Annotated in this window: 107 protein-coding genes, 3 pseudogenes and 2 riboswitches (2 of these 112 running past the window's edge); of the genes and pseudogenes, 64 read left to right on the top strand and 46 right to left on the bottom strand. The window is 62.4% G+C overall.

The features are described from left to right. A protein-coding gene (locus CAY82_RS11310; protein ID WP_087501269.1) for a response regulator crosses the window boundary here: on the bottom strand, positions 1–2,638 show its 5' portion. It extends 830 nt beyond the left edge of the window; 2,638 of the gene's 3,468 nt are visible here — the first part of the coding sequence; the start codon lies at positions 2,636–2,638; the stop codon falls past the left edge of the window. A gap of 245 nt (positions 2,639–2,883) precedes the next feature. On the opposite strand from CAY82_RS11310, the gene CAY82_RS11305 reads away from it, so the two are divergent. Next, positions 2,884–3,234 carry a response regulator gene (locus tag CAY82_RS11305; RefSeq protein ID WP_087501268.1) on the top strand — a complete coding sequence of 117 codons (351 nt, stop codon included), beginning with the start codon at positions 2,884–2,886 and terminating at the stop codon, positions 3,232–3,234. Positions 3,235–3,356: 122 nt separating this feature from the next. Here the strand turns inward: CAY82_RS11305 and cobF are convergent, their stop codons facing one another. Continuing rightward, positions 3,357–4,106 carry a precorrin-6A synthase (deacetylating) gene (cobF, locus tag CAY82_RS11300; RefSeq protein WP_087501267.1) on the bottom strand — a complete coding sequence of 250 codons (750 nt, stop codon included), beginning with the start codon at positions 4,104–4,106 and terminating at the stop codon, positions 3,357–3,359. A 67-nt stretch (positions 4,107–4,173) separates the two neighbouring features. Continuing rightward, on the bottom strand, positions 4,174–5,463 hold the full coding sequence (locus tag CAY82_RS11295) for an OprD family porin (RefSeq protein WP_087501266.1): 1,290 nt from the start codon (positions 5,461–5,463) through the stop codon (positions 4,174–4,176). Between the two features lie 361 nt (positions 5,464–5,824). Here CAY82_RS11295 and CAY82_RS11290 point away from each other — a divergent pair, with 361 nt between their 5' ends. The 3 genes from CAY82_RS11290 to CAY82_RS11280 all read left to right on the top strand — a co-directional run bounded on the left by CAY82_RS11290 (position 5,825) and on the right by CAY82_RS11280 (position 7,276). Further along, positions 5,825–6,184, top strand: a complete 360-nt coding sequence (locus CAY82_RS11290) for a histone-like nucleoid-structuring protein, MvaT/MvaU family (protein ID WP_087501265.1) — start codon at positions 5,825–5,827, stop codon at positions 6,182–6,184. A 225-nt stretch (positions 6,185–6,409) separates the two neighbouring features. Next, positions 6,410–6,937, top strand: coding sequence for a lactoylglutathione lyase (gene gloA, locus CAY82_RS11285; RefSeq protein WP_087501264.1), 528 nt, complete (start codon positions 6,410–6,412; stop codon positions 6,935–6,937). A 96-nt stretch (positions 6,938–7,033) separates the two neighbouring features. After that, positions 7,034–7,276, top strand: a complete 243-nt coding sequence (locus CAY82_RS11280; RefSeq protein WP_063914904.1) for a hypothetical protein — start codon at positions 7,034–7,036, stop codon at positions 7,274–7,276. Between the two features lie 128 nt (positions 7,277–7,404). On the opposite strand, the gene CAY82_RS11275 is transcribed toward CAY82_RS11280, so the two are convergent. Beyond that, entirely contained in the window at positions 7,405–8,226 is an 822-nt protein-coding gene (locus tag CAY82_RS11275; RefSeq protein WP_087501263.1) for a shikimate 5-dehydrogenase, read from the bottom strand. Positions 8,227–8,388: 162 nt separating this feature from the next. Here CAY82_RS11275 and CAY82_RS11270 point away from each other — a divergent pair, with 162 nt between their 5' ends. Together CAY82_RS11270 and CAY82_RS11265 are read left to right on the top strand one after the other, a co-directional pair. Continuing rightward, complete coding sequence (locus CAY82_RS11270) at positions 8,389–8,733, top strand: hypothetical protein (protein WP_087501262.1); 345 nt, start codon at positions 8,389–8,391, stop codon at positions 8,731–8,733. Between the two features lie 94 nt (positions 8,734–8,827). Beyond that, positions 8,828–9,010, top strand: a complete 183-nt coding sequence (locus CAY82_RS11265; RefSeq protein WP_087501261.1) for a hypothetical protein — start codon at positions 8,828–8,830, stop codon at positions 9,008–9,010. A 200-nt stretch (positions 9,011–9,210) separates the two neighbouring features. Here CAY82_RS11265 and CAY82_RS11260 read toward each other — a convergent pair whose 3' ends face one another. Beyond that, complete coding sequence (locus CAY82_RS11260; protein ID WP_087501260.1) at positions 9,211–9,576, bottom strand: chemotaxis protein; 366 nt, start codon at positions 9,574–9,576, stop codon at positions 9,211–9,213. Positions 9,577–9,739: 163 nt separating this feature from the next. Here CAY82_RS11260 and CAY82_RS11255 point away from each other — a divergent pair, with 163 nt between their 5' ends. After that, positions 9,740–10,564, top strand: coding sequence for a S24 family peptidase (locus CAY82_RS11255; protein WP_087501259.1), 825 nt, complete (start codon positions 9,740–9,742; stop codon positions 10,562–10,564). Positions 10,565–10,601: 37 nt separating this feature from the next. On the opposite strand, the gene CAY82_RS11250 is transcribed toward CAY82_RS11255, so the two are convergent. Beyond that, positions 10,602–10,925, bottom strand: a complete 324-nt coding sequence (locus CAY82_RS11250) for a DUF1654 domain-containing protein (RefSeq protein WP_087501258.1) — start codon at positions 10,923–10,925, stop codon at positions 10,602–10,604. 237 nt (positions 10,926–11,162) lie between these two features. Here CAY82_RS11250 and CAY82_RS11245 point away from each other — a divergent pair, with 237 nt between their 5' ends. The 5 genes and pseudogenes from CAY82_RS11245 to CAY82_RS11225 form a co-directional block, all read left to right on the top strand. Beyond that, positions 11,163–11,837, top strand: coding sequence for a polysaccharide lyase family 7 protein (locus CAY82_RS11245; protein WP_087501257.1), 675 nt, complete (start codon positions 11,163–11,165; stop codon positions 11,835–11,837). A gap of 776 nt (positions 11,838–12,613) precedes the next feature. After that, positions 12,614–13,075 carry an L-alanine exporter AlaE gene (alaE, locus tag CAY82_RS11240; RefSeq protein WP_087501256.1) on the top strand — a complete coding sequence of 154 codons (462 nt, stop codon included), beginning with the start codon at positions 12,614–12,616 and terminating at the stop codon, positions 13,073–13,075. Between the two features lie 9 nt (positions 13,076–13,084). Next, entirely contained in the window at positions 13,085–14,086 is a 1,002-nt protein-coding gene (locus tag CAY82_RS11235) for a hypothetical protein (protein ID WP_087501255.1), read from the top strand. An 8-nt stretch (positions 14,087–14,094) separates the two neighbouring features. Then, positions 14,095–15,240 carry a cysteine desulfurase family protein gene (locus CAY82_RS11230; RefSeq protein WP_087501254.1) on the top strand — a complete coding sequence of 382 codons (1,146 nt, stop codon included), beginning with the start codon at positions 14,095–14,097 and terminating at the stop codon, positions 15,238–15,240. Between the two features lie 521 nt (positions 15,241–15,761). Further along, positions 15,762–16,119, top strand: a pseudogene (locus CAY82_RS11225) (transposase); the annotation flags it as partial. A gap of 172 nt (positions 16,120–16,291) precedes the next feature. Here the strand turns inward: CAY82_RS11225 and CAY82_RS11220 are convergent. Beyond that, a complete protein-coding gene (locus CAY82_RS11220; RefSeq protein ID WP_087501253.1) occupies positions 16,292–16,903 on the bottom strand; it encodes a DUF2239 family protein in 612 nt (203 codons plus the stop codon). A gap of 647 nt (positions 16,904–17,550) precedes the next feature. Here CAY82_RS11220 and pbpG point away from each other — a divergent pair. Continuing rightward, complete coding sequence (pbpG, locus tag CAY82_RS11210; protein ID WP_087501252.1) at positions 17,551–18,477, top strand: D-alanyl-D-alanine endopeptidase; 927 nt, start codon at positions 17,551–17,553, stop codon at positions 18,475–18,477. A gap of 152 nt (positions 18,478–18,629) precedes the next feature. On the opposite strand, the gene CAY82_RS11205 is transcribed toward pbpG, so the two are convergent. Then, on the bottom strand, positions 18,630–19,064 hold the full coding sequence (locus CAY82_RS11205; RefSeq protein WP_087501251.1) for a hypothetical protein: 435 nt from the start codon (positions 19,062–19,064) through the stop codon (positions 18,630–18,632). Between the two features lie 274 nt (positions 19,065–19,338). Between CAY82_RS11205 and CAY82_RS11200 the strand changes: the two genes are divergently transcribed. Genes CAY82_RS11200 through CAY82_RS11165 form a run of 8 tightly spaced genes read left to right on the top strand, consistent with a single transcriptional unit; the run spans position 19,339 to position 25,371 of the window. Further along, a complete protein-coding gene (locus tag CAY82_RS11200) occupies positions 19,339–20,532 on the top strand; it encodes a PepSY domain-containing protein (RefSeq protein ID WP_087501250.1) in 1,194 nt (397 codons plus the stop codon). Continuing rightward, a complete protein-coding gene (locus CAY82_RS11195; protein WP_087501249.1) occupies positions 20,529–21,068 on the top strand; it encodes a thiamine pyrophosphate-binding protein in 540 nt (179 codons plus the stop codon). Before CAY82_RS11200 ends, CAY82_RS11195 begins: the two co-directional genes overlap by 4 nt. Beyond that, positions 21,065–21,385: a hypothetical protein gene (locus tag CAY82_RS11190; protein ID WP_087501248.1), complete on the top strand. Its 321-nt coding sequence runs from the start codon at positions 21,065–21,067 to the stop codon at positions 21,383–21,385. Before CAY82_RS11195 ends, CAY82_RS11190 begins: the two co-directional genes overlap by 4 nt. After that, positions 21,382–21,951, top strand: coding sequence for a DUF6162 family protein (locus CAY82_RS11185; RefSeq protein WP_087501247.1), 570 nt, complete (start codon positions 21,382–21,384; stop codon positions 21,949–21,951). The genes CAY82_RS11190 and CAY82_RS11185 overlap by 4 nt, the downstream gene beginning before the upstream one ends. Before the next feature lie 15 nt (positions 21,952–21,966). Beyond that, on the top strand, positions 21,967–22,869 hold the full coding sequence (locus tag CAY82_RS11180; RefSeq protein ID WP_087501246.1) for a metal ABC transporter substrate-binding protein: 903 nt from the start codon (positions 21,967–21,969) through the stop codon (positions 22,867–22,869). Continuing rightward, the gene (locus CAY82_RS11175; RefSeq protein WP_087501245.1) at positions 22,866–23,612 is read left to right on the top strand and encodes a metal ABC transporter ATP-binding protein; all 747 of its coding nucleotides are present in this window, start codon (positions 22,866–22,868) and stop codon (positions 23,610–23,612) included. The genes CAY82_RS11180 and CAY82_RS11175 overlap by 4 nt, the downstream gene beginning before the upstream one ends. Further along, the gene (locus CAY82_RS11170; RefSeq protein ID WP_087501244.1) at positions 23,612–24,511 is read left to right on the top strand and encodes a metal ABC transporter permease; all 900 of its coding nucleotides are present in this window, start codon (positions 23,612–23,614) and stop codon (positions 24,509–24,511) included. Before CAY82_RS11175 ends, CAY82_RS11170 begins: the two co-directional genes overlap by 1 nt. Next, complete coding sequence (locus tag CAY82_RS11165) at positions 24,508–25,371, top strand: metal ABC transporter solute-binding protein, Zn/Mn family (RefSeq protein WP_087501243.1); 864 nt, start codon at positions 24,508–24,510, stop codon at positions 25,369–25,371. Before CAY82_RS11170 ends, CAY82_RS11165 begins: the two co-directional genes overlap by 4 nt. Before the next feature lie 161 nt (positions 25,372–25,532). Here the strand turns inward: CAY82_RS11165 and CAY82_RS11160 are convergent, their stop codons facing one another. The 6 genes from CAY82_RS11160 to CAY82_RS11135 all read right to left on the bottom strand — a co-directional run bounded on the left by CAY82_RS11160 (position 25,533) and on the right by CAY82_RS11135 (position 29,017). Continuing rightward, positions 25,533–26,585, bottom strand: a complete 1,053-nt coding sequence (locus CAY82_RS11160) for a DUF1615 domain-containing protein (protein ID WP_087501242.1) — start codon at positions 26,583–26,585, stop codon at positions 25,533–25,535. A gap of 26 nt (positions 26,586–26,611) precedes the next feature. Then, the gene (locus CAY82_RS11155; protein WP_087501241.1) at positions 26,612–27,163 is read right to left on the bottom strand and encodes a hydrolase; all 552 of its coding nucleotides are present in this window, start codon (positions 27,161–27,163) and stop codon (positions 26,612–26,614) included. 57 nt (positions 27,164–27,220) lie between these two features. Next, on the bottom strand, positions 27,221–27,940 hold the full coding sequence (locus tag CAY82_RS11150) for a thioesterase II family protein (RefSeq protein ID WP_087501240.1): 720 nt from the start codon (positions 27,938–27,940) through the stop codon (positions 27,221–27,223). Next, the gene (locus CAY82_RS11145; protein WP_087501239.1) at positions 27,937–28,158 is read right to left on the bottom strand and encodes an MbtH family protein; all 222 of its coding nucleotides are present in this window, start codon (positions 28,156–28,158) and stop codon (positions 27,937–27,939) included. The genes CAY82_RS11150 and CAY82_RS11145 overlap by 4 nt, the downstream gene beginning before the upstream one ends. A 103-nt stretch (positions 28,159–28,261) precedes the next feature. Beyond that, entirely contained in the window at positions 28,262–28,663 is a 402-nt protein-coding gene (locus CAY82_RS11140) for a hypothetical protein (protein ID WP_087501238.1), read from the bottom strand. 60 nt (positions 28,664–28,723) lie between these two features. Continuing rightward, positions 28,724–29,017 carry a DUF1330 domain-containing protein gene (locus tag CAY82_RS11135; protein WP_087501237.1) on the bottom strand — a complete coding sequence of 98 codons (294 nt, stop codon included), beginning with the start codon at positions 29,015–29,017 and terminating at the stop codon, positions 28,724–28,726. Between the two features lie 78 nt (positions 29,018–29,095). Between CAY82_RS11135 and ribBA the strand changes: the two genes are divergently transcribed. The 7 genes from ribBA (at position 29,096) to CAY82_RS11100 (ending at position 37,196) form a co-directional block, all read left to right on the top strand. Continuing rightward, on the top strand, positions 29,096–30,217 hold the full coding sequence (ribBA, locus tag CAY82_RS11130) for a bifunctional 3,4-dihydroxy-2-butanone-4-phosphate synthase/GTP cyclohydrolase II (RefSeq protein ID WP_087501236.1): 1,122 nt from the start codon (positions 29,096–29,098) through the stop codon (positions 30,215–30,217). Between the two features lie 328 nt (positions 30,218–30,545). Continuing rightward, on the top strand, positions 30,546–31,571 hold the full coding sequence (locus tag CAY82_RS11125; protein ID WP_087501235.1) for an ABC transporter substrate-binding protein: 1,026 nt from the start codon (positions 30,546–30,548) through the stop codon (positions 31,569–31,571). Continuing rightward, the gene (locus CAY82_RS11120; RefSeq protein WP_087501234.1) at positions 31,568–32,485 is read left to right on the top strand and encodes an ABC transporter permease; all 918 of its coding nucleotides are present in this window, start codon (positions 31,568–31,570) and stop codon (positions 32,483–32,485) included. Before CAY82_RS11125 ends, CAY82_RS11120 begins: the two co-directional genes overlap by 4 nt. 6 nt (positions 32,486–32,491) lie before the next feature. Then, positions 32,492–33,301, top strand: coding sequence for an ABC transporter permease (locus CAY82_RS11115; RefSeq protein ID WP_087501233.1), 810 nt, complete (start codon positions 32,492–32,494; stop codon positions 33,299–33,301). Between the two features lie 19 nt (positions 33,302–33,320). Further along, entirely contained in the window at positions 33,321–34,469 is a 1,149-nt protein-coding gene (locus CAY82_RS11110; protein WP_087501232.1) for an ABC transporter ATP-binding protein, read from the top strand. A gap of 171 nt (positions 34,470–34,640) precedes the next feature. Then, on the top strand, positions 34,641–35,948 hold the full coding sequence (locus CAY82_RS11105) for a substrate-binding domain-containing protein (RefSeq protein ID WP_087501231.1): 1,308 nt from the start codon (positions 34,641–34,643) through the stop codon (positions 35,946–35,948). Between the two features lie 183 nt (positions 35,949–36,131). Further along, positions 36,132–37,196 (top strand): TerC family protein, encoded by a 1,065-nt coding sequence (locus CAY82_RS11100; protein WP_087501230.1) that lies wholly within the window; start codon positions 36,132–36,134, stop codon positions 37,194–37,196. 77 nt (positions 37,197–37,273) lie between these two features. On the opposite strand, the gene CAY82_RS11095 is transcribed toward CAY82_RS11100, so the two are convergent. After that, a complete protein-coding gene (locus tag CAY82_RS11095) occupies positions 37,274–38,503 on the bottom strand; it encodes an acyl-CoA dehydrogenase (protein WP_087501229.1) in 1,230 nt (409 codons plus the stop codon). A 141-nt stretch (positions 38,504–38,644) separates the two neighbouring features. Here CAY82_RS11095 and CAY82_RS11090 point away from each other — a divergent pair, with 141 nt between their 5' ends. Together CAY82_RS11090 and CAY82_RS11085 are read left to right on the top strand one after the other, a co-directional pair. After that, the gene (locus CAY82_RS11090) at positions 38,645–39,571 is read left to right on the top strand and encodes a LysR family transcriptional regulator (RefSeq protein ID WP_087501228.1); all 927 of its coding nucleotides are present in this window, start codon (positions 38,645–38,647) and stop codon (positions 39,569–39,571) included. Positions 39,572–39,764: 193 nt separating this feature from the next. After that, complete coding sequence (locus CAY82_RS11085; RefSeq protein ID WP_087501227.1) at positions 39,765–40,919, top strand: cysteine desulfurase family protein; 1,155 nt, start codon at positions 39,765–39,767, stop codon at positions 40,917–40,919. Positions 40,920–40,926: 7 nt separating this feature from the next. Here CAY82_RS11085 and CAY82_RS11080 read toward each other — a convergent pair whose 3' ends face one another. From CAY82_RS11080 to nfsB, 3 genes are all read right to left on the bottom strand, one after another. Continuing rightward, positions 40,927–41,364, bottom strand: coding sequence for an RES family NAD+ phosphorylase (locus tag CAY82_RS11080; protein WP_024087362.1), 438 nt, complete (start codon positions 41,362–41,364; stop codon positions 40,927–40,929). Next, positions 41,361–41,810, bottom strand: coding sequence for an antitoxin Xre/MbcA/ParS toxin-binding domain-containing protein (locus CAY82_RS11075; RefSeq protein WP_013973163.1), 450 nt, complete (start codon positions 41,808–41,810; stop codon positions 41,361–41,363). The genes CAY82_RS11080 and CAY82_RS11075 overlap by 4 nt, the downstream gene beginning before the upstream one ends. A gap of 97 nt (positions 41,811–41,907) precedes the next feature. Continuing rightward, positions 41,908–42,561 carry an oxygen-insensitive NAD(P)H nitroreductase gene (gene nfsB / locus CAY82_RS11070; RefSeq protein WP_087501226.1) on the bottom strand — a complete coding sequence of 218 codons (654 nt, stop codon included), beginning with the start codon at positions 42,559–42,561 and terminating at the stop codon, positions 41,908–41,910. A 103-nt stretch (positions 42,562–42,664) separates the two neighbouring features. Here nfsB and CAY82_RS11065 point away from each other — a divergent pair, with 103 nt between their 5' ends. Beyond that, positions 42,665–43,588, top strand: coding sequence for a LysR family transcriptional regulator (locus CAY82_RS11065; RefSeq protein ID WP_087501225.1), 924 nt, complete (start codon positions 42,665–42,667; stop codon positions 43,586–43,588). Positions 43,589–43,679: 91 nt separating this feature from the next. Here the strand turns inward: CAY82_RS11065 and CAY82_RS11060 are convergent, their stop codons facing one another. Continuing rightward, positions 43,680–44,894: a sugar transporter gene (locus CAY82_RS11060; protein WP_087501224.1), complete on the bottom strand. Its 1,215-nt coding sequence runs from the start codon at positions 44,892–44,894 to the stop codon at positions 43,680–43,682. Between the two features lie 210 nt (positions 44,895–45,104). Between CAY82_RS11060 and CAY82_RS11055 the strand changes: the two genes are divergently transcribed. Beyond that, positions 45,105–46,421 carry a hypothetical protein gene (locus CAY82_RS11055; protein WP_087501223.1) on the top strand — a complete coding sequence of 439 codons (1,317 nt, stop codon included), beginning with the start codon at positions 45,105–45,107 and terminating at the stop codon, positions 46,419–46,421. Positions 46,422–46,601: 180 nt separating this feature from the next. Here the strand turns inward: CAY82_RS11055 and calA are convergent, their stop codons facing one another. Continuing rightward, positions 46,602–47,654 carry a vanillin reductase gene (calA, locus tag CAY82_RS11050; RefSeq protein ID WP_087501222.1) on the bottom strand — a complete coding sequence of 351 codons (1,053 nt, stop codon included), beginning with the start codon at positions 47,652–47,654 and terminating at the stop codon, positions 46,602–46,604. 180 nt (positions 47,655–47,834) lie between these two features. On the opposite strand from calA, the gene CAY82_RS11045 reads away from it, so the two are divergent. Then, positions 47,835–48,740, top strand: a complete 906-nt coding sequence (locus tag CAY82_RS11045; RefSeq protein ID WP_087501221.1) for an AraC family transcriptional regulator — start codon at positions 47,835–47,837, stop codon at positions 48,738–48,740. Positions 48,741–48,788: 48 nt separating this feature from the next. Here CAY82_RS11045 and CAY82_RS11040 read toward each other — a convergent pair whose 3' ends face one another. Next, positions 48,789–49,385: a TetR/AcrR family transcriptional regulator gene (locus CAY82_RS11040; protein ID WP_087501220.1), complete on the bottom strand. Its 597-nt coding sequence runs from the start codon at positions 49,383–49,385 to the stop codon at positions 48,789–48,791. Positions 49,386–49,476: 91 nt separating this feature from the next. On the opposite strand from CAY82_RS11040, the gene CAY82_RS11035 reads away from it, so the two are divergent. Next, positions 49,477–50,073, top strand: a complete 597-nt coding sequence (locus CAY82_RS11035; RefSeq protein ID WP_087501219.1) for an NAD(P)H-dependent oxidoreductase — start codon at positions 49,477–49,479, stop codon at positions 50,071–50,073. Position 50,074: 1 nt separating this feature from the next. Here the strand turns inward: CAY82_RS11035 and thpR are convergent, their stop codons facing one another. Then, positions 50,075–50,620 (bottom strand): RNA 2',3'-cyclic phosphodiesterase, encoded by a 546-nt coding sequence (thpR, locus tag CAY82_RS11030; protein WP_087501218.1) that lies wholly within the window; start codon positions 50,618–50,620, stop codon positions 50,075–50,077. 159 nt (positions 50,621–50,779) lie between these two features. On the opposite strand from thpR, the gene lpxO reads away from it, so the two are divergent. From lpxO to CAY82_RS10985, 9 genes and pseudogenes are all read left to right on the top strand, one after another. Beyond that, complete coding sequence (gene lpxO / locus CAY82_RS11025) at positions 50,780–51,679, top strand: lipid A hydroxylase LpxO (protein ID WP_087501217.1); 900 nt, start codon at positions 50,780–50,782, stop codon at positions 51,677–51,679. A gap of 119 nt (positions 51,680–51,798) precedes the next feature. Continuing rightward, positions 51,799–52,143, top strand: a complete 345-nt coding sequence (locus CAY82_RS11020; protein WP_087501216.1) for a carboxymuconolactone decarboxylase family protein — start codon at positions 51,799–51,801, stop codon at positions 52,141–52,143. A 78-nt stretch (positions 52,144–52,221) separates the two neighbouring features. Then, positions 52,222–52,791, top strand: coding sequence for a GNAT family N-acetyltransferase (locus CAY82_RS11015; protein WP_087501215.1), 570 nt, complete (start codon positions 52,222–52,224; stop codon positions 52,789–52,791). 70 nt (positions 52,792–52,861) lie between these two features. Further along, positions 52,862–53,070: riboswitch (cobalamin riboswitch) on the top strand. A gap of 108 nt (positions 53,071–53,178) precedes the next feature. Then, complete coding sequence (locus CAY82_RS11010) at positions 53,179–55,305, top strand: TonB-dependent siderophore receptor (RefSeq protein ID WP_087501214.1); 2,127 nt, start codon at positions 53,179–53,181, stop codon at positions 55,303–55,305. Between the two features lie 203 nt (positions 55,306–55,508). Further along, positions 55,509–56,675, top strand: coding sequence for a DUF1624 domain-containing protein (locus CAY82_RS11005; protein ID WP_087501213.1), 1,167 nt, complete (start codon positions 55,509–55,511; stop codon positions 56,673–56,675). 28 nt (positions 56,676–56,703) lie between these two features. Further along, a riboswitch (cobalamin riboswitch) is annotated at positions 56,704–56,902 on the top strand. Positions 56,903–57,011: 109 nt separating this feature from the next. Continuing rightward, complete coding sequence (locus CAY82_RS11000; RefSeq protein WP_087501212.1) at positions 57,012–58,022, top strand: ABC transporter substrate-binding protein; 1,011 nt, start codon at positions 57,012–57,014, stop codon at positions 58,020–58,022. Beyond that, on the top strand, positions 58,022–59,026 hold the full coding sequence (locus tag CAY82_RS10995) for an iron ABC transporter permease (RefSeq protein ID WP_087501211.1): 1,005 nt from the start codon (positions 58,022–58,024) through the stop codon (positions 59,024–59,026). Before CAY82_RS11000 ends, CAY82_RS10995 begins: the two co-directional genes overlap by 1 nt. Continuing rightward, positions 59,023–59,811, top strand: coding sequence for an ABC transporter ATP-binding protein (locus tag CAY82_RS10990; RefSeq protein WP_087501210.1), 789 nt, complete (start codon positions 59,023–59,025; stop codon positions 59,809–59,811). Before CAY82_RS10995 ends, CAY82_RS10990 begins: the two co-directional genes overlap by 4 nt. 16 nt (positions 59,812–59,827) lie before the next feature. Next, positions 59,828–61,168: pseudogene (locus CAY82_RS10985) on the top strand (OprD family porin). 53 nt (positions 61,169–61,221) lie between these two features. Here CAY82_RS10985 and CAY82_RS10980 read toward each other — a convergent pair. Further along, complete coding sequence (locus CAY82_RS10980; protein WP_087501209.1) at positions 61,222–61,545, bottom strand: hypothetical protein; 324 nt, start codon at positions 61,543–61,545, stop codon at positions 61,222–61,224. 239 nt (positions 61,546–61,784) lie between these two features. Between CAY82_RS10980 and CAY82_RS10975 the strand changes: the two genes are divergently transcribed. The 4 genes and pseudogenes from CAY82_RS10975 to CAY82_RS10965 all read left to right on the top strand — a co-directional run bounded on the left by CAY82_RS10975 (position 61,785) and on the right by CAY82_RS10965 (position 65,613). Beyond that, a complete protein-coding gene (locus CAY82_RS10975) occupies positions 61,785–62,264 on the top strand; it encodes a hypothetical protein (RefSeq protein ID WP_087501208.1) in 480 nt (159 codons plus the stop codon). 78 nt (positions 62,265–62,342) lie between these two features. Continuing rightward, entirely contained in the window at positions 62,343–63,914 is a 1,572-nt protein-coding gene (locus tag CAY82_RS10970; protein WP_087501207.1) for a sensor domain-containing diguanylate cyclase, read from the top strand. A 60-nt stretch (positions 63,915–63,974) separates the two neighbouring features. Continuing rightward, positions 63,975–64,100, top strand: a pseudogene (locus tag CAY82_RS27050) (ParA family protein); the annotation flags it as partial. A gap of 175 nt (positions 64,101–64,275) precedes the next feature. Beyond that, positions 64,276–65,613, top strand: a complete 1,338-nt coding sequence (locus tag CAY82_RS10965) for an MFS transporter (protein ID WP_087501206.1) — start codon at positions 64,276–64,278, stop codon at positions 65,611–65,613. 114 nt (positions 65,614–65,727) lie between these two features. Here the strand turns inward: CAY82_RS10965 and CAY82_RS10960 are convergent, their stop codons facing one another. The 3 genes from CAY82_RS10960 to CAY82_RS10950 are packed head-to-tail and all read right to left on the bottom strand — an operon-like array spanning position 65,728 to position 71,336. Continuing rightward, positions 65,728–68,874, bottom strand: coding sequence for an efflux RND transporter permease subunit (locus CAY82_RS10960; RefSeq protein ID WP_087501205.1), 3,147 nt, complete (start codon positions 68,872–68,874; stop codon positions 65,728–65,730). A gap of 16 nt (positions 68,875–68,890) precedes the next feature. Then, a complete protein-coding gene (locus CAY82_RS10955) occupies positions 68,891–70,090 on the bottom strand; it encodes an efflux RND transporter periplasmic adaptor subunit (protein WP_087501204.1) in 1,200 nt (399 codons plus the stop codon). After that, a complete protein-coding gene (locus CAY82_RS10950; RefSeq protein ID WP_087501203.1) occupies positions 70,083–71,336 on the bottom strand; it encodes a TolC family protein in 1,254 nt (417 codons plus the stop codon). Before CAY82_RS10950 ends, CAY82_RS10955 begins: the two co-directional genes overlap by 8 nt. Positions 71,337–71,574: 238 nt before the next feature. On the opposite strand from CAY82_RS10950, the gene aroQ reads away from it, so the two are divergent. Further along, positions 71,575–72,024: a type II 3-dehydroquinate dehydratase gene (gene aroQ / locus CAY82_RS10945; protein WP_087501202.1), complete on the top strand. Its 450-nt coding sequence runs from the start codon at positions 71,575–71,577 to the stop codon at positions 72,022–72,024. Then, a complete protein-coding gene (locus CAY82_RS10940) occupies positions 72,021–72,869 on the top strand; it encodes a shikimate dehydrogenase (RefSeq protein ID WP_087501201.1) in 849 nt (282 codons plus the stop codon). Before aroQ ends, CAY82_RS10940 begins: the two co-directional genes overlap by 4 nt. Positions 72,870–73,000: 131 nt before the next feature. On the opposite strand, the gene CAY82_RS10935 is transcribed toward CAY82_RS10940, so the two are convergent. Both CAY82_RS10935 and CAY82_RS10930 read right to left on the bottom strand, forming a co-directional pair. After that, positions 73,001–73,537 carry a thioredoxin family protein gene (locus CAY82_RS10935; protein ID WP_256576256.1) on the bottom strand — a complete coding sequence of 179 codons (537 nt, stop codon included), beginning with the start codon at positions 73,535–73,537 and terminating at the stop codon, positions 73,001–73,003. After that, positions 73,527–73,802 carry a DUF2790 domain-containing protein gene (locus CAY82_RS10930; protein ID WP_087501200.1) on the bottom strand — a complete coding sequence of 92 codons (276 nt, stop codon included), beginning with the start codon at positions 73,800–73,802 and terminating at the stop codon, positions 73,527–73,529. Before CAY82_RS10930 ends, CAY82_RS10935 begins: the two co-directional genes overlap by 11 nt. A 220-nt stretch (positions 73,803–74,022) precedes the next feature. On the opposite strand from CAY82_RS10930, the gene CAY82_RS10925 reads away from it, so the two are divergent. From CAY82_RS10925 to CAY82_RS10910, 4 genes are all read left to right on the top strand, one after another. Beyond that, entirely contained in the window at positions 74,023–74,763 is a 741-nt protein-coding gene (locus CAY82_RS10925; protein WP_087501199.1) for a response regulator, read from the top strand. After that, entirely contained in the window at positions 74,760–76,046 is a 1,287-nt protein-coding gene (locus CAY82_RS10920) for a HAMP domain-containing sensor histidine kinase (RefSeq protein WP_087501198.1), read from the top strand. The genes CAY82_RS10925 and CAY82_RS10920 overlap by 4 nt, the downstream gene beginning before the upstream one ends. A 138-nt stretch (positions 76,047–76,184) precedes the next feature. Beyond that, entirely contained in the window at positions 76,185–76,802 is a 618-nt protein-coding gene (locus tag CAY82_RS10915; protein ID WP_087501197.1) for a ferric reductase-like transmembrane domain-containing protein, read from the top strand. A 15-nt stretch (positions 76,803–76,817) separates the two neighbouring features. Beyond that, positions 76,818–77,306 carry a DoxX family protein gene (locus CAY82_RS10910; RefSeq protein ID WP_087501196.1) on the top strand — a complete coding sequence of 163 codons (489 nt, stop codon included), beginning with the start codon at positions 76,818–76,820 and terminating at the stop codon, positions 77,304–77,306. Positions 77,307–77,427: 121 nt separating this feature from the next. Here the strand turns inward: CAY82_RS10910 and CAY82_RS10905 are convergent, their stop codons facing one another. The 7 genes from CAY82_RS10905 to CAY82_RS10875 all read right to left on the bottom strand — a co-directional run bounded on the left by CAY82_RS10905 (position 77,428) and on the right by CAY82_RS10875 (position 88,533). Continuing rightward, the gene (locus CAY82_RS10905) at positions 77,428–78,126 is read right to left on the bottom strand and encodes a DUF2063 domain-containing protein (protein WP_087501195.1); all 699 of its coding nucleotides are present in this window, start codon (positions 78,124–78,126) and stop codon (positions 77,428–77,430) included. Then, the gene (locus tag CAY82_RS10900; RefSeq protein ID WP_087501194.1) at positions 78,119–78,967 is read right to left on the bottom strand and encodes a DUF692 domain-containing protein; all 849 of its coding nucleotides are present in this window, start codon (positions 78,965–78,967) and stop codon (positions 78,119–78,121) included. The genes CAY82_RS10905 and CAY82_RS10900 overlap by 8 nt, the downstream gene beginning before the upstream one ends. A gap of 76 nt (positions 78,968–79,043) precedes the next feature. Then, entirely contained in the window at positions 79,044–79,535 is a 492-nt protein-coding gene (locus CAY82_RS10895) for a hypothetical protein (protein WP_087501193.1), read from the bottom strand. Positions 79,536–79,698: 163 nt separating this feature from the next. Next, positions 79,699–80,253, bottom strand: a complete 555-nt coding sequence (locus CAY82_RS10890) for a DUF4174 domain-containing protein (RefSeq protein WP_087501192.1) — start codon at positions 80,251–80,253, stop codon at positions 79,699–79,701. 196 nt (positions 80,254–80,449) lie between these two features. Beyond that, positions 80,450–84,877 carry an NEL-type E3 ubiquitin ligase domain-containing protein gene (locus CAY82_RS10885; RefSeq protein WP_256576255.1) on the bottom strand — a complete coding sequence of 1,476 codons (4,428 nt, stop codon included), beginning with the start codon at positions 84,875–84,877 and terminating at the stop codon, positions 80,450–80,452. 129 nt (positions 84,878–85,006) lie between these two features. Then, entirely contained in the window at positions 85,007–87,367 is a 2,361-nt protein-coding gene (locus CAY82_RS10880) for a DNA polymerase II (protein WP_087501191.1), read from the bottom strand. 245 nt (positions 87,368–87,612) lie between these two features. Further along, on the bottom strand, positions 87,613–88,533 hold the full coding sequence (locus CAY82_RS10875; protein ID WP_087501190.1) for a LysR substrate-binding domain-containing protein: 921 nt from the start codon (positions 88,531–88,533) through the stop codon (positions 87,613–87,615). A gap of 159 nt (positions 88,534–88,692) precedes the next feature. Between CAY82_RS10875 and CAY82_RS10870 the strand changes: the two genes are divergently transcribed. The 7 genes from CAY82_RS10870 (at position 88,693) to CAY82_RS10840 (ending at position 94,105) form a co-directional block, all read left to right on the top strand. Continuing rightward, positions 88,693–89,484 (top strand): YqcI/YcgG family protein, encoded by a 792-nt coding sequence (locus CAY82_RS10870; RefSeq protein ID WP_087501189.1) that lies wholly within the window; start codon positions 88,693–88,695, stop codon positions 89,482–89,484. Positions 89,485–89,486: 2 nt separating this feature from the next. Continuing rightward, on the top strand, positions 89,487–90,113 hold the full coding sequence (locus CAY82_RS10865) for a LysE family translocator (RefSeq protein WP_087501188.1): 627 nt from the start codon (positions 89,487–89,489) through the stop codon (positions 90,111–90,113). 39 nt (positions 90,114–90,152) lie between these two features. Beyond that, complete coding sequence (locus CAY82_RS10860) at positions 90,153–91,235, top strand: hypothetical protein (protein WP_087501187.1); 1,083 nt, start codon at positions 90,153–90,155, stop codon at positions 91,233–91,235. Positions 91,236–91,372: 137 nt separating this feature from the next. Further along, a complete protein-coding gene (locus CAY82_RS10855; RefSeq protein WP_087501186.1) occupies positions 91,373–92,068 on the top strand; it encodes a hypothetical protein in 696 nt (231 codons plus the stop codon). 134 nt (positions 92,069–92,202) lie between these two features. Beyond that, a complete protein-coding gene (locus tag CAY82_RS10850; protein WP_087501185.1) occupies positions 92,203–92,895 on the top strand; it encodes an AzlC family ABC transporter permease in 693 nt (230 codons plus the stop codon). After that, a complete protein-coding gene (locus tag CAY82_RS10845) occupies positions 92,892–93,206 on the top strand; it encodes an AzlD domain-containing protein (protein WP_087501184.1) in 315 nt (104 codons plus the stop codon). Before CAY82_RS10850 ends, CAY82_RS10845 begins: the two co-directional genes overlap by 4 nt. Beyond that, the gene (locus CAY82_RS10840) at positions 93,203–94,105 is read left to right on the top strand and encodes an AraC family transcriptional regulator (protein WP_087501183.1); all 903 of its coding nucleotides are present in this window, start codon (positions 93,203–93,205) and stop codon (positions 94,103–94,105) included. Before CAY82_RS10845 ends, CAY82_RS10840 begins: the two co-directional genes overlap by 4 nt. Here CAY82_RS10840 and dinB read toward each other — a convergent pair. From dinB to speD, 5 genes are read right to left on the bottom strand one after another with little or no spacing between them, the layout of a single operon-like run. Next, positions 94,053–95,162 carry a DNA polymerase IV gene (dinB, locus tag CAY82_RS10835; protein WP_256576254.1) on the bottom strand — a complete coding sequence of 370 codons (1,110 nt, stop codon included), beginning with the start codon at positions 95,160–95,162 and terminating at the stop codon, positions 94,053–94,055. The two genes, CAY82_RS10840 and dinB, sit on opposite strands and share 53 nt — an antisense overlap. Continuing rightward, positions 95,155–97,203, bottom strand: a complete 2,049-nt coding sequence (locus tag CAY82_RS27045; RefSeq protein ID WP_256576253.1) for an ornithine decarboxylase — start codon at positions 97,201–97,203, stop codon at positions 95,155–95,157. The genes dinB and CAY82_RS27045 overlap by 8 nt, the downstream gene beginning before the upstream one ends. Next, on the bottom strand, positions 97,181–98,398 hold the full coding sequence (locus CAY82_RS10825) for an MFS transporter (RefSeq protein WP_087501180.1): 1,218 nt from the start codon (positions 98,396–98,398) through the stop codon (positions 97,181–97,183). The genes CAY82_RS27045 and CAY82_RS10825 overlap by 23 nt, the downstream gene beginning before the upstream one ends. Before the next feature lie 14 nt (positions 98,399–98,412). Further along, positions 98,413–99,819: a coproporphyrinogen-III oxidase family protein gene (locus CAY82_RS10820; protein WP_087501179.1), complete on the bottom strand. Its 1,407-nt coding sequence runs from the start codon at positions 99,817–99,819 to the stop codon at positions 98,413–98,415. Continuing rightward, entirely contained in the window at positions 99,803–100,192 is a 390-nt protein-coding gene (gene speD / locus CAY82_RS10815; protein WP_087501178.1) for an adenosylmethionine decarboxylase, read from the bottom strand. The genes CAY82_RS10820 and speD overlap by 17 nt, the downstream gene beginning before the upstream one ends. Positions 100,193–100,727: 535 nt before the next feature. Between speD and CAY82_RS10810 the strand changes: the two genes are divergently transcribed. Beyond that, positions 100,728–100,955, top strand: coding sequence for a hypothetical protein (locus CAY82_RS10810; RefSeq protein WP_087501177.1), 228 nt, complete (start codon positions 100,728–100,730; stop codon positions 100,953–100,955). Between the two features lie 58 nt (positions 100,956–101,013). On the opposite strand, the gene CAY82_RS10805 is transcribed toward CAY82_RS10810, so the two are convergent. The 5 genes from CAY82_RS10805 to CAY82_RS10785 form a co-directional block, all read right to left on the bottom strand. Then, complete coding sequence (locus tag CAY82_RS10805; protein ID WP_087501176.1) at positions 101,014–101,496, bottom strand: copper chaperone PCu(A)C; 483 nt, start codon at positions 101,494–101,496, stop codon at positions 101,014–101,016. Further along, entirely contained in the window at positions 101,497–102,105 is a 609-nt protein-coding gene (locus tag CAY82_RS10800) for an SCO family protein (protein ID WP_087501175.1), read from the bottom strand. A 229-nt stretch (positions 102,106–102,334) separates the two neighbouring features. Continuing rightward, positions 102,335–102,919 carry a Fe-S biogenesis protein NfuA gene (nfuA, locus tag CAY82_RS10795; protein ID WP_087501174.1) on the bottom strand — a complete coding sequence of 195 codons (585 nt, stop codon included), beginning with the start codon at positions 102,917–102,919 and terminating at the stop codon, positions 102,335–102,337. Positions 102,920–102,977: 58 nt separating this feature from the next. Continuing rightward, positions 102,978–104,012, bottom strand: a complete 1,035-nt coding sequence (locus CAY82_RS10790; RefSeq protein WP_087501173.1) for an acyltransferase — start codon at positions 104,010–104,012, stop codon at positions 102,978–102,980. A gap of 233 nt (positions 104,013–104,245) precedes the next feature. Then, the gene (locus CAY82_RS10785; RefSeq protein ID WP_087501172.1) at positions 104,246–106,546 is read right to left on the bottom strand and encodes a fatty acid cis/trans isomerase; all 2,301 of its coding nucleotides are present in this window, start codon (positions 106,544–106,546) and stop codon (positions 104,246–104,248) included. Between the two features lie 182 nt (positions 106,547–106,728). On the opposite strand from CAY82_RS10785, the gene metH reads away from it, so the two are divergent. Together metH and CAY82_RS10775 are read left to right on the top strand one after the other, a co-directional pair. After that, on the top strand, positions 106,729–110,436 hold the full coding sequence (gene metH, locus CAY82_RS10780; RefSeq protein ID WP_087501171.1) for a methionine synthase: 3,708 nt from the start codon (positions 106,729–106,731) through the stop codon (positions 110,434–110,436). Positions 110,437–110,544: 108 nt separating this feature from the next. Then, entirely contained in the window at positions 110,545–110,760 is a 216-nt protein-coding gene (locus tag CAY82_RS10775) for a DUF2970 domain-containing protein (protein ID WP_003256398.1), read from the top strand. Between the two features lie 290 nt (positions 110,761–111,050). Here CAY82_RS10775 and CAY82_RS10770 read toward each other — a convergent pair whose 3' ends face one another. Further along, positions 111,051–112,127, bottom strand: coding sequence for an ABC transporter substrate-binding protein (locus CAY82_RS10770; protein WP_087501170.1), 1,077 nt, complete (start codon positions 112,125–112,127; stop codon positions 111,051–111,053). 214 nt (positions 112,128–112,341) lie between these two features. Here CAY82_RS10770 and CAY82_RS10765 point away from each other — a divergent pair, with 214 nt between their 5' ends. After that, on the top strand, positions 112,342–112,747 hold the beginning of the coding sequence (locus CAY82_RS10765; protein WP_087501169.1) for a nitrite/sulfite reductase. Its footprint extends 1,247 nt past the window's final position; 406 of the gene's 1,653 nt are visible here — the first part of the coding sequence; it begins with the start codon at positions 112,342–112,344; its stop codon lies beyond the right edge, outside the window.

Genomic DNA, 112,747 nt, shown 5'->3' with positions numbered 1-112,747 from the left:
GCTTGGCCTCCAGGCAGGCGAACACTTCCTTGAGTTGTTCGCGGCTGGTGGGCTTGACCGCGTAGCCGATGGCACCCATGTGCATGGCAGCTTCTACCCGGTCTTCCACGGAAATGATATGCACCGGTATGTGCCGGATGCTGGCCTGCTCCTTCAGACGTTGCAGCACGGTCAGCCCGGAATGGTCGGGCAGGCGCATGTCCAGCAGGATGGCATCGGGGATGTACTGGGTGGCCAGCTCGAAGCCCTCGTCGGCGCCCTGCGCCACCAGACAGCTGTAACCCAGCTCGTGGGCCAGGTCGAAGAGGATGCGGGCGAAGTTCGGTTCGTCCTCGATCACCAGAATGCAGCGGTTGCCGAACGGCGCGCGCTCACGGTCGTCGTCGAACGCCGGTGTCGGGCGTTTCGGTGCCGCCACCACCGGTGCCTGCGGCGCCGGAGGCAGGCTATCGACCGTCGGGCGCAGGCTGAGCGGCTCGATATCCTGCGCCACGCGCTCATACCGCTCCGGCAGTATCAGGCTGAACACACTGCCCTGGCCGGGGCTGCTGTCGACGCTGATCTGTCCGCCCAGGAGGTGCGCCAGGTCGCGGGAAATGGACAGGCCCAGGCCAGTGCCGCCAAAACGGCGGTTGCTGGTGCCATCGACCTGGTGGAAGGCGCCGAAGATCGCCTGCTGCTGGTCGGTGGCGATGCCGATGCCGGTATCGCGCACGGCAAAGACGATGCCGGTGCCAGGCTGGTAACCGATGTTCAGGCTGACCTGGCCGCGCTCGGTGAACTTGATGGCGTTGGACAGCAGGTTCTTGAGGATCTGCTCCAGGCGCTGGCGGTCGGTGAACAGAGTAGCCGGCACCTGCGCCTCGGCAGTCACCTCGAAGGACAGGCCCTTGTGCTCGGCCAATGGCTCGAACATGCCGCGCAGGCCTTCGACCAGGCGATCCACCTGAGTGTTTTCTGGGCGCACTTGGAGCTTGCCGGCTTCCACTTTGGCGATGTCGAGAATGTCATTGATCAGGTTGAGCAGGTCGTTGCCGGCCGAGTAGATGGATTCGGCGAACTTGACCTGTTCGTCGCTGAGATTGCCCTCGCCGTTCTCCGACAGTAGCTTGGCCAGGATCAGCGAGCTGTTAAGCGGCGTGCGCAGCTCGTGGGACATATTAGCGAGGAACTCGGACTTGTACTTGCTCGCACGCTGCAACTCCTCGGCACGCGCCTGCAATTCGTCCTGGGCATGGAGCAGTTCGTCGTTCTTGCGATCCAGCGCCTCGGTGCGCTCGGACAGCTGCTCGTTGGTCTGCTCCAGTTCCGCCTGCTGGGCCTCAAGGTGGGCCTGGGACTCCTTGAGCACGCGGGATTGCTCTTCCAGCTCTTCGTTGGCGGTTTTCAGTTCTTCCTGCTGCACCTGCAGCTCTTCGTTCAGTTGCTGGGTCTCGGCCAGCACTTCCTGCAGGCGCTGCCGGTAACGGGCGCTTTCGATGGAGATGCCGAGGTTGCCACCGACCCGCTGCAGCAGTTCCTCGTCACGCTCCTGCAACGGCCGCAAGAAGCCCAGCTCCAGCACGCCGTTGATCTGCCCGTTGTCGCTTGCCGGCATCAGCACGGCACTGCGCGGCAGGCCCCGGCCCAGGCCGGAACTGAGGTGGAAATAACCTTCGGGCAAGTCTTCCAGGCGCAGCAGCCGCGCTTCGCGCACGGCCTGGGCCAGCAGCCCCTCGTGATCGGCCAGCACCTGCTCACGGGCCTGTTCCTCGGCATCCAGGCCATAGCTGGCCACACGTACCAGACGGCCATGCTCGTCACGCAGGTACAACGCGCCCACCACGCTGCCCAGGTAACCGGCGAAGAAACGCAGAATGTTTTCACCGAGCATGGGCAGGGTCAGCTGGCCCAGCACCTGTTCGGCCAGTTGGGTCTGCCCGTTGCGCAGCCAGGCCTGGTGCTCCAGGCGCTCGGCCGCGCGCTGCTGGGCGTTGAAGTTTTCGTCATAGGTAGCCGACAGCGCCAGCAGGTCGCGGCGGCCGAGGTAGGCGAGCAAGGCACTGAGGCCTACGATGAACAGCACGAAGGACGATATGACCGTGACGGTGACATTGCTGACCTTCTCGTTGCGCGCCATGCGCAACTGTTGTTCGTTGCCGATCAAGGCGTCGAACTCCTTGCGGATCTCGTCCGTCAGGCGCTTGCCGCGGCCGTTGCCGATCAAGGCGCTGTAGTCACCCTGACTGCGGCGCAGGGCGATCATCTCGCTGCCAAAGGTGTTCCAGGCCTGCTGCAGGGCGATCAGCCGGTCGATGCGCTCGACCTGTTGCCGGTTATCCTCGACCATGGCACGCAGGTTCTGCAGGCTGCCGAGGATCCGCGGCTTGGCCACCTCGTAGGGGTCGAGGAAACGCTCGTCGCCGGTAATCAGGAAACCACGCATGCCGGTTTCCATGTCGATCGACAGCTTGACCGTTTCGTTGGCATTGCCGATTACCTGGTCGGTGTGCTCGACCCACTGCATGGCCGAAAGCAGGTAGTTGATCACCGCGACGAAGGCCACGGCCCCCAGCAGGCCCACCCCCAGGGGTAGGCCGACGTTGCGGCTCAACAGTTTGCGGAAGCTTCGCTGGTCCATCGAGGCTGCTTGAATCATATGAAAACGCCCGAGCTAGAAAAGTCCATTGAAAAGTGTGGCGGATCACTCGTTGTCGTTATCTGCCACTGCGTCCTGTTAAGCGAGTCTAACCAGCTTTGCCGAGTCTGGCAGGGCATTTAGCCAGTATTTGAAGGCAGCGCGCGCCAATCGTTCCATCTGATTGCTGGGGCCGGTATTCTCGGGAACTTCTGCTGCCGTCCGGTGCACAGATTAAAGACATTCATTTGCACAGGATCCGAACCATGCACCTTCTGGTAGTCGAAGACGACGACATCGTACGCATGCTGATGGTCGAAGTGCTCGACGAGCTGGGCTACACGGTCATCGAGGCGGAGCATGCCCGTGCGGCGCTGTGTATTCTCGAGGACCCGGGCCAGGAGCTGGCGCTGATGATGACCGATGTGGGGCTGCCGGACATGCGCGGCGAAGAATTGGCGGCCAAGGCACGCGAACTGCGGCCGCTGTTGCCGGTTCTGTTCGCCAGTGGTTATGCCGACAGTTTCGACGTGCCGCAGGGCATGCACCTGATCGGCAAGCCGTTCGGCATCGACCAGTTGCGGGAGAAGGTGGTGGGGATTCTGGGTAACCCTTGAGATCGGTGTCGCCCGCTTCGCGGGTAAACCCGCTCCCACAGGGTCCCCACAGCCTGCAGGGTTGGTGCAGCACCTGTGGGAGCGGGTTTAGCCGCGAAGAGGGCGGCACCGGCAACCCAACTTTACAGCTCCCTGCGCAACAGGTAGGTATCCATGATCCACCCTTTGCGCCCCCTCTCCCGCTCGCGCACTTGCAGGATCTGCGCCTTCACCGCCTGCAACGGCCCGGCAATCAGCACTTCATCCTCGGTCCCCAGGTACGCGCCCCAGTAGATCATCAGTGCCGGATCCTCGAGCCGGGCAAACGCGCACTGCCCGTCGAGCATCACCAGCACATTGTCGATCTGCCCCTGCCCGGCCAGGCGCCGCCCTGGCAACACGGTCAACGGCTCGCCGATACGGTTGAGCGGCACCTGATGACGCGCGGCCAGCGCTTGCACGCTGCTGATGCCCGGAATTACTCGTAACCGCAACGCCACACCACGCTCACGAACCAGGTCAAGAATACGCAGGGTGCTGTCGTACAGGGTCGGCTCACCCCACAGCAGAAAGGCACCGGTTTCCCCCTCGCCAATCTCCTGCTCGATCAGTTGGGCATACAGCGCCGCACGCTGCCGGTGCCAGTCCTGCACCGCGCCCAGGTAGTCATCCGCACGGTCATCGCGCGCAGGGTCGGCCACCTGCACCAGGCGGTAGCCGCCCTTGGGCCGGTAGCGTTGCAGGATGGCCTTGCGCAGGTGCACCAGCGCGTCCTTGTCACTACCTTTGTCGAGTACGAAGAACACGCTGGCTTGGCGCAGCGCATCGACCGCCTCGTAGGTGATCTGGCGCGGGTCACCCGGGCCAATGCCGATCAGCAACAGGTCTTTCATTACCCTACCCTTTGCGGGATCCAGCAGCCATTGTCAGGTGGCTGCCGGTATTTGGCAAAGCGACCCGTCAGAAGATGGAGAAGTTGTAGCTGACAATGACCCGCGTCTCGTCCATGTCCCGCGCCCACTTTTCATAGTTGCTGCGGTAAGTGGAATTGCGCAGGCGCACGCTGACATCCTTGAACGTGCCACTTTGCACCTGGTACTTGAACTCGGTGTCGCGTTCCCACTCCTTGCCTTCGACCATGCTGCCCGGCACCTTGATATTGTCACCGTTGATATAACGGGTGAAGAAGGTCAGGCCGGGCACACCCATGGCCTTGAAGTCGTAGTCATAACGCACCTGCCAGGAGCGTTCCCGGGCGGCGGCAAAGTCATTGACCTGGGCATAGTTGACCAGGTACGGGTTGGTGCCATCCAGGTATGGCATGGCACTGTCGCCATACATGCGCTGCCAGCCGGCACTGAGCTTGTGACCACCCAGGCTGTAGCCGAGCATGCCACTGAACGCGCGATGGTCGATTTCGCCAGCGCGGGCATTGCCGATCTCATCACTCTTGATCAAGCGCAGGTCGGCCGACAGGCTGCCCACCGCCAACGGCTGGCTGGCCACCAGGCCAAGGAAGTGCTGACGGTAGATGTTCTCCAGCTTGGCCACCTGGTACTGGGCGCTGAACCGCTCGTTGAAACGGTAATCGACGCCGGCCAGGTCAAAGTGGTCAGCCTCGATATCGCAGGCATAGCGCTTGTTCTTGCAATGCACGCGAATGTCCTGACGGTCGGTGGAGTCCCGTGCGGTGTACTTGTTCAGGCGGGCCAGGGTGAACTTCAGGTCGCGCACTTCTTCGGAGGTGAGCATGGCGCCATGGAACATGGTGGGCAGCAGGCGGCCATCGTTGTACTTGAGCAGCGGCATATCCGGCATCATCGAACCGTACTTGAGCACGGTATTGGAAACCTTGGCCTTGGCCGCCAGGCCCATCTTCGCGTACTGGTCCTCCGAGTGCCGCGGGTCGTGACCGGAAGACGGCAGCAGGCCGCTGTTACTGTCCGCCGGGCTGGAGTCAAGTTTGAAGCCGAACATGCCCAGCGCATCCACGCCAAAACCTACCGGCCCCTGGGTAAAACCCGACTGCACATTGAGGATGAAGCCTTGTGCCCATTCTTCGCGTTTGGACGCACCCTGGCTGGAACTGCTGTGGCCGTCACGAAAGTCCCGGTTGAAATAGACATTGCGTGCTTCGACCTTGGCACTGCTGTCTTCAAGAAAACCGGCGGCCTGGGCATTGACACCGGCGCACAACAGAAACAGGCCGGCAACACGACGCCCGGGGGCGAGAGGGAAAGGGGCAAACATGCGAGGAAACATCCAGAATCAAGGCGAGTAAACAACCTGTGGCACGTATTTGCCACGGTACTGCGAGGGGGCCGAACAATAGCCGGCCATGATCTGAAATTATCGCGCGAAGGCTCTGGCACAAGCCATTGGACCATGGTCTAAGCGCACCACGAGGCAACCGCGGAAAAACCGGGAAATACCGCACGCAAAACTAGGAAAGTTCCCGAATTACTTACAAAAAGTTTGCAGTTTACCCAGTACTCACGAATGACTACACTCCATATCAGCGAACAGCGAAAACCAACCGCGTGGCCGGCGTTTTTATTCTTCTTCAATGTTCGTTACGCCCTGCCACGACCGACGTACAGGAGTGATTACAGTGTCCAGACTTGCAGAGTTTCGTGCTGCCGAAAAAGCGCTCCAGGAACAGATGGCGCAACTGGAAGCGTTGAAAAAGGATGCCGGCCTCAAACGCGAAATCGAATTCGAGCAGAAACTAGTCGGCCTGATGAAAAGCTACGACAAGAGCCTGCGCGATATCATCGCCATCCTCGACCCGAAGGCCGTGGCCCGGGTTTCCAGTACAGCGCCCAAGCAACAGCGCCGCCCGCGCGTGGTAAAGGTTTACACCAACCCGCACACCGGCGAGCGGATCGAGACCAAAGGTGGCAACCACCGCGGGCTCAAAGCCTGGAAAGAACAGTATGGCGCCGCCACGGTAGAAAGCTGGGTACGCTGATGAAACGTCCACACGCACTTCACACATTTTTCACAAGGGCTGGCTCAGTATCGAGACAGCTAAAGGATTAGCGACCCCATCACGCGCCCGCACATGCGGGCCTCTAATTCCAGCGCCCTGCCTTGTGCAGGGCGCTTTCATTTGCGCAATCGGCGCACTGCCGTATCATGGCCAGCCTGTCTGTTTTGCCGGCGCCCTGCGCCCGGCCCCGTCTCAGGAGTTCCCATGAGCCTGCACGATCTGCAAACCCTGCCTGGCGTCACCGCACAGCCGGACACCGCCACCGCCCAGTTCGTCTTCAACCACACCATGCTGCGGGTCAAGGAAATCGAGAAGTCCCTGGACTTCTACACCCGCGTACTGGGCTTCCGCCTGGTGGACAAGCGCGACTTCCCCGAAGCTGCCTTCAGCCTGTACTTCCTGGCCCTGGTCGATCCGGCGCAGATCCCTGACGATGACAGCGAACGCCACCAGTGGATGAAATCGATCCCCGGTGTGCTGGAGCTGACCCACAACCACGGCACCGAAAACGATGCCGAGTTTGCCTACCATAATGGCAACACCGACCCGCGCGGCTTCGGCCACATCTGCATATCGGTACCGGACGTACGCGCCGCCTGCGCGCGCTTCGAGGCACTGGACGTGCCGTTCCAGAAACGCTTGCAGGATGGGCGCATGAACTATCTGGCCTTCATCAAGGACCCGGACGGTTACTGGATTGAAGTGATCCAGCCGACCGAACTCAAAGGCTAAGCGTTATAGCCGCTCGCTCGTCGGGCCGGGAACTTCCGGCCCCTTGCTGTGGTATACGAAGGTAACTGCTTCACATGCCACAGCGAGGTAAGGACGATGCAATCTCTTCACTGTGAATACCGCAAGCACACCATCACCGCCAGCGTGATGCCCCACCCCGACTCCCCTCTGCCCTATGCCGCCGGGTGCCTGATCACCGACCCCGACGGGCACACCAGCAAGCGCATGTCGATGCCTATGAAGTTCTTCTCCGACCTTGAGAACGCGCAGCATGTGTCGCTGGCCCATGGCCGGGCGCTGGTCGACCAGCAGCTGGATGAAGGGCACAAGGTGTTCTGATTCTTGTTGTTGCCTGTACCGGCCCTTTCGCGGGTAAACCCGCTCCCACAGGGATAGCGCCGGCATGTAGCAACGGCGCTATCCCTGTGGGAGCGGGTTTACCCGCAAAAGGGCCGGTACAGGAGTAGTCAGATATCCCGGGCGTACGCCACCGCCGCCTCCACCTGCGCCCGAGTCGGTCGCACTCCGGTGTACAGCACGAACTGCTCCAGCGCCTGCAGCGCAATCACCTCCAGCCCGGTGATCACCGGCTTGCCCAACGCCTGCGCACGCCGGATCAACGGTGTGCATTCCGGCATCGCCACCACATCGAACACCCGCTCCGCCGCAGCGATGGCGTTCTCGGAAAATGCCAACGCCTCGGCGTCCGGCCCGCCCGCCATGCCGATCGGCGTCACGTTCACCAGCATGGGTGGGCACAGGTCCCCCAGCTCCGATACCCAGCGATAACCACACACATCCGCCAGCTGCCGCCCGGCCTGCTCATTACGCGCAACGATGATGCCTTCAGCGAACCCGGCATCTCGCAAGGCGCTAGCCACAGCCTTGGCCATGCCACCACTGCCGCGCAAGGCAAACGCCGTTGTCGGGTCGACCTTGTGCTGTTCAAGTAACTGGCGTACGGCCAGGTAATCGGTGTTGTAGGCCTTGAGGTGACCATTGCTATTGACCAGGGTATTGACCGCCTCGATGGCCGCCGCCGACGGGTCTATCTCGTCAACCAGGGCCATGCAGGCTTCCTTGTACGGCATCGATACCCCGCAACCGCGGATACCCAAAGCGCGGATCCCTGCCACCGCCGCCGGCAGGTCGTCGGTGCGCATGGCCTTGTAGTAGAAGTCCAGGTCCAACTGCTGGTACAGGTGGTTGTGGAACCTTACACCAAAGGTGCCGGGGCGGCCGGCCAGGGAGATACACAGCACGGTGTCTCTGCTGGGAATTGTCGACATAACCTGCTCCTTTGTCATAACTGAAACGTTTGTTCAGCGTAACAGAGGTGACCGCTGGTCGTCCCTTACACAACCTTTACCGTTCCCCCGTGCTCAGCTGACGAAGAGTGGAGTCATATTAATAGGACCCCACACTTGGGGTGTCCTTGCGAGGGTTTCTTTATGAACCGTCACATTCCCGGAATCGCCCTGCTGGTCGGTGCTCTGGCCATCAGCGCGCCCGCTGTCGCCCACGGCGGCCATGGCCATGGCGGTTGGTATGGCCCGGGACCGCTGCTGGGTGCGGCCGTGGTTGGCGCCGTGGTCGGGGCGACGGTTTATGGCGGACGTGACCGTACGGTGTACGTCGAGCGCCAGCCGGTCTATTACGCGCCGCCACCGGTGTACGTGCAACCACCGCCACCGCCGGTGTACTACCAGCCGTACTACGCGCCAGCGCCACCGCCCCCCGGCTACCGCACCTACTACGGCCCGCCGCCGGTGTATTACGGCCCGCCGCGCTGGTAAATGTTGATAGAACCAATGACCACTATCGAGGAAGTTAATTTCAAACCGTCCCGGCTGCTGCGTAAGGTAGGGCCATGTTTTACAGGAGGTCCCCATGGCCACTATCCAGATCATGTCCGTTGTCGGCAGTGCCGTCCCCAACTCACTGCGTGAGCAGGGTCTGCTGGCGTGCTGGTACCTGGTACGCAACGGCGAAGCCGTAAGCGGCCCGATGCCGACCCTCGCCTCGGCCCAGGCACTGGTCGAACAGTTGCAACCAGGCACCCTGGTCGCCTGACCCGTATTTGTTGTGCGTTGCTCCCTACGCCCTTCTGGCCCGCCTACCTGGCGGGTCTTTTTTTTTGCTTGCCGAGAGTTGTGTGGCGCCTGTGAGATCGAGCGCCCCCGGCAGCGGCAGAATCTGATCAAGCCATGCTGTCTCCACACAGAAGCAGTCCATAGCATGGGCGTGAACAGAATCTGTCTTGCGGGCCGCCTTCACTCACCCTGCTTCCCGCGCAGGCGGGCGATCCCCTCGCCCTGGACGGTGACTTGCCGGGGGAGATGGCCGCGACGACTGGTCAGCGCTTCGATCTTGCCTTCCAGGCGCCCTACGGTTACCACCAGCTCATTGCGCTCCTTGGCAAACTGATCGGCCCTGGCCTGCGCTTCTCTTCGGGCGTCACGCTCGATATCGAGCAGCTCGTTCAGGCGCCGGACCACGCCAATATCAGCGGTGTCCATCGCACGGTCGGCCGCATCCCTGGACAGCCACTTGCGCAGCCAGAGGAATGCACCCAGCAACACGGTGCCCGTTCCGCCCAGCCAGGTGACGGTGCCCGGGCCGAGGTCCGTCGGATCCATGAAAACCTCATTACGGATAGTGATTTCGTAAGCCCTGGAGAACAGCTTCTCGGTGGCTTTCCTTGCTTGCATAGTAAATTTAGCCTACGGCTAATATTACAGCAAGATAAATTTAGCTTTGCGCACATTTAGCAGTTAGCTAAACACTGGCATGCTTCGCCTCATGGACATCTACGAAATTCGCAAGCACAACCTGGTCAAGCTGATCGGCAGCCAGAGAAAGGGATCCTGCGCGGAGCGCTGGGGGATGGCGCCTGCGCACCTGAGCCAGATTCTTTCGGACAAGACAGCGAAGAACCTGGGCGATGACGTGGCCCGCAGAATCGAGGGCATCGAAGGCTTGCCGCGGGGATGGTTCGACGCAATGGCAGCGGGCGACCAGGCGCAGGCGCCAACCGAGACTGGCGACAGCAAGCTTTCAGCGGCCGACCTGGTCAAGCAGATGCTTGCCAGAAGCGGCAGAGGCATCCCCGAAGAAACCCGGCAAAGGCTACTGGCCGCCGCCGAGGAGCCGGCAGACTCGACGCTGGTGAAGGCTGAACATGTTCGGCCAGGCCTGGTGGGTGACGAAGTATGGATCGCCCACTACGACGTTCGGGCGGCCATGGGCGGTGGTCAGATCCCCCACGACTACCCCGAGATGTTCAAGGATGTTCGCGTCAGCCCAAGCCACCTGCGCGAGCTGGGCGTGGAGTTCAGCGAGCACCACCACCTGAAGATGGTGACCGGCTGGGGCCAGTCGATGGAACCGACCATCAAGCACCGCGACCCTCTGATCGTGGATGTCAGCATCCGCGAGTTCGTCGGCGATGGAATCTACTTCTTCTCGTGGGGCGACCACATCTACATCAAGCGGCTACAAATCGCGGACGAGGACCATTTCGAGATGATTTCCGACAACTCACGACACAAAGATCGCATGATTCGCCGGGAAGAGACCTATATCCAGGCCAGGGTACTGCTGGTATGGAATGCGCACCTTGTATGAAGCGAAGCCCGCCACTCCGGCGGGCTTTTTCTGATGCTCAGAAAGGTGCCGCCTCCTCAACCTGCTGTTCGCTGTCCTGCTCGACGACAAAGTCGTCACGCTCCTCCACGCTGCTACGCTCCCAGCGCACCGTCACACTCTCGTCGTCGTTGAAGGTCAGCTCCAACTCGGGCGTCTCGGCCAACAGGCCCATCACCTCCTCCCATTCAGCATCACCGTCGGTATCCAGACGATGCACCGTCACCCAGCGCTGCGTCTGCGCGAGCGGGTGGTTGATCATCGCTGACACCCGCAAGCTAAGGCGCTCTATTCCGGTTATTTCCTGGCGCTGATGGGGCGTCGACTTCATGTGGTTAGACATATTCTTATCCTGATAGCTGTATATTCGTACAGTATTCAAGGAAAGCTTATCTCACCGCCAAATCCAGCGTAAAGCCCCCGCTGCAGAAAATTTTCGCCAACAGGTAATTTGTCGCCCGGCGAAATAATTTTAGCTCATAGCTATTGACCGATGATTAGCGTACGGCTAAATTTCATTCCGACAGCCGCCTCCGTGCTGCTGTAGCGCAAACCGTCATCTTTATCCAGGAGTTCCCCCATGAGCGTAGATATCAGCAACCTCACAATCGCTGTTCCGGTAGCCGTATCGTCGATCAACCCCGTAGCGACCGAACTCACCGGCACCGAAGCGCTTGCTCGATACCCGAGCTACGTGACAGCGCTCAGCGATGGTTCGATTCAGTTGTTTGCTCCCACCAAAGGCGCTTCGAGCAAGAGCACCCGCAGGACCCGCTGCGAATGGTCAGAACCGGAATACTGGCCCCTGGATCACGCCAAGGACCACTGGAACCGCCAGGAAATGACGCTGACCAAGGTCAACTGGGCGCAGAAGGTGGTCATCGCGCAGATGCATGTATACGGGGACGACAGCCCGCCCGTGAAGGTGTTCTGGAAGAAGGGCGACATCACCTTGGGATTTCGACGGACCTACAACCAGACTGACCCGGTGAACTCGACCGTGCTGAAGGGGGTGCCGCTGGGAGCGAAGTTCGAGGTGAGCATCCACGCCACCTCGGCAGGCGTGATCAACGTGACGGCCAAGTGCAACGGTGTGGCCGGTTCGTCCGGCGATCTACAGTTCGACAGCACCTGGGCTTCACGGCTATTCGAGTTCCACGGTGGGGTCTACAACCAGGTGGACTACACCGATACAACGCCCGCCGATGACGGCTCGATCTGCATCATCAGCGAACTCTCGCTGATCCATGCCTGACCCCAGGCAGCCGGCAAGACATCCCGATGCCCCGCATCCAGCGCAGGTTGCATCGGGATGGCCCTGGATTGCGTGGACCCACTCCTGTCCTACACAGAAACTGACTCCAAGCAGAACCCAGGGTGAAAAATTGCGAATCGCCAGTAACGAAAGGTAATTTGCGCAATAAAACAGAAGCCATACCGAGATTATTGGTGATCCTTACGAATTTAATTAAATATGAATATCTAAGGTATAAGAGATCAATCAAACGGCTCTGCTTCCGTGCACCACACAGCGCTAAGCACAGGGGTAGACGACGCTGTATTTCATGGATTAGAGTACTGCCACAGTAGAGCATCGCTGCCATGGAGGCATTTATGTTAATACATCCCAACCCTCAACATACTGCACTCTGCGAAAGTCATCCATTTAGCCACACAAATCATTAAATATGATTCACAGCTAAAACAATCTGGCGCGATCAACTGCCTAAATACTCGATCGTGGCCCATGGTGCTTTAAGCGTTACGACCAATGGACGGTCCATTCACATGCTTGCTATCACTCCAAAAGCCTATCTCTATCGCGTCTTTATCTTACCCACCATTGCAATCTCGACGAAAGTGCCCCGCCTCAAAAAGCCGACGGGACTACCACTTCTAGAGAACACTCCCTCCTCCGAATAAATCGCGAACCAACCACCCCATACGTATTGCGCCAAAAGTTGCGCAACACAGCAGCCACGGATCCCCTATTGACGGCCATACTCCATCAAGAAAAGTTTGAGGTCAACCATGCTATCTACAGACAACGAATTACCCATAGAAAAAAGTAGCCAGCCTTTAAAGAATTTCTGGGCAGACACCTTCGCACTGAATACATTTTGCTACTTTATTTCCTTGCCTATCGAACTTGGCTTTGCGCAGATGACACTCAGCACGCATCTAAGCGCCCGACTCGTAGGACTGTTCATCATCACCAGCACTGCCCGCCCCTTTGGCATATGGCGCGATTACATCTTTAAAAAATTCGGGATTTCCGACAGTGACAAAGGCCTGAAACCTTACCTCGTTGATACGCTGGCCTACCTCTCATTTGAACTGCCTCTCTACATGATCAACATGACCATAAGTGGCGCAACGTTAATGCAGGCCATCAAGGCCGCCCTGATATTCTGCATTATTGCGGGCTTTGTTGGCAGGCCCTATGGAATTTACCGGGCGTTCATCAGAAACAAGCTATTCAACCTGAACTGAGAAGACAACATGGACATTGATTCAATAGTTCACACCATTACATCGCAGAAAAACCTGAGAGAAAACATTGTAATCGACTGTGGCCATACCACCTTATTTTCATCTCACGACGGCTATTCTTTCGGTATAAAAGGAGAGCCCAGCCCGACAGAGACCCTGACATTCAAACTGGGCGTTAAATTATATGACGCCCTAAAGCATCACAACAAGAACGTATCGATAAACTTGTATCTTTCCGACCTTATAGGCATCAAGGGAGGAAACGATGAACGACGAAAAATCACCCAGGACATTCAACACAACAAGAAGATCGCTTACATCCCTGCCGCCTATAAAAACATACTCGCAGCGAGTGAAATACCTTTAGACAAGGTAGCCATTCATTTGCAATCCAAAGGCAATGATCTCTTCAGAAAAATCATGCGACGGACCCGCTCCGGGCTTGAGCTTCTCAAGTCAACTCATCCAAATTACATAGACGAGGTATTCAAAAAAACAAATTCACTGTTCCTCACCACCGAGGATCAGGGCATGTTCTCGTTGACCACTCCCTATCTGTTCGACACCCAAGATGAAGACGCCTACTTCGGAGGTTCTTGGTGGAAGAGCAATGAGAGCCAAATCAAGCAGAGCGACCTGGAAAACTGCCCCATGGCCCGCTTGAAAAAGAATCCTGTGATAAATCTCTACGAAACAGGCGGACGAGTTCTTTGCCCTGCGACCTACGGCGGCTTGCTTTGCCAATACGACAACTCCGTAGACCATATTGCGATTTATGCAAGAGCAGATGACGAGTTCGTCGGAGAGAAGGTCTATCGCGGCGTTATATCAGCCAGCCTGCTGATCGAGAATTTCTCCAGAAATTGCGCACAGATCATCATTAATAACGAAGAACTGGTCGAGCACAGCTTCTTTGAAAAAGATACGATTGCTCGCCCAGACACAGACAGCGCCAAGTTCACAAAACAGATACAAGACCTGCTAAACCGCAACAACATGGAATTGATATAAGGACATATATGATCTACCTAGACAGCGCGGCCTCTGCATTGCCTTTCGAAGATGCCGTAGTTTTCTCCCCAGCATCTGGAAACCCTTCAAGTAATCATCCTGTCGGCGAACGAGCCAACGCAGTGCTCGAAAAAACCAGGGCACAACTGAGCATGATGTTTGGCGGCCGCCCAAGTGAGTACCATTTTTGCTCAGGTGCCACTGAAGCTGCCAACCTGATCATTCAAGGAAGATGCAACTTCCTCAAAATGAACAATTCGACAAGAAACGAAATAATTGTCAGCGCCATCGAACACCCTGCCATATTCAACACTGTTGAACATATGCGGCGCTCCGGCTTTATTGTTCACGTTGCTCCCGTCGATCACCGTGGCATCATAGAAGCCTCCTTTATTTTTGACATGCTCAATGAGAATACGGCAATGGTATTGGTCATGGGCGTCAACAATGAAACGGGAGCGCGCCAACCCATCGACGACATCGCCAAAAACATAAAAAGCATAAACCCGGAAGTCTCTTTCATTTGTGACGGTGTACAAACACTGACAAAAGTCACCCCTCCTGATTTAACCTATATCGATGCCCTTATCGGTTCCGGCCACAAACTGGGAGCAGCAAAGGGGATCGGCTTTTTTTACCTGAATCGGCGCTTCAGACTATCCCCTTTGTTGTTCGGCGGCGAACAGGAGGCTGGCGTCAGGCCTGGCACAGAGAATCTCTACGGGGTAGAGTCTTTATATAGAGCTCTCGAACATCATCAGAACAACGCCGAGGGATACCATAAGCACGTTCGTGCCTTGAACCTGCTCCTTCAAAAGACCCTCGAACAATCAAATATCCCATTCTCGCTCAACACCCATGACGGTGAGACTTCGGGCTATATACTCTCCATCTGTTTTCACGGTATCGATGCCAGCAAAGCGATCAAGTTTCTCTCGCAAAGGGGTATTTGCGTCTCGAAAGGCTCAGCTTGTAGCAGTGTCTCTTCTACACCTTCTCGGGTTTTGAGCGCTATGAAGCTTAGCCCTTCTCAGATGAGTTCTACCTTGCGCATCTCTTTCAGCCCGCTAAACGTTGAGGACGACGTTCTCACCTTTTGTGCTGTCATGAAAGAACTGCATTCACATGACATCGAAACCTCGACGCTGGAATAACAAATCCACCGGTAAGCCACATCAGTGAACGAAGCAGTACGACGAATACGCGTTCGTCGTACTGCGAAGTCGCGTACTGCTGTGGGGTTGCTGCACCGGGACGGGATCGATTTCGAGAAGAAGACGGCTCACATCGGCCGGATCATGGTCGAACAGCAGACGGTCGAGGCGAAGGGCTTCAAACACCGCCCCAATACAACTGTCGGCATACTTATGCCATGAGGATTCCAGGTCGAGGACGACCTGGGAAATCCACTGCTCATCAGGGAGGGAATCAGCAAGGCAACCTACAGAGATCGGCAAGAGCTCGCGCTAGATATCGCACTTGCGCGGGAGAACCTGGCTCGACGCGGGCACTTTCTCGAAGAGTGGACTGCACAGGGATGATCACCTTTCAGTACTGCGTACTCAGCCAAGCGCTCCCTGGCTTCATCCATATCGAACGTCTCAGGATTGAACGGTCCGCCTAGCCACTCGACGAGTGCGTGTCGGCGGGCATTGCGGTGGCCAGCAAGTACCCTGCAAACGTGGCCGACGTAACGGAACTTCTCCATCCGCTGCATGGCGCAGAGATCGTCTGTGCGGATGCGGGCTATACCGGGACTTAGAAAAGACCGGAGCATGAAGGGTGGGCAGTGATCTGGCAGATCGCTGCGCGACGCAGTACTTACAAACACTTGGGCAAACGCAGCGCTCTACAAAGCCAAGCGCAATATCGCACAGGCCAAGGCGCAGGTACGTGCGGAAATGGAGCATCCGTTCCGGGTGATCAAACGCCAGTTCGGCTATGTAAAGACTCGCTTTCGCGGCTTGGTCAAGAACACGGCGCAACTGACCACGCTGTTTGCGCTGTCGAATCTATGGATGGTGCGCCGATAGTTATTGAACGTTGCAGGAGAGGTAGGCCGGTAGAGCGCAAGAACCAGGGTAAAGCCCTGGCTTTGAAGCGTATGAGGGCTTAGAAATCGGCATTGCGCCGTCGGGACATTGGTTATTCCGGGCTCAGGGAGACTCGTTCGGAGTTTCCCTGAGGGGTGGCCGGAAACGTAGCTTACGGACTATTGGGCACAGTTACGGCAGCGAGGGTTAGCACATGGTTCCGAACATCGCGAGGCCACTTTGAAACAAGCTGCTGCAGCCTGCCCAGATCGCCGGCGAATAACGCGCGCGTGGCTTCTTCAAAGCCAGGGCTGTCTCCCGCCATCACTTCCATGAAGCGGTATGCGGCTTCTTGGGCTTGGCGCAGTCGATCTGCCTCTTTGCTGGATCGTAAACCTTGTTCGACCAGTTTGCGTAGTGCTACGGAAGCGCCCCCTGGCTGAGTTGCAAGCCACTCCCAATGCCTCGGCAACAGCGTAACTTCACGCGCTATTACACCGAGCCTGGGGCGGCCAGCAGTTCGTCCCGACGATGTCGGTAAAGCGCTATCAGGCGCGGGCTCCTGCTGCTGTGCGGCGGGCAAGCGCCTAAGAACTGCGGATAGGGAACCGCGGAGATCGATTTCTATGCGCTGACTTGTCTTGGCGTCAAAAACCAGGACGTTATCGCTGGCCTGAGAATCGGCAATACGCTTAACGTCAGTTGCTACCTCTCGTGGCGCACCTGACGCGATGCATTTGCTTTTCGAGAAGGCGATCCATGACGTGTGCTCGGTTGCATTCATTTGCGTTACCTCGAAAATTGGGTAGCGCAATTTTATCCGGGTAAAAATTGCTTCGTCAATATTACCCGGATGAAATTATTACCGAGACTCTCCGGGGATCGCATCGTTTCGCGCCCTAACGTTTGGCTAATCGGGCCTGGGCGCGCTGGCCAGAGCCAAGGACATCGCGCATTACCGCTCAAAACAAAAGCGCCGGGTGTCGACCGAGTCGCCGTTCATCTTCCAGCCAGCAGGCTCGTCGCCACACATCACCGTACCGGAGACCGCCGTCAAACACTTCAACCAGGCGGTCAAAGCGAAGGGCTTCAAGCCCCGCCCCCAGTACAACTGCCGGCATGCTTATGCCACGATGTGCCTCATGTCAGGGATGAACCCCGCTTTCATTGCAGGGCAGCTTGGCACTCGGTTCAGGTGCTCCTTTCCACCTACGCGAAGTGGCTGAATTCGGCTAACGACTGGGCCGAATTGGCGACACTGGAAACGAACGTAATTGGTACAGAATTGGCAGAGGATTAAATTTCGTTCACGTTGTGCCCTTTAGTCATAAGGCATTCGACAGCAATTCAGCCATACTCCAAAATGCAGCGGTTTTTAGGGGGAAAACCCTTGCACAGCCAACGACATACCAACTTTTAGTGAGCCTCAACGTGAAAACATCCCTGTCCATCCTCAGCCTGCTGCTGTTGCTCACAGGTACTGCGACCCTTCCGTCGACCGCTGCTGCACAACCCCCGGCCCAGGTTCAACGTGACCCGTCCAAACTGCACCTTGCATCAGGCAGTGCCCTGCTGATCGACCTGAACACCAACCAGGAGCTGTATTCAAGCCACGCCGACCGCGTGGTGCCGATTGCCTCGGTAACCAAACTGATGACGGCGATGGTAGTGCTGGATGCCAAGCAGCCCATGAATGAGATGCTCACCATGACCATTGCCAACAACCCGGAAATGAAAGGTGTGTATTCGCGTGTGCGCCTGGGCAGCCAACTCGACCGCCGCGAAACCTTGCTGATTACCCTGATGTCATCGGAAAACCGTGCGGCCAATACCTTGGCCAACCATTACCCCGGCGGCTACCCGGCGTTCATCAAAGCGATGAATGCCAAAGCCCGCAGCCTCGGCATGGCGCACACCCGCTACGTCGAGCCAACCGGCCTGTCGACGCAAAACGTGTCCACGGCTCGTGACCTGGCCAAGCTGCTGATGGCCTCGCGCAAGTACCCGATGCTGAGCGAGCTGTCGACCACACGCGAGAAGACCGTGGCCTTCCGCAAGCCCAACTATACCCTGGGCTTCCGCAACACCGACCATCTGGTGAACAAGAGCAACTGGGACATCAAGCTGACCAAGACCGGCTTCACCAACGAAGCCGGGCACTGCCTGGTGCTGCTGACCCGCATGGACAACCGCCCGGTGGCCATGGTCATCCTCGATGCCTTTGGCAAGTACACCCACTTCGCCGATGCCAGCCGCATGCGCCAGTGGCTGGAAACCGGCGCTGCCAAGCCGGCGCCGGCGGTGGCCATGCAGTACAAGGCGGAGCGGCAGAACAAAGGGCGCCTGGCGGCCGATTAACCACCGCCTGGTGCTACCCGGTCCCTGAGCGGCCTTGTGTCGCGATGGGCTGCAACGCAGCCCCGACGATTTGGGCGGTAATGCCAAATCCCGGGGCCGCTTCGCGGCCCATCGCGACACAAGGCTGCTCCTACAGGGGACCGTATCCGCGGTCAGGCTGTGGTGCTGACCATCCCGCCCGCGCTACTGCCACCCGTCTTCTGTAGTGCTTCGAGCAACTGCGCGGTGGCCTGCAGGATTTCACCATTGATGGTCGCGATACTCGCCTGCCTGGCGGTCACGGCTGCGAGCTTGGTCGTTTCGTCCATCTTCTGCGCCATCAACTGGGCCAGTTGCTTCTGTTCTTCGGCCAACTGCTTCTGCAGCTTCTTGATCATCTCGCGCAATTGCTTGATGTGCGCAGGTTCCGAACTTTCACTGCTGCCCTGGGCCCCTTGGGCCTGGCCGCCACCGTTCACTTTCGACGTATCAGCCTGAGTGCTGGCCCCACTCTCTTCAGTCTTTTGCCCATCCTGGCTGTCGGCGACCTGGGATGTACTCACCGCCTGGGCCGTGGTGCTGATGCTGACTGCTGCAATACCTGTCATGTCTTTCTCCATGCGTTGCAAATGGGTCCTTGGGTTGTTCTGCCTATCGGCTGGCAGGCGCAGGTCTTTAGCCCCTGTTGCAAGCGGCCAGTCGCCTGCCAGCCCTTTCGCGACACAAGGCCGCTACAGGATCGCGCCAGCTTCAGGCTCCCTTGCGCCCTGAAACATTTGCTTGCATTTAAAACGGCAGGTTTTCGATTCTCATTCGTCCTTATCAGTACAGCCCCTCTTTGGCTGGGAACAGGCTCGACTCCCCCTTGCAGAAGACCGTCAGATGGCCAAATCACCGAAAAAATCCAAATCCAGGCTTTGGTTCCTGGTCCACAGCTGGCTCGCCTTGCCGATCTGGTTCTTTGTCCTGATCGTCTGCTTCACCGGCATGCTCGCCGTGGTCAGCCAGGAAATCGTCTGGCTGGCCGACCCGGCCGTGCGCGCCAACAAGCCCGACGCCGACGTCGAGCGCCTGAGCTTCCAGCAGGTGCTGGAGGCCCTGCACAAGGCCGAGCCAGGCATGGTGGTGGAGCGGCTCAGCCAGCCCGACGGTTCGCACTTCGCGGTCAAAGCCGATGTCACCCTGCCTGACGGCACCAGCCCGACGCTTTATGTAAACCCTTACACCGGGGCCATCCAGGGCAAGACCCCGGACTTCAACTTCGAAGCCTTCACCCGCGCTCTGCACGGCTGGTGGCTGGTGCCGTTCACCAATGGTTTCAGCTGGGGCTGGTACCTGGTGTCGCTGCTCGGCCTGCCTATGCTGGCTTCGCTGGTTACTGGCCTGGTGGTGTACAAGAAGTTCTGGAAGGGCTTCTTCAAGCCGGTGCGCACCGGCCATGGTTCGCGTATTTTCTGGGGCGACCTGCACCGTCTGGCCGGGGTCTGGTCAATCTGGTTCATTGCAGTCATCTCCATCACCGGCACCTGGTTCCTGATCCAGGCGATCCTGTCCGACAACCACGTCACCATTTCCAGCCGGCCCATCGTGCCGGTGATCGCTCGTGAGGATGTGCCGCAAACTCCGGATGGCAGCCCGGCAGCGCGTATCGACCTGGATGAAGCGGCGCGCATCGCGGGGCTGGCGATCCCGGGGTTAGAGATCAACTTCATCTCGCTGCCGGCCACCGCCTACAGTCACGTCACCCTGGCCGGGCCGGGCTGGTACCCGCTGATGTTCCAGAGCGCTTCGGTGAACCCGTACACGCGTAACGTAGACAGTCAGTTCCTGATTAGCGACCGCTCGGCCCTGGAGTTCATAACCGAGTCCATGCGCCCGCTGCACACCGGCGATTTCGGCGGCCTGCCGATCAAGCTGGTGTGGTTCTTCTTCGGCCTGGTCCTCACCCTGATGGTGTTCAGCGGCTTGCTGATCTGGACCAGGCGCACCGCCCAGGCTACCGCCGCAGCCCTCAAGCGCAGCGAGCGCGTGCCGCGCATGGCGCGCAATGAACCCTCCGTGGAGATCCGCCCATGAGCCAGGGCCAAACCGTACCCGCCAGCCCGCTGAAGCAGCTTTGGCTGAAGTGGCGTTTTCACCTGAACATCCTGCTGATCCTTATCCCGCTGGGCTTCATGCCCAAGTACTTCGCCGATGCCAGGCTGTTCCGCGGCGAGGCGGGGCTTGGCGCCAATGTGATCAGCGATATCCAGGTCGGCCCCTATACCCTGGACCTGGCCGAACTGCGTGACGAGCCCCCCCGCGCCGACGGCCCGGCCGGCTACTTCAAGGTCTTCAATGCGTCGCTGTGCAAGGCCTGCATCAACGACGTCAAGGCGGCCTACCTGCGTATCGGCAAACCGCGCAGCCTGCGCGCCGCCGGCACCATTTTCTTCGGTGCGCCTTACAACATGGGCACCTCGTTGCCGATACCGCCGCGCACCAAGCCCGACGCGCAGATCTGGATCACCCTGGAAGGCTGGGACGGCAGCATCCACCAGGCGTCGGTCCCCCTGACCCAGGCATCGCCAGCCACCGTGGCCTGGCTCGAGAAACAAGGAGGCAAGAAATGAAGCACCTGATGCGCACCCTCGCCCTGCCCTTGCTGGCGCTGGCCGCCGGCCCGGCCCTGGCGCACAACCCGATGTGCGAGTGCGAAGAACTGCCTGGCGGCCAGGTCAAGTGCACCGGCGGCTTCTCGGACGGCAGCGGTGCCCCCGGGGTAACCCTGGATGTGATCGGTTACGACGAACAGGTGCTGGTCGGCGGCAAGCTCGGTGATGACTCGACACTGACCTTCAAGCGCCCGGACGGTGAATTCTACGTGCTGTTCGATGCCGGCCCCGGGCACGTGGTGGAAGTCGACTACGCCGATATCGCCCAGCCATGAGCCGCGCCCAAGTGGTTCGCCCGGCCGGTTCCGGGCACGAAACCCTGTACGTGCTGCTGGTCAGCCTGCTGATCGTGGTACTCGCCGCCAGCGTAGTGCTGTTACGCGGTGAACGCGAAGGCGAACAGGCCATCGCCGGCCACCAGATCGACGCCCGTCGCGACCTCACCGCTGCCGAGCAAGGCCTGTACACCGACCTGCAGGTGGCCTTCGACGAGATCCAGCTGCTGCGTGAAGAAAACGCTGCGGCGCCCAGCGTACAGGCCCTGGCCGAGGAAGGCCTGCCGCCGTTCGTGGTCGATGCCGGCAGCCAGAGCCGCGGTAGCCACCAATGGTCGTGGCTGGAACCTGGGGCCTACCTGGGCCGCAGCCAGGCCCCGGAAGTGGCCGGCAGCCTGCTACTGATCCTGCCGGCCGACAGCACCGGCCAAGCCGATGTCTGGCTGCGCCGGGACAGCGCCGCCGTGCCCCCGGACGACCTCGGCCAGGGCGCCCTGATTACCGCCGGCTGGCAGCAGGTGGTCAGCCATTACGACGCCGGGGTCACCCGCGAACACCGTCACTGAACCAAGGACTCCCCCATGCTCCGCTCCGCCCTCGCCCTGCTTCTGGCCCTTGCCCTGCCGGCACTGGCCCTGGCCGATAACGGCAAGCCGCTACGCATCGGCATCACCCTGCACCCCTACTACAGCTACGTGAGCAACATCGTCGGTGACAAGGCCGAAGTGGTGCCGCTGATTCCGGCAGGGTTCAACCCCCATGCCTACGAGCCACGGGCCGAGGACATCAAACGCATCGGCACACTGGACGTGGTGGTACTCAACGGCATCGGCCATGACGATTTCGCCGACCGCATGATCGCCGCCAGCGAAAAGCCTGGCATCAAGACCATCGAGGCCAACCAGAACGTGCCGTTGCTGGCGGCCACCGGCATCGCCGCCCGCGGCGCCGGCAAGGTGGTCAACCCGCACACCTTCCTGTCGATCAGCACCACCATTGCCCAGGTCAACAACATCGCCCGGGAGCTGGGCAAGCTCGACCCGGATAACGCCAAGCTATACACGCAAAACGCCCGCGCCTACGCCAAGCGCCTGCGCACCCTGCGTGCCGACGCACTGGCCAAGGTCACCGAGGCCCCCAGCGCCACCTTCCGGGTCGTCACCATCCATGCCGCCTACGACTATCTGGTGCGCGACTTCGGCCTGGAGGTCACCGCGGTGGTCGAGCCAGCCCATGGCATCGAACCTAGCCCGGCCCAGCTGAAAAAGACCATCGACCAGCTCAAGGCGCTGGACGTGCGAGTGATCTTCTCGGAAATGGATTTTCCATCCGCCTATGTCGAAACCATCCAGCGTGAATCCGGCGTGCGCCTGTACCCGTTGACGCACATTTCCTACGGCGAATACACCAAGGACAAATACGAAGTGGAGATGAAGCGCAACCTCGACACCGTGGTCCGCGCCATCCAGGAGAACCGAGCATGACCGCCGCCGCCAACCTGATGACAGCCTGCGGGCCGCGCATCGAGTTCGCTGGCATCGACCTGACCCTGGGCCGCACCCGCATCCTCGAACAGGTCAGCCTCAACGTCGCCGCCGGCAGCGTACATGCCATTGTCGGCCCCAACGGCGGCGGCAAGAGCTCGCTGATCAAGACCCTGCTCGGGCAAATGCCGCATCAGGGCCAGCTGACCCTGCACTGGCCCGGCGACTGCGGAGTGATTGGCTATGTACCGCAGGCGCTGGAGTTCGACCGTGGCCTGCCAATGACCGTGGGCGACTTCATGGCTGCCATGTGCCAGCGCCGGCCCGCCTTCCTCGGCCTGTCGCGCCGTGTGCAGCCGGCCATCGACGCGGCCCTGGCCAGGGTCGGCATGCTCGACAAGCGCAAACGGCGCATGGGCGCGCTTTCCGGTGGCGAACGCCAACGCGTGCTGCTGGCCCAAGGCCTGATCCCCGAGCCGCACCTGCTGGTGCTGGACGAGCCAATGTCGGCCCTGGATGAAGCCGGCATCCAGGTGTTCGAGCAACTGCTGCAGGGCTGGCGCCAGGCCGGCACCACCGTGCTGTGGATCGAACACGACCTTGAGGCCGTGATGCGCCTGGCCGACCGGGTTACCGGCCTGAGCCGCCAGGTACTGTTCGACGCCCCACCCGCCCAGGCCCTGCCCCCGGAGCGCCTGCTCGGCCTGTTCTCCGTTCACCCGCGTAGCGAGAGCGCTGCCTGATGAGCTTTGAAATTTTTCGCCAAACGGTCCAGGACTGGGCCAATGCCGGTTACCTACCCGAGGCGCTGGCCTACGGCTTCGTGGTCAACGCTTTGCTGGCCGGCCTGATGATCGGCCCGGTGCTGGGCGGCCTGGGCACTTTGGTGGTGGTCAAGCGTTTTGCCTTCTTTTCCGAGGCGGTCGGCCATGCCGCGCTGACCGGCGTGGCCATCGGCATCCTGCTGGGCGAGCCCTACACCGGCCCTTACGGCAGCCTGTTCGGCTACTGCCTGCTGTTCGGCATCTTGCTCAACTTCCTGCGCAACCGCACCGGGCTGTCGCCGGACACGCTGATCGGGGTGTTTCTGTCGGTGTCGCTGGCGCTGGGCGCCAGCCTGCTGCTGATGCTGGCAGGCAAGATAAACGTGCACATCCTCGAGAACGTGCTGTTCGGCTCGGTACTGACCGTCAGCGGCCAGGACCTGGTGGTGCTGGGCATCGTCGCAGTGCTGGTGCTGGCGCTGACCCTGCCGCTGTACAACCGTATCATGCTGGCCAGTTTCAACCCGCAGCTGGCGGCCGTGCGCGGGGTGGCAGTGAAAACCCTGGACTACCTGTTCGTGGTACTGGTGACCCTGGTCACCGTGGCCTCGGTGAAGGTGATCGGGGCGATTCTGGTCGGGGCGCTGCTGGTGATTCCCGCTGCCGCCGCACGCCTGGTCAGCCAGTCGCTGAAGGGCTTTTTCTTCCTGTCGGTGCTGATCGCCACACTGAGCACGCTACTGGGTATCCTGCTGCCGATCGTTCTTGACCTGCCGGTGCCATCCGGCGCCGCGATCATTCTGGTCGCCGGCATCTGCTTCGCCCTGGCGGCGCTGGCCCGCGCCCTCGTCCCCCGCCTGCAAGGAAACCCGGCATGAACCTGAAACGCCTGACCCTGGCGCTGGCCCTGGCAGGCCTGCCGTCGCTGTCTTTCGCCACGCAAGTGCTGACCACCCTGCCCGTCACCCACAGCCTGGCCAGCGCCCTGCTCGACGGTACCGCGGTGCAGCTCACACGTACAGCGCCCGCCAACCTGCCTGCCAGCCGCCAGCCGTCCTATTTCAGCGGGCGCGGTGGCGCCAGCCTGCACAAGGCCGCACAGCAGGCCGACGCGGTGATCGGCGTGCGCTCGATCTGGCGTGACGACCCGCTGTACCCGATGGCCCGGCGCAGCAATATCCGGATCGTCGAGATCGACGCCGCACGGCCGGTGGATGGCGCGCTGCCGGGTATTGCGGTGAACGGTGACGAGGCGTATGGCGCCTACCCCTGGCTCAACCCGACCAACTTCGGGCGCATGGCCGACGTGGTAGCCAATGACCTGGAGCGGTTGGCACCGGACGACAAGGCGAAGATCCAGGGCAACCTGGCAGGGATCAAGCGCCAGTTGCTGGAGCTTTCGGCCAGCAGCCAGACGCGGTTGGCCAAAGTCGACAACCTGACGGTGGTGAGCCTGTCGGAGCGGCTGGGTTATCTGGCCAGCGGGTTGAACCTCGACGTGGTCGAGCAACCGTTGCCGCCCGAGTGGGATGCGGCTGCGCTGAAGGCATTGGGTGACAATCTGAAGGCTCAGGATGTGGCGCTAGTGCTGGACCACCGGCAGCCGGAGGCGGCTGTGGCCGAGGTGATCAAGGCGTCCGGGGCGAAGCTGGTGGTGGTGGAAAGTGACCCTGAGGATGCGCTTGCCGGGTTGAAGGCCAGTGTGGATCAGGTGGTTGGGGCATTGGCCGAAAGCTGATCAGACAGGCTGGCACGGTCAATGTGGGAGCGGCCTTGCGTCGCGAAAGGGCCGCATAGCGGCCCCAGGATTTCAGCACAGATGCACAAATTTCTGGGGTTGCTGCGCAGCCCTTTCGCGACGCAAGGCCGCTCCCACAGTTGATTGCGTTGGATGACAGGCTAACGCTTCATGCACCGCTGATAACGCTCATCCACCCGCCCGGCAAACCACGCCGTGGTCAGCTTGCGGGTGATCTTCGGGCTTTTCAGCTGTATCCCCGGCAGTACCGCCCGTGGTACTGGCTTGCCAGCGGCAGCATCGGCCATGGCGAACACCCCGCGGTACAGCTTGCTGTCCTCGAAGGACAAGCTATCGCCCTCCTCCAGCTGGCTGCGAATCTGCGGGTTGCGCAGCCCCAGCTTCCCTCCCAACTTGCGCGCCGCCTGTTCAGTGGTCCCGGGCATGATCGAGCCCGGCGCCACCAGGTCGCCGTCCAGCGCCAGCGTCACCCCCGTCGCCTTGCTCAGTGCCGCCTGAAATGCCGCATTGCGACTGGCGTACCAGCCCGCGTTGAAATCGGCAAAGCGGTACAGCTGGCAATCGTAGTTGGCCGAATAGCCTAGCAAGTGGGCTATACCGAAATACATGCCGCCGCGCCGGGTAAACACTTCCTGGCGAATACTGCCATTGTGGCTGTAGGGGTAATCCCGCGAATGCTTTTCGGCGAAGTCAATGCTGACCTGCATCGGCCCACCGGTATGCACCGGGTTCAGCCCGCCCAACAAGGTCTTGCCTAACGGCACGCGAGCGATGACTTCGTCGTACAGTTCGCTCAGCTGCTTCTCGCTGCGTACCGCCTGCAGGCGCTGCTGGTAGCTCTTGCCGTTGCCCGACGGCGTCTTCAATGCACCGTCGACCAGGAGCTTGGGGATATGCAGGCGCGCGGCGCGGCGGTCGATTTCTTCACGGGCGATACGCCCCAGGTTGGGCACCTGTGGGTCGGCGTTGAACGTCGACTCCTGCTCGGTCACCGCCAGCACCGCGCACAGGTTGCTCTTGCTGGGGGCAATGCGCTGGGCCTCGAACGCCACCTGGATGTCCCGGGCCCAGCCCTCACGGTCCTTGGCCTGGGCGGGCAACAGCCGCAGCAGTTGGGCGTGGACCTTGGCCGGGTCCGCCTCGGGCGCTTCCTCACGGCGCCCGGCGCAGCCTTGCAGCAGCGCCACGGCCATCAACCCGACAGCCAGTAACCGGCCGTTCAGGGCTGTTCACCGACCAGGTAGGTCTTGCTGATGTGGCGGAACAGCGGGTGACCTGCACTGCCCATGAGTTCGAACAATACCATTTCACGGGTCACCACCTGCGCCCCCGCGGCCCGCATGCGCGCCAGGCCTGCGGCCTTGCTCGACGGGGTACGGCTGTCACAGGCATCCTCGACCACGAACACCTGCTTGCCCAGTGCCAACAGGCCGAACACGGTCTGCAACACACAGACATGGGTTTCCATACCGCAGACAATCACTTGCTCGCGCGCCATCAGGCCCGCTGGCAGGCACTCGGCAGCCACGCAGGAAAAGTGGCTTTTTTCCACCACCTCAGCGGCAGGCGCTGCGGTCAGCAGTTCGACCAGGGTATGGCCCAGGCCCTTGGGGTACTGCTCCGAAATCACAGTCGGCAGACCCAGCTCAGCCGTCGCTGCCAGCAACCAGCGGGCACGCGCGCGGGTGCCTTCAGGGTCGCTCATGGCGCCGATGAGTTTTTCCTGGATGTCGACGACCAGCAGCGTGGCCTTGTGGGGATCGATCAGCATTGTCTGCCTCTTGCCTGGGAAAAGGCCTAGCCTCCCCCAGGCAAGCGGTGACGTCAATCAGGCGGACAGCCGAAGCGGTTGCAGCAACGCGGCCAGCGCTGCGAGCACCGGGCCCTCCTGCTCATGGATGAAGAAGTGGCCACCAGGGAACATCTGCAGCGAGAACGCCCCGTGGGTTTCCTTGCGCCAGGCCTGCAATTGCTCGTCGCTGGCGCGGTCCTGCAGGCCCCCCAAGACGTGCAGCGGGCACTGCAAGGCCGGCCGCTGGCGATAGACGTAGGTACCACAGAGCAGGAAGTCGGCGCGCAAGGTGGGCAAGGTCAGGCTCATCAGTTCGGCGTTGGCCAGCACTTCCTCGGGCGTGCCCTGAAGCTCGCGCAACTCGCTGATCAGCTCGGCATCGCTCTTGGGCTCACGCCAGTTCTTGCCGCCGTAGTCCTCACGACGAGTGGGCGCTGCGGTGCCGCACGCGAACAGCGCGAGCGGCGGCGGGCAGCCCAGCGCTTGCAGCTCATGGGCCAGCTCGAAGGCCAGCAATGCCCCCAGGCTATGACCGAGCAGCGCGTAGGGGGTGCTGGCCGCCAGGCGCTGCTCAGCGGCCAGTTGCCGAGCCAGGGCCTGCATGTCGGTATGCAGTGGCTCGGCCATGCGCGCGCCACGCCCGGGCAGCTCCACCGGGCGCACCTGCAGCCATGCCGGCAGCTTGCGCCGCCAGCGGCTGTAGACCATGGCGCTGGCCCCGGAATACGGCAGGCACAGCAGGTTCAAGGCAGTCACTGGACGGCGGCTTCGGCCATTTTCTGGCGCAGGCTCAGCGGGCGCATGTCGGTCCAGACCTCGTCGATGCAGGCCAGGCAGTCCTTCTTCAAGCCGCTCTTGCCTACGGCACACCAGCCGTTGGGGATGGCTTTGTAATCGGGCCAGATCGAATATTGCCCTTCGTGGTTGACCACTACCAGGAACTGGATATCGTCGCGGTCGAAAACGGAAGTCATAGCCTGTCTCCTTGAGTGATGGATGCCGTGGCGGACCTGGCGCTGGGGGCTTTCAAGTAGACGTAGCGTGTGGCGGAAAATTTAGTGGGCCTGACGCGGTTCCTCAGGTATCCCGCAGCAGGTCGTGGGTATCGAGCAACCGGAAGGCAACCTGCGGGTTGCGCTCCAGCCCACGGCGGATCGCCGCCGGGATCGACTGCCGGGTCTTGCGGCACAGTCCTGGCTGGTCGTCCAGTTCGATGACAATACCGCGCATGGTCCGCACTTCATTGAAGCCAGGGGCGATATGCACGCGGATGCCGAGGTTTTCATACATCCGTTGCTGCAGGCGCTGCAGGTCTTCCAGGTCCTTGAGGTTTTCCAGGCGTTCGAGCAGGCGTTTTTCTTCCTGGCGGGTCAGCAGGAGAATGCGCTGGACGGCCTGTGGTTGATCGGCCAGGTGTTCGCGGCCGCAAATGCAGGCACCAGGGGGGCACGGTTGGCGCAGAGGCGGGGAGCTGGTCATGGGGCAATCATAGCCAGTTTTGTACCGCCTGTGCCGGCGACAGGGCCATCAGCAACTACTTCAAGGCTCGAAACCTTCGACAATGATCACCTCGGCCTTCGCCACCGCCTGGCGGTGCCTGCAAGCCTCCTGATACAGCTCGGACCGGTAGCACGCCACCGCCTGCTCATACGAATCGAACTCGATCACCACGCTACGCTGAGGGGTAGGCCGCCCTTCCATCGCCTCGCTGCGCCCGCCACGAGCGAGGAAGCGGCCGCCGAACGCCTTGAAGGCAGCCGGGGCGCGTTGGGTGTACTGCTGGTATTGCTCGGGGTCGGTCACGTCTACATGGGCGATCCAGTAGGCTTTCATGCGTTGCTCTCCTGTCACGGGCAATATTTATGTATGATGGTATACCATAATAATCACCCCACCACAGTGAGCGTGCACATGGCTTTCAATACCATCGAAGAACTTCTCGATGACTACCGGCAAGGCAAGATGGTCCTGCTGGTGGATGACGAAGATCGGGAAAACGAAGGCGACCTGCTGATCGCTGCCGAGCGTTGCGACGCCCAGGCCATCAACTTCATGGCCCGTGAAGCGCGCGGGTTGATCTGCCTGACACTGACCGACGAACACTGCCAACGCCTGGGCCTGGAGCAGATGGTGCCTGCCAACGGCAGCGTGTTCAGCACCGCCTTCACCGTATCGATCGAGGCGGCCACCGGCGTCAGCACCGGTATTTCCGCTGCCGACCGGGCGCGTACCGTGGCGGCGGCCATGGCCCCCAACGCCCGCCCCGAAGACCTGGTGCACCCCGGCCATGTCTTCCCCCTGCGCGCCCGCGAAGGCGGCGTGCTGACCCGCGCCGGCCACACCGAAGCCGGCTGCGACCTCGCACGCCTGGCCGGGTTCACCCCGGCGTCGGTGATCGTCGAAGTGCTCAACGACGATGGCACCATGGCCCGCCGCCCGGACCTGGAGGTGTTCGCTGCCCGCCATGGCATCAGGATCGGCACCATTGCCGACCTCATCCACTACCGCCTGAGTACCGAGCAGACCATCAAGCGCATCGGCGAACGCGAACTGCCGACCGTGCATGGCACCTTCCGCCTGGTCACCTATGAAGACCGCATCGAAGGTGGTGTACACATGGCCATGGTCATGGGCGATATCCGCCGCGCGCAGCCGACCCTGGTGCGGGTGCACGTGATCGATCCGTTGCGCGATCTGGTTGGCGCCGAATACTCGGGCCCGGCCAACTGGACGCTATGGGCGGCGCTGCAGAAGGTGGCCGAGGAAGGCGCCGGCGTGGTGGTGATCCTCGCCAACCACGAGTCCTCGCAGGCACTGCTGGAGCGCGTGCCGCAGCTGACCCAGCCGGTGCGGCCTTATCAGCGCGGTCAGTCGAAAGTGTATTCGGAGGTGGGCACCGGGGCGCAGATTCTGCAGGACCTGGGCGTGGGCAAGCTGCGTCATCTGGGCCCGCCGCTGAAATATGCAGGCCTGGCGGGGTATGAGCTGGAGGTGGTGCAAAGCATACCGTTCGAGCCGGACATGCTCGGCTAGAACAGACAAGCAACTGACTTGGCAGGCCCTGTGGGAGCGGGTTCACCCGCGAATACGATGGTGAAGCCACCAACGCATTCGCGGGTGAACCCGCTCCCACAGGGCCTGCGCAGTTTCTGAAAGGACGGAGTGATGGCCGGTAGCCTCATGGCTCTTGCCAAAAGTTTGGAATACCATAATATGATATCCCGTAGACCTTAAACCTACAGGCCTGTACTCACAATCAAAAACGGCCACAAGACACTTTGTTTTAGCTGCTCCCCGAACACTGTTGGCGGGCGCACCACAAGCCCCGCCTCGAATAACAAAAAGCAACGAGGGCGTAACCATGCTGTTGAGCAAACGTGTAACCGCAGTGCTGTCCGCCAGCCTGCTGACCCTGGCATGTCAGGCCTCCCAGGCCGCCGACAGCCTGAACTTCGTCAGCTGGGGCGGCACCACCCAGGACGCCCAGAAAGAAGCGTGGGCCGCACCCTTCACCAAAGCCACCGACATCAAGGTCGTCCAGGACGGCCCCACCGACTACGGCAAGCTCAAGGCCATGGTCGAGAGCGGTAACGTGCAGTGGGACGTGGTCGACGTCGAAGCCGACTTCGCCCTGCGTGCCGCCAGCGAAGGCCTGCTCGAACCCTTGGATTTCAACCAGATCAAGCGCGACAAGATCGACCCGCGCTTCGTTTCCGACCATGGCGTCGGCTCGTTCTTCTTCTCCTTCGTGCTTGGCTACAACGAAGGCAAGCTCGGAACCAACAAGCCGGTGGACTGGAGCGCACTGTTCGATACCAAGGCCTACCCCGGCAAGCGTGCCCTGTACAAATGGCCCAGCCCCGGCGTACTGGAACTGGCCCTGCTGGCCGACGGCGTAGCCCCTGACAAGCTGTACCCGCTGGACCTGGATCGCGCCTTCAAGAAGCTCGACACCATCAAGAAAGACATCGTCTGGTGGGGCGGTGGTGCCCAGTCGCAGCAGCTGCTGGCCTCGGGTGAGGCCTCGCTCGGCCAGTTCTGGAACGGCCGCGTCTATGCCCTGCAGCAAGACGGCGCACCGGTGGGCGTGAGCTGGAAGCAGAACCTGGTCATGGCCGACTTCCTGGTCATCCCCAAAGGCGCCAGGAACAAGGATGCAGCCATGAAGTTCCTGGCCCACGCCAGCAGCGCCGAAGGCCAGGCCGAGTTCGCCAACAAGACCGCCTACGCGCCGGTGAACGTCGATAGCGTGGCCAAACTCGACAAAGACCTCGCGCAGAACCTGCCGACCGCCTATGCCCAGGACCAGGTCACTCTCGACTTCGCCTACTGGGCCAAGAACGGCCAGGCCATCGCAGCCCGCTGGAATGAGTGGCTGGTCAAATGAAAGTCGCCATCAACGCCCTGCACAATGCACAAGGTGCCCCCACGGGCACCGGCGCTCCGGAAGCAGCCCCCCGTCGCGTCAGCCTGGGCCAACGTTGGAAAGGCAGCCGCAACCTGCTGCCGGCCCTGCTGTTCCTCGGCCTGTTCTTCTTCGCCCCGCTGGCAGGCCTGTTGCTGCGTGGGGTGCTGGAGCCAACGCCGGGCCTGGGCAACTACGAGCAGCTGTTCGCCAACTCGGCTTATGCGCGAGTGCTGTTCAACACCTTCTCGGTGGCCGGCGTGGTCACCCTGATCAGCGTGCTGCTGGGCTTTCCGCTGGCCTGGGCAATAACCCTGGTGCCCAAGGGCTGGGGCCGCTGGTTGCTGAACATCGTGCTGCTGTCGATGTGGACCAGCCTGCTGGCGCGCACCTACTCGTGGCTAGTGCTGCTGCAGAGCTCCGGGGTGATCAACAAGGCGTTGATGGCCATGGGTATCATCGATGCCCCGCTGGAAATGGTGCACAACCTGACCGGTGTGGTGATCGGCATGAGCTACATCATGATCCCGTTCATCGTGCTGCCGTTGCAGGCGACCATGCACGCCATCGACCCGATGGTGCTGCAGGCCGGCTCGATTTGCGGTGCCAGCCCGTGGACCAATTTCTGGAAGGTGTTCCTGCCGCTGTGCCGCTCGGGGCTGTTCTCCGGAGCACTGATGGTGTTCGTGATGTCGCTCGGTTACTACGTCACCCCGGCCCTGCTGGGCGGTGCGCAAAACATGATGCTGCCCGAATTCATCATCCAGCAGGTGCAGTCGTTCCTCAACTGGGGCCTGGCCAGCGCCGCCGCCGCACTGCTGGTGGTGATCACCCTGGTGCTCTTCTACCTGTACCTGAAGCTGCAGCCGGAATCCCCGGTTGGCAACGCGAGGTAAACCGCCATGCTCCTGTCTCCCAATGCCATGGGCCGCCCGCTACGTACGGGCCTGTACCTGACCACCGGGGTCATCGCGGCCTTCCTGCTGCTGCCGGTAGTGTTCATCGTGTTGCTGTCGTTCGGCTCGTCGCAGTGGCTGGTGTTCCCGCCACCAGGCTGGACCTTCAAGTGGTACGGCCAGTTCTTCTCCAACCCGGAGTGGATGGACGCCGCGCTGGCCAGCCTGAAGGTGGCCGTGCTGACCACCATCGCTGCCGTGCTGCTCGGCCTGCCCACCGCGTTCGCCCTGGTGCGTGGCCGCTTCCCCGGCCGCGAGCTGCTGTACGGGCTGTTCACCATGCCGATGATCGTGCCACTGGTGATCATTGCCGTGGCGGTGTACGCGCTGTTCCTCAAGCTTGGCTACACCGGCACGCTGTTCGCCTTCGTGGTCAGCCACGTGATCGTCGCCCTGCCCTTCACCATCATTTCGATCATCAACTCGCTGAAGCTGTTCGACCAGTCGATCGAGGATGCCGCGGTGATCTGCGGCGCGTCGCGCCTGCAGGCGATCTTCAGGGTGACCTTCCCGGCGATTCGCCCGGGGATGATCGCCGGCGGCCTGTTCGCCTTCCTGGTGTCGTGGGATGAAGTGGTGCTGAGCGTGATGATGGCCAGCCCCGACCTGCAGACCCTGCCAGTGAAGATGTGGACCACCCTGCGCCAGGATCTCAGCCCGGTCATAGCCGTGGCCTCGACCCTGCTGATCGGCCTGTCGCTGCTTGTCATGTTCATTGCCGCCGCCTTGCGCCGGCGCACCGAAGCCAACGCCTGAGCGCACGGAGAAAACAACAATGAGTGCAGTGATCAAAGAAAACGCGCACGGCAAGACCCTGGTCAGCCTGCGCGGCCTGAACAAGCACTACGGCGACTTCACCGCCGTGGACAACCTCGACCTGGAAATCCAGGACGGCGAGTTCCTGACCTTCCTCGGCTCCAGCGGCTCGGGCAAGTCCACCACCCTGTCGATGCTCGCTGGCTTTGAAACGCCGAGTAGTGGCGAAATCCTGGTCGATGGCCAGTCACTGGTCAACGTGCCGCCACACAAGCGTGACATCGGCATGGTGTTCCAGCGCTATTCGCTGTTCCCGCACCTGAACGTGCGCGACAACATCGGCTTCCCGCTGGCCATCCGCAAGCTCGGCGCCAGCGAAACCGCCAAACGCGTCGATGCCATGCTCAAGCTGGTGCAGCTGGAGAAGTTCGCCCACCGCAAGCCGTCGCAGATGTCCGGTGGGCAGCAACAGCGCGTGGCGATTGCCCGGGCGCTGGTGTACGAGCCGCGCATCCTGCTGATGGACGAGCCGCTCGGCGCGCTGGACAAGAAGCTGCGCGAAGACCTGCAGGACGAACTGCGCCAGTTGCACCGGCGCCTGGGCATCACCATCGTCTACGTCACCCACGACCAGGAAGAAGCCATGCGCCTGTCCCAGCGCATCGCCATCTTCAGTCACGGCAAGATCGTCGGCCTGGGCACCGGTTACGACCTGTACCAGAACCCGCCGAATGCCTTCGTCGCCTCGTTCCTGGGCAACTCCAACTTCCTGCGGGTCAAGGCCAGCAGCAATGGCGCGGGCAGCTTCGAGGGCCAGCCGGTGGCCATTCGCCTGACCCCGGGCCTGGCCGCCTCGCAGGATGCACTGATCATGGTGCGCCCGGAAAAGGCCCTGGCCCTGACCACCGAACAGGCCAAGCGCGAGCCGCTGCCGGCGGGCTGGAACGAGGTCAGCGCCAAGGTTGGCGAAGTGCTGTTCCTGGGCGAGAGCCAGACCTGCCATGTGATGACCGCGGGCGGTACCGAGCTGACGGTGAAGGCGCTGTCGGCGGCGGGCATGCCGATGCAGCCGGGGGAGACCGTGAAGGTGCGCTGGGCGGTGGCGGATGCGTGCATTTATACCGAGTGGGCAGAAAGTGACCTGAGCAAGTCTGCCGGGGCGCATTGACGTCTTGAGTCGTGCGGCGGCTGGCAGATCGAGCGCCGCCCGCGCGGCGCTTCGCGGGCGGCGCTCGATCTACCAGGCGCTGCACGACTCAAGATGTGAGCAACACCGTCACATTAACATCACGCCACTGTCGTAATCTGCCGGCCAACCCTATGCCATAGGCCTTCCGGCATGCCCCGCCTGCTTGTCTTGCTGTTCACCCTGCTACCGCTGGCGACCCTGGCCGCGCCCGCGCACCTGCGCGTGCAAGGCTCCAACACCATTGGCGCGGCCTTGCTGCCGGCGCTGGTGCAGGGGCAATTGCGCGCACAGCAAGCTACCGCCATTGAGCAACACCCGGGCAAGCTGGCCAACGAGACGGTCATAACCGCTCGCGATGCACACGGCCAACCTTTGCGCATCGACATCGCAGCCCACGGTTCCAGCACCGGCTTCGTTGCCCTGGGCCATGGCGAGGCCGACCTGGCCGCCGCTTCGCGGCCAATCAACGACAGCGAAGTACGCCAACTGCAGGCTTTGGGCGACCTGCGTGCCGCTGCCACCGAACAAGTCATCGGCCTGGATGGCGTCGCAGTCATCGTTCATCCCGACAACCCGCTACCGCAGCTCACCACCCGGCAACTGGCGCAGGTTTTCTCGGGGCAGATCCAGCGCTGGGAACAACTGGGCGTCAGTGGTGGGGCCATCCACCTGTACGCCCGTGACGACCGCTCCGGCACCTTTGAGACCTTCAAGGCGCTGGTGCTGGAGCCTCAGCACGGCGAGCTTTCTGCCAATGCTGAGCGTTTCGAGTCCAGCGACGAGCTGGCCGTGCGAGTGGGTGCCGATCGCCAAGCCATCGGCTTCACCAGCCTGGCGGCGGTGCACGGGACCAAGGTGCTGGCGGTGGCCGAGGGGGATGCGCCGGCCATGCTGCCGGCGCGTGCACTGGTAGCCAGCGAGGACTACCCGCTATCGCGGCGCCTGTATTTCTACCTGCCGGCCAACCCCAAGCCCCAGGCCAGGGCCTTGGCCGATTTCGCCCAGAGCCCGGCGGGTCAGGCGATCGTCGCCCAGCAGGGTTTCGTTTCGCAGCAGATCAAGGCCCAACCTGTAGCCCCCCAGGCCGACATGCCGCCGCGTTACCGCACCCTGGCCCAGCAGGCGCAGCGCTTGAGCGTGAACTTCCGCTTCCAGGAAGGCAGCGCCAGCCTCGACAACAAAGCCCTACGCGATGTGCAGCGGGTGGCCGACTACCTCCGCCAGGCTGGCAAGCTGCAGCGCAGGGCGGTGCTGGTGGGCTTTGGCGACCCCAAGGAGACACCCGGTCGAGCCGCCCTGCTCTCCCGCCTGCGGGCCCAGGCGGTGCGCCGTGAACTGGCGCGCGATGGCGTGGAGGTGCTGGAGGTGACGGGGATGGGGGATGAACTGCCAGTGGCAGGGAACGAGCTGGAGCAAGGGCGGTTGCGTAATCGTCGGGTGGAAGTGTGGGTGTATTGATCCGAAAGCGGCCCAAATCCCTGTACGCCTTGCCTGGCAAAGAAATGTAACAGCTCCCCATTCGGCATCACCGGCAAACGGGTCTAGGCTCAAGCCCATGTGATACCGGGCCCCTCTGACGGCTGCCAGGCCGCCATGTCGGATCACTGTTGCCATGCAACGTCGACATTCAAGGAGGGGCTCATGACAGCTCTACAAGCATTCCTCACCACCTCGTTCCTCGGTACCAGCACCTGGTTGTGGCTGGTATTCATGGCCATCGTCATCGGATTGCTGGTACTCGACCTGGGCGTGCTGCACCGCCACGACCGGGAAATCGAAATGCGCGAAAGCCTGCTGCTGTATTCGGGCTATTTCAGCGTCGGCGTGCTATTCGGTGCCGGAGTCTGGTACCAGTTGGGCGCGCAATCGGCGCTGGAGTTCTACACCGGGTTCCTGGTCGAGCAGTCGCTGTCGATGGACAACGTGTTCGTCATGGCGATGATCTTCGGCTATTTCGCTATCCCCCGCCGCTACCAGCACCGCGTGCTGTTCTGGGGCATCCTCGGGGTAGTGTTCCTGCGGGCGATAATGATCGGCGTGGGCGCGGCGCTGGTGCAGAACTTCGCCTGGGTGCTGTACATCTTTGGAGCCTTCCTGCTGTTTACCGGGGTGAAGATGGCGCTGTCGAAGGAAGACAGCCGTCCCGACCTGGCCAACAACCCGATCCTGAAGTTCGTGCGCCGGCACATGCGGGTCACCGAGCAGATCCACGGCTCGCACTTCTTCGTGCACCAGACCCCGCCCGGGCAGCACAAGGCACTACGCTACGCCACCCCGCTGTTCATGGCGCTGGTGTTGATCGAACTGGCCGACCTGGTGTTCGCCGTCGACAGCGTGCCGGCAATCTTCGCCATCACCCAGGACCCGTTCATCGTCTACACCTCGAACATATTTGCCATCCTTGGCTTGCGCTCGCTGTACTTCGCGCTGGCCGCGCTGATGCACCGGTTCGTGTACCTCAAGTATGCGCTGGCGCTGGTGTTGATCTTCATTGGCTGCAAAATCTTCTACCACGGCATGGTGGGTAAGGTGCCGGCGTTGCTGTCGTTGGGGGTGACGTTCGGGTTGTTGCTGGGTGGGGTGGTGGTTTCGTTGCTCAAGACGCGGGGGGAGAAGCCGGAAAGCAAGGAGGCTCAATCCAGGCAGCCTTCAAATGCCGATCGCACAGTCAGCGAGAAGGAGGAAGACCCGCAGATGCGGGTCTGACCATCCAGAGGAACCAGTGAGCCTTCAAGGGCCTCTTCGCGGGCAAGCCCGCGAAGAGGCCGGAACAAGCCGGTAAATCATCGTCCGCTACGCATCATCTCCGCCGGCACGTACTTGCCGATCTCATACTTGCCGATCGCCGCCCGGTGCACTTCATCTGGCCCGTCGGCCAGGCGCAAGGCGCGTTGCATGGCGTACATGTAAGCCAGCGGGAAATCGCCACTCACCCCTGCCCCACCATGAATCTGGATCGCCCGGTCGATCACCTTCAGTGCCACGTTCGGCGCCACTACCTTGATCTGCGCAATCTCGCTGCGGGCCACCTTGTTGCCGACCCTGTCCATCATGTAGGCCGCCTTCAGCGTCAGCAGCCGGGCCATGTCGATCTCCATGCGCGAGTCGGCGATCTTGTCGATGTTGCCACCCAGGCGCGCCAGTGGCCTGCCGAAGGCAGTACGCTCCACCGAACGCTTGCACATAAGCTCCAGCGCCCGCTCTGCCATGCCGATCGAGCGCATGCAGTGGTGGATACGGCCAGGGCCCAGGCGCCCCTGGGCAATCTCGAAGCCACGGCCCTCACCCAGGATCACGTTCTCATATGGCACCCGCACGTTCTCGAAAAGCACCTCGGCGTGGCCATGGGGAGCATCGTCATAGCCGAACACCGGCAGCGGGCGGACGATCTTCACCCCGGGCGCATTGGTGGGCACCAGCACCATCGAGTGCTGCTGGTGGCGTGGCCCTTCAGGGTTGGACAGGCCCATGAAGATCATCACCTTGCAGCGTGGGTCGCAAGCGCCGGAGGTCCACCATTTGCGGCCGTTGATTACCCATTGGTCACCGTCACGCACGGCGGTGGCGGCCATGTTGGTGGCATCCGAGGAGGCCACGTCCGGTTCGGTCATGGCGAATGCCGACCGGATCTCGCCATGTAGCAGCGGCTCCAGCCACTGGCGCTTCTGCGCTGTGCTGCCATAACGCACCAGCACTTCCATGTTGCCGGTGTCCGGTGCCGAGCAGTTGAACGGTTCCGGGCCGAGCAAAGAGCGCCCCATGATTTCCGCCAGCGGGGCGTATTCCATGTTGCTCAGGCCGGCGCCGTATTCCGATTCTGGCAGGAACAGGTTCCACAACCCTTCGGCGCGGGCCTTGGCCTTGAGCTCTTCCATGATTGCGGTGGGCTGCCAGCGGTCGCCCTCGGCGACCTGGCGCTCGAACACCGCCTCGGCTGGATAGACATAGGCGTCCATGAACGCGCTGACGCGCTCACGCAGTGCCTGGACCTTGGGCGAATAGGCGAAATCCATCGGGGGCTACCTTCACGGTTCGGAATACATGGGCCAGAGCCTAGAGCAGCTTGGGCCCATCCACCTAGTCTATTTTCCGCGTGTATAAACATTCATAACCGATATATGATCGCCCCATAATTCCAACAAAGAGCGGCGTCCATGAACCTCAGCAAGGTCGACCTCAACCTGTTCATCGTGTTCGATGCGATCTATACCGAAGCCAACCTGACCCGCGCCGGGCAGATTGTCGGCATCACCCAGCCGGCAGTATCCAACGCCCTTTCGCGGCTGCGTGAAACCTTCAACGACCCGCTGTTCGTGCGCACCGCCCAAGGCATGGTGCCCACGCCCATGGCGCAGAACATCATCGGCCCGGTGCGCAATGCCCTGGCCCTGCTGCGAACATCGGTGCAGGAAAGCCGTATCTTCAACCCGCAGCAGGCCAACAAGACCTTCCGCATCAGCATGACCGACCTGACCGAAGCGGTGATCCTGCCGCCGCTGTTCCAGCGCCTGCGCCGCCTGGCACCTGCGGTACTGATCGAAAGCTTCCTGTGCAAGCGCCGCGAGACCACCAAGGAACTGGCCGCCGGCCGCCTGGACTTCGCCATCGACGCACCATTGAACACCGACCCGCAGGTACGCCACGTCAAGCTGATGCAAGACCGCTATGTCTGCGCCCTGCGCCAGGGCCACCCGCTGGCCGACAGCAAGCTGACCCTCGACAGCTACCTGGGCATGACCCACATCCATATCTCCAGCCGGCGCAACGGCCTGGGCTATGTCGACCTGGCCCTGGGCAAGATGGGCGTGCAACGCAAGGTTGCCTTGCGCTCGCAGCATTACCTGATGGCCTCGCAGGTGTTGCAGCAGACCGACATGGCGATGACCGTCCCCGAGCGCTTCGCCCGCCGCCATCAGTTGCGTTACCAGCCATTACCGGTGGAGGTGCCAGCGCTGGAAACGCACCTGTACTGGCATGAAAGCACCGATCAGGATCCGGCCAACCGCTGGATGCGCGAGCAGATCACCGAGTTGTGCGAACGTGTGGTGGCCGAGGAAGAAAAAGCCTCGGCACCGGCCTGAAGACGTTACCCAGGGTCTCTAGTGAATATTTCGTCACCAGGAGAAAAATATTCCATATGCAATTAATTATGTAGAAAGAACTACTACATGACGTGAAAATAGAGCTACAGGAAGCGAAAAATATCTCTAAGGCAGCGGGTACGCTTACTCCAACGATCGCCGATTTCACTGCGACAGACACGGACCCGCCCCAATGCCCAGCGCCCCGCTCTACTTCGATTACGCCGCCACCACTCCGGTCGACGACCGGGTCATCGAAACCATGCTCGCCTGCCTTGGCAGCCAGGCCAACTTCGGCAACCCGGCGTCCAGTGGCCATGCCTTCGGCCAGGCCGCCCGCCACGCAGTGGAGCAGGCCCGCCAGCAAGTGGCCGAACGCGTCGGCGCACAGGCCGATGCACTGGTCTGGACCTCGGGTGCGACCGAGTCCAACAACCTGGCGCTCAAGGGCATTGCCCAGGGCCTTGGCCAGCCCGGGCACCTGATCACCAGCCAGCTGGAACACAAGGCCGTGCTCGACACGGTGGCCGAACTGGAGCGCCAGGGCTGGGCGGTTACCCGCCTGACACCGGATGCTGCCGGCCTTGTTCAACCTGCAGCAGTGCAGGCAGCGTTACGCGCCGACACCCGTCTGGTGTCGCTGATGGCGGTCAACAATGAACTGGGTACGATCACCGACTTTGCCGCAATTGGCGAACAGGTGCGTGCCCACGGTGCCCTGCTGCACGTGGATGCGGCGCAGGCGGTGGGCAAACTGGCCATTGATCTGAGCGCGATGGCCGTGGACCTGATGTCGTTCTCGGCGCACAAGGTGTATGGACCCAAGGGCATCGGTGCGCTCTACGTGGGGCCGCGCGCCCGCACACTGATGCGTGCGCAGATGCACGGCGGCGGCCATGAGCAGGGCCTGCGTTCCGGAACCCTCGCGACCCACCAGATTGCCGGCATGGGCAGCGCCTTTGCCCTGGCCGGCCAGCCCGGCGACAGCGAACACCTGCGCCTTGAGCAACTGGCCAGACGCCTGCGCGAGGGCCTGCTGGCCCTGCCCGGCGTTACCCTCAACGGCTGCGCCAACCAGCGCATTCCCCATACGCTGAACCTGTGTATCGACAGCAAGGGCTTCAACAGTGCGGCGCTGGCCAGCGAGCTGGCGTTGTCGACCACCTCGGCCTGTAACTCGGCGAACAATTCAGCCTCGCATGTGCTGCTGGCGCTGGGGCTGGATGAACGCCAGGCACGCAACAGCGTGCGCCTTAGCATCGGGCGTTTCAGCAACGAGGCTGAAGTGGACAAGGCGCTTGAAGTGTTTGCCCGGGTGCTGGCAGCGGCATCAGCTGCACTGTGGTAACGCTGCCCTAGAACAGCCGGCTGTCCGGCGTGAAGTCCTCGACCTCGAGCCTGGCGCTGTTTGCCTGCGGGTGGCGCGGGTTGAACAGGTAATTAGTGGTGCTGGGCATGATCGCGCTCGGCACCGGCAGCAGCAATGCCGAACACTCATCCAGAAAGCGGTTGCCCAGGCCCCGGGTCAGTTCGGTCTGGTTCGACCAGCCAGGCTGCAAAGCAGGCAACTGCGCTTGCGAAACGGTGTCGGGCAACTCGATGCGGAGCAGGCGCATGGTGGTGGGAAAATCCTCAGGGTCGATCTCCAGGTGCACCAGCACCTCAAGCATCGCCCCGGCCGGACTGGTGGCGGCATACACCACTGGCCGGCCCGCCTGGTGCCAGCGACCGCTGACACGCAAGCCGCCCGTTCCGCTCAAATCTGCATAGGCGCTGATACGCCACAGAATCACAGACCAAAGCCCTCTGCGATCTGCAGCAGCATCTCTTCGACCTGGGTGGTGCCTTGCTGGGTGGTGAGCATCTGCATCGGCGTCAGCCCCGAGAAGCGCTCCTTGGGTTTGGACAACCAGCGCTTGGCCTTGCCCGCTTCGCCGAACACGGCTTCTGCCATGGCGGTGATATGGGCAGAGCGAAATAGCCGGTCGCTTTCCTCCACGGTCAGTGGCTGGTCACGTTCGATGCGGGTTTTCAGGGTGCGCAGCGGAATGATCTGGTCACGCTCCACGGGGGTGAACACGCCGAGCTCGGTCAATTTCACCAGCCAGGTGGCGGCAAAGCCGTGGGTGATACGGGTATGGATTTCGAAGTCACTGGCGAGTTCGGGGATTTCCAGCAGCGCATGCAGGCGCGCCCGGTACTCGTGGTAACCGTTGTCGCGAAGCACTTCGGCAAGCATGGCTCTCTCCTTTCCGGCGTTTGCCGACAAGTATGCGGCATATGCCGGATTTTGCAAGCCGGGCGCGAAGATGGGGCCGCAAAGCGGCCCCGCAATCTCACAGGAAGGTGAACACCTGCGAAGCCGGCAACCGCGACTTGTTCAGCCCGGCGTTGAAGTCCGTCTCGCTGCGATAGCCCAGGCTGAGCATGACCACACTGGTGAAGCCACGCTCGCGCAGGCCAAGTTCGCCATCGAGAATCTTGCTATCGAAGCCCTCGATTGGTGTCGCGTCCAACCCATGTGCCGCCGCCCCCAGCAAGGCAGTACCCAACGCCAGGTAGGTCTGCTTTTCCATCCAGTGCTGCACGTCTTTCTGGTCAAAGCGGTGCAGGTCGACGTAATGCCGGCGGCCCTGGTTCTGCCCGGCACGCGCCTGCTCATCACGGAAGCGGCCATCGGCAGTTTCCTGATCGAGCACGGCATTCAGGTGTGCTTCGGTCATCTCGGTACGGGTGCAGAACACGATCACATGCGAGGCATCGAGGATCTTCGGCGAATTGTAGGCATAGCGCTCTGCGGTGCTCTTGGCCAGGCGGGCCTTGCCTTCGGCACTGTCGGCGACGATGAAATGCCACGGCTGCGAGTTGACCGAGGACGGGCTGTGGCGCAGTTGCTCGAGCAGGGCATCGACAGTGGCCTGAGGAATACGGCGCGAGGCATCGTAGGCTTTGGTGGTGTAGCGGCGCTTGGCCAGCGAGACGGTATCCATGCAACAACTCCGGGAATGAATGGGGATTTGCCGTGCATCTTATCTTTCCTGTAGAAAAGAAAAACCGGCACAATGCAGCAACACTTTCATCCCTGGAGTGAAAATGCTGCGCATCGCCGACCTCGAACTGTTCGTCCGCAGCAGCGTGCTGGGCAGCTTCACCGCCGCCGCCCACGAGGCCGAGCTGCTGCCAGGCCAGGTGGCCGCCGCGATCAAGCGCCTGGAACGCGACCTCGACGTGCGCCTGTTCGCCCGCACTACCCGCAGCCTGCGCCTGACCGCCGAAGGCGAGTTATACCTGCCGACCGCCCTGAATGTACTGGAGAGCCTGCGTCAGGGCCGTGAAGATCTACATGGCAACCCCAACACTCTGCGCGGTACGCTGCAGGTGTCGGCACCTTCCGACCTGGGCCGCAACATGCTGCTGCCGTGGCTGAGCGCCTTCCGCCGCGAACACCCGGCCCTGCACCTGCGCTACTTGCTGTCCGACCAGATCGCCGACCTCAACCGCGACCCGGTGGATGTGGCGATCCGCTATGGCCTTAACCAGGACGCCAACTACATTGCCCTGCCGCTGGCCGACTGGAACCGCCGGGTACTGGTGGCCGCGCCCGACTACCTGGCCCGCCACGGCCGCCCGCTCACACCCGAAGCCCTGCAGCAACACACCTGCCTGCTGTACATGCAGCACAACCGGGTCTATGACAAGTGGCGGGTCGGCAACCGTACCGTGCAGGTGCGCGGGCCGCTGGTCAGCGACGATGCCGACGTGATCCGCCGCCTGGCCTTGCAAGGCGAAGGCATCGTCTACAAGTCGTGGCTGGACGTAACCGCCAACGTCGTGGCCGGAGAACTGGAAATCGTCCTGCCCGAATACCTCGGTGAGCCCGCCCCGGTTACCCTGGTGTGCCCCCACCGCAAGCAACTCACGCCCGCGGTGGCGCAACTGCACCTGTGGCTGCGCGAACGCTTCGAGGCCCTGCGCAACCGGGCGCTGACCAATGGCTGCACAATCGTTCCACACTGAGCGGTGGCCATGGGCTGCCGTGCTGACTTGAGCCCTCTATCGCCAGTACCTGTGGGAGCGGGCGTGCCCGCGAAGAAACCAGCACGGGTACTCAGGAATGCCCAGGCATCCCGCTCAGCGCCTCACGGAACCGCCGGGTGCTGGCAACGGCCAGCAGCAAACCGAGCACCGCGACGCTCCCCCCCACCAGGCCGATATCCGCCACATCCAACCGGCTGCTGACGATACTGCCCAGCAACGCGCCACCGCCAATACCAATGTTGTAGATCCCCGAAAACAGCGCCATGGCCACATCGGTGGCTTCGGATGCCAGCTTCAAGGTCTTGGACTGCAGCGACAAGCTGAAGCTGAGGATCGCCACACCCCAGAACATGCTCAACGCGGCGAACACATAGAAGTTGCCCGACAGCGGCAACAGCAGCAACAGGCACGCCGCCAGCAGGCCGATCGAGCCCACCAGGAAGCCATGCTGGAAGCGGTCGCTGTAACGGCTGAACAGCAACGAGCCGAATACCCCGGCCCCCCCGAACAGCAGCAGTAACAGCGTGGTGCGTTCACCGCCGATCTGCGCCACGTGCAGGGCGAACGGCTCAATGTAGCTATAGGCGGTGAACTGCGCGGTAATCACCAGCGTCACCAACACATAGGTGATCACCAGCGCCGGGCGCCTGAACAGGATCGGCAGGCTGCGCAGCGAGCCCGAGTTCTGGCTTGGCAGCAGCGGCAGCGACTTCATCAGGCACAGCATGGTCGCCAGCGCCACCCCGGCAATGCTCAGGAAGGTGATGCGCCAGCCCAGCGCTTCGCCCACCACACGGCCCAGCGGGATACCCAGGACCATGGCCAGGGTGGTGCCGGTGGCTAGCAGCCCCAGTGCCTTGGCCTGCTGGCCGGGCGGCGCCACGCGTACCGCCAGGGAGGCAGTGATGGCCCAGAACACCGCATGCGCCAGGGCAATACCGATACGGCTGACCAGCAACATGGCAAAGCTCTGTGACAACCACGACAGCAAGTGGCTGACGATGAACACCAGGAATACGAACAGCAACAGGCGCCGCCGCTCGATGTTGCGGGTCAGCAGCATCATCGGTAGCGAGGCCAGCGCCACCACCCAGGCGTAGATGGTCAGCATCAGGCCGACCTGGGCGGTGCTCATGTCAAAGCTGCGGCCAATGTCGCTGAGCAGCGCCACCGGGACGAACTCGGTAGTGTTGAAGATGAAGGCCGCCAGGGCCAGGGCAATGACGCTCAGCCAGCTGCCGCCACCCGCCGTGGGTGGCCTGTTGGTGGGTGTGGGTCCGTTCATGGGTGAGAAACCGGTTCTCCGCAGACAAGGCAACAGGGCGCACGCCCCCCACCCGCTTGCATAGGTGTAGGCGCACGCTTTGTTATTTGGAAGGAATGCCCGGCATGGTACGCGTCAAACCGGGGCCTCACAACCGCGAGGCGGGCAGACGGAGTACCATGCGCGCTTTGCATGAAACGCGTATGCAGCAACAAGGAGCCCGATCCGCTCATGGACCAGCAGCCCCCCCAGCAACAGTGGCAGCAGGCAGTCACCGCCTATGCACAGGCCGTCAACGATTATGTCGCGCAGGGCCGTACGCAAGGCTGGGATCACCTCGAAGCACCGCAGGCGCCGGCCACCGAACATCTCCTCGAGGCCTGGCTGGCAGCCCTGCAGGAGGCCAACCGCCCCGGTGTCGACGAGCAGCAGCGCCAGGCCTTCCGCGAAGCTTGGCCACCTGCCCACCAGCCCCTTGTGCCGTTGCTTGACGAGCACGGCCAAGGAATCAGCAACGTCCTGCTGCTGGAGGACGGCAGCCTGCTGGCACGCATCGGCATGCCGCATGAAAAGGGTCAAGTGGTGCGCATCGACTGCCACGGGGTGACCCCGGTGATCGGCATCGATCACTTCGGCCGCTGCCCGGCCCGCCGCTACTTCGCCCTGGCCAATGCCGAGGGCGTGCGCGTGACCGATGGCTGGGGCGGCCCGCAAGTGCTGCGCCTGGCCTGGCCCACGGGGCTGGAGGGGTTGCCGGCGGGTTACCCGTTCGAGCCGTTCGACCTGCCACCCACGCCGAGCGCGCTGATCCCGTTTCCGGATGGCCAGCGGGTACTGCTGGTGAGTGCCGAGGGCATCTTCCTGCTGGCCTGCCACGGCGCGACCCGCCTGCTACCACACCAGGCACGGGTGCTCGACGAGCTGGACGAAGGCACCGACCCTGACGACATCAGCCTGGGGCTGAGCATGGAGCACGGTGCGGTGTCGGTAGATGGCCGGTTGATCGTGATCGGCGAGCAAGGCAGCCGCCATCTGGTACTGGACGACCAGCTCAGGCCCATGGCGGCAATCGGCCCGGCCAGCGAATATCCGCACTTTGCGCTGTTCAACCGCACGGGTGACCAGTTGATACTCAATGCCTGCCATTTCTACAGCGGTGCCACGCTGGCCGTCAGGGTGGCCGACTTGCCTGGGCTGGATACCGATTACTACAGCCAGGACCCACGTACCCTGCTGGTGCAGGATGGCGCACGGGTGTATGCCGGCGTGGCGCGCGACGGCGAGTACATCGTGGGGGATGCCTATGGTTACCTGCGGGCGTTTGGCGAAGATGGCCTGGAGCATTGGCAACATTACCTGGGGTCGACCATCAGTGCGCTGGATATCAGTACCGACGGGCGTACGCTGGTGGCGGCAAGCCATGCCGGGTTTGTTTCGGTGATTGCCCTGGATAGCGGGCGGCCGGCCTGGCAGATCGGTACCGGGGCGCATGGCGAGGTGCGGCGGTGGTTGTTCTGGAAAGGCTGGGACAGGGCATTGGCCTGGTAACAGATCCAGCACCTTTATGGCCTGTACCGGCCTTTTCGCGGGTAAACCCGCTCCCACAGGGACATCACAGGCGCCAAGGTCTGTGCAGTCTCTGTGAGAAGCTTCAACACAGAACCTGAAGCCTGCGTGCCTGTGGGAGCGGGTTCACCCGCGAAGAGGCCAGCACAGGCAACCCATCAGTCAGCCCTGCAAAGTGGCCATATCGATCACGAACCGGTACTTCACATCCCCGGCAATCATCCGCTCATACGCCTGGTTGATGTTGCGAATATCCAGCAGCTCGATATCACAACGAATGGCGTGCTCGGCACAGAAGTCCAGCACTTCCTGTGTCTGGGCAATACCACCGATCAACGACCCCGCCAGCACCCGACGCTTCATCACCAGATTGGCCGCATGCACCGCCGGGTCGATCGGCTCGATCAGGCCGACCAGGATGTGCACGCCATCGAACTTGAGGGTTTCCAGGTACGGGTTGAGGTCGTGCTGCACCGGGATGGTGTCGAGCAGGAAGTCGAAGCGACCCGCCGCAGCGCGCATCTGCTCGGTATCGGTAGACACGATCACATGGTCGGCACCCTGGCGGCGGGCTTCCTCGGCTTTGGCCTGGGAGCGGGTGAACAGGGTCACTTCGGCGCCCAGGGCCTTGGCCAGCTTGATACCCATGTGGCCCAGGCCGCCCATGCCAAGGATGCCGATCTTGTGACCGGGGCCGACACCGTGGTGCTTGAGCGGCGAATAGGTGGTGATGCCGGCGCAGAGGATCGGCGCGGCGCTGGGCAGGTCCATGCCGGCCGGAATGCGCACCACGAAGTGCTCGCTGACCACGATGCTGCTGGAGTAACCGCCCATGGTGTTGCTGCCGTCGACCCGGTCCGGGGTGGCATAGGTCATGGTCGGCCCTTCCAGGCAGTATTGCTCCAGGTCCTTGGCACAGGCTTCGCAGTGGCGGCACGAATCGACCATGCAGCCAACGCCGACCAGGTCGCCGACTTTGTGCGCGGTCACTTTGTCGCCCACTGCGGTGACCCGGCCGATGATCTCGTGGCCAGGCATCAGGGGGTACACGGCAATGCCCCATTCGTTGCGCGCCTGGTGGATGTCGGAGTGGCACACACCGCAGTACAGGATCTCGATGGCGACGTCGTCCGGGCGCGGGCTGCGGCGCTCGAAGGTCATGGGGGTCAAGGGGCTGGTAGGGGTCTGGGCGGCGTAACCGATGGCGGTGTACATGCAGGGCCTCGCTAAGAAGTGAAACGATTCAGGCGGCGCATTCTGCGCGCCATGCGCCGCCTCGCCCACAGCTGATTCTCCGGCATCCATGCCTGATTCTCCGAAGATGCCATGCAGTGCCTGGCGCCGGGCCGTCATTCTGCGATGATTAGACTGTCCGATTCTCTGCCCAGGTCCATCATGCAACTGACCCGCCATGTCGACGCCAATGCGCCGCTTTGCGCACTGATCCGCAGCCTCGCCACGCGCCCGGGCTTCGTGCCCACGCACCTGCCCCAGGTGCAGGTGCTGAGCTGGGAGCACTATGTGGCCAGCAGCCCGCAGATCTACGAACCCAGCCTGATGATCCTGGCCCAGGGCAGCAAGCTGGCGCGCCTGGGGCCGCGTACCCTGGAGTACGGTGCCGGGCATTACCTGGTGCAGGCATTGTCGGTGCCGTTCATGTGCGAAACCTTCGCCACCCCCGAAGCGCCGCTGCTGGGCGTGGCGGTGGACATCGACCGCGGCGTGCTGGGTGAACTGGTGCAAAACATGGCCTTGGCGCCGGATGCCGCGGTGCAGGCGCAAACTCCGCAGTCGATGACCTCGGCGGCACTCGATGCTCCGATGCGCGAATGCGTGGAACGGCTGCTGCGCTGCCTGCAGGACCCAATGGACGCCAAGGTGCTGGGCCCGGCGCGGGTACGCGAAGTGCTGTACACCGCCCTGCGCGGCCCACAGGCCGGCGTGTTGCGGGCATTGGTGGAGCAACAGGGGCACTTCGCCCGCATCGGCGCCGCCCTTGCCCACCTGCGCGAGCACTACACCGAGCCGCTGAGCGTGGAAGCGCTGGCCGCGCGCGCCAACATGAGCGTTTCGACCTTCCACGAGCACTTCAAGCGCTGCACCGACATGGCACCGATGCAGTACCTCAAGCGCCTGCGGCTGCTGAAAGCCCAGCAAATGCTGATCGGCGAAGGCCTGGGGGTGGCGCAGGTCGCGCACCGGGTCGGGTACCAGAGCACCTCGCAGTTCAGCCGCGAGTACAAGCGTCAGTTCGCCCGCAGCCCGGGGGATGAGTTGCCGCATCAGAGCCTGCCGGTGTGATCGCCTGCCGGCGATGGGCTGCAGAGCAGCCCGGGTACTCTCAAGGCTTCATTGCCGCTCGACCATCGCCACTATTGCTGCCTGCAATTCGGCCTTGGCCTGCCCGGCGTCCAGCTCCCCCGCCGCAGCTGCCTGCGACAAGGCATCCGCCGCCCCCACCATCAGGCGCATGCCCGCCAGCCCAATGTTGCCACTGGGCGAAAACCCGACCAACGCCTCGCGGCACTTGTCCAGAAACGGCTGCTCATACGCCCGCTTGAGCGCTTCCATTTCCGGCGAGCCGGCCAATGCCGCCGACACTCCCGGTATCTCACGCCCCTGACTCATCACACAGTCCACGTAGGCCTCGGAAATTACCCCGGCGCGGCTGGCCAGGCTGGCATCACAGCGCACCAGCGCCTGCTCCAGCATTCGCGTCTGGCGTGCGTCGTATTGCTGATACAGCACCACCAGCAGGCCGGTGCGGGTCTCGAAGTGGTCGTACACCACCGGCTTCGTCACCCCCGCCTGCTCGGCCAAACGGCCGAGGCTCAGGGCATCGGTGCCCTCCTCCCGCACCAACTGCCAGGCCACATCGAGCAACTGCCGACGGCGCTCGTCGCGGCTCAGGCGCTTGCGCGAGCGGGTTTGATCATCGCTTGACATTATTACCTACCAAAAGTAACTTACCGAACGTAACTTACCTAGAGTATATAACGCTCTGGGTAACTCTGCATCCCGTCCTGGAGAGACAACCATGCACGCCCTGATCGTCGTCGGTCATCACGACCCGCAATCCCTTACCCATGCGCTGGCCCGCCAGATCGCCGTCGGCCTGGCCAATGCCGGCCACGGCAGCGAAATCGCCGACCTGGCCAGTGAAGGTTTCGACCCACGCTTCGGCCTTGCCGACCATGCAGTGCACCGTCGGCTGGCGGCCCCGCCAGCGGATGTACTCAAGGAGCAGGCGCGCATCGAACGCGCCGATGCACTGGTGCTGGTCTACCCCATCTATTGGTGGTCGCTGCCGGCCTTGCTCAAAGGCTGGGTCGAGCGGGTGTTCAGCAACGGCTGGGCGTTCGACTATGAAGGAGGCATCACCGTCAAGAAGCTGCGCGGCATGAAGGTGCACCTGGTCGGTGTCGCCGGTGCCGATCGCGGCACCTTCGAACGGCATGGCTATGGCGAGGCGATGCGCGTGCAGATCGAGCACGGTATTTTCGATTACTGCGGCGCCGAGGTACTCAGCTCCACCCTGCTGGACGATAGCGAAGGCGCAGACCCGGCACCGCACCTGCACACGGCACACAGGCTGGGTGAGCGGATGTTCGCAGACTGCGAGGTCACGGCCTGAATCAACTCGACAGCGGCCACTGCGCCAATGGCCAGTAAGCGCCCTTGCGCGACTCGTACAGTGTGAAATGGCGGGCAGCGAGATAGAAATCCGGCGCGCTACTGGCCTCTGGCGGCTGGCCGCGGTACTCCCTGGCCAGCGTCAGGTGCGGGCGATACTCACGGTCGGCCGCTTCCACCCCCAACGGCAGCAGCGCCTGCTGCAAGCTGTAAACCAGTTGCAACAGGGCCGGTGGTGCCTGCTGCGCTTCCAGCACCAGGGCGCTGGCCCGCTGCCACACCTGCAAGCGGTCCAGTAACAGCCGTGGTGCCGCGGCCGGAAGCGCCAGCTGGTCGACCGCCGCGCAAATTGCAGGCACATGGGCGGTATCCACATCACCGAGGAACAGCAGTGTTACATGGAAGTTGGCGGCCGGCACCGGCTTGCCGCTGCGCAGGTTCAAGCCGCGTCGCCACTGGGCCAGGGTGCGGCGCTGGGCATCGCTGACCGGCAAAGCGAAGAATAGCCGCTTGAAGGGGGTACCACTGGGGCGTACGTCCTGAATCATACGAACTCCTGAGCCATGAAACGTTTATGCAAGGCTGCAGGGCATTAAACCTAAGTCGCCCCTGCGCGTCGTAACAATAAGTACAAACTACCCCCATGATTGTTTATGCTGGCGGGCTTATGCCATGGCGCATGGCCATTTTTCGACAAGTAAACGTCCATGAAAATTGCACTCGTACTCATCTTCGCCTTCTCGATCGCCTATGTTCACCTGCGCGGTCGGGTTCGCCACAAGCTGACCCGTCAGCTGGGCGACCACTCCAGCTTCCTGGCACCGGTCAACAGCTTCCTGTACCTGTTTTCCAGGCATCCGGCCAAGCCTTACCTGCCGGTAGAGGCCTTCCCCGAGCTGCAGACGCTGCAGGACCACTGGCAGGAGATCCGCGAGGAGGCCCGCCAGCTGCTGCATGTGGGCGAAATCAAGAAATCCGACAATTACGATGATGTCGGTTTCAACTCATTCTTCAAGACCGGCTGGAAGCGCTTCTACCTGAAGTGGTACGGCGAAAGCCACCCGTCGGCAATGACCCTGTGCCCACGCACCACCGAGTTGCTCAAAGGCATCAGCACGGTCAAGGCCGCCATGTTCGCCACCCTGCCGCCGGGCGCCAAGCTGGTGCGCCACCGTGACCCGTATGCCGGCTCGTACCGCTACCACCTGGGCCTGGACACGCCGAACGACGACGGTTGCTACATCGACGTGGACGGTGAGAAGTATTCATGGCGCGATGGCGAGGGCGTGGTCTTCGACGAGACCTACATCCACTACGCGGCCAACACCACCGAGCACAACCGCATCATCCTGTTCTGCGACGTGGAACGCCCGCTCAAGTACCGCTGGGCAACCGCGTTCAACCGCTGGTTCAGCCGCAAGGTCATGGCCGCTGCCGCCGCCCCCAACGACGCCGGCGACAAGACCGGTGGCATCAACCGGCTGTTCACCCGCATCTACAAGATCCGCGAACGTGGCAAGGCGTTGAAGAAGCGCAACCGCACGCGCTACTACCTGGAGAAGTGGGCATTCGTCGCGGCGTTGGTGCTGGTGTTCATCTACATCTGATCGGTGTGGGAGCGCGCAGCCAAAGGGCCTGCGCGCAACCAACCAAAGTACAAGTCTCACGTTTCCCGCTCTTCGACTAGCCTGAAAGCTCCACTCGCAACCTCCCCAAGGTGAAGACGATGAGCATGATGGACTGGGACGCCTACCGTAAGCAGTTGATGGCCGGCATCGGCGATCTCAAGCAGCTTTCCCCTGATACCGTGGCCGGCTACATGACTGCCAGCGGCGCTGGGGCCAGGACCAACCACCTCGATGCCAAGACCCGCGAGCTGATCTCCCTCGCCGTGGCCGTGACCACCCGCTGCGACGGCTGTATCGCCGTGCACTCGCAGCAAGCCGTCAAGCACGGTGCCAGCCGCGAGGAAATCGCCGAGGCTCTCGGCGTGGCCGTGGCAATGAACGCCGGAGCCGCGCTGGTCTACTCGGCACGGGTCATGGATGCGGTGGGCAAGGCCAACGACTGAGCGCAATTGGCGTCGTCGCCCTTGCGCGACGGCGCCGCGCCACCCAGACTGGGCAGCCCAGCCCTTGCAGGAATCCGCATGATCCACATCCGCCCCATGATGCCGGAAGACTTCGAACGTTTCTGGCCCACCTTCCAGGCCGTTGTCCAGGCCCGTGAAACCTACGCATTCGACCCGGCCCTGAGCTTCGATCAGGCCCGCCAACTGTGGCTGGAGCTGCCCATGCGCACGATGGTTGCCGAGGCAGACGGCGAGCTGCTGGGTTCGTACTACCTCAAGGCCAATGCCGCCGGGCCGGGCGGGCACGTTGGCAATTGTGGCTACATGGTCTGTGAGGCTGCACGCGGCCGGGGCGTGGCGCGGTTGATGTGCGAGCACTCGCAGAAACTGGCGCGCCAGGAGGGCTTTCTGGCCCTGCAGTTCAACTCGGTGGTGGCCACCAACGAGGTGGCGGTGGCGCTCTGGCACAAGCTGGGCTTCGAAACCGTTGGCCGCTTGCCCAAGGCCTATCGCCATGCCCGCCTGGGGCTGGTGGACTGCCTGGTGATGTACAAGTGGCTGGCGGATGAGCCGGTGGTGGAGAAGCCGCAGCTGCTGATCGGGCGCAAGAATATCGAGGCGCGGGTGTCGCGTCGGCGCGGGCGCTGATTTCTACAGGCAGGTCTGGCGATCAACCCAACCTTCCCGACATATTTGACGCCCCCGCGTTTCAATGGTCAGATGCCCGCCAGTTTCAGGTGCCCTGCGCCGCCGCGCGCAGGGTGAAACGGGAAGCCGGTGCGTCGTGTTGAACACGACAAGTCCGGCGCTGCCCCCGCAACGGTAAGCGAGCGAACCCTTCGAGATACCACTGTGCACGTGCATGGGAAGGTGAAGGTTTCACGCCCCTCGCAAGCCCGGAGACCGGCCTGAAGCTTCACTTGGCAACCCGCGGTGGGCGGGCGCAGGCCGGTATCCGTGCGTACGCTTGCGGGCACGGTGCGCCTTTGCGTGTTTTCCACCGGGATCCATTCATTCCTGCAGTAGTGGAACGACATGTCCCGTATGTTAAAGCTTCACCCCCTGGCGGCCTGCCTGGCCGTTTCCTTGCCGGCCCTGGCCGATGACCTCGGCAGACAGCCCCTGGCCCTGCCCACCACGGCCATCACCGACACCCTCGACAGCCAAGCCGTAGACCTGGCCACCCCGACCCAGGCGGGCTCACGCCTGGGGCTCAGCGCCCTGGAAACACCGGCCAGCACCAGCAGCATCAGCGCCGAGCAGATCCAGCAGCGCAACAACCTCACCGTGCAGGACGCGGTGACCCGCTCACCTGGCATCAGCTACGTCGGCTCCCCTGGCGACGGCGGCACAGGCCTTTCTGCCCGAGGTTTTACCGGGCACAGCTCGGTGATGACCCTGTTCGACAGCGCACGTCTGTACACCGGTGCCGGCACCCAGACGTTCCCGGTGGACCCATGGATGGTCGAGCGCATCGATGTGATTCGCGGCCCGGCCTCGGTGCTGTACGGCGAGGGTGCTACCGGTGCGGTGGTCAACGTGATCCCGAAAAAGCCGTTTGCCGGCGAGGTACGCAACCACCTGCGCCTGGGGTACGGTTCGTGGGACCGCCAGCAGCTCGGCCTGGACAGCGGCGGCAGCCTCGGCGAGCGCCTGAGCTACCGCCTGGCCCTGAACCAGCAAGCCGGTAACGGTTGGGTCGACCGCACCACTTCGCGCAGCCTGGCCCTGAGCGCCGCGCTGCGCTTCGATGCCAGCGACGACCTCAGTTTCACCCTCGCCCACGACCGCGGCGATGCGGAGCCTGCCAACTACTACGGCACCCCGCTGATCGGCGGCCACTACCGCAGCAGCCTGCGCAACAAGAACTACAACGTGCAGAACGACGTGCAGCACTACGTCGATGAATGGACCCGCCTGAACACTGACTGGACGTTGAACGACCACCTCAGTGCCAGCAACCAGCTGTACTACATCAAAAGCCGCCGTCACTGGCGCAACGCCGAGGACTACAGCTGGGACGCCGAGCGCCAGCAGCTGCTGCGCGGCAGCTACCTGGAGATCAAGCACAACCAGGAACAGTTCGGCGACCGCCAGACATTCACCCTCGACCACACGCTGTTCGGCCTGGCCAGCAAGACCGTGGCAGGTGCCGAGTACAACAAGGTCCGCTTCAACGTCGACAGCAACGCGCCCTACAACGATGTGGGCGGGGACTACGTCGACCCGTGGCAGCCACTACCAGGCTGGTTCCACAGCGCCTCGCCGTTGCGCCCGCAAACCTTGTCCAGCACCCACACCTTTGCCCTGTTCGCCGAAAACCACCTGCAGCTGAGCGATCGCCTGTCGCTGGTCACCGGCGTGCGCCGCGACCAGAACCACATCGCTCAGGAGAAACTGACCACCGACAGCCACAGCGACCGCAGCCTGCAAGGTGGCAACTGGCGTGCCGGGCTGGTGTTTGCGGTCAGCGACGACCTGTCGCTGTATGGCCAGTACTCCACCAGCGAGGACGGGGTCAACAACCTCATCAGCCTCAGCGCCAACCAGATGCACTACGACCTGACCGAAGCCAGGCAGACCGAACTGGGCCTCAAGCAGCGCTTCTGGGAGGGGCGTGGCGAATGGACATTGGCGGCCTACCACATCGTCAAGAAGAAGCTGCTGGTGGATGATCCGGTCACCCATGAGAAGCAGCAAGCTGGCCAGCAGACATCCGACGGCCTGGAGGCGACCCTGGAACTGGCGCTGGCACACCAGTGGCAGGTGTCGGCCAACGCGTCGGTGGTGCGTGCCAGGTATGACGACTTCGACGAAATGGTCGGCGGCGTGGCTCAGGACCGCGCGGGCAATCGCCCGGCCAATGTCCCGCGGCGAACCGCCAACCTGTGGCTGAGCAAAGGCTTCGGCCAGCAGGTGGAGGCCGGCCTTGGCGCACGCTATGTGGATGAGCGCTACGCCAACACCGCCAACACCCAGAGCGCCCCCGGCTACACCGTGGTCGATGCCAACATCAGCTGGCAGGTATCGCCGGATGTGCGGCTGGGGTTGCAGTTGAACAACCTGTTCGACCGTGAGTATGTGCAGTCGGCGTTCAGTGGCCAGCAGTGGTTGATGGGGATGCCACGGTCGTACTTTGCGACGGTGGATTACAGTTTCTGATCTGAACTGCCTGCACCGGCCTCTTCGCGGGTAAACCCGCTCCCACAGGGATATCACAGAATTCGAATACGGTGAGGTACCTGTAGGAGCGGGTTTACCCGCGAAGAGGCCGGCACAGGTAGCACAAAAACACCTACCGCCCCGTCACATTTTAGTTATAAGATAACGTTTCAGTTGACATCCATTCCTATCAGCGACCTCCCATGACAAGCGCCAGTGCCACCCCCACCCTGCTCACCCAGCGCCTGCAGAGCATCGACGCCCTGCGCGGTCTGGTGATCCTGTTCATGCTCCTGGACCACGTCCGCGAAACCTTCTTCCTGCACCGCCAGGTCAGCGACCCGATGGCCATCGATGCCACCGAGCCGTCGCTGTTTCTCAGCCGCACCCTGGCCCACCTGTGCGCGCCGGTGTTCGTCATGCTGACCGGCCTTTCGGCCTGGCTGTACGGCGAGAAACACCAGGGCCGCGGCGACGTCTCGGCGTTCCTGTTCAAGCGCGGGCTGTTCCTGGTGATGCTGGAGTTCACCCTGGTCAACTTCGCCTGGACCTTCCAGCTGCCGCCCAGTGTCATCTACCTGCAGGTAATCTGGGCCATCGGCGTAAGCATGATCGCCCTGTCGCTGCTGGTCTGGTTGCCACGCGCACCCCTGGTCGCCTTGGGCGCAATCATCATCGCTGGCCACAACCTGCTCGACGGCTTGCACTTCGGCACCGAATCCGCCCTGCACGTGCCATGGGCGATCCTGCATGACCGGGGCTGGCTGGAGTACTCCGAAAGCCTGCGCCTGCGCACCTCCTACCCGGTGCTGCCGTGGATCGGTGTCATCGCCCTGGGCTACGGCCTTGGCCCGTGGTTCGCCCGTGGCAGCGAGGCCGGCCAGCGCCAGCATCGCTTGCTGCTGGCCGGACTGATCGCGCTGTCGGTCTTTGTCGTGCTGCGCCTGTTCAACGGTTACGGCGAGGCGCCGTGGAGCGCTTACCCAACCCTCACACAAACCCTGATGAGTTTCTTCAACATCACCAAGTACCCGCCATCGCTGCTGTTCCTGGCACTGACCCTGGGCTGTGGCCTGTTGTTGCTGCGCGCCTTCGAACGCACCGGCCAGGCCCGCTGGATCAGTGCCCTGGCGGTATTCGGCGCGGCACCGATGTTCTTCTACCTGCTGCACCTGTATGTGCTGAAGCTGCTGTACCTGGCCAGCGTGGCGCTGTTCGGCCGCAACCATGGCGACTACTTCGGCTTCGACGACATCACCGCGGTGTGGCTGGGGGCGGTGCTGCTGGCGGTTTCGCTGTACCTGCCGGTACGCTGGTTCGCCCGCCTGAAGGCCCGGCGGCGCGACATCACCTGGTTGAAGTACTTCTGAAAAGCGTTTTCACCCGGCGGCGCGATGGTCTACCATGCCGGCCGCCGGTTTCCATCACGGAATCAATAGGGAATCCCAGGCCCGCCCATTCGGGCCAAACGGAACTGCCCCCGCAACTGTAGGTGCCGAGCCTGCTCCATCGATGCCACTGGGCCACGAACCCGGGAAGGCCGGAGCCAGGCCATGACGCACCAGTCAGGAGACCTGCCGGCCTACATTCACCAACCGGCGGGGTGTCCGGGATTGGCCATCAGTGTTGCCCCTGCCACCAGCGGGGCTTGGCGATGCCTGTCCGTGCGTTCCTCACCCGAACTGTCCGATAGGAGATCGTCCAGCATGCTGCCCCGTTTTACCATCCTCCTTGCCGGCCTCGGCCTCAGCAGCCTGGCCCAGGCTGCTGCCACCCACTACCCGCTGATGATCGACAACTGCGGCAAGCCGCAAACCTTCGCGCAGGCGCCGGAGCGCACGGTCACCATTGGCCAGGCCGGTACCGAGTTGCTCTACGCGCTGGGGCTGGGCGACAAACTGGCGGCCACCTCGCTGTGGTTCAACAACGTGCTGCCCGAGTACCAGGTGCAGAACGCCAAGGTGCCGCGCCTGGCCGACAACGAGCCCAGCTTCGAGGCGGTAGTGGGCAAGCGCCCGCAACTGGTTACAGTGCAGTTCGAATGGATGGTCGGCGCTCAGGGGGCGGTCGGCACCCGCGAGCAGTTCGATGAACTGAGCATTCCCACCTACCTGCTGCCGTCGGACTGCGAAGGCAAGGACAACCTGGTGGGCGCCGACGGTACTCGCCTGCAGGCGTTCCAGGTCGAGAGCATCTACAAGAACGTCAGCCAGCTGGCGGAAATCTTCGACGTACAGGACCGTGGTACGGCTCTGAATGCCGAACTCAAAGGCCGCCTGGACAGTGCCAAGGCGCAACTGGCCGGCAAGGATCTGTCCGCCACCTCGGCGCTGTTCTGGTTCTCCAGCGCCGACCTGCACATCGACCCCTATGTGGCAGGCCGTCAGGGGGTCGCCGATTTCATGCTGCGCACCCTCGGCGTGCGCAACGTGGTCGAGTCCAGCGAAGAGTGGCCGACCGTAGGCTGGGAAACCCTGGCCAAGGCCAACCCCACCTGGCTGATCATCGCCCGCATGGACCGCCGCCGCTACCCCGCCGACGACTACCGGAAGAAGCTGGCATTCCTGCGCAGCGACCCGGTAACGCGCAACATGGACGCGGTGAAGCACGACCGCATCATCATCCTCGACGCCGACGCCATGCAAGCCGGCATTCGCTTGTTCAGCGGCCTGCAGACGCTGTCCGCCGCCTTTGCCAGCGGCAAAGCAGCCCAGTGATGATGCGCCTGTTACCCTACATCGCTGTTGCCCTGGCGGCCCTGCTGGCCGGCACCGCCATCGGTGAAGCCAACCTGTCGCCCGGCATGGTCGGCCAGGTACTGGCCAACCACCTGTGGCAGGCCGGCTACCCGGTCGACCCGATCGACGCCGGCATCATCTGGAACTACCGCCTGACCCGCACCCTGGTCGCCGCGGCTTGCGGCGCTGGCCTGGCCACCTGCGGCGTGATCCTCCAGGCACTGTTGCGCAACCCGTTGGCCGAGCCTTACCTGCTGGGGCTGTCTGCCGGTGCCTCGACCGGTGCGGTGCTGGTCGGTTTGCTGGGCCTCGGCAACCTGGCGCTGAGCATGTCCGGTGGTGCCTTCATCGGCGCCCTGGCAGCATTCGTCCTGGTGCTGGTGCTGGCCCGCGCAGCGGGCCCAGGCAGCAACAACGCCCAGGTGATCCTCGCCGGGATCGCCGGCTCGCAACTGTTCAACGCCCTCACCGCCTTCCTCATCACCAAGTCGGCCACCGCCGAGCAGGCGCGAGGCATCCTGTTCTGGCTGCTGGGCAACCTCAGTGGCGTGCGTTGGCCTTCGGTATGGCTGGCCGTGCCAGTGGCGCTGTTCGGACTGGTCGTGTGCCTGTGGCATCGCCGTGCACTGGATGCCTTCACCTTCGGTGCCGACTCGGCGGCGTCGCTGGGCATCCCGGTGCGGCGTACCCAGTTGCTGCTGATCAGCTGTGCGGCACTGGTGACCGCCGTGATGGTGTCCATCGTCGGTGCCATCGGCTTTGTCGGGCTGGTGATCCCCCATGCCCTGCGACTGCTGCTCGGCCCCGGGCACAGCCGCCTGCTGCCCGCCAGTGCGCTGGGCGGGGCGCTGTTCCTGATTGCCGCCGACATTCTGTCGCGCACCTTGATCCCTGGCCAGGTGATCCCCGTTGGCGTGGTCACCGCGCTGCTCGGAGCACCGGTCTTCGCGCTGATTCTGGTCAGCCGCCGGGGGCGCCCATGACGGTCATGACGGCTGTACAGATGGCCCCCTTGAGTTGCCAGAGCCTCGGGCTGCAACTGGCCGGCAATACCGTGCTCAGCGATATCGAACTAAGCGTTGTCGCCGGGGAAACCTTGGGCATCGTCGGCCCCAACGGCTCCGGCAAATCCTCGCTGCTGAAGGTGCTTGCCGGGCTGCGCAAGCCAGGCAACGGTAGCGTGCAACTGCTGGGCGAGCCGCTGGCACAGTTGCCCCGCCGCCGTGTCGCCCAAACCTTGGCGCTGGTCGAACAGCAGGCCGAAACCCTCGATGCGATCAGCGTGTTCGATGCCGTTGCCCTGGGCCGTACCCCCTGGCTGTCGGCGCTGGCGCCGTTCTCCCGGGAAGACCGCGCGATCGTCGAGCAGGCCCTGGCCGACCTCGACGCCCTGCACCTGCGCACACGCCTGTGGGGGTCGCTGTCCGGTGGCGAGCGCCAGCGCGTGCATATCGCCCGTGCCCTGGCACAGCGGCCGCAGGTACTGCTGCTGGACGAGCCGACCAACCACCTGGATATCCAGCACCAGCTGAGCCTGTTGCAACAGGTGCAGGCCCTGCCGGTAACCACCCTGGTGGCCCTGCACGACCTCAACCAGGCGCTCACCTGCGATCGCGTCGCGGTGCTCGACCAGGGCCGCATGGTCGCCCTCGGCAAACCGCTCGAGGTGCTCACCCCCGAGCGCCTGCTGAATACCTTCGGCGTGCACGCCCATTACCTCATCGACCCTTTCGACGGCGCGCGCATCCTGCGTTTTCGCGCCCCTTGAACAGGAAGTTCTGCCCATGTCGCGCCCTGTCGTCCTGCTGCTCGCCAGTGCCCTGCTCGCGCCCTCTGCGCTGGCCGACTCCACCCAGTCGCAAAGCAACGGCCTGGTCGAAGATGGCCGCTGGAGCGTGCTCAACCGCAGCGTATTCGACCAGCGCGACTACCAGCATGGTGGGCGCAACAGTGCAGCGCGCAACGCCTACAAGCCGCGCAATGAACGTAGCGGCAAGGCCGAGGAATGGGCCTACGGCCTGATGGGCACCTTCCAGTCCGGCTTTACCCAAGGGCTGATCGGTGTCGGGGTCGATGCCCACGCCTACCTGGGCGTGCAACTCGACAGCGGCGGCGGGCGCGTGGGCAAGGCACGCCTGCTCGCGGTGGATAACGAGGGGCACCCGAAAAACGAATACAGCCGTGCCGGCGCGGCACTGAAACTGCGCATGTCCAATACCGTACTGTCCTACGGTGAGCAGCGGATCAAAACACCAGTGTTCAGCTCCTCCGACAGCCGCCTGCTACCCGAGACCGCTACCGGTTTCTTCCTTGCCAGCAACGAATTCGAGAATCTCAAGCTGGTGGCCGGACACTTCAACGAGAGCGCCGACCGCAATGCATCCAGCCACGACCAAGGCTTCGTGGTGAACTATTCCAACGGACGCCAGGGCAACAGCTTCGACCTGGCCGGCTTGGTGTGGAACCCCGGCGCCGCCTTCAGCGGCAGCCTGTACACCTCTCGCTACCAGGACAGCTGGAGCCAGCATTACCTGGGCAGTACCCTCAGCCACGCCCTGGACGAGCGCCGCAACCTCAGCCTCGACCTCAACCTGTACCGCACCACAGACACCGGCAAGGGGCTATCCGGGCGCATCGACAACACTACCTGGAGCCTGGTCTCGCGTTACAACCACGGGCCGCACGGTTTCAGCCTGGGCTGGCAGCAGGTGGACGGCAACACGCCATTCGACTACGTGACACGCGGGGCGATCTTCATTGCCAACGCGGTGCAGATGTCGGATTTCAACGCGCCGAACGAGCAGTCATGACAGGCGCGCTATGACCTGAACATGGGCGCCTACGGTGTGCCGGGGTTGAACCTGACAGCATTATACGTGCGCGGGTTCGGTATCGACGGCACCCATGTCGACCCTGCGGGCGGCTATGCGTACCTGGGGTATGGCAAGGGGGGCAAGCATTGGGAGCGCGACCTCGAGGCACGGTACGTGGTGCAGAGTGGCAAAGCCAAGGGCACCGCCTTTTCGCTGCGGCATAACGTGCATCGGGGTAACAAGGCGCAGGCAGAACTGGACGGGGACCAGATACGGTTGGCGGTGGAATGGCCATTGTCGGGTGGGCTCTGATGTATCGCATGGACTGATAGATCCCGGGGCCGCACAGCGGCCCCGAAAACCCATCAGGCAACCGTACTGCCAACAGGCTGCAATCCCCACTCTGCCCGCTCCTGCGCACTCAGCGCCACCACTACCTCGGCAAAGGTCTGCTCCAGTTCCGAGCTGACATTGCCAAACACCTTGTAATTGGTCAGCAGGTAACGTTTCACGGTCCTGGGCCAGCGCCTTTCCTTGTGCGCCGCATTGATGATGCCTTTGGCGTCGTGCCGCGTCGCCCCGCGCCACAAGTCCATCAACCTGTTCTCGAAATCACCGAAGGTCCACACGTCTCTGCGGTCTTCGAACTCGTCCAGCAGTTTGAGTTTGTACTGGGCTATGTGCGCCATCGTGAATCTCCCTTGGGTACATTGAAAAACCCGTGCAACCGGAAAGGTAAGTAAGCCGGGCAGGTTTTGAAATGAACGCGTCGATTACGTGCACAGCACCTTGTAGGCACTTTCTGATCTGTCAGCGCAGCAACAGCTGCATGTGCGTGGTCTGCCCGACCGGGCAAATCACAGGGGTCGTCGTGGCCAGGCTGACATCGGTATAATCGGCAGCACTCAATGCCCGACCAGGCCACACCATGCCTTGCTTCCAGAAGTTGCTGTTGCCCCTGCTGCTGACTGCCGCCCTCACCGCCTGCGACCAGAAGCCCTCCCGTGAAGAACAGATCCTGGCCCAGCTGCCGCTGCAGGATGCCTATACGCACAACATCGAGCGCATGGCTGCGCTGCTCGGCCGCACACACCCGCAGCTGTCGCAGGCGACCATCCAGGGCGTGCTGCGCAAGCACCTGACCGTCGAGGACCAACGCCAGGACCTGTTCCGGCTGTACAGCGAAAAGAACTTCAGCGATGCCGAGTTCGCCACAATCGTCGAGGCCACCCAGGACCCGGCCAAGGCTCGCGCCCTGGAAGATACCGATGCCGGCAAGCGCCTGAGCGAAAAGGTCACCCACCTGATGCGCGAAACTGCCCGCGATGTGAAGGTGCAGGCCCTGGTCGAACAGCGCATGCAACAGGTGGAAGACGAACTGGACGCACTGGAAAAGGCAGGCTCCTGAACACGTTTCCTCACTGCAGCCATGACGCGTAAGGTTGCTCCCATTTCGTAGCTGTTTTTCGATCACCCGAGGTCAGGATTGACACACGCCAAGCACGGATTGCGCCTGGATCTACGCACACTCATTCTTGTGCTGTGCGCCCTTACCGCCGTGGTCATGCTGTGCGCCAGCTATTTCGCCAGCTACCGGGTGCAGCGCCAACTGCTGATCGACCACGCCCTGGAAGCCAACCGGGTGTATGCGATGAAGCTGGCTACCATCACCGAGACCTTTATCGACAACGCTTTGCAGCAGCTGTCGTTCAGCGCTGACGTGCAAGGCCGACAGCTGGGTGACGCCGTCGCCCTGCAGGCGGAGAGCGACCGTGTCCTGAACCAGAGCATGGCCTTCAACTCCACGTTCGTGATCGATGCCAACGGGGTACTGCTGGCGGTTTCCCCCGCTCCGCTGCGGCACCTGGTCGGCAGACACATGCAGTCGCCCGGTGTTCAAGAGGCACTGCGCGCGCGCCACCCACTGGTGTCGACGCCTTACGTGACGGCGGCCAACAACCTGGTGGTGGCGCTGTCGCAACCCATTTTCGACAGCAATGGCCGCTACCTGGGATATGTCAGCGGCAGCCTGTACTTGCGTGAACGCAATATCCTCAACAGCCTGCTGGGCGAGCATTTCTACAAGGACGGTTCTTACCTGTACGTGGTCGACCGCAACCGTCGTCTGCTGTACCACCCCGACAGACAGCGCGTGGGCACGGTGGTTGAAGGCAACGCATTGATCGACCAGCTGGCGACCCTGGGCAGTGGTACCCGGCAAGTTACCAACAGCCTTGGCGTGGAAATGCTCGCCGGGTTCGCCACCGTACCCAGCGCCGGTTGGGGCGTGGTGGCACAGCAGCCGCTGACTCAGACGGTGGCGCCACTGAGCCACCTGATCCTCAACGTGGTTGGCACCTCCGCGCCGTTGGCGCTGGTGGGCAGCTTGCTGCTGTGGTGGCTGGCCATGACCATCGCCCGGCCCTTGTGGCAGCTGGCCGCCGGCGCCCGCTCGATGGACCGTGCCGGCACCGCCGAACGCCTGCGTCGGGTCCCGGCCTGGTATTTCGAGGCGGCCGAGCTCAAGCGCGCGCTGTTGTTCGGGCTCAACCTGCTGCATGAACGCATCGGCCGGCTCAACCGCGACGCCCAGACCGACCCGCTGACCGGCCTGGGCAACCGCCGCAATCTGGAGTTCAGCCTGTCGTTGCTGGAAGCCGAGGGCCGGGCATTTGCGGTCATCGTGCTGGATATCGACCATTTCAAGCGGATAAATGACAGCCACGGGCATGAAATGGGTGACCAGGTGCTGCGCCGGCTGGCGGAGCTGATGAGCCGTTGCTGTCGCGAGGGTGACCTGCTGTGCCGCACCGGCGGCGAGGAGTTCCTGATGCTGCTGCCGGAAGCCAGCCTGGAGGTTGCGGCGGTGATAGCCGAGCGGCTGAGGGTGACGGTGCAGGATACGCCGGTGGAGCCGGTGGGAGCGGTGACGGTATCGCTGGGGGTGGCGCGTTGGGATGGCGAGGCCGATAGCGAACCGGGGGACGCGTTGAGCGAGGCTGACCGGGCGCTTTACCGGGCCAAGCAGGAGGGGCGTAATCGGGTAGTTGTTGCCTGAGCGCCTTGTTTCGCCTGTGCTGGCCCTTTCGCGGGCACGCCTGCTCCTACAGGTACCCCCAAGCTGTTGGTGGAACTGGGCGAGGACTACGAGCGGATCTACCTCGACACCCCGCCGGCATTCAACTGCCATACCTTCAGCGCGCTGGTGATGGCCGAGCAGCTGTTGATACCGTTCGACTGCAACCGTTGCCGCGATCTCCTGCAGGAGATCGCGGCAACGGTTGAATCAGATATCCCGAGGTCGCCCTCGACAAAGCGCCCTGCAGCACCCGGCGATCTACTGGCAAGCACAACAATGATGGCGCGGCCCGACCGCGCCACTTTCATCATGCCTGCCAATGGAACCGGAGAGCACTCGCATGCCCGCACCTCACGAGGTATCCCCCGCCACCCTGCGCCGGGTGATAGCCGCCTCGGCCATCGGCAATTTCGTCGAATGGTTCGACTTCGCCGTCTACGGCTTTCTCGCTACCCTGATCGCCAGCCAGTTCTTCGCCAGCGAAAATGCCAGCGTGGCCTTGCTCAAGACCTTTGCGGTTTTCGCCGTGGCCTTCGCCCTGCGCCCCCTGGGCGGCATCGTGTTCGGCGCGCTGGGTGACCGCCTGGGGCGCAAGCGTATCCTGTCGCTGACCATCCTGCTGATGGCCGGCTCCACGACCCTCATCGGCCTGCTGCCAACCTACGCCAGCATCGGCCTGGCAGCCCCCGCGCTGCTGACCCTGGCGCGCTGCCTGCAGGGCTTTTCCGCCGGTGGCGAGTATGCCGGGGCCTGCGCCTACCTGATGGAGCACGCCCCCAACGACAAGCGCGCCTTCTATGGCAGCTTCGTGCCGGTGTCGACCTTTTCCGCCTTTGCCTGCGCGGCAGTGATCGCCTATGGCCTGGAAGCCAGCCTGTCGGCCGAAGCAATGAATGCCTGGGGCTGGCGCATCCCGTTCCTGATTGCCGCACCGCTGGGGCTGGTGGGCCTGTACCTGCGCTGGCGCATGGAAGAAACCCCGGCGTTCCGTGAAGCCATCGCCCAGGGCAAGGAGCATGAACATTCGCCGCTCAAGGAAACCCTGCGCAACCATGGCCGGGCGATCCGCAACCTGGGGGCCTTCATCTCGCTGACCGCACTGTCGTTCTATATGTTCACCACCTACTTCGCCACCTACCTGCAACTGGTTGGCCACCTGACCCGCGCGCAAGCGCTGCTGGTGACCACTGTGGCCCTGTTGTTCGCTGCGGTCGGCTGCCCGCTGGCCGGGGCGTTCTCGGACCGCGTAGGGCGGCGCAAGACCATCGGCTTTACCTGCCTGTGGGTGATGCTGTGCGTGTTCCCGGCGTACTGGCTGGCCAGCTCCGGCTCGATGTCCGGCGCGTTGCTGGGGGTGATCCTGCTGGCAGTGGGGGCGTTGTGTAGTGGTGTGGTCACGGCAGCATTGCTGTCGGAAAGCTTCCCTACCCGCACCCGCTATACCGCTTCGGCGATTACCTACAACGTGGCCTATACCCTGTTTGGCGGCACCGCGCCGTTGGTGGCGACCTGGCTGATCGGGCAGACCGGCAGCAGCCTGGCACCGGCGTTCTACCTGGTGGTGATTGCACTGGTGGCCTTGGTGGGTGGGTTGGCGTTGCCGGAGACTTCGCGGATTTCGTTGCATGATGAGGCTGGGGGCAACGATGCGAGGGCTGGGGCTCGTCGTACTGTTTGATATTTTGGGGCTGCTTTGCAGCCCATCGCGACACAAGGCCGCTCCTACAGAGGAACGCGTAAACCTGTAGGAGCGGCCTTGTGTCGCGATGGGCCGCAAAGCGGCCCCGGGGTCTCAACCCTCCTGCACCTCTTCGCGCCGATATGCCCATTGATACAACGCTGGCAACACCAGCAAGGTCAGCGCGGTAGACGACAGAATTCCGCCAATCACCACCGTCGCCAGCGGTCTCTGCACCTCGGCCCCGGTCCCGGTAGCCAAAGCCATGGGGATGAACCCCAGCGATGCCACCAGTGCCGTCATCAGCACCGGTCGCAAGCGCGTCAGTGCACCCTCCTCGACCGCCGCCCGCAACGTGCGCCCCTCTTCCCGCAGGCTACGGATGAAGGCAATCATCACTAACCCGTTGAGCACCGCCACCCCCGACAAGGCAATGAAACCCACCCCAGCGGAAATGGACAACGGAATATCCCGCAACCACAGCGCCAGCACCCCGCCAGTGAGGGCGAACGGTATGCCTGTGAATACCAGCAGGCCATCCCTGAGGTTGTTGAACATCATCAGCAACAGCGCCATGACGAGAAGCAAGGCCACCGGCACCACCACCTGCAGGCGCTCGGCCGCCGACTGCAGCTGCTCGAACTGGCCACCCCAGCGGGTCCAGTAACCCGGCGGTATCTGCACCTGCTCGATCAGCGTCTGCTCGGCCTCCTCGACGAACGAGCCCAGGTCGCGCCCACGCACGTTGGCACTGACCACCACCACCCGCTTGCCATCTTCGCGGCTGACCTGGTTCGGCCCCAGCTGCAGGTTCAGCGTGGCTACCTGCGACAGCGGGATGAAGCCGATTTGCCCGGCACCCGCAGCAGCGCTTGCCGGCACCGGAATCAGCAGGCTGGCCAGCCCGTCGACATCGGTGCGCAGGGTTTCCGACAGGCGCACCACCATGTCGAAACGGCGGTCGCCTTCGTACAGCGTGCCGGCCGTGCGGCCACCCACAGCAATGGCAATGGCGTCCTGCACATCGCCCACGTTCAGGCCATGTCGGGCCGCCTTGTCGCGGTCGATATCAATGGTCAGCACCGGCAGGCCAGTGGTCTGCTCGACCTTTACCTCGGACGCGCCCGGCACGCTTTGCAGGCTGCTGGCGATTTGCGCGGCAGTGCGGTTGAGCACGTCCATGTCATCACCGAACAGCTTCACCGCCACATCGCTGCGCACCCCGGATATCAGCTCGTTGAAGCGCAGCTGGATCGGCTGCGACAGTTCGTAGTTGCTGCCTGGCACGCTGGCGGCGGCACGTTGTACCTCGGCGATCAGCTCATCACGCGGCTTGCCCGGGTCGTCCCATTGCTCACGCGGGCGCAGCATCACATAGGCGTCGGAAATGTTCGGCGGCATCGGGTCGGAGGCGATTTCGGCGGTGCCGGTACGGGCGAACACCCGCTCCACTTCCGGCACCTGGGCGATGATCGCCTGTTCCAGGCGCTGCTGCATGTCGACCGACTGCGACAGGCTGGTACCTGGCACGCGCAGGGCCTGCAGGGCGAAGTCGCCTTCGCTGAGGCTGGGGATGAACTCGCTGCCCATGCGGCTGGCCATTACCCCGGACAACAACACCAGGCTGGCGGCGGCGGTGAACGCCAGCTTGCGCCGGCCCAGCACCCAGGCCAGCACCGGGGCATAGCGCTGACGCGCCGTACGCATTACCAGGCCTTCCTCTTCCTTGACCTTGCCGGTGACGAACAGGGCAATGGCCGCCGGCACGAAGGTAACCGAGAGCATCATGGCACCGAGCAGTGCGATGACCACGGTAAAGGCCATAGGATGGAACATCTTGCCCTCCACCCCAGTCAGGGCAAAGATCGGCAGGTACACCACCATGATGATCAGTTGGCCATAGATCAGCGGCCGACGCGCCTCACGGGCGGCAGCGAACACTTCATGGAAGCGCTCGACGCGGGTCAGCATGCGGCCATGGCGTTGCTGGGCGTGGGCCAGGCGGCGGATGGCGTTCTCCACGATCACCACCGCACCGTCGACGATGATGCCGAAGTCCAATGCCCCCAGGCTCATCAGGTTGGCGCTGACCTTGTTGCTGAACATGCCGGTGAAGGTGAACAGCATCGACAACGGAATGACCATGGCGGTGATCAGCGCAGCGCGGATGTTGCCCAGGAACAGGAACAACACGGCAATGACCAGGATAGCGCCTTCGACCAGGTTCTTCTTCACCGTGGCAATGGCCTTTTCCACCAGGTTGGTGCGGTCGTACACCGTCACCGCGACCACGCCCTTGGGCAAGTTGCGGTTGATTTCGACCAGCTTGGCGGCGACCGCCTGGGAGACCGTGCGGCTGTTCTCGCCAATCAGCATGAACACCGTGCCCAACACCACCTCCCGGCCGTTTTCGGTGGCCGCGCCCGAGCGCAGCTCTTCGCCCAGGCCGACCTGGGCAACATGGCTGACGCGAATCGGCGTGCCATCGGCGCTGGAAATGACGATATTGGCAATGTCCTCGGCCGATGCCACCTGGCCTGGCGCGCGGATCAGCAACTGCTCGCCATTGCGCTCTATGTAGCCGGCGCCAACGTTGGCGTTGTTGCGTTCCAACGCCGCGATCAGGTCGTTGAGGGTGAGCTTGTAGGCCGCCAGTCGCTTGGGCTCCGGCGCTATCAGGTACTGCTTGGCATGGCCGCCGATGCTGTTGACCTCGGCCACCCCGGGCACATTGCGCAGCTGCGGCTTGATGATCCAGTCCTGAATCACCCGCAAGTCGGTCGGGGTGTAGGGCGTGCCGTCCTCCTTCAGCGCGCCCTGCTCGGCTTCCACCGTCCACAGGAAGATTTCACCCAACCCGGTGGAAATCGGCCCCATGCCCGCTTCGATGCCGTCGGGCAACTGCTCACGCGCCACTTGCAGGCGCTCGTTGACCAACTGACGGGCGAAGAACAGATCGGTGCCATCGTCGAAAATGACCGTGACCTGCGACAGGCCCGAGCGCGACAGCGAGCGGGTCTGCTTGAGCCCGGGCAGGCCGGCCATGGCAGTCTCGATGGCGAAGGTGATGCGCTGTTCGGTCTCCAGCGGTGAATAGCCAGGCGCGGCGGTATTGATCTGCACCTGGACGTTGGTGATGTCCGGTACAGCGTCGATCGGCAGTTTCTGGTAGCTGTGGATACCCACCGCGGCCATCAGGACCACGGCCAGCATCACCACCAGGCGCTGCTCGATGGCGAATTGGATCAGGCGTTCGAACATGCAGGCGTCCCCGTGATCAATGGCTGTGCTCGGCCGAGCCCTTGCCCAGCTCGGACTTGAGGACAAAGCTGCCGGCAGCGGCCACCTGGGTTCCGGCGTCAAGGCCGGTGGTGATTTCCACCTGGCCGGCGTCGCGGCGACCGGTTTTCACCGGGCGGGCCTCGAAGCCTTCCTCGGTGCGGGCAAACACCACGATCTGCTCCTCCCAGGTTTGCAGGGCGCTTTCCGGCACCACCACGGCGGCATTGAAGCGCTCGACACTGACCGCGACATTGACGAACAGCCCGGGGCGCCAGGCGCCGTTGGGGTTGGCCAGCGTGGCGCGAGCGGTGGCGGCGCGGTTCTGCTCGCCGAGCAGGCTGCCGACGTAGTTGACCTTGCCCTCGACCTGGGCGCCCAGGTCCGGCGCGCTGACTGTGACATTGCGGCCGGTGACCACCTTGTCCAGGTCGCGCGGGGCGACGGCGAAGGTGGCCCAGACCCGGCTCAGGTCAGACAGGGTGAAGGCGTTGCTGGTCTCATCGACCACCTCGCCCACAGTCAGGTGCTTTTCCACCACCACTGCATCGAACGGCGCGCGCAGTTCATAACGGTTGCCAGTGCCGGCCGGGCCCACGGCGGCGACCTTCTGCCGTGCGTTGGCCAAGGCAATCTCGGCCTCCTGCAATGCCTGGCGGGCCTGCAGGTAATCCTGCTCGGCGCTGATGCGCTCCTGCCACAGCTGCTGTTCGCGCCGGAAGGTCAGGCGCGCCAGTTCCAGGCGGCGCTGGGCAGCCTGTTGTTCGCTGCGCAAATCGGAAATCTGCTGACTGGCGATCACCGCCAGCACCTGGCCACGCCTGACCGTCTGGCCCAGCTCGGCTTGTACCGCCTCGACCACGCCAGGCACGCGTGGCACAACGTGAGCGGTGCGGTCCTCGTCGAAGCGGATTTCACCCGGGAAACTGATGGCAGTGCCCAGTTCACGAGGGCCGGCGTTGGCCAGTTGCACACCGGCGGCCTCGATCTGGGCCGTGGACAAGTGCAGCTTGCCCTCTTCTTCATCGTGGCCTTCTCCGGCCTGTTCCTCGCCATGGCCGTGGCTCTCTTCACCGTGGTCGTCGTGCCGGGCTTCAGTGCCCGGCACCTTGCCGAGGTTGTCGGTCCAGGCCAGGCCACCCAGGCCAAGCGCGGCAATAGCGGCAGCCAGAAGGGCTATCTTGCGTGGATTAGTCATCGTTGCTCCTGCTGTTCAATCTGTTGCTCAGGCCATCGAGGTCGCCATAGATCCGTTCGACCTGCGCCCGCGCGTCGGTCGCCGAGGCCAGTGCCTCGAGGTACAGCCCGCGTGCCTCGATCAGCGTGCGCTGGGCATCAAGTACATCGAGGAAGGCGAACTTGCCCATTTCGAAACCGCGGGTGGCGGTGTCCACGGCCTGCTGTGCAAAGGGCAGGATGGTGCGGTCATAGGCCTGTACCTCCTGCATGGCCGTGGCCCACTGGCTGACAGCGCTCCGGGTTTCACTGCGCAAGCGCAGCTCTACTGCGTTGCGCAGGTCACGCGCCTGGTCGGCCCGGCGGGCTGCGGCCAGCACGTTGCCCTGGTTGCGGTCGAACAGCGGCAAGGGCATCGACAGGCCCACCACATTGACCCGCTCGCGGTCTTCGCGGCTGTACTGGCTGCCAAGGCTGACGGTGAGGTTGGGAATGCGCAGGGCTTTTTCCGACCCGAGGGACGCTTCGCCGCGCTCGACCTGGGCGGCGGCCAGGCGCCATTCAGCCGTCTGCTCGACCTGGTCGAGCAGGGCGTCGGCGCTGGGCGCGTCACCAGGGGACAGGTTGGCTGCCTGCAACTGGTCGAAGCTTGCCAGCGGGCTGCCGGTCAACCGTGCCAGGGCCTGGTATGCCACGCTGCGCTGGGTTTGCGCGCGGCGCACTTCGGCCTGGGCCTGGGCCAGTTGCACCTGTGCCCGGGTGGCCTCCACGGGCGATGACTGGCCGGCGGTCACCCGCCCCTGCACCACCCGCAGCCCACGCTCGGTCAACGCCTGCGATTGCTGCGCCAGCTCCAGCGCGGTCTGCGCGCGCAAGGCCGCATGGAAAGCCTGCACCACATCGGCGCGCAGTCCGTTGCGCTGGCGCTCCAGGTCCAGCTGGGCGATGGCCTGGCCGGCACCGGCCACGGCGATGCGTGCGCCGCGTTTGCCGCCCAGCTCCAGCGGCTGGCTGAGGGTGACAGTGGTGGTGCTGGTGTCGCGGCGGGTGTCCTCGACCTCCCAGGACAACTCCGGGTTGGGGATTAGCCCGGCCTGGCGTCGCTCGCCGTCGGCAATGCCGATTTCCCGGCCGGCCGCGGCCAACTCCGGGTTCCGGGCAAAAGCAGCATCAAGCGCCTGGGGCAGGCTCAGGCTCTGGCTGGCCTGGGCGCTGGCGGCGCCGGCCAGCAACAGGCAGAGCAAGGCGGTCTTGCGGGGGATAGGCACGAAACAGGTCCTCGTCGGCGAGCTTTGGCGAGGGACTGTAGAAAGCCGTGCTTATCGGGGGGGTGGCGGGAAAATTACAATTTTGTAATCCAGCCTGCGTTTCTCTCCTACAGGGGATGTGTACATGCAGGGTTCGATAATCGCCCACTTTCCTGGTACAGCGGTTTAGTCCAATTGACTAAACTAACCAGGCGGTACAAAACTAGGTGAATCCAACAACAACAAAGCGATGCCCGTAATGAAGCCCATTATTCTCGTGCTCAACGGCCCCAACCTGAACATGCTGGGCACCCGCGAGCCTGCCCAGTACGGCTACGAAACCCTCGCCGACCTGGCCCGGGGTTGCGCCGATACTGCCCATGCCCATGGCCTGGAAATTGAATTCCGCCAAACCAACCACGAAGGCGAACTGATCGACTGGATCCATGCCGCCCGTGGTCGCTGCGCCGGCATCGTGATCAACCCCGGTGCCTGGACCCATACCTCAGTAGCCATCCGCGATGCCCTGGTGGCCAGCGAAGTGCCGGTTATCGAAGTGCACCTGTCCAACGTGCACAAGCGCGAACCGTTCCGTCACCTGTCGTTCATATCGTCCATCGCCGTCGGGGTCATCTGCGGCCTGGGCAGCCATGGCTACCGCATGGCCATCAGCCACTTCGCCGAAATGGTTCAGGAGCATAGCGCATGAGCCAGCAAGCCATCCTCGCCGGCCTGATCGGCCGCGGCATCCAGCTGTCGCGCACCCCTGCCCTGCACGAACACGAAGGTGACGCCCAGGCGCTGCGCTACCTGTACCGGCTGATCGATGCCGACCAGCTGCAACTGGACGACAGCGCCCTGCCCGGCTTGCTCGACGCCGCCCAACACACCGGCTTTACCGGGCTCAACATCACCTACCCGTTCAAGCAGGCGATCCTGCCGTTGCTCGACGAACTGTCGGACGAAGCCCGCGGCATCGGTGCGGTGAATACCGTTGTGCTCAAGGACGGCAAGCGGGTCGGCCACAATACCGACTGCCTGGGCTTTGCCGAAGGTTTGCGCCGTGGCTTGCCCGACGTGGCACGACGCCAGGTGGTGCAGATGGGGGCCGGTGGTGCAGGTTCAGCCGTAGCCCATGCCCTGCTGGGTGAGGGGGTCGAGCGGCTGGTGCTGTTCGAAGTGGATGCGGCCCGCGCACAGGCCCTGGTGGACAACCTGAATGCCCACTTCGGTGCCGGGCGCGCCGTGGTCGGCACCGACCTGGCCACGTCCCTGGCCGAGGCGGACGGACTGGTCAACACCACGCCGGTGGGCATGGCCAAGCTGCCGGGTACGCCGCTGCCGGTGGAGCTGCTGCATGCGCGGCTGTGGGTGGCGGAGATCATCTACTTCCCACTGGAGACCGAACTGCTGCGCGCCGCCCGGGCACTGGGCTGCCGCACCCTGGATGGCAGCAACATGGCCGTGTTCCAGGCGGTGAAGGCGTTCGAGCTGTTCAGCGGGCGCCAGGCGGATGCGGCGCGGATGCAGGCGCATTTTGCCAGTTTCACCTGACAGATCGTTGTTGGCTTCTTCGCGGGTGAACCCGCTCCCACAGGGATCGCACAGTCTGCAAGCGGTGCAGTATCTGTGGGAGCGGGTTCATCGAGTCGTCGAACCACCGCGAAGAGGCCGGCGCAGGCCAATTACCTTTTCTCATCCAGCAACGCCTGTATCACCTGCTCCTGCCCACCATAATCCCCCTCGCCAAAGTGCACATGGCGTACCTGCCCCTGGCGGTCGACAAAGTAGTGTGCCGGCCAGAACTGGTTGCCCCAGGCATTCCACACCTTGTAGTCGTTATCCACCGCTACCGGGTAACCGATCCCCAGCCTGGCCACCTTGTCACGCAAGGTGCCAACGTCATGCTCGTAGTCGTACTCCGGTGTATGCACGCCGACCACCACCAGCCCCTGGTCGGCATAGCGCCGCGCCCATTCGTTCACATGCGGCAGGCTGCGCCGGCAATTGATGCAGTCCCAGGTCCAGAAGTCCACCAGCACCACCTTGCCCTTGAGCCCAGGGCCATCCAGCGGCGCCGAGTTCAGCCACTGGCTGGCGCCGGACAGCGACGGCATGGCACCGTAGCTGTCGCGGGCCATCAGGTGCCCGGCCAGGCCCAGGCCGACCAGCGCCAGGGCAATGCCGCCAACCTTCAACAACAAACGGCGATCAATTCTCATGGCAACCGCCGGTGGCGTAGGTGCGGTACTGCACGCTCTGTTGCTGGCCCTTGGAGTCGAGGTAATCCATGCGGGTGTTCACCAGGCCGCAGGCGTTGCTCTGGTCATCCTGTATCGACAGCACTTTCTTCACATCAAGGTGGTCACCGTAGCGGTACTGCATGACCCCGGTATCGTCCATCGGCATCGTGGAGGCCTGGGCGGCAATGGCGCCGAAGCTGAGCACGGCGAACAAAGTGGCACGGGCGAAAATATTGAAGTTCATGGCATCTCTCCTGTGTATCGCTTGAGGGTGGGGAGTTGTGCTCCCCGGTCGAGAGCCATTTCACGCCGGCCAGGTATCCCGTATGTGTCGCCCGAAGCTGTGATGTGCTTCCTCCTGTGTCTGAACACATGCCAGATACACTGCAATACAAAACCCCGCAGGCAAACGCGAAGGCGCTCGGTACACTGGGCCCATCCCCTCTTGCACAGGAACGCAGCGCATGGAACACGTCGATCACATCCTGATCGTCGACGACGACCGCGAAATCCGCGAACTGGTCGGCAACTACCTGAAGAAGAACGGCCTGCGCACCAGCATCGTCGCCGACGGCCGGCAGATGCGCGCCTTTCTCGAAGCCAACAGCGTCGACCTGATCGTTCTCGACATCATGATGCCCGGCGACGACGGCCTGTTGCTGTGCCGCGAGCTGCGCGCCGGCAAGCACCGCAACACCCCAGTGTTGATGCTGACCGCGCGCAACGACGAAACCGACCGCATCGTCGGCCTGGAAATGGGTGCCGACGATTACCTGACCAAGCCGTTCTCGGCCCGCGAACTGCTGGCGCGTATCAACGCCGTGCTGCGCCGCACGCGCATGCTGCCGCCTAACCTGACCATCAGCGAAAGCAGCCGCCTGCTGGGCTTCGGCCAGTGGCGGCTGGACACCACCGCGCGCCACCTGCTCGACAACGAAGGCACCCTGGTGGCCCTCAGCGGCGCCGAATACCGCCTGCTGCGGGTGTTCCTCGACCACCCGCAGCGGGTGCTCAGCCGTGAACAGTTGCTCAACCTGACCCAGGGCCGCGAAGCCGACATCTTCGACCGTTCCATCGACCTGCTGGTCAGCCGCCTGCGCCAGCGCCTGGGTGACGACGCCCGCGAACCCAGCTGCATCAAGACCGTGCGCAGCGAGGGCTACGTGTTCTCACTGCCGGTGCAACTGCTCGAGTCGCCATCATGAAGTGGCCACGTACCCTGGCCTCGCGCCTGGCGCTGATCTTCTTCACCGGCCTGGTGCTGGCCTACGGCCTGTCGTTCGGCCTGCAGGCCTACGAGCGCTACATCAGCAGCCGCTCGATGATGCTCAGCACCCTGGAGCAGGACGTGGCCACCTCAGTGGCCATCCTCGACCGCCTGCCCGCGGCCGAGCGCGCCGCCTGGTTGCCGCGCCTGGAGCGGCGTACCTACCGCTACCGGCTGGACCATGGCCTGGCGGGCGAAGCCATGCCCAGCAGCGACCCTCCCATGGCCGCCGACTCGATCGTCAAGGCCATTGGCGCCGACTATCGCCTGACCTTCCAGGAAATCCCCGGCCCGAATGCGCACTTCCAGGCACACCTGAGCCTGGCCGATGGCGCACCGCTGACCATCGACGTAACCCCATCGCCGGTCCCGGTAGCCCGCTGGCTACCCGTGGTGCTGCTGATCCAGTTGGCCGTGCTGCTGCTGTGCACCTGGCTGGCGGTGCGCCTGGCGATCGGCCCGCTCACCCGCCTGGCCCGCGCGGTGGACAACCTGGACCCGGACAAGCCTGGCGTGCAACTGGATGAAAGCGGCCCGCGCGAGGTGCGCTACGCCGCCGCGGCCTTCAACGCCCTGCAGGCACGCATCGCTGCCTATCTAAAGGAACGCATGCAGTTGCTGGCAGCCATTTCCCACGACCTGCAAACACCGATCACACGCATGAAGCTGCGTGTCGAAGTGATGGACGACGGGGTGGAAAAGGACAAACTGTGGAGCGACCTGGGTGAAATGGAACACTTGGTGCGCGAAGGCGTGGCCTATGCCCGCAGCATGGACACCAGCACCGAGGCCCCGTGCCGGGTCAACCTTGATGCCTTCCTCGACAGCCTGGTGTTCGACTACCAGGACAGTGGCGCCCAAGTCGAGCGCCATGGCAGCAGCGGCAGCCTTCTGGAAACCCGCCCGCATGCCTTGCGCCGGGTGCTGGTGAACCTGGTGGACAATGCCCTCAAGTTTGCCGGTGCTGCCGAACTGGAGGTGAGCCGCGAAGGTGGCACAACCGTGATCCGCGTGCTCGACAACGGGCCAGGCATACCCGGTGACGAACTGGATGAAGTGCTCAAGCCGTTCTATCGCGTGGAAGGCTCACGCAACCGCAGCACCGGCGGCACCGGGCTGGGGTTGGCGATTGCCCACCAGCTGATCCAGGCGATGGGTGGCCGACTGACCCTGAGCAACCGAGCAAGCGGCGGGCTGTGCGCGCAGATCGAACTGAAGTGATGGGCACAAGATTCTCAGGGAATGCGAGGCTTGAGCGAGTTCTACAATCCGATACACAACCCCACCACCGCCGACACACTGCAGATACCCCACCCCGACACACTCCCGGTCACACAACCACAACCGGGAGCCTCCCTGATGAAACCGCTCACCCTTCCCTCCGGCTGGAAGCTGTTCGCCACGCTCGCCGGCCTGACCCTGGCGATGACCGCCGTGGTCCTGGCCAGCCAACCTGATCCGGACGGCCTGCGCAGCGCGATCCGTGCCACTGCGCGCAGTTCCTTCGCGCTATTCCTGCTGGCCTTCCTGGCCTCGTCGCTGGTGACCTTGCTGCCTGGCACAAACAGCCGCCGCCTCCTCCAGGAACGGCGCTACCTGGGGCTGGCATTCGCCTTTTCCCACACCGTGCATGGCGTACTGATCTACCGCTACGCCCAGCAATTCCCCGAGTTGTTCTGGGCCGGCCGCACGCTCACCTCTAGCCTGCCCGGTACCCTCGGTTACCTGTTCCTGCTGCTGCTCACCATCACCTCGTTCAAGGCCCCGATGCGCCTGCTGGGTGGCCGTGCCTGGCAGGCCCTGCACAGTACAGGCATGTGGGTACTGGCCGCGGTGTTCTGCCTGTCGTTCTACAAGCGCATCCCCATGGGTGGCTGGTACCCGCTGGCGTTCGCCCTGATGTTCAGCGCCATCGCCGTCAAGCTCACCGCCAAGCTGGCCCGCCAGCAACGCCGTACCGCCCGCGCCCTTTCCTGAAGAGAGAAAACCAGCATGACCACCTTGACCCGCACACTGACTACCTTCGACCGTTTCGGTACCTGGAGTGCAGACCTGCCGCTGCGGCTGTTCCTGGCCTGGGAATTTTTCGAATCCGGCTGGGAGAAATTCAATGGCAGCAACTGGTTCGCCGACCTGCAAGCGAACTTTCCGTTCCCCTTCAACCTGCTGCCTGTAGAGCTGAACTGGCAGCTGTCGATGTGGGCAGAGCTGATCCTGCCGTTACTGCTGTTACTGGGGCTCGGTACCCGGCTGGCCTCGTTGGGGCTGATGGTGCTGACCGTGGTGGCGATTGCCGCAGTGCACTGGCCGGCGCACTGGTCGAGCCTGGCCGAGCTGGCCCAAGGGTATGCGATTACCGACCAGGGCTTTGGGAACTTCAAGTTGCCGCTGATCTACCTGGTGGCGTTGCTGCCACTGCTGCTGAAAGGGGCTGGGCGGTTGAGCCTGGATCATTGGCTCAGAGGGCGGTTCTGCAGGTGATTTCGCCGGGGCTGCGTTGTAGCCCATCGCGACACAAGGCCGCTCCTACAGGAGATCGCGTACCTCTGTAGGAGCGGCCTTGTGTCGCGATAGGGGCGCAAGGCGCCCCCCGTACCCGCACTCAACATGTACCGATGATAACCCCCTGCCCGCGCAGCCCCTCCAGCAACGCCGACCCCTCCTCCACACCACCGCCCAGCGCTTCCAACCGCGCCCGCCCACTGCCCTGTTCCAGTGCCAGCAACCGGTACGCCAGCGGCGCCAGGCGCGCGAAGCGCACCTTCAACTCCGCATCGCGATAAACAAGCAACAAGGTCGGCGCCTCTGGCGCGACCGCTGGCTGGTAATCCGCCCCAATCCGTTCCACCGGCCAGCGATAGGCCAACACCCGCGCCACACACGACAACAGCGGCTCCCCTTCCAGCAGGTCGCCTGCCGGGTCATGGGCCGGGTCCTCGGCATCGCTCAGATACAACTGAGCCTCGACCCACTCATAGTGCGCCAGCTCCAGCTGCCAGGGCGCATCCAGCTCGATGCCTTGCAGATAATCGACGAAGGCTTCGGCAATCTCGGTGAACAACGGTGTCTGGCTGCGATAGTTGGCATAGAAATCTCGCACTCGCGCATGCCAGCGCTGTTCGCCCAACGCCTGGCGCATCACCGGAAAACTGCCGGCCAGCAAACCTTCGATAGCACCATAGAACAGCTCGCGGTAAATCTTCAGCCGCCGGGCCTCTATGCCAGGCGGCGGCGCATGGCGCTGCGGGTCACGCAGGTACCGGGCCAAGGTGTACTGCTGCTCACGCAAGGTCTCATTCATTTGCAAGCCCTCCCGCAGCACGCTGCACAGTGCGGATGCGCGCCGCTTCGGCGAGCAGTTCGGCCAGCGGCGGGTAGTTGAAATCACGCTCGAGTACGGTCGGTTGCACACCGAAACGCGCACAGGCGACCGCGTACAGCGCCCACACATCTTCCTTCACCGCAGCCCCGTGGGTGTCTACCTTGAGGTCCGGCGCTTCATCGTAATGGCCAGCCACGTGCATGCCGGTCACTCGCGCCTGGGGCAAGCCCGCAAGGAATTCGCGGGCGTCGTAACCGTGGTTGCAGGCATTGACGAACACATTGTTGACGTCCAGCAGCAAGTCGCAGTCGGCCTCATCAAGTACCGCACGGATGAAATCGAGTTCGCTCATCGCCTGGTACGGCGCGGCGTAGTAGCTTATGTTTTCCACGGCAATGCGCCGTTCCAGGTATTCCTGGGCCTGGCGAATCCGCGCGGCCACATGGCGCACAGCTTCGTCGGTGAACGGAATGGGCATCAGGTCGTACAGGTGCCCGTCATCGCTGCAGTAGCTCAGGTGCTCGCTGTACAGACGCACCTGGTGGCGATCGAGGAACTGACGAGTCTGGCCAAGGAAATGGCAATCCAGCGGCTCGCTGCCACCCAGCGACAACGACAGCCCGTGACAGGTAATGGCAAACCGTTCGGCCAACTGCGCCAGGCCCTTGCCGTAGGCACCGCCCACTGCAATCCAGTTTTCCGGTGCGCATTCCAGAAAGTCCACCGCGCCAGCCTCCATGACCAGCAGTTCCGGCAACAGCCCGCGGCGCAGGCCGAGCCCGGCCCGCAAAGGCTGAGGGGACAAAGATGTGGGGTGCATGAACAGGTCTCCGCAACAGGCACAACGCCCCGCCTGACCAGCAGGAGGGGCGTTGCGCGGTTCATGGGGTAGAAGATCAGGGCTTGCCGGTCAGGTGGCTGAACAAGCCCTCGGGCATGGTCTTGCCATTAGCCTGGTAGATCGCCTTGAGGTGATCTGCGGCCTCCTGTTCAGAGATGAAGCCATCATGGTTGCGGTCGATCTTGTCGAAGTCGCCGGCACGGTCCTTGGCCACCACCAGGAACTCGTCGCGCGAGACCTTGCCGTCGTGATTGCTGTCGGTCTTGGCGAACGAGGCATCACCACACTTGCCCTCGCCGCACTTGCCTTCGGTACCGGCCTTGGCGCTGGCGCCGCACTTGCCCTCACCGCATTTGCCTTCGCCCTGGGTGGCCTTGGCGCTGCCACCACATTTGCCTTCACCACATTTGCCCTCGCCGGCCACCTTGGCCGAAGCCAGCTGGTAACCCTGAGTCAACGGTTCGACGGCAAAGGCGCTGCTGCTCAATGCCATGCTGCCGATCAGGGCAGCGCCGAGCAGGCCGAGGGTGTTTCGTACTTGAGTCATGGTGTCGCTCCACTGTGGTTGGAATGTGGAGCCATTAGGCCGTTGCGGTATGTCGTGGATGTATCGCGCGGGGTGCGGTTTTGTATGGGAATGGGTCAGCGGCGTAGGCAGATACAGTGGGATACACAAGGGCCCCAAGGTGCCTCGGGGCCGTCGTGCAGGGTCAGTCTTCCAGCGGCTTGGGGGGGGCGGCCGGCTTGGCCGGCTTGGCAGGCTTGCTGTCCTTGGCCTTGGGTTCCGGTGCCGCCGCTGCCACAGGCTCCGGCGCCGTCACGGCTTTTTCGCTGGCGGGCAGATCATCGACCGCCTTGAGGATCACCTGCGGGTCGATGGCCTCGCCCTTCTCGTCGTCCTTGAGCATGTGCCGCTCACCGTCCTTGCCCACCAGGATCACCTTGGTGCCTTTGCTGGCACCCAGCTTCAACTCACGGATCAAGGCCATGGTGGTTTGCTGCTCGAGGTTCTTGTCCTCACGCTTGCCCATCATGTTGGCAACGCTGTACAGCACCAGGTTGCGCTCTTTGAAGGCGGCCTGGGTGGCCGGGTCCTTCAGGGCCTCGTTCAAGCCACGCAACGTCGGGTCGGCGCTGCTGGGTGCAATGACGACCAAGGGCCTGGCCTTGCCCAGTTCCTTGGCCAGCGGCGCGTCACTGTCGGCGGCGAACACGGGGCCGACGAACGCGAGCAAGGTGGCGAGGGTCAATGACCGGACGAGCATGCGTATCTCCTTATTCTCTCGATAAACCAAAAGACTACAGATCAGGGAGAAAGATCCGACGAGCGAGCGTAAACCAGCAAAAGGCCTCCATGTTTGAATGAACAGTAACCGGCGGTTACCAAATGCGATCACTCCCATCCCGAGCCCCAAAAAACATCTGTCGCTTGTGACTTGAGCATAGTCCAATGCGCCCTCGTCATGCCCATCGTTGCAAAGCTTCGATGGTCAGTTGAAGCTCGGCCTGCTCGGTCCACTGCCTGGCTTCCGCCATCACTCTGGCGGCGTTCCCAGCACCATCTTCCGCCAATTGGTCCTGGAGACGCTGCGGTATTTCCAGCTCGCGTACGTAACGCTTCTCGAGATACTTTCTCCAGAATGGTTGCTGGAGCATCCACGCTGCTATCGATTCGACTGTCTCATTACGCCTTACCTGATCACCCGCACGTGCCACCGAAGCGACGTCCAGGTCCGGGATCCCGGCGTGGAGCATGCTCCGTGCATTGCCCGGCAGGTCCAGCTCCTCGCGCAAGCGGATCGAGTAGGCCAGCGCCCATTCGATCGACTCGTTGCCCGCACCTGCAGCCTCAGCCTCGCGCAATGCGATGAATTCGACCTCCCGTTGCCTCCACAGCCGCCGCGCCAGTGTCACCAGAACTCGCTCCTGGCTGCCAGAGGGGGCAGCCTGCTCTGCTTCCCACACAAGGCATCGGATTTCAAGCTGCTGGAAGACCACCGTAGCGTTGTCGGCGCAGTTTTCGACCAATGCATTGGCGAAAACCTCATCGGCCAGGTCTGGCGAATTCTGGACCTTTTCCATCATGGCCAGAACGCGTGAAGCCAGCAGTTCCCCATTGAGAGGATGGGTGAAGTCTCTCGAGCGCGTGAGTTGTGCCAGCAGAAGCATGAAGTTTGCCACCCCATCCATTTGCTCGACATGAACCCACAGGCTACTCAGGTCCTCACGTTGTTCACCGTCCAGGCGGTCCGCCCAGCGCAGCTTATGAGGGATTGAACTCGTCTCCGGAATGTTCCAGGCCTCCTGCACCTCTTCAGCCTGATGCACCAACACGGGGTTGCCTGACAGCGCCACGTAGCCGTTCTGCCATAACCGAGACTCGGTGAAGTCAGGGGGCAACGAAGCGATGAGGTTGTTGGAAGCGTCTAGCATGTACAACGTCTCACACTCCATGATGCCCTCGGGCAGCGATAACATCCCGGTATTGCGCAAACGCAGCTCGGCCAACTGGTCCATCTGGGCCACCGAAAAGGCCGTGCTCAAGGGGTTGCCCGAAAGGTTCAGGTAACGTAAACCTCTGCACAGCTCCAGCACTTGAGCTTGTGGCAATTCCAGCGAGATGCGGTTGTCAGACAAGTCGAGAATGCTCAATTCATTGAGCAACGGCAGGCTGCCTGGCAGACGTTCCAACCGGTTATAGCTCAGTTCCAGAGACCTCAGATTGGGGAATGAAAGCAGGAATCGCTCCGGCACCTCCTCCAGCAGTAGGCTGCGCAGGGAAAGTTCGGTAACATGCGGGAAGGTGAACAGTGGTCCCAATTCCGGCAACGAGCGCAGGTCATGCCCGCTGTACTGCCAAGTCACGGACAAGCGTTGGCCCTCAGGGGTAACCTGATCAGGTATCCGTTCCCGCCAGCATTGCATGACGGCTTTGCGAAACCGCTTGCGCTCGGTTCGCTCACGGGCCAGCAATCCTTGCCGTTCCCAGCTTTTCAGTTTGTCGCTCAACCGGCGCGCCTGCTCTTCGAGCACGCGAAGCGTAGTATCGGTATCACGCCCCGAAGCATGCAGCGCACTTAACCAAGCATCGACCTCGCCATCGCTGTATGCTGGGTAAAGGTCGCGCAGGCGCGCCTCGAATGCCCTGGGTCGTGGGGCAGGCCGAGCAAGGCGTCCCAGGCCGCCACCCAGCGGGTAGCCGACCCTGCCATCCTCCAAGCGCAGCGGCGTCAACATCCATGGCAATTCAGGGTTTCTGCCCAATGCCTGGGCGAGTTCCCTACTGTGACCGGCCACTTGCCTGGCCAGGACTGCTCTCAGGCCTGGGGCGTAGGGTTCATTGATACCGATTGCCTCATGGTCGCCAGGGGAGAACGCATCCACCAGGGTCTCGAACAGTTCACCGGGGCCGCGCATTTCAACGCCCAGCGCGTCCTCAAGTGAGAACCGCCCGTTTTCATATACAAGTCTGAAGTTCTGCCCGCGGCCAGTGGTAGCCATTACCGGCTGTGGACTGTCGCCGTCGTACAGCCGCCAACGCGGTCTACCACTGCTTGTATCCAGAGTGTCAAGCAAAGTCAGCGCGACCTTGGCCTGGTCCAGAGTCTGAGGCGTATCGATGAACAGCGCCTCACAGGCACGCGCAATACGAATGCGTAGTACGCTCAGCCTGGCCTTGTCGACCAGCCGGAACGGCACCGTACCGCTGACCAGGGCCTGAAACTCCGCACCTTCTGCCGATAACCCACCCACAAGCTCGCGCGCAGCACGGCCATGCAGGCTCGGGAATGCCCTGCGCAACGTTGCCACCGCTGCATCATCTGGCTCCTGTTGCCCGTCATAAACCTGTTGAAACAGTTGGCGCCGTCTCGCCGAAACCTGTGCCGCCAATGCGGGCCCTTCGTGTTCCGTGACGCCTGGCAATGCACGAGCCTTCAACAGCAACGGCGCGTCCTCCGGCACCCGCCCAAGCTTCAAACTGTCCAACAAGGCTTGTAGCCGACGGTCGATCAGCAGGCGCTCGACGGTATCGACCAGCTCAGCTTCCGGCGGTCGACCGTATACATGCAGCGCCCGAAGGTGGTCTGCATCCAGGGCATGGATAGCCATGGCCTGGTCAATTTGCTCATCATCCAGGCGAGCGAAACGCCCACCAAGGCGGCGGAACATCCTGTGCGTGTCTGCCCAGTTGGCAGGTTGCTCGGCCCATAGCCGCCAAGCCCCGGCGTCATTGTGACGCAACAAAGGCCCATGGCCATCTCGTGGCGCCAGTTGCCACTCTTCGTCTGCACGCTGGACGACCTCGTAGTAATGGCCGTCCATGGCTATCCAGCTTCTGTTCTGGGCGCGGTAGATGCCCATTTCATCGGCCACTTCCCTGGCAGCAGGGGCCTCGCTGCGAAATGGCACCAAGTCCCCATTCCAAAGTTTTTCGGTCCCATCCTCCAGCCGCGCTGGCACCCACTGGTCCACTGCGGCCCAAGCCCGGCTCGCTTCACGCCATACCACAGCGGTAACACCGACCACAGCCAGGTCTTTGCTCACGCTGAGCACATGCTCGATAGCTGCGCTGGTATCACCCTCACGCCAGTCCTTCACTGCCTGGAACAACTCGCTCAACAGGTCCCACACCATTACAGCAAGCAGCAGCGCATTAAGTTCAGGGATGAACACGCCCGCCACGCCGGCCAGTGTCCACCCTTCGGCAACCAACCTTTGCCTATGGGCCTCCTGGGCCTTGCGGTCAAGGTCTGACACCGGCGTGGCAATCAATGCGGCATCGTCCTTGATGTGAGCAAGGCGTGCGGCAGCAAGGTGGTCGAACAACGGTAGCGGGTAGTCCCGCATGTACTGGCCCATTTCTCGGGTTGCCCAATCGGCCACACCTACCAATTCCTGGACAACCTTGGAAAAGAACTGCTGCATGTCACGCCGTCGTACGAAGCGACTGAAAAACTTCTGATACGGCTTATCTCGCAGACGCTTGCCCAAGACCTTGCGGGTGAAGCTTTCCAAGTCGGGGCTTGCGGTCCAGGGACCGTGTGGGTCATCGGGTATATAGACAAGGATCTTGCGGCTGACTTTGTCATGAAATACATCGAGTATCACGATCTGCTGCAAATCGCAGCCGAACGCCTTGAGTTGCCGGGCCACCACCTTCGACTCGTAAAACGTGCCAGGTCTTCCGTGCTTGCATAGCTCTAGCACCAGGTCCAGTTCGGCGGCACTCAGTACTCCATCGCTTTTGGCCTTGCAGGCATCGATCAGCATGACCGAGCTGTACAGTTGCGCAAGCGTCGCACCCATGTTGCGCCAGCCGCTGGCCTGAGTGCTCGACGCTTTCAGCACGCTGTCCAGATGCTGCTGATAGCGCCTGCCCAGATCCAGCTGGCGGCACAGGCGTGCGAAGGCAGGCGCGGTCGGTGAAGCAAGCCGTTGCGACAGGCTGTCGACGATGCAATTGTCCTTGTGCTGTTCGTCCCGCCCCTCGCCCGGTGTGAAATTGTCCAGTGCCGCCTCGATCAGCGGTACGTCGAAGTAGTCCTTTTCCACGACCGGATAACGGCTCCACACGGTGCCCGCAGGGGAGGTGTACCAGCGTCTGAAATACAGGCCTTTGACATCTTGCTCAATGCCGAATTTCTCATGCATGGCGCTTTGAAGCAGCGACTTGACGAAATGGTCGATGCCCTCGATGCGCGCAAGCTCCCTTTCCAGCCACTGTCGACAGGCCAGGCTGTCCTTCAACGCGTCGCGTAATGCAGCATGCTGCGATTCATACAAGCCGTTGGCCGGGATGTTCTGTTCGGTAGGCGATACGATACGCAGCCGGCGAATCCATCTGGGTAGCCGCTTGACGATGAGGCTGTCCTGATAGGCCTGCTCCATGGCCAGCCTATCGACGGGTGGCGGTTGCTCCTTGGTGGGTGTAGTCACGTTGTTGGCCTCTGTCTGATCCAGAGGCGCGACAATAGGCACAGGCATGCCACAAGGTAGGCTAGATAGGTACCACCCCCTTCAGAACAGCGCCAGCTGCTGCCCGGTCAACCCTTCGAAACTGTCGCCAACGAAAGGCAGGATGGCATCGGCCACCGGCTGCAGCTGCCGCCTCAGGTAATGCTCGTAGTCCACCGGCGCTTGCAGGTTTTCCAGAGGTTCCGGGCCCGCCAGGGTGATCAGATAGCTGATCCAGCCGCCCCGCTGGTATTGCAACGGGCGGCCAAGGCGGCGGTTGTAGTCATCGGCCAGCCGAGCCGCGCGCACGTGCGGCGGCACATTGCGTTGATAGTCGGCCAGCGGCCGGCGCAGGCGCTTGCGATACACCAGCAGTTCGTCCAGGCCACCGGTCAACGTCTGCCGCACATAGTCACGCACGTAGTCACGGTATGGCTGGCCACGGAAGATCCGCCCGTACAGCTCCTGCTGGAACTCCCGGGCCAGCGGCGACCAGTCGGTACGCACCGACTCCAGGCCCTTGTAGACCATCTGCTCGCTGCCATCGGCCCGCTGCACCAGCCCGGCGTAGCGCTTCTTGCTGCCTTCGTCCGTGCCGCGGATGGTGGGCATCAGGAAGCGCCGGTAATGCACCTCGAACTGCAGCTCCAGCGCGCTTTCCAGGTTCATCCGCTCGCGCAGGTGTTCGCGCCACCACTGGTTGACGTGCGCCACCAGCTCGCGGCCTATGCGTGCTGCAGCCTCCTCGCCGTGGGCGCCCTTGAGCCAGACGAAAGTGGAATCGGTATCGCCATAGATCACCTCGTAGCCCCTGGCTTCGATCAGTGCGCGGGTCTGGCGCATGATCTGGTGGCCGCGCATGGTGATCGACGAAGCCAGGCGCGGGTCGAAGAAGCGGCAGCCGCTCGAACCCAACACGCCGTAGAAGGCATTCATGATGATCTTCAGCGCCTGCGACAGCGGCGCGTTGCCCTCACGCTTGGCCGCTTCCCGCCCCTGCCATACCCGCTCGACGATGGCCGGCAGGCAATGCTCGCTACGGGAAAAACGCCCACCCCGAAAGCCTTCCACCGAGTGTTCATCGTCGGGCAGGCGCAAGCCTTCGACCAGCCCCACCGGGTCGATCAAGAAAGTACGAATGATCGACGGGTACAGGCTCTTGTAGTCCAGCACCAACACCGAGTCGTACAGGCCCGGGCGCGAATCCATGACGAAGCCACCGGGGCTGGCTTCGTCGGGGCGGCTGCCGAGGTTGGGGGCGACAAAGCCCAGGCGGTGCATCTGCGGGATGTACAAATGGCAGAACGCGGCCACCGAACCACCGCTGCGGTCCACCGCAAGGCCGGTGACCGAAGACCGCTCCAGAAGGAATTCGAGCAGCCGGGTGTGGGCGAAGATGCGCGTCACCAACTCGCAATCCTTGAGGTTGTAGCGCGCCAACGCCGGCTTGTCCTCGGCGAAGCGGCGGTTGATCTCATCCATGCGCTGGTACGGCGTGTCGATGGCCTTGCCCTCACCAAGCAAGGTCTGGGCGACACTTTCGAGGCTGAACGACGGGAAACTCCAGGTCGCCGAGCGCAGCGCCTCGATGCCGTCGATCAGCAGCCGCCCCGGGGCATCGGCGAACACGTGGCCACCACCAGCATGGCTGCGCAAGGTCATCGGCGCGCCTTTGCGCCCCAGTGCCAGCGGTACCTGCAGCAACTTGGCGTGCTCATGCAGCAGGCGCAGGTCGAACTGGATCAGGTTCCAGCCGATGATTGCATCCGGGTCGTGCTCGGCCATCCACTGGTTGAGGCAGGCCAGCATGTCGGCGCGGTCGGTGCAGTAGTGCAAGTCGAAGGCGAGGCCATCAGCCGTACCGTTGGCCGGACCGAGCATGTACACCTGGCGCTGGCCACATCCTTCCAGGGCAATGCTGTAAAGCTCGCCCCGCTCGCTGGTCTCGATGTCCAGCGACACCAGGCGCAGCGGCGGGCGATAACCCGGCAGGGGTTTGAGCTGGGCATCGCAGAGTACGCCTTGGGCATCCGGTTGGCCGGTGAACTGCACCGGGGCGGTGATGAAGCGCTCCATCAGGTAGCGCTCGGGCGGGCGGATGTCGGCTTCGTACACATCGATACCGGCTGTGCGCAGGCGTTGCTCCAGCTGCATCAATTGCCGGTGCTGGCGGCAGTAAAGGCCCAGCACCGGGCGTTGGTCGAAATCCTTCAGCTGCAACGGCCGCAGCTCGGCACCAGGTTCGTTGGCCAACAGCACACGTGCGTGCGCTTCCTGCGCCAGGGGGATGAATGCCACCGATACCTGGGGCGCCAGGCGCAACTGCCGTGGCCCCTGGTCGGTGGCCAGCCAGAATTCCACGCAGGTGCCTTCGGGCGTGTCATGCCAATGCCGGGTCAGGACAAAGCCCTGCTGCAACTCCACCGCGTCGACCTCTGAATCGTTTGTTGTGCTGATTGCGGCGATTCTACCGCTGACGCAACGTCGCAGCGCGTTTTGTTGAGGCCCGCAGGTGTTTGCCGCAGTATTTTCAGCGCCTGGGGGATCGAGCGCCGCGCGGGCGGCGCTCGATCTCTCAGGCGCTGAATACCTCAAGACAAACGCCCCCGCCCCAAACCGCTCCACCGCCGGGCGCTTGCCGGCGGCCGGCCTCATGCTCGAACGCGTGTTCAACCGTACAGGTAGTTGATGTCCTTGTAGGCCAGCGGCGGCACCTGACCAAGCAGGAACTCGCGCAGCTTGTGCATCTGCCGCGCCTTGGGGCTGGCCTTGAGCCAGGTCATGTAATAGCCGTCGCCGGTGGCCACTGCGTGCTTGAAAGGCGTGACCAGGCGCCCGGCCAACAGGTCGGCACTGGCCAGCACCAGGTCAACCACCGAAATACCAAGGCCTTGCTGGGCGGCCGAGATGCCCTGGTCGAGCGTATCGAACACTTGCCCGTGGTCAATGCTGATGTCCAGCGCGTCCATGCGAGCCAGCCAGCGCCGCCAGTCACGCCGGTCGGGGGACGGGTGCAGGAACTCGCACTGGGCCAGATCGGCCAGGTCCGGTTGAGCCTGGGTCATGTAGTCCGGGTGGCATACCGGGATCAGCCATTCATCGAACAGCTTGAAACTCTCGATATCGGCGGGAAAACGCCCGTTGGCCAGGAGGATTGCGCAGTCGTAGGGCTCGGAATAGAAGTCCACGCTATCGATGTCCATCCACACGCTGGACAGCTGCACGCCGCAATTGTCCTCGATCTTCTTGAACCCATCCAGCGCCCGCAGCAGCCAGCGCATGGTGAGCGTGGACGGCGCCTTCAGACGCAGGCCGTAGCGGTCCTGGCGCAGCAGGGCGCAGGCATTTTCGATGATCTTGAAGCCAACCTTGAGCTCCTGCGCCAACAATCTGCCGTGCTCGGTCAGGGCCAGTTTCGGCCCGCGACGTTCGAACAGGTCGCAACCGAACATGGCTTCGAGGGTCTTGATGTGGTGGCTGACGGCCCCCTGGGTCAGGGCCAGTTCTTCTGCGGCACGGGTAAATGAACCATAGCGAGAGGCCACCTCGAAGGCACGCAACGCGTGCAAGGCCTGAATCCGTTCCGACATGGCGACGCCCCGAGCATGAGTGAGACTAATAGTAGGTCACAGATCCACGCGTTTTACAACGTCAAGGGCGTCTCGGAAAATGCAGGTAAATAATAAAGATAACCAAGATCCTGCCTGCATGTGACTGGAACGTTCACTAAATTTACGCTTGGGGAAATCATGTTTACGGGTTATGGAACTTGCTATCGCCTGGATGCGCTAGAGCTGGCCAATGAACATGTCCGGAACACGCGACATTGGACTTATAAAGCCGTAGAACATTTCCGCAGTATCCTCGCCAACCCCGAGTTTCCCTGCCTGTTCGGCCGCAAGGCGGTAAACGGCGAGACCTGCCACATCCTCTTCGCCCGCGCCGGGCAGTTGGCCGATGACATCGCCCAGGGCCTGGCCGACTACGTGCACACCGTCGCCCCCATCCAACCCAAGCAGCGAATCGGCAGCCCGCTGGTAGTGTTTCTCGAAACCGCCGCCGACTACAACAGCCTGGCCGAGCAACAGGCGCTGGCCTGGAAGGTGTTGCGTGGCGTGCATGCGCGCGACCCGCAGCCCTGGCCACAGGGCATTCCGACCGACCCGGACGATAGCGCCTGGTCGTTCTGCTTTGCCGGTATGCCGCTGTTCATCAACATGAATTTCCCCGGCCACCAGCAGATGAAAAGCCGCTACCTTGGGCCACACATCACCTTCGTCATCAACCCGCGGGCGAACTTCGACGAAGTGGCCAACGCCAACACCGAAAGTGGCAAACGTATCCGTGAACGCATCCGCGAGCGTGTGCGCCACTACAACGACGGCGTCATGCCCGACACCCTTGGCTTCTTCGGCGACGCCAACAACTACGAGTGGAAGCAATACCAACTGCAGGAGGCAGGGTCGCTCAACCCGTCCCGCTGCCCGTTCCATGCCCATGCCGCACAACCGGCAACACCTGACATACTAATCGAGACCTGACCGTGAACACCGCACTCACCGCCACCTATGCCCTTACCGTCCTGCTGCTGATCGCCACCCCCGGCCCGGTGGTGGCACTTATCGTCAACACCGCGGCCGCCTCTGGCTCGCGCAAGGCCATATTCACCGCCGTTGGCACCAACTGGGCATCACTGGTGCTGATCGGCGCGGCGGCCTGGATCATCCTCACCAGTGCTGCCATCGACAAGGCCTGGCTCAGCACCATGAGCCTGCTGGGTTGCCTGTTCATCGGCTACATCGCCGTGGGTACGCTGCGCGACGCCCTGCAGGCGCCGGCAGCCGAGGCGCCGGGCGAGCTCGCCAAGCCTGGCCGCGGCGGGCTGCTGCAAGGTTTCATGGTGGGCATTTCCAACCCGAAGGACATCATCTTCTTCATCGCCTTCTTCCCGCAATTCATCCAGATCACCGAGTCATTCGGCAAGAGCATGGTGGTGCTGTCGCTGCTGTGGGTGGCCATCGATTTTGCCGTGCTCAGCCTGTACATCTTCGCCATCGGCAAGATCGCCTCGCAGCGCAGCAACCGCATGATCAGCCTGGCCTCGGGGGTCGCACTGCTGCTGATCGCCGGCGGCGGCCTGCTGTACAACCTCAAGGAACTGGCAGCCTGAATGTGATGCAAAGTGCCCGCTGCACCAGAAGGAGAACCCATGACCGCGACTGACACGAGCACGTCGCCTTCACCGTTGCAACAGGACTACCAGCGCTTTCTGCTGCTGGGCAGCCGGCGTGCCCCGCACACCGTGCATGTGCATGAAACCGGCTACCGCTCCGGCACTATAAACACCGATGCCCTGGGCCTGCGCTACAGCCACTGCGCCGGTAAGCGCTTTTCGGCGGCCGAGCGCGGTGGTGCATCGCGCATCAACCTGCTGGTCGGCGGCTCCACCGCCCTGGGCATCGGTGCCAGCTCCGACGAACACACAGTAGCCTCGCACCTGTCGATGCTCACCGGCGAAGTCTGGCTGAACCTGGCCGGCTGCGGGCTCAATGCCAGCCAGGAACTGCTGCTGTTCCTGACCCATCAGCACCGCCTTGGCCAGCTCGGCCATGTGGTGGTACTCAGCGGCCTGAACAGCCTGGCCCACGAAGCCCTCTACGAAGTCCTCGCCAGCCTGAACGGTCCGCAGCACGCCAAGGCCTACCAGGACTTTCTCAACAGTTTCAGCGAAGGCATGCAGCCCACGGCGGCGCCCCGTCGGCAATCGCTGTGGCAGCGTATCGGCCAGGCCTTGGGCGCGCCCCCGGTCGCAACGCCAGCCACCTGGCCGCTGTCGCCCCCGGAAAAGCGCCTGGCCCGAGCCGCCGACAACATTGGTCGTACCTTGCGCCAATGGGACCGACTGCTGGCAGACAGCCACTCCACCCTCACCTTCATCCTGCAGCCATTGCTGCACTGGTGCCGGGATAGCCTGCCCGCTGGCGAGCAAGCCATGCTGGACGCGCTGCAGCGGCAACCGGCGAATTTCGACCGGCTGCTGGACGGCGCATTCGACAGCCAGTTGCACTCGGCATTCTTCCGCCGTATCAAGAGCCAGGCCGACCCGGTTCCCTGCTACGACATGAACTGCATGCTCAGCAGCTCGCCGGTGTTCGGGGCCGACCTGTTCATTGACCGCCTGCACCTGAACGACCTGGGCAACAATGCCCTGGCCAAAGTCATTACCGCCAAGCTTGGCCTGGCTCAGGAAAAACACTCCCAGCGCAAGGTCACGCCGATCAAGCTCGTCTGACAGTTGCCGGGTGGTCTTCCGGCCAAGCCCGTTGGGTGGCTAGAATATGCCGTCGTTCCGATCTGCCGAGGCGCACGCTTGACCGCCATGAACATCGAAGCCGTCCATCAGTACCTAGCACTCCATGGGGCTTGCCTGTGAGCCACATACTTCGCTTGCCACCACTGTTGATCGCCCTGATGCCGCTGGCCGCGCACGCGCTGGAAGTGCGCATCGACCCTCATGCCGACCTGCTTTACCGCCAGGCCTTGCCCCTGCTGGAGCAGGCAGACACCCAGGACGACGGCGCCAGCACGCTGCGCACGGCCTTGGGTGGCGACCCGGAGCTCAGCCGCCAGGGCCAGGCCATGGCCCATACCCTGCCGACAGCGGTCGCCTTGCTGAAAAAATCCGTAGCGCTGGGCCACCCGGTCGCCCAGTACCGCCTGGCGCTGTACTACATGACCTATCTGCCCGCTGCGCAAATCCCGGATGCCGCCTGCCCTCTGCTCGAAGCCAGCCTCAAACAGGGCTTTGCCGCACCAGCACCGGCCATCGCCACCTGGTGCCCGCCCTACAATGTCAGCAGCGAGTACCGTACTGCGCTGGAGGCCATCCCCAACATGGCCACTGTGTATGCCCCCTATTACCCGCAACCAGCCGCGCGCCTGGCCTGCAACCGCAACCGGCCACAAGGCCTGGAAATGCAGTGGGGGCGTCAGCGTGACTACCAGGCCGAGGTATACCGCCTGCTCGGCGACCTCGACCCTGAGCACCGCCAGAGCCTGCTGCAGAAAGCCGTGGAAACCAACGGCTGCGTGACAGCGCAGCAGCACCTGACCAGCCATCCCTGACCATCACCAGTCGCGAACCTCCGTGGGAGCGACACTAGGCCGCTCCCACAAGATCGAGACCAGCAAGATAGTTCAAGCCATTCCCCCGCTCCTTCTGGCATGCTGGCCTACCAGATAAAAGCACTGCAGCCACCATGCCCCACATCGCCCGCCAAGCCTTTCTCCACGGCGCCATCGCCATTCTCCCGTTGTCCCTGGCCGTTGCCCCCTGGGGCCTGCTGGCCGGCTCCATGGCCATCGAGGCCAACCTCAGCGCCTGGGAGGGGCAAGGTCTGTCGGCTATCGTCTTCGCCGGTGCCGCGCAACTGGTGGCCATCGGCATGCTCAAGGGCGGCGCCAACCTGGCATCGATCCTGCTGACCACCCTGCTGCTGACCTCACAGCACCTGCTGTATGGCCTGTCGATGCGACCGGTGCTGTCCAGCCAGCCACTGCGCTGGCGGTTGGGCCTGGGCTTCCTGCTGACCGACGAGTTCTTTGCCCTGACCAGCCAGTACGACCAGCAGCAGTTCAACCGCTGGTACGCCCTGGGCGTGGGCCTGACCTTCTACGTCGCCTGGAACCTGTTCACCCTGGCCGGCATCCTGCTGGGGCAGAACATTCCGCACCTGGACCAGTTCGGCCTGGACTTTTCCATCGTCGCCACCTTCGTCGCCCTGATCGCACCGCTGGTGCGCAACCTGGCCACACTGGTGTGCGTGGCAGTGTCGCTGTTCTGTTCGGTGCTGTTCAGCTACTGGCACTGGGAAACCGCCCTGGTGGCCGCAGGCCTGCTGGGCATGAGCGCCGGTTTCGTCTGCCAGAAATTCGCCGGAGCCCGTGCATGACCTGGATCCTGATTTTTGCCATGGGCGCCATCGTGTTCCTCAACCGCTATGCGTTCCTGGAGCCGCGCCTGCCCTTGCGCCTGAGCTCCAACGCCAGGCAGTTCCTCGGCTTTGCCGTGCCAGGCATGCTCACCGCGATATGCGGCCCGATCATCTTCATGCCCGACCACCAGCTGGACCTGAGCCTGCTCAACCCCTACCTGCTGGGTTCGCTGGTGGCCATCGCCCTGGTGCTGTTGACCCGCAGCGTGTTGCTGAGCATGCTGGTGAGCATGTTGATGTTCTTCTTCCTGCGCAGCTGGCTGGCATGAGCACGCCCCTGCGCGAGCAGACGCACCTCTGGCAGGCGCCGGCACTGGGCGATGTCGAGATGCTGCATGCACGCTATTTCCAGCAGCGCTTCGCCCCGCATGTGCATGAAGGCTATGTGTTCACCGTGATCGAGTCGGGCGCCCAGCGCTTCTGGCATCGCGGTAGCGAGCACCTGGCGCCGGTCGGCAGCATGGTGCTGATCAACCCCGACGAGCTGCACACCGGCGCCACCGCCCACGAAGCGGGCTGGCGCTACCGTGGCTTCTACCCGGAACATGAACGGGTAACCGGGGTGCTCGACGAGCTGGAACTGGGCCGCCAAGGCATGCCCAGCTTCAAGGACAGCGTGATCCACGACCCGGCCCTGGCGATTGCCTTCAGCCAGTTGCACCAGCTGTCCGAAGCCGGTGCCAGTGCCCTGCAGCAACAGACCGCCTGGCGCCAGGCGGTGCTGGCCCTGGTGCAACGGCACGGGCAATGCACCGAACCTGCGGCCCCCGGCCACGAACCGCTGGCGGTGGCCCGCGCCCGTGAGCTGCTGGAAAGCCAACTGGCCGCCCCGCCCTCGCTCGAGGCCCTGGCGGCGGCGGTCAACCTGTCGCCGTTCCACTTCGCCCGAGTATTCCGCCAGGCCACGGGCCTGCCGCCGCATGCCTGGTTGAAGCAGCGGCGCCTGGCCCGTGCGCGGGAAATGCTGAAGAGCGGCCTGGTGGCGTCGGAGGTAGCGTTCGACCTGGGCTTTGCCGACCAGAGCCATTTGAGCAGGCAGTTCAAGCAGGCTTACGGTGTGTCGCCGGGGGCCTATCGGCAAGCATGTGTTCATTCGATCGTGCCAACCAAGCGACTCAAAACGCCAGCTCGAGCTGCAAGGGGTCCGGCAGACTCCTTCGAATCCTGACGGCAACACCTACCAGACGCACCGCTCGCCCTTGCCGTTTGGTATCCCAAAGCATGCGACATAGCCCCTGCATGACCTGCGACTGTAAAGTCAGGGCGGGCGCCTCGGCGCTGGCAATGGAGAAATCGGAGAACTTGAGTTTGACCAGATTCCTGACAATGGGCGGCATATGGCCAAGCGCTTCCAGGCGGATGCTTAAGGCCGCCAGCAATCCATCCAGCTCTCTGGCACAACTGGCAAAGTCATCACAGTCGCTGGGCAACGTATGTTCGACTCCCAAGGACTGGACACCTCCGGGCTTCCCTTCATAGCCCTCCAGGCCTCGGCAACGCTCCCACACATAGAAACCGTGCGCACCAAGGTGCCGCAACAGAGCCGGTATCATGTCGTCAGTAACATCAGTACATTTCAGACATCCTAAAGCCTGCAACACGCCCCATGTCCTGGGCCCCACGCCAGGGATCTTGCGAATATCCACATTGGCGAGAAAAGCCTGCACCTGATCGGGTGCAATGACAAACTGGCCATTGGGTTTGTTCACTTCCGAAGCCATTTTCGCCAGATACTTCAAAGGCGCGACACCCGCGGAGGCTGTCAACTGCAGTTCCTGCTCGATCGTAGCCCGGATGCGGCTTGCCATATGCGTTGCCGAACCGTTGCAGTGCATCTGCCCTGTCACATCCAGCGTGGCCTCATCCAGCGAGAAAAACTCGACGCCTGGGGTATAGCGCCGAAAAATGTCCTCCAGCCTGCGAGTCACTGCCTCATACCGCTCGAAGCGCACAGGCAATAGCACCAAATCCGGACATAGACGTTGCGCAGTGGCTGTTGCCATTCCACTTCTGACACCAAACCGCCTGGCAACATAGTTGGATGTACTGATCACTCCCCTGTCTATCGCCTTGCCACCGACAGCGACCGGCCGCTCACGCAGCCATGGGGCATCCAGCAGTTCGACGGCGACGAAGTAGGAGTCCATGTCGACGTGAATGAACTTACGTCCTTGACCTTGCGGTTGCGTGAGTGCGCCACCCAGCGGTTGAGAGCGTTCAGTCAAGCACGAACACTCCGAACAAGACCGATCCATCGGCATCGCCAATCCTGTGCACACCCTGAATGTGCGGCGCGAATTCGGGGTACTGCGTAGACAAATCCTCCACTGCTTGCAGATAGCCAACCAACGTAGCTGTCCAGCACTCACCGGGAGCGATGCACATGATCCCGGGTGGGTAGGGAATAACGCCTTCGGCCGCAACCCTGCCTGCAACCTCCGAGATCCTCTGCAAGCTGGCCTCTCCACGCACGAACCGTTGGTTGGCCTGGTAAGGGGAGCAATTTCCCTGCGCAGCGCCCATGGCACTGAAAATCTCACTCTGCCGCAGCTCAACCTGATGTGTGCGATAGAGCGCTCTGATGCGCTCCCCTAGCTCAGCGATGGACAGGCCCTGATAGGGTGCCGAAGCCGCACGTAGCGAAGGCAGCAGTTGCAGCACCGCAGTGCCATTGAGCCAATGCGCTTCGAAATCCTCCAAAGCGCCCACCAACCTGTTCAAGGTGGCACTGTCGCTGGACGGTGTCATCAGCAGGGTAAACGTGAAGAAGTCTGTTTTCTCCGGAGTAAAACCGCAATCTCGCAGATACTGGGCAACAATGCATGCCGGAATCTCTGACTGCCCTCGGGTGGTGAAGATGGCTTTGCATGGGTCGACATAGTGCAAGCCAGGCTCTATGGCCAACACACCCTGCGCCTGGTATTCAAGCGAAGTCTGCGATACAGGCGGCATCAGTGGCCGGATCAACCGACAACGGTGTACGACCTGTTCGCGCAATGCCTGCGCAGCGGCCAGCGCTTGCCGCCAGTGGCGCTCGCCCTCACCGTCGGCGAGCATGGCTGCATTCACTTCCAGCGACATGAACAAGGGATACGACGGGCTGGTCGAAGCGTGCTGCATGAATGCTGCGTTGAACATTGGCCGTGTGCAATAACGGCGCAGGTGGCTGATATGCTGGTCTTTCTTGTGAATCTGTGAAGTCTGGGAAAGCCCTGACATCTGCTTGTGCACTGATTGCGTCACAACAATGCCGGGAGAGCTGCCAGTCAATTGCACGCTCAGCGGCGATAACTCGGCCAGTGCGGGAATGAAAGGTTCATACCCAGCCCAGGCGCCATCGAACAGTACGTATTCACATAGATGCCCAATTCGCGCCAGTATTGCCGCAGCATCGACCACCACCCCATCACAAGTCGCCTGCTGGATTACCGCCAGACGAAAGGGCCTGGGTTCTCCCGCCCGGCGCTCACAGATCTGCCCCACCCGGCTGCGCAAGTGGCCCTCATCCAGGGCACCTAATCGGTAGCCACCCAGCAGCCCCCGCTCATCTCGCACATTGTCCAGGTACACCGGCAAAGCGCCGCACTGGACCAAGGCACCGAGAAACACCGACTTGTGGTTGTTGCGATCCATCAGCACCAGGTCGCCAGCTGCCAACAGCGCACTGGCAACGACCTTGTTAGCAGTGGACGTGCCATTGAGCACGAACCAGGTATCGTCAGCACCAAAAACCCTTGCAGCCAATTGCTCGGCCTCTTGGACCGGGCCTTCGTGGCCTAATACATCACCCAGTTCAGGCGCTGCATGGGGTACATCCACGTGGAACACTTCAGGCCCCAGCAACTGCCTGAAACGGGCTCCAGCGGGGTGCTGCTGCAAACAGGCTCCTCCCTGGTGACCTGGGCAGGCAAAGGTTGGCCGACGCATGTCGACAAAAGACGCAACCGCACGTGTGAAGGGAGGCAGTACCTGGTGCTCAAAGGTGAGTGCAGCCGCCATTAGCCGGGCCCTGTCAGGCTCCGACAACGGCACGCTCAGCCTTCGCTCATCGCCGTCTGCCAGGCCATTCACACCTTCCGAGGCAATGAAAAGTGGTAAACGCCAGCGCGTAACCGCCTCAAGTACAATCGCTTGCAGCGCATCCTCCGGCGTCAAGAACAAGGCAGAAGCGAGTGCGAGATTAGCTGACGTATGAAAGGGCGCAGTCAGCACACCGTCCCATGCGTCAACATCGAGCGCCACGCTATATACGATTGTCGGTGTCATCAGCATTTCCTTTCAGGTTCCAGCGCACAGGCGCGATGAACAGCATCAGCGTCATCCAGATGAAGGTTGCCGGCCCCGCAAGCACAAACACCAAACTGGCAACCAGGCCTGAAACGGCATCACCAATGACGGCCGTGAAGTAATAAAGGGAAAAATTTCTGCCCACCTCATGCTCACTCGACAAGCACTGGATGTTGGTCACGATAGCGATATCGACAAATGCACCGATCAAGCCGACCAGGAACAGGACCGACAGAAACAGCCAGCTGTTGAACTGCAGCGCCACTGCTGCAGCCAAAAACAATGCGCCGTATAGCAGCCAATAACGCAACACCAATCGTGCGGTTGTGCGCGGATTGAAACGTGTGTAGAGCACCCCCCCCAGAACAGTACCCGCTGCAAGCAATGAAAGTACGTAACCTACCGCTGCCTCGGAAGCGAAATGCTCCAGCACCGAAGCCGGAAGGATGAAGCGAATCACCGACGTGGCAAACATCGCGCAGAGCGTGGTGCAACCAATAACGGCAAACAACGGTGCATTGCTGCCCCTTAGCTGACTTACACTGCGTGCAGCATCGCGGACGATGGCACGCCCATCGAAGGCCTGCCTGGCACTTTGCCTACCTGGCCCCAATGTGGCGATGGAGATAGCCGACAGCACCAGACATGTCGCAAAAAACAAGAACGTTGCTTCGCGAGAAAGCACTATCACGCAGACCGAAAAAACCAGCGGGCCGATAATCGAGGCAGCATCCTCGATCACCTGGACACCGCTGTTGACCGAGGCCAACTGGTCCCTTGCGACAATGTCCGGAAAATACGCGCGAAATGTCGGCACATAAAGGCACTCGAGCGCCGTCATGACCATTGCAAGACCAACCAATACGGGTAATACCGGGGTGAACAGGCCGAACAAGGCAAAGAAGGCAAGCGCCAAAAGGCCTTTGGCAACCTCGACTGCCAACAGTGTTTTCTTTTTTTCGGCGTTATCTGCCAACCAGCCACCCAATGGGGAAAATACGACGCTTGGCAAGTAACGAAAAAAATAGGCGATGCCTATCAACAGCAGATCAGCATCGGTGAGGGACACAATGGCCACGGCAAACGCGGCTTCGAAAGCAAACTCACCACATTTGGAAAATCCATAGCCAAATGCCAGCGATCGCGTTCCGTAGTTAAGATTCAGCGCGTGCATACCTTATGTTTTCCTCAGCCAGCGATATAGATCAACTCGTGCTCGGTGATATCTCGCCCAGGCACATCAAGCCGCTCGAAAACCAGCTTCCTGAGAATGTCCTGCTCACTTGCTGGCATCAGGTAGAACATGATGTTGCTGTACCAGAGCCAACCGAGCCGCGTCAGCCGATAGAACCGTGAGTCCTCAAGCACCAGGCCTGCCTGGATCAATGCATCAAGCCGCCGCATCAGCGCTTCGGGCATGCGGCCCAGTTCAACCAGGCGTTTGTCGACTGAACCGTGATACGCCAGGCGAACTACCAGCGGCTTAACCACATCCAGCAGCGGGTCATGCCTGCTCACCTGGCACAAGTGCTCCCCTTGCGCCATGCCTCGGGTGTATTTTTCGCGAGATGAAATATTGGTAATGACATGCTCCGCCACCGACGAGATAGCCCCCACACCGAAGCCCAGCAGGTCATGATCGGCATAGCCGTAGACATGCTCGTGATAGATGAAGGAGTAATCTTCGGCAAACAGCGCACTGGCAGCCCCGGGCCTGCGCACATAGCCATGACCGTTGTAGGGAATATAGCCATATTGGCGCAGGTGCTCATCGAGCATGAACTTCATGTTGAGCTTGCGCATGGCTGGCATTACGTCTGCAAAGCGGGATTTGATCTGCCTGTGCAATTTGACGGATGTTGCAGCGTTGTTGATGGGATAGATGTCGATATTGCTGACTCCTATCGCCACTGCCTTGTCAATGTCGGCGAGCGTCTGCTGCTCGTTACTGCCGTTCATGCCATAGAGGATGTCACAGAGCACATACTCAAATTGGCTATTCAACAGCTCGGCCGTGCGTTCGATTTTGCCTATGTCCGGGTCAAGGTTGAACAGCTGTCGCCATTCGCGATCCGTCGTTTGCAAGCCAAACCGCGCATGGGTCACACCAATGGCAGCCAGTGCACGAGCGCGCTCCTCGGTGACACTTGTAACACTGAACTCGAATGAGAACTCCTGCACATCGCACATATCAAAATGACGATGCAGCACCTCGCCAATATCGTGGATGTTTCGCGGCGACAGCAGTGACGGTGTCCCACCGCCAAAAAATATGGCCCTGACCGGGACCGCCCTCAAGTCCATTGCTTGCGCCTTGTACTCGATTTCGCTGATCAGTGCCTGTGTATAGCGGTCTATGTCACTGGCACTTTTGTACAGCCCCCGGGTAAACGGGCAGAACGAACAAATGGCCTCACAAAAAGGGATGTGAAAGTACAAGGCGCGTGAACGCGAAGCCTGATTGGCTGCGGACATCATCTCAGCGAACTGATACGGGGCCGGCTGGTAAACATTGCATGCTTGCGTCGGAAAGAAAAAATTGTACAGCGGAAACTGATAATCAAACTTCAACACCCCTCTATCGAGCAGCTGCATGTTCCCCTCCCAGCCGGTCAGTTACTGCACTGCCGCGCAGCAACGTTCTTCTGTTGACCTGTACGTCCGCACCAAAAAACTCCGAAATCTGATCATTGATCAAATGATTATTTTTTCCACACGTATATACATCGATACTGATGTATTCGCGCTCAGGGTACGTATGGTAGGAGAGGTGAGACTCCGATAACAGAAAAATCCCGGTGACACCCTCGCCCCCTGAGGAAAATTTGTGAATCATATCGCTTATGATGTTAAACCCTGACGCCTGCAACGCGGTCAGAAAGAAGCGATGCAATTTTTTATCATTGCTCAGCAACTTTGCACTAGCACCCGTGATATCCCAAATGGTGTGGTAGCCACGATCATCCATAAAGCGTGCTCCTGCTCAAGGAAAATAAAGGGGCGGCACGAAGCCGCCCCCTTGCTCACCACATGCACACACCTTTGGTGGTGACTCCGGTTACATCGGTCTTGAACAGCTCGATTGCAGACTTCATGTGTGAACTCCTTTCAGGTTTTTGGAATTGCCCTTGCATCTCTTGGGCAACTAAAACCTAAGGCTAATCCAGTATCACACTCAACATCCAAGTTGTAACAGCGCCACAGCCTGTGGGTGGCTCGAACCAAGACCCAGGAACATTCCTACAAATACACTTCATGGAGGCGGGACATCGTCGAATGGGCAACCCTGCGAAACAGAGCACTTCAGCATATCGCTTTAAAATTACGACTGGCATACCGCACAGATCGCAACGACACCGGCTTTAAACACATTGTTTATAAGTAACGAGTTGTTGCAGCGCCTCAGAAGCCGCCATTTGCCGCTGCATCTGCGCCTGCTGCAAAGGCAGCAGTGCGGCGCTAACCCTCTGCTACACTGACAAGGCTGAATGGAGGATCCTGCCATGTCCGAAAGAGAGCTCACCACCCTCCTGTCGCTGATGAACCAGCGCCAGGCCTGCCTGAGCAGTGCCTGCAAGGAGATAGCCGACTGGATCGACCGGCAGGGTGACCTGCCCGCCGCCGGCAAGATCCGCGCAAGTCTCAAGGCCCTGGAGGCCGATGAGGCCCAGGTCCGCAAGACCTTGACCTCGCTGACCCTCGACAGGCCGCTGCCCAAGTTTCGCAGCTGAACCGGGGCTGCCTTGTGTCGCGATGGGGCGCAAAGCGCCCCCAAAGGGTTCAGCCTGATCAGTGCTTCATGTGCATGTGATCATGCCCACTGCCCGCCTCGGCGTTGAGCGCACGCACGTCGGCCTGCACGTCCAGGGTTTGCTTGGCCCCCTTGGCATCTTCGATGGTCAGGGTCAGCGGCACTTTATCGCCTTCCTTCACCTGGTTGTTCAGGCCCATCAGCATCACATGCAGACTATTCGGGTCGAGGGTCACCGCCTTACCGGCCGGCAACTCGACCGCCTTGACCTCACGCATGCCCATCACGTCGCCATTCATGGTCATCTCGTGCACCTGCACGGTCTTGGCCACAGGCGAAGCCACGTCCACCAACTTGCTGTCGCTGCTGGCGGTCAGGATCATGAAGGCACCGGTGGACTGCTGGTGCGGCACAGTCGCACGCACCCAGGCATCGCTCACGGTGGTCTGGGCCAGTGCCGGCAGCGCCAGGCCCATCAGGACCAGGGCAGCCAGGCCGTGCTTGATCGGTTGCATCGACATTCAGCAGATCTCCATCAGGGTAACCAGGTCTTCGGCGCATTCCTGGGCAGTCAGGGAATGGCCCAGGCTCAGGCGCAGGGTGCCACGCGTATCGTAGACGTAGCTGGTGGACGAGTGAGAGACGGTATAAGTATCACCGGCCGGGACTTTCTCGTAGAACACCTTGAATTCCTTGGCCACCGCGGCGATTTCCTCGGGGGTGCCGGTCAGCGCGGTGAACGACGGATCGAACGCCTTGACGTAGGCATCGAGCACTTCGGGGGTGTCGCGCTCCGGGTCCAGGGTAATCAGCACCACCTGGAACAGGTCACGATCGCGGCCTTTGAGCAGCTTGCGGATTTGTGCAGCACGCGCCAGGGTGGTCGGGCAGACCGCCGGGCACTGGGTAAAGCCGAAGAAGATCATCGGCATGCTGCCGTAGAAACTCGACAGGGTGCGCACATTGCCTTGGGTGTCCTTGAGGCTGAACTTGCGCCCAAGGATTTCGTTGCTCATGTTCTTGCCGTGCTTGAACTCGAGCCCCCGGGCCGGGCTGCAGCCTGCCAGCAGGCCAAGCCCGAGAACGCCCATCCCGGCGACAACTGCGCGCCGGGTATACAGATCATTCATGAAACCATCCTTTAAAGGGAAGGTGCCGACCCTCGGGACGGGCCGGTCGAAAAACCGGGGCATTCTGGCACGACACCCCGAGGGGTTCTACCCGACGAAGGCGAGGATCGGCTGCAGCCCTTTGAATACGGGCTGCGGCCTGTTGTCGCAGGGGTTGAAACAGTAACACTTTGTTGCTAAGGCCTGACCAAGTTGCACAGTCATTGTAGGAGCGCGGCAGCCTTAGTACTTAGTAGTAGGCGTTCTCTTTCTGGCTGTGGTCAGTCACGTCCCGCACGCCCTTGAGCTCGGGAATACGCTCGAGCAGGGTGCGCTCGATGCCTTCTTTCAGGGTCACGTCGGCCTGGCCACAGCCCTGGCAACCACCACCGAACTGCAGCACGGCAATGCCGTCGTCGACCACATCCACCAGGCTCACCTGGCCGCCGTGGCTGGCCAGGCCAGGGTTGATCTCGGTCTGCAGGTAGTAATTGATACGCTCGTTGATCGGGCTGTCTTCGTTGACCATCGGCACCTTGGCGTTTGGCGCCTTGATGGTCAGCTGGCCACCCATGCGGTCGGTGGCGTAGTCGACCAGTGCGTCTTCCAGGAACGGCACGCTGACCGCGTCCAGGTAGGCGGTGAAGCTCTTCAGGCCCACGGCATTGTCGTCAGGCTTCTCTTCGCCCGGCTTGCAGTAGGCGATGCAGGTTTCGGCGTACTGGGTACCCGGCTGGGTGATGAAAATGCGAATGCCGATGCCAGGCGTATTCTGCTTGGAGAGCAGATCGGCCAGGTAGTCATGGGCGGCGTCGGTAATGGTTATAGCGCTCATGTAGGTTCCTCACAGACTTGCGGCCAAGTGTACGCCAACCCGGCCTTCGAACAAAGTCCTAGTATTTGACTCGGGAAAGCACATATTCAGGGGCCGGCCCCCGTGGCGCCATCAGCCAGGCCTGCATGCGCCGGTAAAGGCCGCGCTCCAGCCACTGGTAGCTGAACCACGACATTAGTCCAATGGACGGCACGCACAGGGCGAACACCAGGTACGGGTTCAACTGCAGGCGCTGGCTGGCGAACCAGCCGGCGTACAGCACCAGCACATGGACCAGGTACACCGAATACGAACAGTCGCCTAGCGCCTTGAGCAGTCGGTTGTCACGGAACAGCGGCTCCAGGGCGAGGAAGGCCAGCACGATCATTGCGCTCGGCAGCCCCCAGTGCAGCAAGCGCCGGGAAGCGTCCAGGTGGTAGATGGCCAGGCAAGCCACCACCAGCAATGCCAACGGCAGCCAGCGGCCCTGGTGGATCAGCCCGCGACGGTGCAGCACGCCCAGGCCGATACCGAGCAGGAACTCGTAGATGATGTCGTTGCTGTAGAAGCGGCTGAGCAGGCCCAGCCGGCCCAGTATCTCGCTGGTCAGCAGCAGCGCGGCGGTGACCAGCAACTGGTGATGACGCTGGCGCACCAGGAAGGCCAGGCCGAACAACAGGTAGAAGAACATCTCGAAGTTCAGCGTCCAGCCCACGTTCAGGGTCGGGTACAAACCGTAGCCACCTGGGTTTTCCGCCGGGATGAACAGCAGCGACAGCAGCAGGTGGTGCCAGGTGAATGCCTGGTGCGGCATCCATTGGCTGAAGGCCAGCAGCAGAGCTGCCATCAACGCCGTGTAGAACCAGTAGGCCGGAACGATCCGCAGCGCCCGGTTGAGCAGGAACTGGCGGGGTTCGATTACTTTGTCGCGGGTCGACAGGTAGATGACCAGCCCGCTGATGACGAAGAAGATGTCGACGCCTACGGCGCCGCGGTCGGTGAGCAGTTGGCCGATGGGGCCGGTGGCATGGAAGTCGAAGAAGATCTGCATGAAATGGTGGCAGACCACCACCCAGGCGGCGAACGCCCGCAGTGCCTGAAGCGAATACAGCATGGAGTACCCTGCGATTGCCGGTGCATTGAGGCCCAGGCTCGAATGCAGGGGCGAGCGCTACGCGCTCGTTCGCGGGTAAACCCGCTCCCACAGGGTTAGCGCTGACCTCGGGAGCGCTGCCATACCTGTGGGAGCGGTTTACCCGCAAAGGGCTGCAAAGCAGCCCCTAGCAATCGATCAGGACCACCCAGCAAGTCCGACCGCAGGGTAATCGGAAAGGTCAGCCCGACCGATCAGAGGTTCTCGTAGCGGTTCATGTCCAGCACACCCGCTTCGACCGGCTCGGTCTCCTTGATGAAGCTGTTCAGGTCATGGAAGTAGCGCCAGAACTCAGGGTGACTGCGGCGCACGCCCCAGCGCATGACGATGCGCTCGAACCTGGCCGGATCATCCTTCGCATACTCCATGTCCTCGACGAACTCCGGCACATCCTTGGTCGGGATGTTGAAGATGAAGTTGGGGTAGCTGCTGAGCACGCCGGGATACAGGGTCAGGGTATCCAGCCCCGGCTGGTAGCGATACGCCTCGCCCAGCAGGAACGCCACGTTGCTGTGCGCACGGTTGCGCAGCAGGCTGTACACCTGGCGTTGGCCACCCTGCCCTTCGATGCGCAGCATGGTCGCCTCGGGCAGTTGGCTGATCACCTTCAACCCGGCAGCCGGGCGCGACACCAGGCGGCTGAGCGACTGCTCGGCATTGCGGAACTCTTCGCTCACCTGCGGCCGTGAACAGAACGCGCCCTGGCAGCGGTTGATCGGGTCAGGCGCGGCATTCAGGCTGCCGGTACGCTGCAGAAGCTTCAAGCCGAAATCGCGCTTGGGGTTGCGCGGGTCGAGCTGGATACCGCTCGGGGTGTCGGTGTCGATGTCCTCATAATCCATCCACATCTTCACCTTGCCGCTGTTCTGGTACCAGTCGCCGAGAATCGCCTTGCGCTGGTCGGCCGGCATCAGGCGCAGGAAGTTGACCTCGGCGCCGTTGCGGATCAGGTCGAAGTACAGGCGCGTCTGCAACTGGTGCGAGACGTTGCCGAACACATCGAAGTTGACCGCCAACTGGTAATAGGTGCGCTCGAACAACGGGTAGTCGAACAGCCACACGGTCAGCGGCACGTCACCGATCAGGCCTTTGGTCACCGAGGCGCTGTCGAAGTGGCGGAAGATGCTCAGCAACGCGTTGTCGTTACCGGCCCACAGCGTCGCCCAGCCCGGTGCAGGCATGTCGGCATAGGCTTCGCGGCGCAGTTTTTCGTACTCGTTGCGCTTGTCGCGGTAGGCGTGCCACAGGCTCAGCACACTGCCCACGTCATCGATCTGCCCAGGCATGGCCAACAGCGGCGTGGCCTCGCCACGGTACTTGGCATCGGTGATGTAGCGGTCGTGGGCCGGCTCCTGGAACAACGCCCAGAAGTTGTCGCGGATCACGTCGGTGGCAATCTGCCCACGGCATACCGGGCCACGGATGAAGGTGCGCACGAAGTACTCGGCGTTATCCAGCATGAACTGGTAGCGCGCCACAGCCGGAATCGCCTCGAAGGTTTCGAACGGGTTGGCCCGGTGACGCGGGCCATAGCCTGGCAGCGCGGCGGCATGCCAGTCGCCGGCGTAGAACAGTTGCTTGACCCGCTTGAGCTTCTGCGGCCCCATCGGGTAGGTGATGTGCGTCTTGTGCACTATCACACCTTGCACCGGAATCAGCCGGTAATAGAAGTCGGTGCCCGGCGGGTCGTTGGGGCGGCGCGTGGCGATCAGATCGACCGGCTGGCCGCTCGGTGTACGCGAACGTACCCACTGAAAGAAGTGGCCCTGCTCGCCACCGACGAAATAGATGTGCGCCAGGAACAGGTGCTCGTACAGCCAGCGGCCGACCAGTGCCTCGGTGGAGCCCGGGCGGTTGAGCAACTCTTCCCAGTCGGCGATCTGTTTGGCCTCGGCCGCGCTTGGCTGGATAGGCTGGTACTCGACCGGCGCACCGGCGGCCAGCCAGCGACGCATGGTGTCGTATTCGTTGTCGGTCAGGCCGGTCACCGCCAGTGGCATGCCTTCCTTGGGGTGGGCGCCGGCATAGGCATCGAACTCATGGGGCAACGGGCACATGTTGTTGCGGTTCAGGCCCAGGACGATTTCCTCGGGCAGCTTGGCGTTGGGCGTGAGCGGGGTCTTGTGCCCCAACTCGAGCATGCGCGCCATCAGCGCAGCCTGACTGCCCTGGTTGTCGAGCACCGAGTAGAAGCCCTTCTTGCGCCATTCGCCCTCGCTGTGGGCGTCATAGAACAGCCGCGTGGTGGGCACTGCCTTGCTGCGCTCGCCCTGGTACACCGGAACCTTGCTGGCCCCGCGCACCGCGCCTTCGGGGCTTTCCAGCTTCAACTGGCAGGCAGCGTCGTTGCAGGCGTGGCAGGCCACGCATTTCTCGGTAAAGATCGGTTGAATATCCCGGGTGTAGGAAATAGCCGGGCGCGATTGGGGGGCTTGCCCGAACGCCACACTACTGATGAGCAGGGCGAAAACGCCGGCAAGAGTACGATGCACCATGTGCGGAAAGTCCTGGGTATTGAAAGCCATCACGATTTGTTGCCTGGTCATCCTGGGGTGCCCTGCTTCGCCGACGCCACCCAACATGAGCCATTTTCATGCAAATGGGCGATACGCCTAAAAACCGCGCAGCTTTGTTATGATTCTGCACCTTCTGAAATTCGCCCGACCAGGTAGTTCCTATGTCCGACCGCAGCGCTCGTCTCCAAGCACTCCAGAACGCACTCAAAGAGCGCATCCTGATCCTCGACGGCGGCATGGGTACTATGATCCAAAGTTACCGGCTCGAGGAACACGACTATCGTGGCACGCGTTTCGCCGATTGGCCAAGCGATGTCAAAGGCAACAACGACCTGTTGCTGCTCAGCCGCCCTGACGTGATCGCCGCCATCGAGAAGGCCTACCTGGATGCCGGCGCGGATATCCTCGAAACCAACACCTTCAACGCCACACAGATTTCCCAGGCCGACTATGGCATGGAGTCGCTGGTCTACGAGTTGAACGTCGAGGGCGCGCGCATCGCTCGCCAGGTGGCCGATGCCAAGACCCTGGAAACCCCGGACAAGCCGCGCTTCGTCGCCGGCGTGCTCGGCCCTACCAGCCGCACCTGCTCGATATCCCCGGACGTCAACGACCCCGGCTACCGCAACGTCACCTTCGACGAACTGGTGACAAACTACATCGAGGCCACCCGTGGCCTGATCGAGGGCGGTGCCGACCTGCTGCTGATCGAGACCATCTTCGATACCCTCAACGCCAAGGCAGCGATCTTCGCCGTACAGCAGGTGTTCGAGGAAGATGGCATCGAACTGCCGATCATGATTTCCGGTACCATCACCGACGCCTCGGGCCGCACACTCTCGGGCCAGACCACCGAAGCATTCTGGAACTCGGTGCGCCACGCCAAGCCGATTTCCGTCGGACTGAACTGCGCCCTTGGCGCCAAGGACTTGCGCCCGTACCTGGAAGAGCTGGCGACCAAAGCCGACACCCATGTCTCGGCCCACCCCAACGCCGGCCTGCCGAACGCCTTCGGTGAATACGACGAAACCCCTGCGGAAATGGCCGTGGTGGTCGAGGAATTCGCCGCCAGCGGCTTCCTCAACATCATCGGCGGCTGCTGCGGTACCACCCCGGGCCACATCCAGGCCATCGCCGAGGCCGTGGCCAAGTACAAGCCGCGCAAGATTCCGGAAATCGCCAAGGCCTGTCGCCTGTCGGGCCTGGAGCCGTTCACCATCGACCGCCAGTCGCTGTTCGTCAACGTCGGCGAGCGCACCAACATCACCGGCTCCGCCAAGTTCGCCAGGCTAATCCGTGAAGAGAACTACACCGAAGCCCTGGAAGTCGCCCTGCAGCAGGTCGAGGCCGGCGCCCAGGTAATCGACATCAACATGGACGAAGGGATGCTCGACTCCCAGGCCGCCATGGTCCGCTTCCTCAACCTGATCGCCGGCGAACCTGACATCTCGCGCGTGCCGATCATGATCGACTCGTCCAAGTGGGAAGTGATCGAAGCCGGCCTGAAGTGCATCCAGGGCAAGGGCATCGTCAACTCCATTTCCATGAAGGAAGGCGTCGAGCAGTTCAAGCACCACGCCCGCCTGTGCAAACGCTATGGCGCTGCCGTGGTGGTGATGGCCTTCGACGAGGTCGGCCAGGCCGACACCGCCGCGCGCAAGAAGGAAATCTGCCAGCGCAGCTATGACATCCTGGTCAACGAAGTGGGCTTCCCGCCGGAAGACATCATCTTCGACCCGAACATCTTCGCCGTCGCCACCGGCATCGAAGAACACAACAACTACGCCGTCGATTTCATCGAGGCCTGTGCCTACATCCGCGAGCATCTGCCATTCGCCCTGTCGAGCGGCGGTGTGTCCAACGTGTCGTTCTCGTTCCGTGGCAACAACCCGGTACGTGAGGCGATCCACTCGGTGTTCCTGTATCACGCGATCCAGAACGGCCTGACCATGGGTATCGTCAACGCCGGCCAGCTGGAGATCTATGACGAGATCCCGGCTGCACTGCGTGAAAAGGTCGAGGACGTAGTGCTCAACCGCACCCCGCATGGCACCGACGCGCTGCTGGCAATCGCCGACGACTACAAGGGAGGCGGTGCAACCAGGGAAGTGGAAAACGAAGAATGGCGCTCGCTACCGGTGGAAAAACGCCTGGAGCACGCGCTGGTCAAAGGCATCACTGCGTTCATCGTCGAAGACACCGAGGAATGCCGCCAGCAGTGTGCACGCCCGATCGAGGTGATCGAAGGCCCGCTGATGAATGGCATGAACGTGGTCGGCGACCTGTTCGGTGCGGGCAAGATGTTCCTGCCCCAGGTGGTCAAGTCGGCCCGCGTGATGAAACAGGCGGTAGCACACCTGATCCCGTTCATCGAAGCCGAAAAAGGCGACAAGCCGGAGGCCAAGGGCAAGATCCTGATGGCCACGGTAAAAGGCGACGTGCACGACATCGGCAAGAACATCGTCGGCGTGGTGCTTGGCTGCAACGGCTACGACATCGTCGACCTCGGCGTGATGGTACCGGCCGAGAAGATCCTGCAAACCGCCCGCGACGAGAAGTGCGACATCATCGGCCTGTCCGGCCTGATCACGCCATCGCTGGACGAGATGGTCCACGTTGCCCGCGAAATGCAGCGCCAGGGCTTCCAGTTGCCGCTGATGATCGGCGGCGCCACCACCTCCAAGGCACATACCGCGGTCAAGATCGAGCCCAAGTACAGCAACGACGCCGTGGTCTACGTCACCGACGCTTCGCGCGCCGTGGGCGTGGCCACCCAGTTGCTGTCCAAAGAGCTGAAAGCCGGCTTCGTCGAAAAGACCCGCCAGGAATACGAGGAAGTACGCGAGCGCACCGCCAACCGCAGTGCCCGCACCGAGCGCCTGAGCTACGCCCAGGCTATTGCCGCAAAACCGCAGTACGATTGGGCCGGCTACCAGCCAGCGGTGCCCTCCTTCACCGGCGTCAAGGTGCTGGAAGACATCGACCTGCGTACCCTGGCCAAGTACATCGACTGGACCCCGTTCTTCATCTCCTGGGACCTGGCCGGCAAGTTCCCGCGCATCCTCACCGACGAAGTGGTCGGCGAGGCTGCCACGGCGCTGTACAAGGATGCCCGCGAAATGCTCGACAAGCTGATCGACGAAAAACTGATCAGCGCCCGCGCAGTGTTCGGCTTCTGGCCGGCCAACCAGGTAGCCGATGATGACATCGAAGTCTATGGCGACAACGGCCAGGCCCTGGCCACTCTGCACCACCTGCGCCAGCAAACCATCAAGCCGGACGGCAAGCCCAACTGGTCGCTGGCCGACTTCGTCGCGCCGAAGGCCAGTGGCGTCACCGATTATGTCGGTGGTTTCATCACTACCGCCGGCATTGGTGCCGAGGAAGTGGCCAAGGCCTATCAGGACAAGGGCGACGACTACAGCTCGATCATGGTCAAGGCCCTGGCCGACCGTCTGGCCGAGGCCTGTGCCGAATGGTTGCATGAGCAGGTGCGTAAAGTGCACTGGGGCTATGCCCGCGACGAACACCTGGACAACGAGGCGCTGATCAAGGAGCAGTACCGCGGCATTCGCCCGGCCCCCGGCTATCCGGCCTGCCCGGACCACACCGAGAAGGAAACCCTGTTCCGCCTGCTTGATGGCACTGCCATTGGCGAGACCGGGCCGAGCGGCGTGTTCCTCACCGATCACTTCGCGATGTTCCCGGCGGCGGCGGTCAGCGGCTGGTACTTTGCCCACCCGCAGGCGCAGTACTTTGCCGTGGGCAAGGTCGACAAGGACCAGATCGAAAGCTACAGCACGCGCAAGGGCCAGGATGTGAGTGTCAGCGAGCGCTGGTTGGCGCCTAACCTGGGTTACGACAGCTAAATCTGCGTTGGCTTCTTCGCGGGCGAGCCCGCGAAGAAGCCGGCAAGCCAACCTCGATCTCATTGCCTACACTGTCCCTGATTGCCTCTGATTTCCTCAGGAGCCACCATGGACGATTCCAGCCAGGGCAAGCCCCCTACCTTCTGGCAGATGCTGCACAGCATCCTTGCTGCCGCCTTCGGCGTGCAAAGCGGCAAGAACCGCGCCCGCGACTTCACCCACGGCAAAGCCAGCCATTTCATTGCGCTGGGGACGCTGTTCACCCTGGTGTTCATTGCCGTATTGATCGGCCTGGTGCAGTTGGCCCTGCACCTAGCTCGCTAGCCCGCGAAAAGGCCGGCACAGGCAAAGCAAAAACGCCCGCGGGACTCCCTCCCGCAGGCGCTCTGGCTGCATCACGGTCTTGAATACAAGTCTACTGGTGGCTGACCCAATACACGGCAGTGACCACCACCAGAACGATCAGGCAGAGGATCGCCCAGGCATCGACGCTGCTGTCAGCTTTGCGGACCTTGGTTGAGTTTCCCATTGCATTGCCTCTTGTAGTGGTTATGGGAATGCACTTCTCCACCAGCAGTTAAGACGAGCAATGCCCTTCCCTCAAGCAGGGGCTTTCAATAATTGATCGGTGACGTCAGAAATGGGTACTGATAGCCGGGCGGCCGCCCTTCGGCGCTGTAATGCTGGAAATCGACGCCGTAGTCGGCCCGTTCAAGCAGTTTCAACCAACGCTCCGCCTTGGCCTGGTCGATCGGTTGCAACACCGGTGTGCGATGCTCGCGCAGTCCGTCGCGGTTCACCGCCAACCCCTGGGCGTCATCGTGCAACATCACCATGGCCCAACCGCCGAGGGTGAAATGCCCACCCATCAGCACGCTCAGGCGCCCGTCGATACGTGCACGCAGGGCCTCGGGCGAACTGTTGATGGCGCTGAACAGCACGTCACGCCCAGGCTTGCGCCCCGCCTCTTCGAACGCTTGCATGGCACCAAAGGCCATCTCGTCATTGGCCGACCACACCAGTCGGGTAGCCGGGTAGCGCTCCAGCAGCTGCTGCGCCTGCTCGTAGGCGCGCTGGCGGCTCCAGCCACCATACACCACCTGGCGCAGGCGTACCTGTGGGAAGTCGGCCAAGGCGCGGCGCATGCCCTCTTCACGTAGCTGAGAGGCTGGGGTGGTCTTTACGCCGACAAAGGCCACCAGGTCCACCGGCCCGCTGTCGCGGGGCAATTGCGCGACCATCTGGTGCAACATCTGGAAGCCCGCCTGCTCGTCGTTGGCTGTCAAGGTGCCCAGCAGCTCGGCATACTTCTCGGGTTGGGCCTCGATGCTACGAGCCTGGCTGGCAGTCAAGCCATTGTTGACCAGGAACAGCTTGACCCCACTGCCACGAGACAGGCGGATGATCTCAGGGGCCACGTACTGCTCATTGACCAGCACCAGGTAATCTGGCCGCTGTGGCCCGCTCAGGACCGCCCTGGCCTGGGTCAGCGCCAGGTCGGCGCGGCGCTCGCTGTATACCACACGCAGGGTCAGCCCCAGCTCGTCCGCGGCGGCCTGCATGAAGCGGGTATAACTGGTCCAGAACGTCTCGGTGGACAGCCCCGGGTTGAGGAAAACCACCGAAGCCGGCTGCGCGCTTGCCGCTAGCGGCAAGGCAAGACACAAGCTTTGGCACAACACCTTGAGCATGGGGCAGACATCCCTGCGAAACAAACAACGGATTATAAACGCCAGGCCACACCCTGCGCACAAATGGCAGTCAATCTCACATAGTTCATTTGGTTCTTTTCATATGCAAAAACATCACTTTAGCGCATAAACGCAACCTGCTATCGTTCCCCGGCTCCGAAGCGGAGTGCGCGGCCGTGCGCGCGAATAGCTGCATGCCTGAGACAGGACTTTTATGTACGTATACGACGAGTACGATCAGCGGATCATCGAGGACCGCGTCAAGCAGTTCCGTGATCAGACCCGCCGCTATCTGGCCGGTGAGCTGAGCGAAGAAGAATTCCGCCCTCTGCGCCTGCAGAACGGCCTTTATATCCAACGTTTCGCACCGATGCTGCGCGTCGCCGTGCCGTACGGCCAGCTGAACGCCACCCAGGTCCGCACCCTGGCCAAGATCGCCCGCGACTACGACAAGGGCTATGCCCACATCTCCACCCGCCAGAACGTGCAGTTCAACTGGCCGGCACTGGAGGACATCCCGGACATCCTCGCCGAGCTGGCCACCGTGCAAATGCACGCGATCCAGACCAGCGGCAACTGCCTGCGCAACACCACCACCGACCAGTTCGCCGGTGTGGCCG

It is taken from the genome of Pseudomonas sp. SID14000 (assembly GCF_002165135.1).
Classification (GTDB): Bacteria; Pseudomonadota; Gammaproteobacteria; order Pseudomonadales; family Pseudomonadaceae; genus Aquipseudomonas.
This window is presented reverse-complemented; position numbering and strand designations above follow the sequence as displayed.

Bases quoted from the DNA above. Each gene is read 5' to 3' on its own strand.
- CAY82_RS11140 (WP_087501238.1), bottom strand. From the start codon at position 28,663: ATGACCAGCTCCCCGCCTCTGCGCCAACCGTGCCCCCCTGGTGCCTGC.
- CAY82_RS10920 (WP_087501198.1), top strand. From the start codon at position 74,760: ATGAAGTGGCCACGTACCCTGGCCTCGCGCCTGGCGCTGATCTTCTTC.
- metH (WP_087501171.1), top strand. From the start codon at position 106,729: ATGTCCGACCGCAGCGCTCGTCTCCAAGCACTCCAGAACGCACTCAAA.
- CAY82_RS11245 (WP_087501257.1), top strand. From the start codon at position 11,163: ATGAGCGTAGATATCAGCAACCTCACAATCGCTGTTCCGGTAGCCGTA.
- CAY82_RS11190 (WP_087501248.1), top strand. From the start codon at position 21,065: ATGAAGCACCTGATGCGCACCCTCGCCCTGCCCTTGCTGGCGCTGGCC.
- CAY82_RS11145 (WP_087501239.1), bottom strand. From the start codon at position 28,158: ATGACTTCCGTTTTCGACCGCGACGATATCCAGTTCCTGGTAGTGGTC.
- CAY82_RS10810 (WP_087501177.1), top strand. From the start codon at position 100,728: ATGTCCGAAAGAGAGCTCACCACCCTCCTGTCGCTGATGAACCAGCGC.
- CAY82_RS10990 (WP_087501210.1), top strand. From the start codon at position 59,023: ATGACGGTCATGACGGCTGTACAGATGGCCCCCTTGAGTTGCCAGAGC.
- CAY82_RS10915 (WP_087501197.1), top strand. From the start codon at position 76,185: ATGAAACCGCTCACCCTTCCCTCCGGCTGGAAGCTGTTCGCCACGCTC.
- thpR (WP_087501218.1), bottom strand. From the start codon at position 50,620: ATGATTCAGGACGTACGCCCCAGTGGTACCCCCTTCAAGCGGCTATTC.
- CAY82_RS11180 (WP_087501246.1), top strand. From the start codon at position 21,967: ATGCTCCGCTCCGCCCTCGCCCTGCTTCTGGCCCTTGCCCTGCCGGCA.
- CAY82_RS10805 (WP_087501176.1), bottom strand. From the start codon at position 101,496: ATGTCGATGCAACCGATCAAGCACGGCCTGGCTGCCCTGGTCCTGATG.
- CAY82_RS11280 (WP_063914904.1), top strand. From the start codon at position 7,034: ATGCAATCTCTTCACTGTGAATACCGCAAGCACACCATCACCGCCAGC.
- calA (WP_087501222.1), bottom strand. From the start codon at position 47,654: ATGTACACCGCCATCGGTTACGCCGCCCAGACCCCTACCAGCCCCTTG.
- CAY82_RS10845 (WP_087501184.1), top strand. From the start codon at position 92,892: ATGACCTGGATCCTGATTTTTGCCATGGGCGCCATCGTGTTCCTCAAC.
- CAY82_RS11155 (WP_087501241.1), bottom strand. From the start codon at position 27,163: ATGCTGATCGATCCCCACAAGGCCACGCTGCTGGTCGTCGACATCCAG.
- CAY82_RS10995 (WP_087501211.1), top strand. From the start codon at position 58,022: ATGATGCGCCTGTTACCCTACATCGCTGTTGCCCTGGCGGCCCTGCTG.
- CAY82_RS10940 (WP_087501201.1), top strand. From the start codon at position 72,021: ATGAGCCAGCAAGCCATCCTCGCCGGCCTGATCGGCCGCGGCATCCAG.
- ribBA (WP_087501236.1), top strand. From the start codon at position 29,096: ATGGCTTTCAATACCATCGAAGAACTTCTCGATGACTACCGGCAAGGC.
- CAY82_RS10825 (WP_087501180.1), bottom strand. From the start codon at position 98,398: ATGCACGCGCTGAATCTTAACTACGGAACGCGATCGCTGGCATTTGGC.
- CAY82_RS10860 (WP_087501187.1), top strand. From the start codon at position 90,153: ATGACCGCGACTGACACGAGCACGTCGCCTTCACCGTTGCAACAGGAC.
- CAY82_RS11085 (WP_087501227.1), top strand. From the start codon at position 39,765: ATGCCCAGCGCCCCGCTCTACTTCGATTACGCCGCCACCACTCCGGTC.
- CAY82_RS11035 (WP_087501219.1), top strand. From the start codon at position 49,477: ATGCACGCCCTGATCGTCGTCGGTCATCACGACCCGCAATCCCTTACC.
- CAY82_RS11250 (WP_087501258.1), bottom strand. From the start codon at position 10,925: ATGTCTAACCACATGAAGTCGACGCCCCATCAGCGCCAGGAAATAACC.
- lpxO (WP_087501217.1), top strand. From the start codon at position 50,780: ATGAAAATTGCACTCGTACTCATCTTCGCCTTCTCGATCGCCTATGTT.
- CAY82_RS11040 (WP_087501220.1), bottom strand. From the start codon at position 49,385: ATGTCAAGCGATGATCAAACCCGCTCGCGCAAGCGCCTGAGCCGCGAC.
- CAY82_RS10785 (WP_087501172.1), bottom strand. From the start codon at position 106,546: ATGGTGCATCGTACTCTTGCCGGCGTTTTCGCCCTGCTCATCAGTAGT.
- CAY82_RS10900 (WP_087501194.1), bottom strand. From the start codon at position 78,967: ATGCACCCCACATCTTTGTCCCCTCAGCCTTTGCGGGCCGGGCTCGGC.
- CAY82_RS11170 (WP_087501244.1), top strand. From the start codon at position 23,612: ATGAGCTTTGAAATTTTTCGCCAAACGGTCCAGGACTGGGCCAATGCC.
- CAY82_RS11230 (WP_087501254.1), top strand. From the start codon at position 14,095: ATGATCTACCTAGACAGCGCGGCCTCTGCATTGCCTTTCGAAGATGCC.
- CAY82_RS11045 (WP_087501221.1), top strand. From the start codon at position 47,835: ATGCAACTGACCCGCCATGTCGACGCCAATGCGCCGCTTTGCGCACTG.
- CAY82_RS11090 (WP_087501228.1), top strand. From the start codon at position 38,645: ATGAACCTCAGCAAGGTCGACCTCAACCTGTTCATCGTGTTCGATGCG.
- CAY82_RS11095 (WP_087501229.1), bottom strand. From the start codon at position 38,503: ATGGATTTCGCCTATTCGCCCAAGGTCCAGGCACTGCGTGAGCGCGTC.
- CAY82_RS11120 (WP_087501234.1), top strand. From the start codon at position 31,568: ATGAAAGTCGCCATCAACGCCCTGCACAATGCACAAGGTGCCCCCACG.
- nfuA (WP_087501174.1), bottom strand. From the start codon at position 102,919: ATGAGCGCTATAACCATTACCGACGCCGCCCATGACTACCTGGCCGAT.
- CAY82_RS11010 (WP_087501214.1), top strand. From the start codon at position 53,179: ATGTCCCGTATGTTAAAGCTTCACCCCCTGGCGGCCTGCCTGGCCGTT.
- CAY82_RS11100 (WP_087501230.1), top strand. From the start codon at position 36,132: ATGACAGCTCTACAAGCATTCCTCACCACCTCGTTCCTCGGTACCAGC.
- CAY82_RS10980 (WP_087501209.1), bottom strand. From the start codon at position 61,545: ATGGCGCACATAGCCCAGTACAAACTCAAACTGCTGGACGAGTTCGAA.
- CAY82_RS11125 (WP_087501235.1), top strand. From the start codon at position 30,546: ATGCTGTTGAGCAAACGTGTAACCGCAGTGCTGTCCGCCAGCCTGCTG.
- CAY82_RS11135 (WP_087501237.1), bottom strand. From the start codon at position 29,017: ATGAAAGCCTACTGGATCGCCCATGTAGACGTGACCGACCCCGAGCAA.
- CAY82_RS27045 (WP_256576253.1), bottom strand. From the start codon at position 97,203: ATGACACCGACAATCGTATATAGCGTGGCGCTCGATGTTGACGCATGG.
- CAY82_RS11075 (WP_013973163.1), bottom strand. From the start codon at position 41,810: ATGCTTGCCGAAGTGCTTCGCGACAACGGTTACCACGAGTACCGGGCG.
- CAY82_RS10935 (WP_256576256.1), bottom strand. From the start codon at position 73,537: ATGAGAATTGATCGCCGTTTGTTGTTGAAGGTTGGCGGCATTGCCCTG.
- CAY82_RS11305 (WP_087501268.1), top strand. From the start codon at position 2,884: ATGCACCTTCTGGTAGTCGAAGACGACGACATCGTACGCATGCTGATG.
- CAY82_RS10925 (WP_087501199.1), top strand. From the start codon at position 74,023: ATGGAACACGTCGATCACATCCTGATCGTCGACGACGACCGCGAAATC.
- CAY82_RS11270 (WP_087501262.1), top strand. From the start codon at position 8,389: ATGAACCGTCACATTCCCGGAATCGCCCTGCTGGTCGGTGCTCTGGCC.
- CAY82_RS11110 (WP_087501232.1), top strand. From the start codon at position 33,321: ATGAGTGCAGTGATCAAAGAAAACGCGCACGGCAAGACCCTGGTCAGC.
- CAY82_RS10965 (WP_087501206.1), top strand. From the start codon at position 64,276: ATGCCCGCACCTCACGAGGTATCCCCCGCCACCCTGCGCCGGGTGATA.
- CAY82_RS10850 (WP_087501185.1), top strand. From the start codon at position 92,203: ATGCCCCACATCGCCCGCCAAGCCTTTCTCCACGGCGCCATCGCCATT.
- CAY82_RS11015 (WP_087501215.1), top strand. From the start codon at position 52,222: ATGATCCACATCCGCCCCATGATGCCGGAAGACTTCGAACGTTTCTGG.
- CAY82_RS11000 (WP_087501212.1), top strand. From the start codon at position 57,012: ATGCTGCCCCGTTTTACCATCCTCCTTGCCGGCCTCGGCCTCAGCAGC.
- aroQ (WP_087501202.1), top strand. From the start codon at position 71,575: ATGAAGCCCATTATTCTCGTGCTCAACGGCCCCAACCTGAACATGCTG.
- CAY82_RS10975 (WP_087501208.1), top strand. From the start codon at position 61,785: ATGCCTTGCTTCCAGAAGTTGCTGTTGCCCCTGCTGCTGACTGCCGCC.
- CAY82_RS10895 (WP_087501193.1), bottom strand. From the start codon at position 79,535: ATGACTCAAGTACGAAACACCCTCGGCCTGCTCGGCGCTGCCCTGATC.
- CAY82_RS10930 (WP_087501200.1), bottom strand. From the start codon at position 73,802: ATGAACTTCAATATTTTCGCCCGTGCCACTTTGTTCGCCGTGCTCAGC.
- gloA (WP_087501264.1), top strand. From the start codon at position 6,410: ATGAGCCTGCACGATCTGCAAACCCTGCCTGGCGTCACCGCACAGCCG.
- CAY82_RS11105 (WP_087501231.1), top strand. From the start codon at position 34,641: ATGCCCCGCCTGCTTGTCTTGCTGTTCACCCTGCTACCGCTGGCGACC.
- speD (WP_087501178.1), bottom strand. From the start codon at position 100,192: ATGGATGATCGTGGCTACCACACCATTTGGGATATCACGGGTGCTAGT.
- CAY82_RS10955 (WP_087501204.1), bottom strand. From the start codon at position 70,090: ATGACTAATCCACGCAAGATAGCCCTTCTGGCTGCCGCTATTGCCGCG.
- CAY82_RS11275 (WP_087501263.1), bottom strand. From the start codon at position 8,226: ATGTCGACAATTCCCAGCAGAGACACCGTGCTGTGTATCTCCCTGGCC.
- CAY82_RS11020 (WP_087501216.1), top strand. From the start codon at position 51,799: ATGAGCATGATGGACTGGGACGCCTACCGTAAGCAGTTGATGGCCGGC.
- CAY82_RS10875 (WP_087501190.1), bottom strand. From the start codon at position 88,533: ATGTCGGAACGGATTCAGGCCTTGCACGCGTTGCGTGCCTTCGAGGTG.
- CAY82_RS10800 (WP_087501175.1), bottom strand. From the start codon at position 102,105: ATGAATGATCTGTATACCCGGCGCGCAGTTGTCGCCGGGATGGGCGTT.
- CAY82_RS11295 (WP_087501266.1), bottom strand. From the start codon at position 5,463: ATGTTTGCCCCTTTCCCTCTCGCCCCCGGGCGTCGTGTTGCCGGCCTG.
- CAY82_RS10840 (WP_087501183.1), top strand. From the start codon at position 93,203: ATGAGCACGCCCCTGCGCGAGCAGACGCACCTCTGGCAGGCGCCGGCA.
- CAY82_RS11265 (WP_087501261.1), top strand. From the start codon at position 8,828: ATGGCCACTATCCAGATCATGTCCGTTGTCGGCAGTGCCGTCCCCAAC.
- CAY82_RS10905 (WP_087501195.1), bottom strand. From the start codon at position 78,126: ATGAATGAGACCTTGCGTGAGCAGCAGTACACCTTGGCCCGGTACCTG.
- CAY82_RS10790 (WP_087501173.1), bottom strand. From the start codon at position 104,012: ATGCTGTATTCGCTTCAGGCACTGCGGGCGTTCGCCGCCTGGGTGGTG.
- CAY82_RS10910 (WP_087501196.1), top strand. From the start codon at position 76,818: ATGACCACCTTGACCCGCACACTGACTACCTTCGACCGTTTCGGTACC.
- CAY82_RS11195 (WP_087501249.1), top strand. From the start codon at position 20,529: ATGAGCCAGGGCCAAACCGTACCCGCCAGCCCGCTGAAGCAGCTTTGG.
- CAY82_RS11185 (WP_087501247.1), top strand. From the start codon at position 21,382: ATGAGCCGCGCCCAAGTGGTTCGCCCGGCCGGTTCCGGGCACGAAACC.
- CAY82_RS11065 (WP_087501225.1), top strand. From the start codon at position 42,665: ATGCTGCGCATCGCCGACCTCGAACTGTTCGTCCGCAGCAGCGTGCTG.
- CAY82_RS10770 (WP_087501170.1), bottom strand. From the start codon at position 112,127: ATGCTCAAGGTGTTGTGCCAAAGCTTGTGTCTTGCCTTGCCGCTAGCG.
- CAY82_RS11060 (WP_087501224.1), bottom strand. From the start codon at position 44,894: ATGAACGGACCCACACCCACCAACAGGCCACCCACGGCGGGTGGCGGC.
- CAY82_RS10820 (WP_087501179.1), bottom strand. From the start codon at position 99,819: ATGCAGCTGCTCGATAGAGGGGTGTTGAAGTTTGATTATCAGTTTCCG.
- CAY82_RS11200 (WP_087501250.1), top strand. From the start codon at position 19,339: ATGGCCAAATCACCGAAAAAATCCAAATCCAGGCTTTGGTTCCTGGTC.
- CAY82_RS11175 (WP_087501245.1), top strand. From the start codon at position 22,866: ATGACCGCCGCCGCCAACCTGATGACAGCCTGCGGGCCGCGCATCGAG.
- CAY82_RS11005 (WP_087501213.1), top strand. From the start codon at position 55,509: ATGACAAGCGCCAGTGCCACCCCCACCCTGCTCACCCAGCGCCTGCAG.
- CAY82_RS11220 (WP_087501253.1), bottom strand. From the start codon at position 16,903: ATGAATGCAACCGAGCACACGTCATGGATCGCCTTCTCGAAAAGCAAA.
- CAY82_RS11235 (WP_087501255.1), top strand. From the start codon at position 13,085: ATGGACATTGATTCAATAGTTCACACCATTACATCGCAGAAAAACCTG.
- CAY82_RS11255 (WP_087501259.1), top strand. From the start codon at position 9,740: ATGGACATCTACGAAATTCGCAAGCACAACCTGGTCAAGCTGATCGGC.
- alaE (WP_087501256.1), top strand. From the start codon at position 12,614: ATGCTATCTACAGACAACGAATTACCCATAGAAAAAAGTAGCCAGCCT.
- CAY82_RS11165 (WP_087501243.1), top strand. From the start codon at position 24,508: ATGAACCTGAAACGCCTGACCCTGGCGCTGGCCCTGGCAGGCCTGCCG.
- CAY82_RS10960 (WP_087501205.1), bottom strand. From the start codon at position 68,874: ATGTTCGAACGCCTGATCCAATTCGCCATCGAGCAGCGCCTGGTGGTG.
- nfsB (WP_087501226.1), bottom strand. From the start codon at position 42,561: ATGGATACCGTCTCGCTGGCCAAGCGCCGCTACACCACCAAAGCCTAC.
- CAY82_RS11055 (WP_087501223.1), top strand. From the start codon at position 45,105: ATGGACCAGCAGCCCCCCCAGCAACAGTGGCAGCAGGCAGTCACCGCC.
- CAY82_RS10890 (WP_087501192.1), bottom strand. From the start codon at position 80,253: ATGCTCGTCCGGTCATTGACCCTCGCCACCTTGCTCGCGTTCGTCGGC.
- CAY82_RS10885 (WP_256576255.1), bottom strand. From the start codon at position 84,877: ATGGAGCAGGCCTATCAGGACAGCCTCATCGTCAAGCGGCTACCCAGA.
- CAY82_RS11260 (WP_087501260.1), bottom strand. From the start codon at position 9,576: ATGGATCCGACGGACCTCGGCCCGGGCACCGTCACCTGGCTGGGCGGA.
- CAY82_RS11205 (WP_087501251.1), bottom strand. From the start codon at position 19,064: ATGACAGGTATTGCAGCAGTCAGCATCAGCACCACGGCCCAGGCGGTG.
- CAY82_RS10870 (WP_087501189.1), top strand. From the start codon at position 88,693: ATGTTTACGGGTTATGGAACTTGCTATCGCCTGGATGCGCTAGAGCTG.
- cobF (WP_087501267.1), bottom strand. From the start codon at position 4,106: ATGAAAGACCTGTTGCTGATCGGCATTGGCCCGGGTGACCCGCGCCAG.
- CAY82_RS11115 (WP_087501233.1), top strand. From the start codon at position 32,492: ATGCTCCTGTCTCCCAATGCCATGGGCCGCCCGCTACGTACGGGCCTG.
- CAY82_RS11160 (WP_087501242.1), bottom strand. From the start codon at position 26,585: ATGGCCGTGGCGCTGCTGCAAGGCTGCGCCGGGCGCCGTGAGGAAGCG.
- CAY82_RS10775 (WP_003256398.1), top strand. From the start codon at position 110,545: ATGGACGATTCCAGCCAGGGCAAGCCCCCTACCTTCTGGCAGATGCTG.